This is a genomic window from Pseudooceanicola nanhaiensis DSM 18065 (assembly GCF_000688295.1).
Taxonomy (GTDB): Bacteria; Pseudomonadota; Alphaproteobacteria; order Rhodobacterales; family Rhodobacteraceae; genus Pseudooceanicola; species Pseudooceanicola nanhaiensis.
On sequence record NZ_JHZF01000013.1, the window covers coordinates 843648 to 955824 of the forward strand.

111 protein-coding genes (2 of these 111 only partly in view) are annotated in these 112177 nt (G+C 68.9%); 61 read left to right on the plus strand and 50 right to left on the minus strand.

What is annotated here, in order from left to right:
* The 3 genes from Q344_RS0114135 to gyrB form a co-directional block, all read left to right on the plus strand.
* A protein-coding gene (locus tag Q344_RS0114135) for a LysE family translocator (RefSeq protein ID WP_028287316.1) crosses the window boundary here: on the plus strand, positions 1 to 267 show its end. 354 nt of this gene lie to the left of the window's left edge; the window shows 267 of its 621 coding nt (coding positions 355–621); its start codon lies off the left edge, out of view; it ends in the stop codon at positions 265 to 267.
* Positions 268 to 352: 85 nt separating this feature from the next.
* Positions 353 to 3553, plus strand: coding sequence for a caspase family protein (locus Q344_RS23985; protein ID WP_051630629.1), 3201 nt, complete (start codon positions 353 to 355; stop codon positions 3551 to 3553).
* A gap of 74 nt (positions 3554 to 3627) precedes the next feature.
* Entirely contained in the window at positions 3628 to 6045 is a 2418-nt protein-coding gene (gyrB, locus tag Q344_RS0114145) for a DNA topoisomerase (ATP-hydrolyzing) subunit B (protein ID WP_028287317.1), read from the plus strand.
* 160 nt (positions 6046 to 6205) lie between these two features.
* On the opposite strand, the gene Q344_RS0114150 is transcribed toward gyrB, so the two are convergent.
* Positions 6206 to 7126 (minus strand): restriction endonuclease, encoded by a 921-nt coding sequence (locus Q344_RS0114150; RefSeq protein ID WP_028287318.1) that lies wholly within the window; start codon positions 7124 to 7126, stop codon positions 6206 to 6208.
* Positions 7127 to 7601: 475 nt separating this feature from the next.
* On the opposite strand from Q344_RS0114150, the gene Q344_RS23990 reads away from it, so the two are divergent.
* The 11 genes from Q344_RS23990 to Q344_RS23995 all read left to right on the plus strand — a co-directional run bounded on the left by Q344_RS23990 (position 7602) and on the right by Q344_RS23995 (position 18697).
* A complete protein-coding gene (locus tag Q344_RS23990; protein ID WP_036539240.1) occupies positions 7602 to 9194 on the plus strand; it encodes an AMP-binding protein in 1593 nt (530 codons plus the stop codon).
* An 8-nt stretch (positions 9195 to 9202) separates the two neighbouring features.
* Positions 9203 to 9847, plus strand: coding sequence for a TetR/AcrR family transcriptional regulator (locus Q344_RS0114160; protein ID WP_051630631.1), 645 nt, complete (start codon positions 9203 to 9205; stop codon positions 9845 to 9847).
* Positions 9848 to 10030: 183 nt separating this feature from the next.
* Positions 10031 to 10780 carry an ABC transporter ATP-binding protein gene (locus Q344_RS0114165; RefSeq protein ID WP_028287320.1) on the plus strand — a complete coding sequence of 250 codons (750 nt, stop codon included), beginning with the start codon at positions 10031 to 10033 and terminating at the stop codon, positions 10778 to 10780.
* A complete protein-coding gene (locus Q344_RS0114170) occupies positions 10773 to 11519 on the plus strand; it encodes an ABC transporter ATP-binding protein (RefSeq protein ID WP_036539242.1) in 747 nt (248 codons plus the stop codon). Before Q344_RS0114165 ends, Q344_RS0114170 begins: the two co-directional genes overlap by 8 nt.
* 52 nt (positions 11520 to 11571) lie before the next feature.
* Positions 11572 to 12771: an ABC transporter substrate-binding protein gene (locus Q344_RS0114175; RefSeq protein ID WP_211249926.1), complete on the plus strand. Its 1200-nt coding sequence runs from the start codon at positions 11572 to 11574 to the stop codon at positions 12769 to 12771.
* Between the two features lie 63 nt (positions 12772 to 12834).
* The gene (locus Q344_RS0114180; RefSeq protein WP_028287323.1) at positions 12835 to 13722 is read left to right on the plus strand and encodes a branched-chain amino acid ABC transporter permease; all 888 of its coding nucleotides are present in this window, start codon (positions 12835 to 12837) and stop codon (positions 13720 to 13722) included.
* Positions 13722 to 14702, plus strand: coding sequence for a branched-chain amino acid ABC transporter permease (locus Q344_RS0114185; RefSeq protein ID WP_028287324.1), 981 nt, complete (start codon positions 13722 to 13724; stop codon positions 14700 to 14702). The genes Q344_RS0114180 and Q344_RS0114185 overlap by 1 nt, the downstream gene beginning before the upstream one ends.
* Before the next feature lie 89 nt (positions 14703 to 14791).
* A complete protein-coding gene (locus Q344_RS0114190; RefSeq protein ID WP_169739195.1) occupies positions 14792 to 15808 on the plus strand; it encodes an NAD-dependent epimerase/dehydratase family protein in 1017 nt (338 codons plus the stop codon).
* A 1-nt stretch (position 15809) separates the two neighbouring features.
* Positions 15810 to 17087 carry a flavin-containing monooxygenase gene (locus Q344_RS0114195; protein WP_028287326.1) on the plus strand — a complete coding sequence of 426 codons (1278 nt, stop codon included), beginning with the start codon at positions 15810 to 15812 and terminating at the stop codon, positions 17085 to 17087.
* A gap of 310 nt (positions 17088 to 17397) precedes the next feature.
* Positions 17398 to 17604, plus strand: coding sequence for a cold-shock protein (locus tag Q344_RS0114200; protein ID WP_028287327.1), 207 nt, complete (start codon positions 17398 to 17400; stop codon positions 17602 to 17604).
* Positions 17605 to 17776: 172 nt separating this feature from the next.
* Complete coding sequence (locus Q344_RS23995) at positions 17777 to 18697, plus strand: fatty acid desaturase (RefSeq protein ID WP_036539614.1); 921 nt, start codon at positions 17777 to 17779, stop codon at positions 18695 to 18697.
* Positions 18698 to 18780: 83 nt separating this feature from the next.
* Here the strand turns inward: Q344_RS23995 and Q344_RS26710 are convergent, their stop codons facing one another.
* On the minus strand, positions 18781 to 18915 hold the full coding sequence (locus tag Q344_RS26710) for a hypothetical protein (RefSeq protein WP_268238638.1): 135 nt from the start codon (positions 18913 to 18915) through the stop codon (positions 18781 to 18783).
* Between the two features lie 77 nt (positions 18916 to 18992).
* The gene (locus tag Q344_RS24000) at positions 18993 to 19241 is read right to left on the minus strand and encodes a hypothetical protein (RefSeq protein WP_051630633.1); all 249 of its coding nucleotides are present in this window, start codon (positions 19239 to 19241) and stop codon (positions 18993 to 18995) included.
* A gap of 156 nt (positions 19242 to 19397) precedes the next feature.
* Here Q344_RS24000 and Q344_RS0114220 point away from each other — a divergent pair, with 156 nt between their 5' ends.
* The 5 genes from Q344_RS0114220 (at position 19398) to Q344_RS0114240 (ending at position 22729) form a co-directional block, all read left to right on the plus strand.
* Positions 19398 to 20132: a Crp/Fnr family transcriptional regulator gene (locus tag Q344_RS0114220; RefSeq protein ID WP_028287328.1), complete on the plus strand. Its 735-nt coding sequence runs from the start codon at positions 19398 to 19400 to the stop codon at positions 20130 to 20132.
* A 357-nt stretch (positions 20133 to 20489) separates the two neighbouring features.
* Positions 20490 to 20834 carry a hypothetical protein gene (locus tag Q344_RS0114225; RefSeq protein WP_028287329.1) on the plus strand — a complete coding sequence of 115 codons (345 nt, stop codon included), beginning with the start codon at positions 20490 to 20492 and terminating at the stop codon, positions 20832 to 20834.
* Between the two features lie 163 nt (positions 20835 to 20997).
* The gene (locus Q344_RS0114230) at positions 20998 to 21477 is read left to right on the plus strand and encodes a hypothetical protein (protein ID WP_156954707.1); all 480 of its coding nucleotides are present in this window, start codon (positions 20998 to 21000) and stop codon (positions 21475 to 21477) included.
* 31 nt (positions 21478 to 21508) lie between these two features.
* Positions 21509 to 22330, plus strand: a complete 822-nt coding sequence (locus tag Q344_RS0114235) for a transglutaminase-like domain-containing protein (RefSeq protein ID WP_036539619.1) — start codon at positions 21509 to 21511, stop codon at positions 22328 to 22330.
* A 192-nt stretch (positions 22331 to 22522) separates the two neighbouring features.
* Positions 22523 to 22729 (plus strand): hypothetical protein, encoded by a 207-nt coding sequence (locus Q344_RS0114240; RefSeq protein ID WP_028287332.1) that lies wholly within the window; start codon positions 22523 to 22525, stop codon positions 22727 to 22729.
* Positions 22730 to 22805: 76 nt separating this feature from the next.
* Here the strand turns inward: Q344_RS0114240 and Q344_RS0114245 are convergent, their stop codons facing one another.
* The gene (locus Q344_RS0114245; protein ID WP_036539244.1) at positions 22806 to 24191 is read right to left on the minus strand and encodes a sensor histidine kinase; all 1386 of its coding nucleotides are present in this window, start codon (positions 24189 to 24191) and stop codon (positions 22806 to 22808) included.
* A 239-nt stretch (positions 24192 to 24430) separates the two neighbouring features.
* On the opposite strand from Q344_RS0114245, the gene Q344_RS25165 reads away from it, so the two are divergent.
* The 4 genes from Q344_RS25165 (at position 24431) to Q344_RS0114265 (ending at position 27902) form a co-directional block, all read left to right on the plus strand.
* Complete coding sequence (locus Q344_RS25165; RefSeq protein WP_051630635.1) at positions 24431 to 25858, plus strand: sensor histidine kinase; 1428 nt, start codon at positions 24431 to 24433, stop codon at positions 25856 to 25858.
* A gap of 19 nt (positions 25859 to 25877) precedes the next feature.
* The gene (locus Q344_RS25170; protein ID WP_051630637.1) at positions 25878 to 26243 is read left to right on the plus strand and encodes a response regulator; all 366 of its coding nucleotides are present in this window, start codon (positions 25878 to 25880) and stop codon (positions 26241 to 26243) included.
* Positions 26244 to 26378: 135 nt separating this feature from the next.
* Positions 26379 to 26795: a CopG family transcriptional regulator gene (locus Q344_RS0114260; RefSeq protein ID WP_028287334.1), complete on the plus strand. Its 417-nt coding sequence runs from the start codon at positions 26379 to 26381 to the stop codon at positions 26793 to 26795.
* Between the two features lie 27 nt (positions 26796 to 26822).
* The gene (locus tag Q344_RS0114265; protein WP_028287335.1) at positions 26823 to 27902 is read left to right on the plus strand and encodes an extracellular catalytic domain type 1 short-chain-length polyhydroxyalkanoate depolymerase; all 1080 of its coding nucleotides are present in this window, start codon (positions 26823 to 26825) and stop codon (positions 27900 to 27902) included.
* A gap of 217 nt (positions 27903 to 28119) precedes the next feature.
* Here the strand turns inward: Q344_RS0114265 and Q344_RS0114270 are convergent, their stop codons facing one another.
* Positions 28120 to 29706: a phospholipase D-like domain-containing protein gene (locus Q344_RS0114270; protein ID WP_229669198.1), complete on the minus strand. Its 1587-nt coding sequence runs from the start codon at positions 29704 to 29706 to the stop codon at positions 28120 to 28122.
* Positions 29707 to 30048: 342 nt separating this feature from the next.
* Here Q344_RS0114270 and Q344_RS24015 point away from each other — a divergent pair, with 342 nt between their 5' ends.
* The 11 genes from Q344_RS24015 to Q344_RS24030 all read left to right on the plus strand — a co-directional run bounded on the left by Q344_RS24015 (position 30049) and on the right by Q344_RS24030 (position 44726).
* Positions 30049 to 31527, plus strand: coding sequence for an acyl-CoA carboxylase subunit beta (locus Q344_RS24015; protein WP_229669219.1), 1479 nt, complete (start codon positions 30049 to 30051; stop codon positions 31525 to 31527).
* Positions 31524 to 32528: an ABC transporter ATP-binding protein gene (locus Q344_RS24020; protein ID WP_036539249.1), complete on the plus strand. Its 1005-nt coding sequence runs from the start codon at positions 31524 to 31526 to the stop codon at positions 32526 to 32528. Before Q344_RS24015 ends, Q344_RS24020 begins: the two co-directional genes overlap by 4 nt.
* Complete coding sequence (locus Q344_RS0114285) at positions 32525 to 33550, plus strand: ABC transporter ATP-binding protein (RefSeq protein WP_028287337.1); 1026 nt, start codon at positions 32525 to 32527, stop codon at positions 33548 to 33550. The genes Q344_RS24020 and Q344_RS0114285 overlap by 4 nt, the downstream gene beginning before the upstream one ends.
* Positions 33551 to 33574: 24 nt before the next feature.
* A complete protein-coding gene (locus Q344_RS0114290) occupies positions 33575 to 35140 on the plus strand; it encodes an ABC transporter substrate-binding protein (RefSeq protein WP_036539250.1) in 1566 nt (521 codons plus the stop codon).
* Between the two features lie 71 nt (positions 35141 to 35211).
* On the plus strand, positions 35212 to 36171 hold the full coding sequence (locus tag Q344_RS0114295; RefSeq protein WP_028287339.1) for an ABC transporter permease: 960 nt from the start codon (positions 35212 to 35214) through the stop codon (positions 36169 to 36171).
* Positions 36168 to 37052, plus strand: coding sequence for an ABC transporter permease (locus tag Q344_RS0114300; protein ID WP_028287340.1), 885 nt, complete (start codon positions 36168 to 36170; stop codon positions 37050 to 37052). Before Q344_RS0114295 ends, Q344_RS0114300 begins: the two co-directional genes overlap by 4 nt.
* A 2-nt stretch (positions 37053 to 37054) precedes the next feature.
* Positions 37055 to 37282: an acyl-CoA carboxylase biotin carboxyl carrier protein subunit gene (locus Q344_RS0114305; protein WP_028287341.1), complete on the plus strand. Its 228-nt coding sequence runs from the start codon at positions 37055 to 37057 to the stop codon at positions 37280 to 37282.
* Positions 37279 to 38946, plus strand: coding sequence for an AMP-binding protein (locus Q344_RS0114310; protein WP_028287342.1), 1668 nt, complete (start codon positions 37279 to 37281; stop codon positions 38944 to 38946). Before Q344_RS0114305 ends, Q344_RS0114310 begins: the two co-directional genes overlap by 4 nt.
* Positions 38943 to 40649, plus strand: a complete 1707-nt coding sequence (locus Q344_RS26590) for an AMP-binding protein (protein ID WP_036539253.1) — start codon at positions 38943 to 38945, stop codon at positions 40647 to 40649. The genes Q344_RS0114310 and Q344_RS26590 overlap by 4 nt, the downstream gene beginning before the upstream one ends.
* Entirely contained in the window at positions 40646 to 43909 is a 3264-nt protein-coding gene (locus Q344_RS0114320; RefSeq protein WP_028287343.1) for an acetyl-CoA carboxylase family protein, read from the plus strand. The genes Q344_RS26590 and Q344_RS0114320 overlap by 4 nt, the downstream gene beginning before the upstream one ends.
* 58 nt (positions 43910 to 43967) lie before the next feature.
* Positions 43968 to 44726 carry a GntR family transcriptional regulator gene (locus Q344_RS24030; RefSeq protein WP_051630639.1) on the plus strand — a complete coding sequence of 253 codons (759 nt, stop codon included), beginning with the start codon at positions 43968 to 43970 and terminating at the stop codon, positions 44724 to 44726.
* 21 nt (positions 44727 to 44747) lie between these two features.
* On the opposite strand, the gene Q344_RS0114330 is transcribed toward Q344_RS24030, so the two are convergent.
* Positions 44748 to 45713, minus strand: a complete 966-nt coding sequence (locus tag Q344_RS0114330; protein ID WP_028287344.1) for a sodium-dependent bicarbonate transport family permease — start codon at positions 45711 to 45713, stop codon at positions 44748 to 44750.
* Between the two features lie 96 nt (positions 45714 to 45809).
* Here Q344_RS0114330 and Q344_RS0114335 point away from each other — a divergent pair, with 96 nt between their 5' ends.
* A complete protein-coding gene (locus Q344_RS0114335; RefSeq protein WP_028287345.1) occupies positions 45810 to 46721 on the plus strand; it encodes a hydrogen peroxide-inducible genes activator in 912 nt (303 codons plus the stop codon).
* 15 nt (positions 46722 to 46736) lie between these two features.
* On the opposite strand, the gene Q344_RS0114340 is transcribed toward Q344_RS0114335, so the two are convergent.
* The 6 genes from Q344_RS0114340 to Q344_RS0114365 form a co-directional block, all read right to left on the minus strand.
* A complete protein-coding gene (locus tag Q344_RS0114340) occupies positions 46737 to 48506 on the minus strand; it encodes an IlvD/Edd family dehydratase (RefSeq protein ID WP_028287346.1) in 1770 nt (589 codons plus the stop codon).
* Complete coding sequence (locus tag Q344_RS0114345) at positions 48503 to 49678, minus strand: fumarylacetoacetate hydrolase family protein (protein WP_028287347.1); 1176 nt, start codon at positions 49676 to 49678, stop codon at positions 48503 to 48505. Before Q344_RS0114345 ends, Q344_RS0114340 begins: the two co-directional genes overlap by 4 nt.
* Before the next feature lie 39 nt (positions 49679 to 49717).
* On the minus strand, positions 49718 to 50461 hold the full coding sequence (locus Q344_RS0114350; RefSeq protein WP_169739196.1) for a FadR/GntR family transcriptional regulator: 744 nt from the start codon (positions 50459 to 50461) through the stop codon (positions 49718 to 49720).
* 8 nt (positions 50462 to 50469) lie between these two features.
* Positions 50470 to 51783 carry a TRAP transporter large permease gene (locus tag Q344_RS0114355; RefSeq protein ID WP_211249922.1) on the minus strand — a complete coding sequence of 438 codons (1314 nt, stop codon included), beginning with the start codon at positions 51781 to 51783 and terminating at the stop codon, positions 50470 to 50472.
* On the minus strand, positions 51780 to 52343 hold the full coding sequence (locus Q344_RS0114360; RefSeq protein WP_028287350.1) for a TRAP transporter small permease subunit: 564 nt from the start codon (positions 52341 to 52343) through the stop codon (positions 51780 to 51782). Before Q344_RS0114360 ends, Q344_RS0114355 begins: the two co-directional genes overlap by 4 nt.
* 78 nt (positions 52344 to 52421) lie before the next feature.
* Complete coding sequence (locus Q344_RS0114365) at positions 52422 to 53447, minus strand: TRAP transporter substrate-binding protein (protein WP_028287351.1); 1026 nt, start codon at positions 53445 to 53447, stop codon at positions 52422 to 52424.
* A 323-nt stretch (positions 53448 to 53770) separates the two neighbouring features.
* On the opposite strand from Q344_RS0114365, the gene Q344_RS0114370 reads away from it, so the two are divergent.
* Together Q344_RS0114370 and Q344_RS0114375 are read left to right on the plus strand one after the other, a co-directional pair.
* Complete coding sequence (locus Q344_RS0114370; protein WP_028287352.1) at positions 53771 to 54532, plus strand: SDR family NAD(P)-dependent oxidoreductase; 762 nt, start codon at positions 53771 to 53773, stop codon at positions 54530 to 54532.
* Between the two features lie 99 nt (positions 54533 to 54631).
* A complete protein-coding gene (locus Q344_RS0114375; RefSeq protein WP_028287353.1) occupies positions 54632 to 54820 on the plus strand; it encodes a hypothetical protein in 189 nt (62 codons plus the stop codon).
* A gap of 75 nt (positions 54821 to 54895) precedes the next feature.
* Here Q344_RS0114375 and Q344_RS0114380 read toward each other — a convergent pair whose 3' ends face one another.
* Both Q344_RS0114380 and Q344_RS0114385 read right to left on the minus strand, forming a co-directional pair.
* The gene (locus tag Q344_RS0114380) at positions 54896 to 55771 is read right to left on the minus strand and encodes an NAD(P)-dependent oxidoreductase (RefSeq protein ID WP_028287354.1); all 876 of its coding nucleotides are present in this window, start codon (positions 55769 to 55771) and stop codon (positions 54896 to 54898) included.
* 2 nt (positions 55772 to 55773) lie between these two features.
* The gene (locus tag Q344_RS0114385) at positions 55774 to 56154 is read right to left on the minus strand and encodes a carboxymuconolactone decarboxylase family protein (protein WP_028287355.1); all 381 of its coding nucleotides are present in this window, start codon (positions 56152 to 56154) and stop codon (positions 55774 to 55776) included.
* A 246-nt stretch (positions 56155 to 56400) separates the two neighbouring features.
* Here Q344_RS0114385 and Q344_RS0114390 point away from each other — a divergent pair, with 246 nt between their 5' ends.
* From Q344_RS0114390 to Q344_RS0114415, 6 genes are all read left to right on the plus strand, one after another.
* Positions 56401 to 57816 (plus strand): M20 family metallopeptidase, encoded by a 1416-nt coding sequence (locus Q344_RS0114390; RefSeq protein WP_028287356.1) that lies wholly within the window; start codon positions 56401 to 56403, stop codon positions 57814 to 57816.
* Positions 57817 to 57945: 129 nt separating this feature from the next.
* Entirely contained in the window at positions 57946 to 58836 is an 891-nt protein-coding gene (locus tag Q344_RS0114395; protein ID WP_028287357.1) for a dihydrodipicolinate synthase family protein, read from the plus strand.
* Between the two features lie 116 nt (positions 58837 to 58952).
* Complete coding sequence (locus Q344_RS0114400) at positions 58953 to 60089, plus strand: patatin-like phospholipase family protein (RefSeq protein WP_036539260.1); 1137 nt, start codon at positions 58953 to 58955, stop codon at positions 60087 to 60089.
* Positions 60090 to 60248: 159 nt separating this feature from the next.
* Positions 60249 to 61184, plus strand: a complete 936-nt coding sequence (locus Q344_RS0114405) for a YeiH family protein (RefSeq protein ID WP_342342021.1) — start codon at positions 60249 to 60251, stop codon at positions 61182 to 61184.
* Positions 61185 to 61244: 60 nt separating this feature from the next.
* Entirely contained in the window at positions 61245 to 61688 is a 444-nt protein-coding gene (locus Q344_RS0114410; protein ID WP_028287360.1) for a MerR family transcriptional regulator, read from the plus strand.
* A gap of 56 nt (positions 61689 to 61744) precedes the next feature.
* The gene (locus Q344_RS0114415; protein ID WP_028287361.1) at positions 61745 to 62674 is read left to right on the plus strand and encodes a cation diffusion facilitator family transporter; all 930 of its coding nucleotides are present in this window, start codon (positions 61745 to 61747) and stop codon (positions 62672 to 62674) included.
* Between the two features lie 98 nt (positions 62675 to 62772).
* Here Q344_RS0114415 and Q344_RS24035 read toward each other — a convergent pair whose 3' ends face one another.
* Positions 62773 to 64737, minus strand: a complete 1965-nt coding sequence (locus Q344_RS24035) for a TonB-dependent receptor domain-containing protein (protein WP_084178413.1) — start codon at positions 64735 to 64737, stop codon at positions 62773 to 62775.
* Between the two features lie 186 nt (positions 64738 to 64923).
* On the opposite strand from Q344_RS24035, the gene Q344_RS0114425 reads away from it, so the two are divergent.
* From Q344_RS0114425 to hemP (Q344_RS25575), 6 genes are read left to right on the plus strand one after another with little or no spacing between them, the layout of a single operon-like run.
* The gene (locus tag Q344_RS0114425) at positions 64924 to 66003 is read left to right on the plus strand and encodes a hemin-degrading factor (RefSeq protein ID WP_084178414.1); all 1080 of its coding nucleotides are present in this window, start codon (positions 64924 to 64926) and stop codon (positions 66001 to 66003) included.
* Positions 66003 to 66854: a heme/hemin ABC transporter substrate-binding protein gene (locus Q344_RS0114430; RefSeq protein ID WP_028287363.1), complete on the plus strand. Its 852-nt coding sequence runs from the start codon at positions 66003 to 66005 to the stop codon at positions 66852 to 66854. Before Q344_RS0114425 ends, Q344_RS0114430 begins: the two co-directional genes overlap by 1 nt.
* Positions 66854 to 67927, plus strand: coding sequence for a FecCD family ABC transporter permease (locus Q344_RS0114435; protein ID WP_028287364.1), 1074 nt, complete (start codon positions 66854 to 66856; stop codon positions 67925 to 67927). The genes Q344_RS0114430 and Q344_RS0114435 overlap by 1 nt, the downstream gene beginning before the upstream one ends.
* Positions 67924 to 68706: a heme ABC transporter ATP-binding protein gene (locus tag Q344_RS0114440; protein WP_028287365.1), complete on the plus strand. Its 783-nt coding sequence runs from the start codon at positions 67924 to 67926 to the stop codon at positions 68704 to 68706. The genes Q344_RS0114435 and Q344_RS0114440 overlap by 4 nt, the downstream gene beginning before the upstream one ends.
* Before the next feature lie 18 nt (positions 68707 to 68724).
* Positions 68725 to 69051, plus strand: a complete 327-nt coding sequence (gene hmuQ / locus Q344_RS0114445) for a heme-degrading protein HmuQ (RefSeq protein WP_028287366.1) — start codon at positions 68725 to 68727, stop codon at positions 69049 to 69051.
* Positions 69052 to 69056: 5 nt separating this feature from the next.
* A complete protein-coding gene (gene hemP, locus Q344_RS25575) occupies positions 69057 to 69230 on the plus strand; it encodes a hemin uptake protein HemP (RefSeq protein WP_084178415.1) in 174 nt (57 codons plus the stop codon).
* 42 nt (positions 69231 to 69272) lie between these two features.
* Here the strand turns inward: hemP (Q344_RS25575) and Q344_RS0114455 are convergent, their stop codons facing one another.
* The 6 genes from Q344_RS0114455 to Q344_RS0114480 form a co-directional block, all read right to left on the minus strand.
* On the minus strand, positions 69273 to 71234 hold the full coding sequence (locus Q344_RS0114455) for an acetoacetate--CoA ligase (RefSeq protein ID WP_028287367.1): 1962 nt from the start codon (positions 71232 to 71234) through the stop codon (positions 69273 to 69275).
* Positions 71235 to 71297: 63 nt separating this feature from the next.
* The gene (locus tag Q344_RS0114460; protein WP_028287368.1) at positions 71298 to 71957 is read right to left on the minus strand and encodes an aspartate/glutamate racemase family protein; all 660 of its coding nucleotides are present in this window, start codon (positions 71955 to 71957) and stop codon (positions 71298 to 71300) included.
* 2 nt (positions 71958 to 71959) lie between these two features.
* Complete coding sequence (locus Q344_RS0114465; RefSeq protein WP_028287369.1) at positions 71960 to 72796, minus strand: ABC transporter permease; 837 nt, start codon at positions 72794 to 72796, stop codon at positions 71960 to 71962.
* 1 nt (position 72797) lies between these two features.
* A complete protein-coding gene (locus Q344_RS0114470; protein WP_051630751.1) occupies positions 72798 to 73703 on the minus strand; it encodes an ABC transporter permease in 906 nt (301 codons plus the stop codon).
* Positions 73704 to 73845: 142 nt separating this feature from the next.
* Positions 73846 to 75117: an ABC transporter substrate-binding protein gene (locus tag Q344_RS0114475; protein ID WP_028287371.1), complete on the minus strand. Its 1272-nt coding sequence runs from the start codon at positions 75115 to 75117 to the stop codon at positions 73846 to 73848.
* Between the two features lie 48 nt (positions 75118 to 75165).
* On the minus strand, positions 75166 to 76137 hold the full coding sequence (locus tag Q344_RS0114480) for an ABC transporter ATP-binding protein (protein WP_028287372.1): 972 nt from the start codon (positions 76135 to 76137) through the stop codon (positions 75166 to 75168).
* 244 nt (positions 76138 to 76381) lie between these two features.
* Here Q344_RS0114480 and Q344_RS0114485 point away from each other — a divergent pair, with 244 nt between their 5' ends.
* The 7 genes from Q344_RS0114485 to Q344_RS0114515 all read left to right on the plus strand — a co-directional run bounded on the left by Q344_RS0114485 (position 76382) and on the right by Q344_RS0114515 (position 83395).
* Positions 76382 to 77071: a GntR family transcriptional regulator gene (locus Q344_RS0114485; RefSeq protein WP_028287373.1), complete on the plus strand. Its 690-nt coding sequence runs from the start codon at positions 76382 to 76384 to the stop codon at positions 77069 to 77071.
* Complete coding sequence (locus Q344_RS0114490; RefSeq protein WP_028287374.1) at positions 77068 to 77892, plus strand: GNAT family N-acetyltransferase; 825 nt, start codon at positions 77068 to 77070, stop codon at positions 77890 to 77892. The genes Q344_RS0114485 and Q344_RS0114490 overlap by 4 nt, the downstream gene beginning before the upstream one ends.
* 71 nt (positions 77893 to 77963) lie before the next feature.
* A complete protein-coding gene (gene glpK, locus Q344_RS0114495; RefSeq protein ID WP_028287375.1) occupies positions 77964 to 79448 on the plus strand; it encodes a glycerol kinase GlpK in 1485 nt (494 codons plus the stop codon).
* A 125-nt stretch (positions 79449 to 79573) separates the two neighbouring features.
* Complete coding sequence (gene glpD / locus Q344_RS0114500) at positions 79574 to 81136, plus strand: glycerol-3-phosphate dehydrogenase (RefSeq protein ID WP_028287376.1); 1563 nt, start codon at positions 79574 to 79576, stop codon at positions 81134 to 81136.
* 68 nt (positions 81137 to 81204) lie between these two features.
* Positions 81205 to 81561, plus strand: a complete 357-nt coding sequence (locus tag Q344_RS0114505) for a TraR/DksA family transcriptional regulator (protein ID WP_028287377.1) — start codon at positions 81205 to 81207, stop codon at positions 81559 to 81561.
* A 1-nt stretch (position 81562) separates the two neighbouring features.
* Positions 81563 to 82744, plus strand: coding sequence for an MFS transporter (locus Q344_RS0114510; RefSeq protein ID WP_028287378.1), 1182 nt, complete (start codon positions 81563 to 81565; stop codon positions 82742 to 82744).
* Between the two features lie 66 nt (positions 82745 to 82810).
* Positions 82811 to 83395 carry a VOC family protein gene (locus Q344_RS0114515; RefSeq protein WP_028287379.1) on the plus strand — a complete coding sequence of 195 codons (585 nt, stop codon included), beginning with the start codon at positions 82811 to 82813 and terminating at the stop codon, positions 83393 to 83395.
* A gap of 65 nt (positions 83396 to 83460) precedes the next feature.
* On the opposite strand, the gene Q344_RS25580 is transcribed toward Q344_RS0114515, so the two are convergent.
* Both Q344_RS25580 and galE read right to left on the minus strand, forming a co-directional pair.
* Positions 83461 to 86415, minus strand: a complete 2955-nt coding sequence (locus Q344_RS25580) for a LamG-like jellyroll fold domain-containing protein (RefSeq protein WP_084178416.1) — start codon at positions 86413 to 86415, stop codon at positions 83461 to 83463.
* A 418-nt stretch (positions 86416 to 86833) separates the two neighbouring features.
* Complete coding sequence (galE, locus tag Q344_RS0114525) at positions 86834 to 87817, minus strand: UDP-glucose 4-epimerase GalE (RefSeq protein WP_028287380.1); 984 nt, start codon at positions 87815 to 87817, stop codon at positions 86834 to 86836.
* Between the two features lie 201 nt (positions 87818 to 88018).
* On the opposite strand from galE, the gene Q344_RS0114530 reads away from it, so the two are divergent.
* Positions 88019 to 89590 (plus strand): gamma-glutamyltransferase, encoded by a 1572-nt coding sequence (locus tag Q344_RS0114530; RefSeq protein ID WP_028287381.1) that lies wholly within the window; start codon positions 88019 to 88021, stop codon positions 89588 to 89590.
* Between the two features lie 10 nt (positions 89591 to 89600).
* Entirely contained in the window at positions 89601 to 90890 is a 1290-nt protein-coding gene (locus tag Q344_RS0114535) for an NAD(P)/FAD-dependent oxidoreductase (RefSeq protein ID WP_169739197.1), read from the plus strand.
* A gap of 27 nt (positions 90891 to 90917) precedes the next feature.
* Here Q344_RS0114535 and Q344_RS0114540 read toward each other — a convergent pair whose 3' ends face one another.
* Positions 90918 to 93242, minus strand: a complete 2325-nt coding sequence (locus tag Q344_RS0114540) for a Tex family protein (protein ID WP_028287383.1) — start codon at positions 93240 to 93242, stop codon at positions 90918 to 90920.
* 203 nt (positions 93243 to 93445) lie between these two features.
* Here Q344_RS0114540 and Q344_RS0114545 point away from each other — a divergent pair, with 203 nt between their 5' ends.
* Positions 93446 to 94354 carry a TauD/TfdA dioxygenase family protein gene (locus Q344_RS0114545; RefSeq protein WP_028287384.1) on the plus strand — a complete coding sequence of 303 codons (909 nt, stop codon included), beginning with the start codon at positions 93446 to 93448 and terminating at the stop codon, positions 94352 to 94354.
* Between the two features lie 3 nt (positions 94355 to 94357).
* Here the strand turns inward: Q344_RS0114545 and Q344_RS26135 are convergent, their stop codons facing one another.
* From Q344_RS26135 to Q344_RS25175, 5 genes are read right to left on the minus strand one after another with little or no spacing between them, the layout of a single operon-like run.
* The gene (locus tag Q344_RS26135) at positions 94358 to 95050 is read right to left on the minus strand and encodes a substrate-binding domain-containing protein (RefSeq protein ID WP_028287385.1); all 693 of its coding nucleotides are present in this window, start codon (positions 95048 to 95050) and stop codon (positions 94358 to 94360) included.
* The gene (locus Q344_RS26140) at positions 95047 to 96120 is read right to left on the minus strand and encodes an Ldh family oxidoreductase (protein WP_028287386.1); all 1074 of its coding nucleotides are present in this window, start codon (positions 96118 to 96120) and stop codon (positions 95047 to 95049) included. Before Q344_RS26140 ends, Q344_RS26135 begins: the two co-directional genes overlap by 4 nt.
* Positions 96120 to 96899: a fumarylacetoacetate hydrolase family protein gene (locus Q344_RS0114560; protein ID WP_028287387.1), complete on the minus strand. Its 780-nt coding sequence runs from the start codon at positions 96897 to 96899 to the stop codon at positions 96120 to 96122. The genes Q344_RS26140 and Q344_RS0114560 overlap by 1 nt, the downstream gene beginning before the upstream one ends.
* A gap of 11 nt (positions 96900 to 96910) precedes the next feature.
* Entirely contained in the window at positions 96911 to 97342 is a 432-nt protein-coding gene (locus Q344_RS0114565; RefSeq protein WP_028287388.1) for a nuclear transport factor 2 family protein, read from the minus strand.
* A 31-nt stretch (positions 97343 to 97373) separates the two neighbouring features.
* A complete protein-coding gene (locus Q344_RS25175; protein ID WP_051630641.1) occupies positions 97374 to 98120 on the minus strand; it encodes a GntR family transcriptional regulator in 747 nt (248 codons plus the stop codon).
* A gap of 266 nt (positions 98121 to 98386) precedes the next feature.
* On the opposite strand from Q344_RS25175, the gene hemP (Q344_RS25590) reads away from it, so the two are divergent.
* On the plus strand, positions 98387 to 98506 hold the full coding sequence (hemP, locus tag Q344_RS25590; RefSeq protein ID WP_229669217.1) for a hemin uptake protein HemP: 120 nt from the start codon (positions 98387 to 98389) through the stop codon (positions 98504 to 98506).
* 22 nt (positions 98507 to 98528) lie between these two features.
* Here hemP (Q344_RS25590) and Q344_RS0114580 read toward each other — a convergent pair whose 3' ends face one another.
* The 3 genes from Q344_RS0114580 to Q344_RS0114590 form a co-directional block, all read right to left on the minus strand.
* A complete protein-coding gene (locus Q344_RS0114580; protein WP_028287389.1) occupies positions 98529 to 99041 on the minus strand; it encodes a DinB family protein in 513 nt (170 codons plus the stop codon).
* 61 nt (positions 99042 to 99102) lie between these two features.
* Positions 99103 to 99912, minus strand: a complete 810-nt coding sequence (locus Q344_RS0114585; protein ID WP_028287390.1) for a division plane positioning ATPase MipZ — start codon at positions 99910 to 99912, stop codon at positions 99103 to 99105.
* A gap of 135 nt (positions 99913 to 100047) precedes the next feature.
* Positions 100048 to 101256: an APC family permease gene (locus tag Q344_RS0114590; protein ID WP_036539265.1), complete on the minus strand. Its 1209-nt coding sequence runs from the start codon at positions 101254 to 101256 to the stop codon at positions 100048 to 100050.
* A 236-nt stretch (positions 101257 to 101492) separates the two neighbouring features.
* Here Q344_RS0114590 and Q344_RS0114595 point away from each other — a divergent pair, with 236 nt between their 5' ends.
* Complete coding sequence (locus Q344_RS0114595; RefSeq protein ID WP_229669197.1) at positions 101493 to 101774, plus strand: GlsB/YeaQ/YmgE family stress response membrane protein; 282 nt, start codon at positions 101493 to 101495, stop codon at positions 101772 to 101774.
* Between the two features lie 72 nt (positions 101775 to 101846).
* Here Q344_RS0114595 and rpmE read toward each other — a convergent pair whose 3' ends face one another.
* The 18 genes from rpmE to ffh form a co-directional block, all read right to left on the minus strand.
* Entirely contained in the window at positions 101847 to 102068 is a 222-nt protein-coding gene (gene rpmE / locus Q344_RS0114600; protein ID WP_028287393.1) for a 50S ribosomal protein L31, read from the minus strand.
* A gap of 11 nt (positions 102069 to 102079) precedes the next feature.
* Positions 102080 to 102466, minus strand: coding sequence for a 50S ribosomal protein L19 (gene rplS, locus Q344_RS0114605; RefSeq protein WP_028287394.1), 387 nt, complete (start codon positions 102464 to 102466; stop codon positions 102080 to 102082).
* Positions 102467 to 102835: 369 nt separating this feature from the next.
* Positions 102836 to 103633, minus strand: coding sequence for a tRNA (guanosine(37)-N1)-methyltransferase TrmD (trmD, locus tag Q344_RS0114610; protein WP_028287395.1), 798 nt, complete (start codon positions 103631 to 103633; stop codon positions 102836 to 102838).
* Positions 103630 to 104403, minus strand: coding sequence for a hypothetical protein (locus tag Q344_RS24050; protein WP_051630643.1), 774 nt, complete (start codon positions 104401 to 104403; stop codon positions 103630 to 103632). Before Q344_RS24050 ends, trmD begins: the two co-directional genes overlap by 4 nt.
* Positions 104400 to 105191 (minus strand): hypothetical protein, encoded by a 792-nt coding sequence (locus tag Q344_RS0114620; protein ID WP_036539268.1) that lies wholly within the window; start codon positions 105189 to 105191, stop codon positions 104400 to 104402. Before Q344_RS0114620 ends, Q344_RS24050 begins: the two co-directional genes overlap by 4 nt.
* Entirely contained in the window at positions 105191 to 105694 is a 504-nt protein-coding gene (gene rimM / locus Q344_RS0114625) for a ribosome maturation factor RimM (RefSeq protein ID WP_028287396.1), read from the minus strand. Before rimM ends, Q344_RS0114620 begins: the two co-directional genes overlap by 1 nt.
* An 11-nt stretch (positions 105695 to 105705) precedes the next feature.
* Positions 105706 to 105834, minus strand: coding sequence for a hypothetical protein (locus Q344_RS26715; protein ID WP_268238636.1), 129 nt, complete (start codon positions 105832 to 105834; stop codon positions 105706 to 105708).
* 306 nt (positions 105835 to 106140) lie between these two features.
* The gene (rpsP, locus tag Q344_RS0114635) at positions 106141 to 106509 is read right to left on the minus strand and encodes a 30S ribosomal protein S16 (RefSeq protein WP_028287397.1); all 369 of its coding nucleotides are present in this window, start codon (positions 106507 to 106509) and stop codon (positions 106141 to 106143) included.
* Positions 106510 to 106557: 48 nt separating this feature from the next.
* The gene (locus Q344_RS0114640) at positions 106558 to 106860 is read right to left on the minus strand and encodes a chorismate mutase (RefSeq protein WP_156954729.1); all 303 of its coding nucleotides are present in this window, start codon (positions 106858 to 106860) and stop codon (positions 106558 to 106560) included.
* Between the two features lie 48 nt (positions 106861 to 106908).
* On the minus strand, positions 106909 to 107514 hold the full coding sequence (locus tag Q344_RS0114645) for a GNAT family N-acetyltransferase (protein ID WP_028287399.1): 606 nt from the start codon (positions 107512 to 107514) through the stop codon (positions 106909 to 106911).
* A complete protein-coding gene (locus tag Q344_RS0114650) occupies positions 107504 to 108031 on the minus strand; it encodes a GNAT family N-acetyltransferase (RefSeq protein ID WP_028287400.1) in 528 nt (175 codons plus the stop codon). Before Q344_RS0114650 ends, Q344_RS0114645 begins: the two co-directional genes overlap by 11 nt.
* An 82-nt stretch (positions 108032 to 108113) precedes the next feature.
* Entirely contained in the window at positions 108114 to 108689 is a 576-nt protein-coding gene (locus Q344_RS0114660) for a GNAT family N-acetyltransferase (protein WP_028287401.1), read from the minus strand.
* Positions 108686 to 109213: a GNAT family N-acetyltransferase gene (locus tag Q344_RS0114665; RefSeq protein ID WP_028287402.1), complete on the minus strand. Its 528-nt coding sequence runs from the start codon at positions 109211 to 109213 to the stop codon at positions 108686 to 108688. Before Q344_RS0114665 ends, Q344_RS0114660 begins: the two co-directional genes overlap by 4 nt.
* Positions 109210 to 109749 (minus strand): GNAT family N-acetyltransferase, encoded by a 540-nt coding sequence (locus tag Q344_RS0114670; protein WP_028287403.1) that lies wholly within the window; start codon positions 109747 to 109749, stop codon positions 109210 to 109212. The genes Q344_RS0114665 and Q344_RS0114670 overlap by 4 nt, the downstream gene beginning before the upstream one ends.
* Positions 109746 to 110273: a GNAT family N-acetyltransferase gene (locus Q344_RS24055; RefSeq protein WP_051630644.1), complete on the minus strand. Its 528-nt coding sequence runs from the start codon at positions 110271 to 110273 to the stop codon at positions 109746 to 109748. The genes Q344_RS0114670 and Q344_RS24055 overlap by 4 nt, the downstream gene beginning before the upstream one ends.
* Positions 110270 to 110827, minus strand: coding sequence for a GNAT family N-acetyltransferase (locus Q344_RS0114680; RefSeq protein WP_028287404.1), 558 nt, complete (start codon positions 110825 to 110827; stop codon positions 110270 to 110272). Before Q344_RS0114680 ends, Q344_RS24055 begins: the two co-directional genes overlap by 4 nt.
* Positions 110824 to 111375 carry a GNAT family N-acetyltransferase gene (locus Q344_RS24060; RefSeq protein ID WP_051630646.1) on the minus strand — a complete coding sequence of 184 codons (552 nt, stop codon included), beginning with the start codon at positions 111373 to 111375 and terminating at the stop codon, positions 110824 to 110826. The genes Q344_RS0114680 and Q344_RS24060 overlap by 4 nt, the downstream gene beginning before the upstream one ends.
* A protein-coding gene (gene ffh, locus Q344_RS0114690) for a signal recognition particle protein (RefSeq protein ID WP_028287405.1) crosses the window boundary here: on the minus strand, positions 111375 to 112177 show its 3' portion. 706 nt of this gene lie beyond the right edge of the window; only the last 803 of its 1509 coding nucleotides appear in the window; its start codon lies off the right edge, out of view — the gene reads right to left on this strand; its stop codon occupies positions 111375 to 111377. Before ffh ends, Q344_RS24060 begins: the two co-directional genes overlap by 1 nt.

Below are 112177 nucleotides of genomic sequence, written 5' to 3' on the forward strand. Positions count from 1 at the left end.
GTGGCGGTGATCCTCGGGAACCCGAAGGCGATCCTGTTCTACATGGGCGTGCTGCCCGGCTTCTTCGACATCGCCCGGGCGACCGCGCAGGACATGGCGGTGATCATGCTGATCTCGATGATCGTGCCGCTCGTCGGCAACCTCTGCTTCGCGCTCTTCATCGACCGGATGCGGCGGCTGATGACCTCGGGCACGGCGCTGCGCCGGACCAACCGGATCGCCGGAGCGCTGATGATCGGCGTGGGGCTGATGATCCCCTTCCTGTGAGGCCGCCGGGCCATGGCGCGGCGCGCGTGCCGGCCTGTCCGCATTTGTCATTGGAGCGCGTGGCGCGGGCTTGCTAGGCAGGGGCATGAAGTTCGTGGCCTTCATGCTGATCCTGCTGCTTCCCGCCGCCGCCCTGGCCGAGCGACGGGTCGCGCTGGTGATCGGGAACGACCGCTACGAGTCGCTCCGCCCGCTCGCCAATGCAGGTGCCGACGCGGATGCGGTGGCCGATGCGCTGGACGCGCTCGGCTTCGAGGTCTTCCGCGAGCGCGACCGCGACCTGCGCCGGATGCGGCGCGCGCTGGAGGACCTCGAATACGACGGCGCGGGCGCGGATGTCGCGCTGGTCTATTTCGCCGGGCACGGGTTCGAGGTGGCGGGCGACAACCGGCTGCTGGCGATCGACGGCGACAGCAGTTCGGCCGCGGCGCTGATGGGCACGAGCCTGTCGCTGACCGCGATCCGCGAGACCGTGGCCCGGATTGCCCAGATCGGCATCGTGCTGGTGGACGCCTGCCGCGAGGATCCCTTCGCCGCCTCCGGCGAGGGACGCGGCGGGGCGAGCCTGAAGGGGGGCGCCCTGTCGGCCGGCTTCGCCCCGGTGGACCGGGAGGCGGGCACGCTCGTCGGCTTCGCGACCGCGCCGGGCGACACCGCATCGGACGGGACGGACGGTCATTCGCCCTTCGCCGCGGCGCTGGTGCGCCACCTCGGGACGCCGGGGCTCGAGGTGCGCTCGGTCCTGACGCTGGTGCAGCAGGAGGTCTATGACCGCACGGCGGGTGACCAGCTGCCCTATGTCGAAAGCGCCCTGCCGCGGCTGTTCTTCGCGGCCGAGGCGAAGGAGGAGCTGCCCGAGCGCGAGCGGCTGCTGCTGGCGATGGCCGGGTTGAAGCCCGGCCTGCGGGCCGAGGTCGAGGCGGTGGCGGCAGAGGCGGGCGTGCCGCTGGCGCCGCTCTACGGGGCGGTGATAGGGGCCGATCTCGGCGCTCTCGAAGCGGAGGTGAGGGCGGAGAAGCTGGCGGAGGCGGCGCGGGCCTTCACCGCCACCCGCGACAGATTGCGCCGTCTTTCGGCGGCGGACGGAGCGGTGGCGGACCAGCGGGACCTGGCGGCGGACCGTCTCCGGCTCGGTGATTTCGGCGGCGCCATGGCGGCGCTCGACCAGGCGGCGGACCTGGACCGCGACTCCGCCTCGGCGCTCGAGGCGAACCTCGTCGCGCGCCGGGTCTCGGTGGCCGAGACCCTGCAGCTCAAGGCGGGCGTCGCACGGTCCGCGTTGGACTACGATACCGCGCGCGAGGCGTTGAAAGAGGCAGCGGCCGTCCTCGACGGCCTGGCCGGGCTCGAGGCGGGGGTCGCGGCGCTCGCCGTCCGCGGCTCCGTCCTCTCCGATCTGGGCGATCTCGAGCGCGATCTCGGCAACACGAAGGCGGCTCTCGCGGCCTATGTGGACATGTTCGGCGCGGCGATCGACCGGCTCGCGGGGGCGCCGGACGATCCCGACGCGGCGCGGGGCGTGTTCCTGGCGCGGATGCGGATCGGCGGGATACAGCGCGGGCTCGGCCTGTTGGAAGACGCGCTGGACTCGTTCGACGCGGGGTTGACGGCCCTTGGGAATGCCCCGTCGGACGACAAGGTCGGACGCGCACTCGATCTGTGGACGGCGCAGACCAACATCGCCTGGGTGGCGCATGAAATGGGGCTGATGGACAGCGCCCTGCAGAACCACCGGGATGCCGCAGGAAAGATGCGGGAGGCGCTCGAACGCGCGCCCGGCCGGACCGATCTGAGAGAGAACCTCGGTCTCAGCCACGAGGGCGCGGGCGATGCGCTCATGGTGATGGGGGAGATTGACGACGCGCTCGAGGCCTACGAGGCGGCGCGCGACGTCTTTCTCGATCTTCGCGAAGTAGCGGACGACGGGCTTGCGCAGATCGAAAACGTCGGCAGGTCCGCGATGAAGGGGGGTGACGTCTACATGGCGAAGGACGATCTGCCGCTCGCCGTCGAGCTCTACACGCTGGCGGTCAAGGCGCTGAAGATCGTCCGGGGCAGTGACGCTCATCGGGCCAGCCTGAAAACCACGCTGGCCGAGTCGCAGACCGGGTTGGGCGAGGCCAGGTTGAAACAGGGCGATGTGGAGGCTGCCAAGGCGCATTTCGACGAAGCGCTCGGGGTGATCGAGCCTCTCGTCCGGCGGGCGCAGGACGATATCCGCCATCGCCGCATCCGGGCCGATGTCTTGCTGGGGCACGCGGAGGCCGCGCTTGCGGAAGGCGCGTCCGAGAGCGCGCTCGACATGCTTGCGCGGGCCGAGGCCGATTTCGAGATGATACGGGCGCGGCAGGGGCTGGGGGTGGCGGACCTTCTCGACGGCATTCGCCTCAACACCCGGTTGGGCGAGGCGCACGAGCGTCTCGGTCAGCCCGGGCTGGCGGTCGCCGCCCTCGGTTTGGCTGCAGACCATGCCTCGCTGCTGCACACCCTGCATCCCACGAACCTGCATTGGCGTGAACGGACGCTCCTTGCCGTCGAGCGCGCAGGGCTCGCGGCGGCACGCACCGCGCACCCGGCGGTGGCGTTCGAGCAATTCGATAGGCTCGTCGGCTTGCTTGAGGAGGTCGAAGCTGAAGAGCCGGCGGCGGTCGAGCGACGGCGTGACCTCGCGCTGGCCCTCATGCGCCGCGGCGAAGCGGGCGCGGCCCTTGGCGAAACCGACGGCGTTGCGGAGGATTTCGCCGCCTCGCTCGAGATCCTGCGCCGTCTCATGGCCGAGACGGGGCGGGTCGACGCGGTCTACTGGGCGGCCTACGCCGAGAGCGGCCTGGCGTTTTTCGAAGCCGGGCGCGGCAACCTCGAAGCGGCTCTGGATCACCACCGGCGCGGTCTCGGCCTGCGCGAGATGCTGATCGGCCAGCGGCCGGAGGATGCGCATTGGCGCTGGCTGCTCTCGGCGAGCCACGAATTCACGGGCAATGCCCTGTTGGAGCTCGGTCGGACCGACGAGGCCGCGGCAGCGTTCCGCGCCTCGGTGGTTCTGCGCGAGGCGCTTGCCGGCGAGTATCCGGACGATCACGAGGTCCGCCGCGGACTCTTCGCGAGCCGCTTCCAGCTCGCCGAAGCGGGGGTCGATCCGATGGTCAATTACGCCCGTGCGCTGTCCGAGCTGCTGACCATGCGCGCAGCCGGCCTCCTCGCCGAGGCCGACCTGCCGCTGATCGAGATGACCGAGGCGCGGATGGCGGCTCTGAAGGACGGGCCGGAGCCCGCGGAAAACCCCTAAATCTTGTGTCCGCGACGTGACAATCCCCCCCCGGGCCGCTATAAAATCGTCAACTGAAGAGGGGTCCATCACGCATGTCTGAGCCGCAGCAGCAGGAACCGCAATACGGCGCGGATTCCATTAAGGTTCTCAAGGGCTTGGATGCTGTCCGCAAGCGTCCCGGGATGTATATCGGCGACACCGACGACGGTTCGGGCCTGCACCACATGATCTACGAGGCCGTGGACAACGGCATCGACGAGGCCCTGGCCGGTCACGCCGACTTCGTGAAGGTGAAGATCCACGCCGACAATTCCGTCTCGGTCCGCGACAACGGGCGCGGGATCCCGGTCGACATGCACTCGGAAGAAGGCGTTTCGGCGGCCGAGGTCATCATGACCCAGCTCCACGCCGGCGGGAAGTTCGACCAGAACTCCTACAAGGTCTCGGGCGGTCTGCACGGCGTCGGGATCTCGGTCGTGAACGCGCTGTCGGACTGGCTGGAGCTGCGGATCTGGCGGCAGGGCAAGGAGCATTACGTCCGCTTCGAGAATTCCCAGACCGTCGCGCCGCTGGAAGTCGTGGGCGATGCAAACGGAGAGAAGGGGACCGAAGTGCGGTTCCTGTCCTCGGACAAGACCTTCTCGAACCTGAACTACGATTACGCCACGCTCGAGAAGCGCCTGCGCGAGCTCGCCTTCCTGAACTCCGGCGTCCGCATCGTGCTCGAGGACGAGCGCCCCGCCGAGGCGCTGAAGACCGAGCTCTACTACGACGGCGGCGTCAAGGAATTCGTGAAATACCTCGACCGGTCCAAGCACCCGATGCTCGAACAGCCGATCTACATCGAGGGCGAGAAGGACGGCATCGGCGTCGAGATCGCGATGTGGTGGAACGACAGCTACCACGAGACGGTGCTGCCCTTCACCAACAACATCCCGCAGCGCGACGGGGGCACCCACCTCGCGGGCTTCCGCGGCGCGCTGACCCGGACGCTGACGCGCTATGCGGGCGAGAGTGGGATCGCCAAGAAGGAGAAGGTCAGCTTCACCGGCGACGACGCGCGCGAGGGGCTGACCTGCGTGCTTTCGGTGAAGGTGCCGGATCCGAAGTTCTCCTCGCAGACCAAGGACAAGCTGGTGTCCTCCGAGGTCCGGCCGGCCGTCGAGAACCTGGTGAACGAGAAGCTCTCCGAATGGTTCGAGGAACACCCGGGCGAGGGCAAGATGATCGTGTCGAAGATCGTCGAGGCCGCGATGGCCCGCGAGGCGGCGCGCAAGGCGCGCGAGCTGACGCGGCGCAAGACCGCGCTCGACGTGAACTTCCTGGCGGGCAAGCTGAAGGACTGCTCCGAGAAGGACCCCTCCAAGACCGAACTGTTCCTGGTCGAGGGTGACTCGGCCGGCGGCTCCGCCCAGACGGGCCGGGACCGGGGGACGCAGGCGATCCTGCCGCTCAAGGGCAAGATCCTGAACGTGGAGCGGGCGCGGTTCGACCGGATGCTGGGAAGCCAGGAGATCGGCAACCTGGTGATGGCGCTCGGCACCGGCATCGGGCGGGACGAGTTCGACATCTCGAAGCTGCGCTACCACAAGATCGTCATCATGACCGACGCCGACGTGGACGGCGCGCACATCCGGACGCTGCTGCTGACGTTCTTCTACCGGCAGATGCCCGAGCTGATCGAGGGCGGGTATCTCTACATCGCCCAGCCACCGCTCTACAAGGTGAGCCGCGGCAAGTCCGAGGTCTACCTCAAGGACCAGACCGCGATGGAGGATTACCTGATCGCGCAGGGCTCCGAAGGCGCGGTGCTGCGGCTGAAGTCCGGCGAGGAGCTGACCGGGCAGGACCTCGTCCGGGTGGTCGAGGGCGCGCGCCAGGTGAAGCGCATCCTCGAGGCCTTCCCGACGCATTACCCGCGCCACATCCTCGAACAGGCGGCCATCGCGGGCGCCTTCGCGGCCGGGCAGGTCGATGGCGACCTGCAGGGGGCCGCGGACCGCGTGGCCGACCGGCTGAACCAGATCGCGCTGGAATACGAGCGGGGCTGGGACGGCCGGATCACCCAGGACCACGGCATCCGCCTGAGCCGCGTGCTGCGCGGGGTCGAGGAGCTGCGCACGCTCGACGGCGCCGTCCTGCGCTCGGGCGAGGCGCGCCGGCTGGGCCAGATGACCCAGAGCCTGCGCGACGTCTACACCGACGAGGCGACCCTCGTGCGGCGCGACCGGCTGCAGTCGATCCACGGGCCGCTCGACCTTCTGAAGGCTATCCTCGAGGAGGGCGAACGCGGGCTGTCGCTCCAGCGCTACAAGGGTCTGGGCGAGATGAACCCGGAACAGCTCTGGGAAACGACGCTCGACCCCGAGGCGCGGACCCTGCTGCAGGTCGAGGTCGACGACATGGCCGAGGCCGACGACCTGTTCACCAAGCTCATGGGCGATGTCGTGGAACCCCGGCGCGAGTTCATCCAGCAGAACGCGCTGAACGTGGAAAACCTCGACATCTGAGGCTTGTGGGGACCGCGCACGATCGTGCGCGGTCCCCACAAGCCTGCGCGATGCGTCGATACAGCGGCACACGGATCGGCTGATCTGCAGGCAACGATGCCTGCTGTGGCACCTGCTCCTCAACGACATCAGGCAGTGTCTCTTTTCTCTCGTTCATATGTCAGTCAGCCGCCTCGTCGAAGTAACCCTCGTCAATCTGCTTGATATGCAGCACATCTTTGTCGCGGCACCCGATATTGTACTTGATCATCAGCTTAGCGAGTTGCGGGCCGTCGATAAGCACGATACGCGATCCCAAATCCTTGGCTGTCTGTTCCGCCGAGCCCGTGAAGTGCGACGTGGTCACGAAGATGCCCTTCGTTGCCTTCTTGATGCTCAAAGCGCCGTAGAAGTCGCGAATATCTCCGGGACCAACGCTGTTCGCGGGACCGTAACGCTTCGCTTGAAGATAGATTTGGTCAACTCCAAGTGGGTCTTGGTCAATGACACCGTCCACACCGTTGTCGCCCGATTGGCCGAGCGCGCGCCCTGCATCCTCCGACGTGCCGCCGTATCCCATTGCAATAAGTAGGTCCACAATCAAATTCTCGAAGAAAATAGGCGACGCCGAACGCACATAATCGAGCAGGTTTGCGGCAAGGGCCGCATCCAATTTCTTATGCGCCGACTGCAAATTTTCGTCGGGTGTATTGGCGGGGATTTCGGTTTCCACCTGGACGACTGTTTCTTCGTCATTCCCTTTGCCGCGTAATTTGAACTCTTGAAACTCTTCGAATTTCTCCAGATATTTAGCGTCTAGCGAAATAGTTGGGTCGTCCAATATCGACTCCCCGCGATCTGTTAACTCATACCAGCCGCGCCGGATGTTTCGCAGCAATCCCGCCTGTTTCATATACGAGCGTGCCCAATGAACGCGGTTTGCAATCGTCGTCTGCTTTCCGCTTGGCAGCATCTGCTGGCGCTCTTGTTCGGTCAATTCGAGGCGGTCCGAAATCTCTTCGACCACGTCGGAAATTTTGCGTGGCTCGTTTCGAGCGCACTCCAATACTGGGCGCATAAGCGACTGGTAGTCAGGGATCATACTGGCTCATCTCAAAATTCTTTGTGTGCATCTTACGGCGGCAAGCGACGCGAATAAACCGCGGATGTGCAAAGCGGTACCCAACACAACCCAGTCTGCACCTGCTTTCCGAGTTTGGTCAGTGAGTGTGACCAATTATCGCTATTTGCCAATGCATCCTCTAGCGGCCTCAGTCTGGGTGCTGACACTATTCCCGCAACGAGCGGCGGCTTCGATGGGCCGCAACGTAGCATCAAGGGCATCGATCAAGGTCCGGAATGGGCCGACCGCGACGTCCCGATAGGGTGGACGGATCCCGGTCATCCGCTGCGTCGTCTGCGAACGGCAGCATCTGCCGGAAGTCGAATTCCAGGCAATGCTCGGAATGGCCCGCGTCGAAGGTGCGGCCTCGCTGTGCGCTCGGGAACCCGTTTCCATGACGACCGCTGGACGAGGGGCAACATTCTCGTCAGTATGTTTCGGGGAGGAGTGACCCATGATCGAGACTACGTGCGCGGCTCTCGACCGCGACCGGGCGGTTCTGCGGAACCTTGTCGACAAGCACGCGAAGGCGCAGCCGGATGCCCCTTTCGTGGCGTTTCACGGCGGCGAAACCTGGACCTATGCCCAATTGCGCGATCGTGTGCGGCGGAGGGCTGCAGCGTTGGCGGTCGCCGGAGTGGGGCGGGGCGACCCCGTTCTCACCTTCCTGGGCAATGGACCGGACCTGCTGGTGACATGGTTCGCGATCAACTACCTCGGCGGGATCTATGTCCCGCTCAACACCGCGCTGCTCGGGCGGCCATTGGCGCATGTGCTCGCGGATGCCGGTGCCCGGGTGATCGTGGCGCGGCCCGATCTCGCTGCGCGTCTCGCCGACGTCCCCGCGGGATCGGTCGAGACGGTCCTGCTGCGTGGAGAAGGGCTGCAGCCGAGCCTGCCGGGCCTCTCGTGCCGCACGCTGGTCGACCCGCCGGACGACGGGGACCTGCCGGAGCTGGGTCAGCCGATCCAGCCGTGGGACACGCAAGCGATCATGTATACATCGGGGACGACGGGGAACGCGAAGGGGGTCCTGTCGTCGTACACCCAGCTCTATACCATGGGGCCGGATGCCTTCGACGATGTCCGCGACGATGACCGGTGCATGATCTGCGGGCCGATCTTCCACTGCGGATCGACACTCTATGTCTACGCCATGCTGGCGCGGGGGCTGTCCATCGGGATGATGGCGGAGTTCAAGACGGACCAGTTCTGGGACGCTGTCCGGGAAACCGGCAGCACCTACTGCCTCCTGCTCGGCGTGATGGCGAGTTTCCTTCTGAAGGCACCGGCGACCCCGGCAGATCGCGATCACATGCTGCGCAAGGTGTTCATCGTGCCGTTCGGGGAAGATGGTCCCGCGTTCGCGGACCGTTTCGGCACGGAGGTCTGGACGATCTACAACATGACCGAGATCGCCAGCCCGCTGCATGCGGGGCCCGGGATCACCGAGAAGGGGCTGGCAGGGACACCGCGGGAGTGGTGGGAATGCCGGGTGGTGGACGAGAACGACATCGAGCTGCCGCGCGGCGAGGTGGGTGAGCTGGTGGTGCGCTCCTCACGTCCCTGGGCAATGATGAAGGGGTACCACAACAACCCCGCGGCCACGGCCGAGGCGATGCGCAACGGGTGGTTCCACACGGGCGACAGCTTCCGCCGGGATCAGGACGGACGGTTCTATTTCGTCGATCGCCTGAAGGATGTCATCCGGCGCCGAGGTGAGAACATTTCGTCCTTCGCGCTCGAAGGCGAGGTGCTCCTCCACCCGGATGTCCGGGAATGTGCCGCCGTGGCGGTGCCCAGCGAACATGGCGAGGACGAGGTGCTGATCTGCGTGACCCCGATCGAGGGCCGGACCATCGACCCCGGGGAGGTGATCGCCGATCTTGCCGGACGGCTGCCGAAGTTCATGGTTCCACGCTATCTGCGCGTCATGGCTGACCTGCCAAAGACTGCCTCGGGCAAGGTGCAGAAGCACGTCATGCGGTCAGAGGGCATCACGCCGGACACGGTGGACCATGCGGCGGTCCTGCGCGGCGCGGGTTGAGGTGATCCATGACGGAGGGTCCCGGCAAGTCCCTGGCGCGCAGGAAGAAGGGCTGGCGCAAGGACGAGATCATCGCGGCGGCGGCGGAGTGCTTCATGCGCCACGGCTACCAGTCTACCACGGTCGATGACGTGGCCGCGCGGCTGGGGTGCACGAAAGGCCGAATCTACCACTACTACGCGTCCAAGACGGACCTCTTCTTCGACGTCCATCGCGAAGGCATGGACCGGCTCTTCACGGCGCTGGCGCCGGCCATGGCCGTCCCCGGCGACGGGCTGACGGTGCTCGAGGCGATGTGCCTGGCCCATGCCCAGGCCATGCTGGAGCACCACACTTTCGAAAACGTCGTGGCCCAGGGCGTGCACATGCACAGGTTCGACGGGGCCACGCCCGAGCACAAGGTTGCAGTGCAGGACCTGATCGACAGCCGGGACACCTTCGAGTGGCATTTCAAGCAGGCGATCCGTCGTGCGATCGACGACGGCTCCCTGCGCGACGTCGACGTGGCCGTGACGGCGAAGGTCATCCTCGGGGCGCTGCAGTGGACGCTCTACTGGTACCGGCCGGCCAAGGGCGACACCGCGCGAACCCGCGCCGGACTGGCGCAAAAACTCGTCGATCCGCTGATCGAGGGCCTGCGTCCACGTGATTGATCCACTGGCGGTGGACAGACGATTCATTCGCGTTGGCTGATCTTTGGCAGCACGCGAATTGACAAGCAAAAGAACGGTGCATACCGTGGGGGAAACATACTTTCAAGTATGCTTTTGACCCTTGGGAGGAGGTCGGCGAGTGACATCTGAATTGCACGGACGAGCCATGCCCAGGTCGTCGGCATGAGCGCGATGCTGCAGGCATCCGGCCTGACGAAGGAGTTCAAGGGGTTCGTTGCCGTGAACAATGTCGACCTTACGGTCGAACGCGGTACCATCCACGCCCTGATCGGCCCGAATGGCGCGGGCAAGACAACCTGTTTCAACCTGCTGACCAAGTTCCTTCAGCCGACGCGCGGCACGATCACCTACGACGGACGTGACATCACTTCGATGTCCGCCGCCGACATCGCGCGGCTTGGCCTTGTGCGGTCGTTCCAGATCTCGGCGGTCTTCGATGACCTCACGGTGCTCGAGAACGTCCGCATCGCGATGCAGCGGCGACGCGGCGACTCCTATGATTTCTGGCGCTCCGAGGTCGTGCTCGCGCAATACGACGAAGAGGCGCGCGGCTATGTCGAAAGCGTCGGGCTCGGCGACTTCCTGAACCACCGCGCCGCAGAGCTGTCCTACGGCCGCAAACGCGCTCTCGAGATCGCGACGACGCTGGCGCTCGAGCCCGAGATGCTGCTGCTCGACGAGCCCATGGCCGGGATGGCGCAGGCCGACGTGGACCGCATCTCGGCCCTGATCAAGCGGATCAGCGAGGGGCGGACGATCCTGATGGTCGAACACAACCTCTCGGTCGTTGCCGACCTCTCGGACCGGATCACGGTGCTGGCCCGGGGCGAGGTCCTGGCAGAGGGGGATTATGACACCGTGTCGAAATCGCCCGATGTGATCGACGCCTATATCGGAGCCGGGCATGACTGACGCGACAACCATGCAACCGCAGTCCGAACGCACCTCGACCGATGCGCTGCTCGAGGTGCAGGGGCTCGAGGGCTGGTACGGCGAAAGCCATGTCCTGCACGGGATCGAATTCCACGTCCGGGAAGGCGAGGTCGTGACGCTCCTGGGGCGCAACGGCGCAGGCAAGACCACGACGATCAAGGCGATCATGGGGCTGCTCGACAAGCGTCGCGGTTCGGTGAAGCTGGCCGGGAAGGAGACGATTGCCCTGCAGGCGCGCCACATCGCCCGGATGGGGATCGCGATCTGCCCCGAGGAGCGCGGCATCTTCTCGTCGCTCTCGGTCGAGGAGAACCTGCACCTGCCGCCGAAGCTGGCCGAGGGCGGGCTGTCGACCGAGCGCATCTTCGAGCTGTTTCCGAACCTGAAGGAACGTCGCCGCAGCCAAGGCACCAAGCTTTCGGGCGGAGAGCAGCAGATGCTGGCCATCGCCCGCATCCTGCGCACCGGGTCGAAATTCCTGCTGCTCGACGAGCCGACCGAGGGCCTTGCCCCGGTCATCGTGCAGCAGATCGGCCGCACGATCCAGGCCCTCAAGGAGGCGGGGTTCACGATCGTGCTGGTGGAGCAGAACTTCCGTTTCGCGGCCTCGGTCGCGGACCGGCATTACGTCGTCGAACAGGGCAGGGTGGTGGACATGATCCCGAACCACGCGCTGGACGCGAATATCGACAAGCTCCACGCCTATCTGGGCGTGTGACGGATCGAACCGGCGCGGATGGGCCGCGCCACTTTGGGAGGAGATAAGAATGATGAAAAGATTGGCATGGACGACCGTGGCCGCCACGGCACTCGCAGCGGCGACCCCGGCCCTGGCCACGGACGTGAAGCTGGGCGTGCTGAACGACCAGTCCGGCGTCTACGCGGACCTGTCCGGGCAGGGCTCGGTCGTCGCGGCCCGCATGGCGGTCGAGGATTTCGACGCCGAGGCCAAGGGGATCAACGTCGAGATCATCTCGGCCGACCACCAGAACAAGCCCGACATCGCCTCGAACATCGCGCGGCAGTGGTACGACCAGGACAATGTCGACGTGATCCTCGACGTGCCGACCTCGTCCACCGCGCTGGCCGTGGCGGACGTGACGGCCGAGTTCAACAAGATCTTCATCAACTCGGGCGCGGCGACGTCCGACCTGACGCGGGCCAACTGCCAGCCGACGACGATCCACTGGACCTATGACACCGCCGCGCTGGCCAATGGCACGGGCAAGGCGGTGACCGAGGCCGGCGGCGACACCTGGTTCTTCCTGACCGCCGACTACGCCTTCGGCCATGCGCTCGAGCGCGACACGACCGCGGTCGTCGAGGCCAATGGCGGCGAGGTGCTGGGCTCCGTCGCGCACCCGTTCCCGGGCACCGACTTCTCGTCCTTCCTGCTCCAGGCCCAGGCCTCGGGCGCGAAGGTGATCGGGCTGGCCAACGCCGGCGCGGATACCGTGAACTCGATCAAGCAGGCGGCGGAATTCGGCATCGTGCAGGCGGGCCAGAAGCTGGCCGGGCTGCTGCTGTTCATCAACAACGTGCATTCGCTGGGCGCCGAGACCGCGCAGGGCCTGCAGATGACCACCGCCTTCTACTGGGACCAGAACGACGGCACGCGTGAGTTCAGCGAGCGCTTCCAGGCCGAGGTCGGCGCACCGCCGTCGATGGTCCAGGCGGGCGTCTATGCCGGCACGCTGCACTACCTCAAGGCGGTCGAAGCCGTCGGCAGCAACGATTCCGAGGCCATCGTCGCCAAGATGAAGGAGATGGAGACCGACGACGCGCTGTTCGGCAAGGGCTACATCCGCAAGGACGGCCGGGTGATCCACGACATGTACCTCATGGAAGTGAAGGCGCCGGATGAATCGACCGGCGAATGGGACCTGCTGAAACAGGTTTCCACGATCTCGGGCGAGGATGCCTTCCTGCCGATGGAAGACGGCGGCTGCGCCTTCGCGCTGGCAGAGTAATCGAACCGGGGGCGCGGCAGTGCGGCTGCCGCGCCCTGGACCATCGACGTTAGGGGGAGACGCATGTTCGAACTTCTGGGCATTCCGCCTCAGGTTCTCATGGGACAGCTGCTGATCGGGCTGATCAACGGGTCGTTCTACGCCGTGCTGTCACTGGGACTGGCGGTGATCTTCGGCCTGCTGAACATCATCAACTTCGCCCATGGGGCGCAATACATGATGGGGGCCTTCGTATCCTGGATGCTGCTGAACTATCTCGGCATCGGGTACTGGCCCGCCCTGATCCTCGCACCCCTCGTCGTGGGCGCCATCGGGATCGTGCTCGAGCGGACGATGATCTCGAGGCTCTACAAGCTGGATCACCTCTACGGCCTGTTGCTGACCTTCGGTCTGGCGCTGATCATCCAGGGTCTGTTCCGCAACTACTACGGGGTGAGCGGCCTGCCTTATGCCATTCCACCGGCGCTGCAGGGCGGTCAGAACCTCGGCTTCATGTTCCTGCCGAATTACCGGGGCTGGGTCATCGTCGCCTCGGTCATCGTCTGCTTCGGCACCTGGTTCATGATCGAGAAGACCCGCCTCGGGTCCTACCTGCGCGCCGCGACCGAGAACCCCGAACTGGTCGGCGCCTTCGGCATCAACGTGCCGCGGATGATCACGCTGACCTACGGCTTCGGCGTCGGCCTCGCGGCCTTCGCGGGCGTGCTCGCGGCGCCGATCTACTCGGTCAACCCGAACATGGGGGCGGACCTGATCATCGTCGTCTTCGCCGTGGTGGTGATCGGCGGCATGGGCTCGATCATGGGGGCGATCCTCACCGGCTTCGGCCTGGGCATCATCGAGGGTCTGACCCGCGTCTTCTACCCCGAAGGCTCCGCCGTCGTCATCTTCGTGATCATGGCCATCGTGCTGATGATCAAGCCCGAAGGCCTGTTTGGGAATACCGCCTGATGTCCACATCCGAGAACACCAAGGTCGCGCTTCCCGCCATGACGCACACGGTCGGCATGCCGCGGCATCAGAAGATCATCTTCGTCCTTCTGCTGGGCGTCCTGCTTGCCCTGCCGTTCATGGTCTATCCCGTCTTCGCCATGAAGGTGTTGTGCTTCGCGCTCTTTGCCTGCGCCTTCAACCTGCTGCTGGGGTTCGGCGGCCTGCTGAGCTTCGGTCACGCGGCCTATTTCGGGATGGCGAGCTATGTCTGCGCCCATGCCGCGAAGGTCTGGGGCCTCACGCCCGAGCTGGCGATCCTTGCCGGCACCGCCACCGCGGCCCTCCTCGGGCTCGTGATCGGCTCTCTCGCCATCCGTCGGCAGGGCATCTACTTCGCGATGGTCACTCTCGCCTTCGCGCAGATGGTCTATTTCTTCGCCCTGCAGGCCGAGTTCACCGGCGGCGAGGACGGGATCCAGTCGGTGCCGCGGAACGACCTTCTGGGCATGTTCCCGATGAGCGACGACCTGACCTTCTACTTCTTCGTCCTCGCGATCACCTACGGCGGGATCCTGTTCATCTACCGCATCACCCATTCGCCCTTCGGCCAGGTGCTGAAGTCGATCCGCGAGAACGAGCCGCGCGCCGTGTCGCTCGGCTACAGGGTGAACCGTTACAAGCTGATGGTCTTCGTGCTGTCGGCCACCTTCGCGGGACTTGCGGGCGCGACCAAGAGCCAGGTCTTCCACCTCGCCTCGCTGACCGACGTCCACTGGACCATGTCGGGCGAGGTGGTGCTGATGACCCTGCTCGGCGGCATGGGCACGGTGCTGGGACCGATCGTGGGCGCGGCCGTCGTGGTCACGATGCAGAACTACCTCGCCTATCTCGGGGCCTGGGTCACGGTGATCCAGGGCTGCATCTTCGTGGTGGGCGTTCTGCTCTTCCGCGAAGGCATCATCGGCGTCCTGTCGCGGATCCTGAAAAAACCGCTCTGATACATCGGGCGACCGACTTCGCGCATTCTGGAAACCCGGTCCGATCGGCCGGGTTTTCTTCTGCTTGACGAAAAAACCTACTCATGAGTATGTTTTTCGAGGGAGAGGAGAGGCGTGATGAAACTCAATTTGCCAGGAGTCCGGGCGTGAGCCGGGTTCTGATCACGGGCGGGGCGGGGTTCCTGGGCCAGCGGCTCGCCCGCGCACTGGTTGCCGCGGGCCAGTTGACCGGGAGTGACGGGCGACGGCGTCCCATCGAGCGCATCTGCCTTGCCGATATTGCGCCCGCGGTCCTGCCGCCCGCCCATGGCCTCGGGATGGAGCGCCGCCAGGGCGATCTCTCGTCACCGGACTTCGTCGCAAGCCTCGCGGCAGAGGGTTTCGACACCATCTTCCATCTCGCGTCCTTCCTGACACTGCAGGCCGAACAGGACCCGGCCCAGGCCTATGCGGTCAACGTCGACTCCCTGCGCCGACTGATCGATGGGGCACGCAACCGGCCGAAGGTGGTCTTCACCTCGTCGATCGCGATCTTCGGTGGCAGCCTGCCGGACGAGGTGGGGGACGATCTGAATCCCGTGCCAACCACGACCTACGGCATCCACAAGGCGATCAACGAACTGCTGATCGCGGATTATTCGCGTCACGGCAGGATAGACGGGCGCTCCCTGCGCCTGCCGATTGTCCTCATCCGCTCCGGCGCGCCGCAATCCGCCGTTTCGGATCGGGTGGCCGCCATCGCGCGTGAGCCGATGAACGGCCACGACATTGTCGCGCCGCTGCCTTCCGACATGCCCGTGCCGGTGGTTTCGGTGGGCAAGGTCATCGAGGGGCTCGTCCTCTTGCATGACGTGCCCGCAGATCGCCTGCCCGCGAAGCGGGCCTTCAACCTGCCGGCCCTCACCGTGACGGGGGCGGACATGCAGGCGTCGGTCGATCGGATGGGCGGGCGCGGGCAGATCACCTTCGCCCCGGAGCCGGCCCTGTCCGCGATTGTCGCAGGATGGCCCCGGCGCTTCGTCTCGTCCGTCGCACCGCAGCTCGGGATCGGGCCCGACGCCGATTTCGACGCGATCATTGCCGATTACCTCGCGAACAGGGACTGACATGGCCGACATCTGCATCATCGGCGCCGGCTCCTCCGGCGTGACCGTCGCCAAGGCGCTGCGCGACAAGGGGCTGGCCTTCGACATGTTCGAGAAGGGCAGCGACATCGGCGGCATGTGGCGATACGAGAACGACAACGGCCAGAGTTCGTGTTACGCCTCGCTGCACATCGACACCTCTCGACCGAACCTCGGCTACTCGGACTTCCCGATCGATCCGTCCCTGCCGGATTTCCTGAGCCACGCCCAGTTCCTGCGCCACCTCGAGGCCTATGCGGACGCCAACGGACTCCGGGAGCTGGTCACATTCGGGACGCGGGTGGACAGGGTGGAGCCCGACGGCCAGCGCTGGCGCGTCACGCTGGCGAATGGCGAAAGCCGCGACTATGCCAGTGTCGTCTGCGCCAACGGCCACCTGTGGGACCCGCGGATGCCCGACTTCCCGGGACATTTCGATGGCCATGTCATTCACTCTCATCACTACCGGACCGCCGCGCCCTACGAGGGCAAGCGGGTGCTCGTGGTGGGGTTGGGGAACTCTGCGGTCGACATTGCCGTCGACATCGCGCGGCGCGCGGAGCACGTCACCGTCTCGACCCGCCGAAGCGCGTGGATCATGCCGAAGTACCTGATGGGGATCCCGATAGACCAATGGTCGGGTTTCCTGGTGCGCCGCCTCGGGTTGCCGGTCGTCTGGTCGCGTTGGATCATGTCTCGGCTCATCCGCCTTGGCGTGGGAGACCAGCGCCGCTTCGGCCTGCCGCGGCCCGAGCACCCGATGTGGCGCGAACATGCGACCTTGAGCCAGGAACTCCTGCCCTACATCGGCCACGGCTACATCGACATCAAGCCGGACGTCTCCGAACTGCGCAGGCATGCCGTCGCATTCACCGATGGGACCGAGGCCGATTATGACGCGATCATCTACGCGACCGGATACAGCATCAGCTTTCCGTTTCTCTCGCCTGACGTTTTCGACCCGGACAGGGATGCAGGCAGGCTCTATCGCCGCATGGTGCCACCAGCTCATCCGGGCCTGATTTTTGCCGGCCTGGTCCAGCCCGTCGGGCCCACCATCCCGCTCGTCGAGCTGCAGGGCAAATGGATTGCAGCCCTTCTGTCGGGCGCGTTCGAGCTGCCGGCACCGCAGGACATGGAAAAGGAGATCCTGGAACACCTCGAGGATCAGAAGCGCACCTACCTCGACTCGGCGAGATACACTCTGGAAGTCGATTTCCGCGCGTATGCGAAACAGTTGCGTTCCGACGCCGGATGGTAGATCGCGCCCGTCGGCCGTCCGGGGGAAGGGGAACCTCGGCGGTCCGCCGATCCGTGCGACAGGGCCGCTCACGATGCGAAGGTTTCGGCTGTTCCGGACCGCGTCCTGTCTCGGCGCAGCCTTTTCCTCGTGGGGGGACCACATTCCGAAAGCTACCACTTGATTCCCGACCCGGAATGCCCCACATGAGGGATGCGACCGTTTTTCTGCGACCCTCTGCCTCCGTTCACCCGGCTTCAGTCGATCACTCAGTCTGACATTGCCGGGCTGCCGCATATTGCGGGCAGCACTAGAACAGGAGAACACGGATATGGCCAATGGCACCGTGAAATGGTTCAACGCATCCAAAGGTTTTGGCTTCATCGAGCCCGAGAGCGGCGGACGTGACATCTTCGTCCACATCTCGGCCGTCGAGCGCGCTGGTCTGACCGGCCTTGCCGATGCTCAGAAAGTCACCTTCGACATCGAATCGGGCCGCGACAACCGCGAGAGCGCGACCAATCTCGCGCTCGCCTGAGCCGAGCTTTGCCGGGTGCCCTGACGGGCGCCCGGCGCACCAACCTCCCCGACAGTCTGACCCTCGGCCGACGGAGGCCGATCGGGCCGCAGCGTCCGATGCGGCGCAGTCGTGGACGCGACGCCTCGCAGCCTACCGGACCCCGTTCCCGTCGCGCAGCCGTTTCGAGTTGGTGGTCACGGCACTCCCCTTCTTCGTCATCTTTGCCGTCTCGTGGTGGTCCGTTGCGATCAGCCCCTGGCTTGCGGTTGGCTTGTCGCTGATCAACGCGGCCTTTGTCATCCGGCTCTTCGTGATTCAGCATGACTGCGGGCACGGCGCCTTCTTCGAGTCCCGGTTCTGGAACGGCTGGTGCGGGCGCCTTCTCGGTGTTCTGACGCTGACGCCCTTCGACATGTGGAAACAGAACCACGCGCTGCATCACGCGACCACCGGCAACCTCGATCATCGCGGGACCGGGGATATCCCCACGCTGACAATCGCGGAATATCGCGCGAGATCCCTTGCGGCGCGGGCCGGATACAGGCTTCTGCGGAGCCCGCTGATCCTGTTCGGTGTCATCGCGCCGTTCAATTTCCTGATCTGGAATCGTGTCCCGCCGAATCCGCTCAACGCCCGCCGCGGCGAGTGGAAGAGCGCGCTCGGCACCGACGCGGCGATCCTCGCTCTGCTCGGGTCGCTCTATCTTCTGGGGGGCATCCCGGTCCTGGTCTTCGTCTACCTGCCGATGATGGTGCTCGCGTCCATCGCCGGCACCTGGCTCTTCTACGTCCAGCACCAGTTCGAGGAGACGTCCTGGGAGCAGGACAGGGAATGGACTGTGCAGGACGCGGCGTTTCACGGCTCGTCCTACTACGTGCTGCCACCGGTCCTGACCTGGATCACGGCAAACATCGGGGCCCACCACATCCATCATCTCGCAAGCCGGATACCGTTCTATCGGCTGCCCGAGGTTCTTCGGGACCACGGCGAGTTCAGGGAGGTCGGGCGCATCACGATCCGCGAAAGTCTCGGCTGCGCGAGGCTCGCGCTCTGGGACGAGACCGGTCGCCGCCTCGTATCCTTCCGGGAGGCCCGGAAGCTGCCGGCATGATCAGGACAGCAGGATCGGCATTTCTGCTGACCGTGCTGCCCTGACGGGCCCGCTTCGGTGCGGATCGCCCCGGATCGGGGCCTCTACCGCTTCTTCTGAGTGCCGATGTTCAGCTCGGGTTTCCCTTTCGCGTAATCGGCGGTCGCGAGGACCTTTTCCTTCTTCTGCTTGGGCTTCTTGGTCTCGCGGTTGCCGCGCCGTTTGTCGCCTTTGGACATGGTCCGTTCCTTTCGGGGTGGGTCGTGCGGCCCTGCCGGCGGGCAGGGTCCGGTCTCGCAGACGCGCGCGGGAGAGGTCACGCCCCGCCGGCGTCTTGCCCGCCTCCGCCGCGCGGTTCAGCCGGGATCATGCCCCGGATCAGCACCGCCACGTCGCGATGCGCCGCCGTTTCTGTTTCGGACGCGCTTTCGTGGCTCGCCGCGGCGTCATCGAGCAGGCCCGCGATCTCGCTTGCCGAAAGCACGCCCCTGTCGCCGAGGGCCAGCAGCAGCGCTTCGCAGATCGAGAGAGCGGCCTTCCCGGCATTGTCGGATTGCATGGACATCGGGCTCTCCCAAAAGCTGACCGGTGTCGATTAATGAGGACCGACGTGTTTCATTGCAGGACACTGGCCGGGATTGTTGTAGGGTGAACTGATGCAAAGCAGTGTCCGCGCCGATTGTCCTCGCCCTGAAGGTGCCGCGTTGCTGCGGCCGGCTTCGTGACCGCCATCGACCTCAGCCCGCTGACCCGGAAGTTATCGGCCTTTGTCGCCCTGTCCGCCGAGGAACTGGCGGTGCTGGACAGGTTGCACCAGCGCCGGAGGAGGTTCGTCCCGGGCCGCGATCTGGTGCAGCAGGGCCAGTCGAAGCAGGCGGCCTACATCCTCGCCTCGGGCTGGGTCTGCTCGTACAAGATCCAGCGTGACGGCACGCGTCAGATCGTCGATTTCCAGATCCCCGGGGATTTCCTCGGCCTGCGGGGCCTGTTGCTTCGGACGTCCGATCACAGCTTCGAACCGGTCAACGAGATCCAGGCCGCCGAGGTTCTCGCCAGCGACCTGCTCGAGGCCTTCACGAGCACGCCCCGGCTCGCGACGGCCGTGCTCTGGGCGGCGTCCCGCGACGAGGCCCTGGTGGTGGAGCACCTGGTCGGGGTCGGTCGGCGCGACGCGGACGCACGCATGGCGCATTTTCTTCTGGAGATGGGCGCCCGGCTTGCCCTCGTCGGGATCGGCAGCAAGGAAGGTTACGACTGTCCGCTGACCCAGTACCACCTGGCCGACGCACTCGGGCTGAGCGCGATCCACGTCAACCGCGTCCTGCGGTTGTTGCGCGAGCGCGGGCTGGTCACCTTCCGCAATGGCCGTGTGACCTTTCATGACCATCAGGGGCTCGTCGATTTCGCGGAGTTCGATCCGGCCTATCTCGATCAGAGCGGCCCTCTGCTGAAATGAGGCCCGCAGCAGGGTGCGGGGACAAATGCGAAGCGCAAGAGGAAAGCAGGGTTCTGACGATCTGCACTCCACCTGCGCTTCGTACTTTCTGAAATGATGCGTCTCGAAAACCTGTTGGACGCGATCCGGCTTAGCATCGCCCCTCGGCGGGCGGGCTAACCGAGATCAGTCCCCTCGACCGGGACCGCTGCCGTCGCGCCATTTCCGCCGTGGCGTGCGGGATGACTAACATAGGTCAGCACAGGACGGCGGCCCGAGCGATAGACACGGGGTATCCCGACCGATCGAGGCTCACACCTCAACCGAAGTCGCGCAATTGCAGGAACTGGCGGACGACCTTCCGCAGAAAGATATCAGATGACTTCTCCCGAATGGCTCAAGCCGGGCATCTATGGTGCTCTCATCGGCGCCGTTGCCGTCGGCATCATCGGCTTCACCTGGGGCGGCTGGGTCACCGGCGGCACCGCCCATGACCGTGCGATGAACATGTCGCGTGACGACGTCGTGGCTGCGCTGGTCCCGGTCTGCCTCGACAACGCCCGGTCCGATCCGAACCGGGACGCGAAGATGACCACCATCCGCGACGCGTCGAGCTACAAGCGACGCGACGCCGTGATGGATGCCGGCTGGGCCACCGTGCCGGGCGCCGAGGCTCCGGATCGCGACATCGCGCAGGCCTGCCTTGCGGAACTGAACCTCTGAGCCCTGCCGCGTCATGCCATGGATGAGACAGCCTTCCGCGTGGGGACGCGACGACACGGCTTCGACCGGCCCCCGCGCGCGGCCGGCGGCAGGGTTGCTGGCGGTCGCCGGCCTCATTGCCGGCGTCTGCGGTCCGGTCCTGGCCCAGGATGGCTCGGGAGCCTTGCCTGAAAACGCCACCGAGCGGCGCTATGGTTCAGGCTGGGATTGTGACGTCGGCTACCAGGTGCAGGGGGACGACTGCATCCATACCGAAATCCCGGAGAACGCCTTTGCCACAGGCAAGTCCTACGGGTCTGGCTGGGCCTGCCGCCACGGATACCGGGAGGTCGGCGGCGCCTGCCAGGCGATACCGGTCCCCGAGAATGCCTTCCTGCACGCCTCCGGCTACGGCTGGGAATGCGAACGCGGCTACCGGCAGGTCCACTCGGCCTGTGTCCTGATCGAGGTGCCGGAACATGCCTTCCTGACCGAGGAGCCCTCGGAAACGGGCTGGCGTTGCGAACGCGGCTTCGAGCCCAGGAACGACAGATGCGTCGTCATCGAACTGCCGGAGAACGCCCATCTCGACCGCTCGGGCAACGCGTGGCGCTGCGACCAGAGCTTCCAGCTCGCCAATGGGCAATGTGTGCTCGGGAGATGACCAGATGAACCAGCCCTTCGTGGAGAAGCCGATGCGCGTGAGCATCGGGTGCCGCCTCCGGTACAAGCTGACCCAGCCGACGCCGCTGATCGCGACGCTCAATGTCCATTACTCGCGCTTCGGAGACCTCGAGCGGGCGGATTACCTCGTGACATCGCCCAGCGTGACGCTCGACAGCTACCGCGACGGGTTCGGCAACTGGTGCACGCGCATGATCGCGCCTCCGGGCGATTTCACCCTGTCCACGGACGGCATCTTCCGGGACCAGGGTCTGCCGGACCCGATCTCGCCGGGCGCCATGCAGCACGCGGTCGAGCGCCTGCCGCATGACACGCTCGTCTACCTCCTGGGAAGCCGGTACTGCGACACGGACCTGCTGTCCGAGCAAGCCTGGAGTCTCTTCGAGACCACTCCGCAGGGTTGGGAACGGGTCCAGGCGATCTGCGATTACGTCCACGGCGCTGTCCGTTTCGACTACATGCAGGCCGACGCGACCCGGACGGCGTCCCAGACGCTGGCGGGGGGAACCGGCGTCTGCCGCGACTTCACCCATCTCGGGATCGCCTTCTGCCGCTGCATGAACATTCCGGCGCGCTACTGCACCGGCTACCTGAGCGACATAGGTGAGCCCCTTCCACATCCGCCGGGCGACTTCGCCGCCTGGATGGAGGTCTACCTGGACAACCAGTGGTGGGCCTTCGATCCGCGCAACAACGCACGGCGCTACGCGAGGATACTCATCGCCCGGGGGCGCGACGCGGCGGATGTGCCGTTGACCCAGACGTTCGGGCCGAACACGCTCACGGACTTCAAGGTCTGGACCGAGGCCATCTCCGGCGCGACTTCGCGGTAGGAGACGTCGGATCGACATCGAACGCTGACACAGGAAAAGGGCGCCGTGGTCCAGCCCATGGACGACAGGAAAATCCATTCGTGGCCGCCACGAAGGATCCTCCGACGCTTGGGTGAACGCGCCCGGAAACCGCCTCCCCCGCGCATCTGCGGATGACGATGGGGAGCCAAGATCAAATGAACGGAAGTAGAAATGACCAAGAAGCAGATTGAAGGCCGCCCCTCTGTCGATGACACGGCTGTGCGGAAAAGCCCCGCGAAGAAAGCTGTCGCGAAGACCGGTTCCGCGGCCGGCACGAAGAGCCCGGTCCAGCGAGGATCCATCTTCGACGAAGCCTTCGGCCCGATCGGGTCCGAGCGCCGGAAACCCTGGTCCCGGTTGGATCGCAAACGCGACTGAACGGGCCCGGGGACTGCCCGCGCTGCCGCAGTCCGTTCCCCGGGGCCCCACGTTCCATTCGTCCAGCTGAGAAATCTCAGCTGACCTCCAGGGGCAGAACAAGCGTGTGCCGCGTGCCGGTCGCGCTGCTGCTGACCTCCATCCGACCGTCGAGCTCGGCGGCGAAGGCGTCGGTCAGCTTCTGCCCCAGGCCGGAATCCACCCGCGCGTTCGGGTCGATCCCCGGCCCGTCGTCCCAGACGGAGACGGACATGGTCCCGCCCTCCACCGTCAGGGTGACGCCGAGGCGACCGTCCGATCGCCCCTTGTAGGCGTATTTCAGGCTGTTCGTGACCCACTCGTTCACGATCAGGCCGAGCGGAACGGCGATCCGTGTCGAGAGCGGGGTGTCGGGGATGTCGAATTCGATGTCGAGCCTGTCACCGGAGTTGGAGGACGCGATGACGTTTTGCACCAGCGCCGTCAGGTAGGAATGGGCCGTCACCGTGTCGACGGAACGGGTCCGCGTCAGGCCGCGGTAGAGGTTGGCGATGGCGTCGATCCGTGCCCGCATCCGCGCGAAGGCGGCCTTGCAGGCCGCGTCGGTCAGGTCGCGCGCTTCCAGCGAGATGATGCTGCCGATCATCGAGAGGCTGTTCATGACGCGGTGGTTCAGCTCTTCCAGAAGCTGGGCGGCATGTTTCAGTGCCGCCTCCCGCTCACGTTCCAGGTGCCATTGCCGGGTCACGTCCTGCATCGCGAGCAGCAGCGTGTGGGTGTGGTTGCCCTCCCGGAAGACCTTGCGCGCGTTGAGCAGGATGATCCTCTCGCCGATCCCGGGGAAGCTGTGGCGGACCTCGAAATCCTCGACGATCGTGTTCCGCGGCACCACCTCCGTCAGAAGCTCGAGGAGCTGGGGTATCGCCCATTGCCCGTTGCCGAGGTCGCCAAGCCGATGGCCGATCGTCGCGGCGGGATCGACCTCGAAGGTCGCGTAGAAGGAGCGGCTTGCCGAAATGACGGTGAGGCTTTGATCCAGCACGAGAAGCGGTTCGCGGAGCGTGTCGACGATGCTGCCGGAAAGGAGGCGCTCGCGTTCGAGCGCGGTCGCGGCGTCGCTTTCGGCGGTCACGTCCTCGATGACCAGGAGGATGCGGCGGGAGCCGTTGCCGGGCCGCACGGTCTTGCGCGCGTTCAGCCGCATCACGCGGCGGCCGATCTTCTCGAAGACGTGGTCGACCTCGAAATCCTCGACCTCGTCGCCGTCGGAGACGATCCGGTCGAGCTCGGCCAGCAGGGAGGGGATGTTCCACTGACCGTTGCCGAGCGCGGCGAGCCTTGTGCCGAGCGTGTCTTCCGCCGTCACGTCGAAGCTGCGCAGGAAGCGGTCGTTCGCATATTCGACGACGAGGTCCTCGGTGAGGACCAGAAGGCTCTCGCGCAGGCTGGCGACGATTTCGGCAGGGTCGATCAGGCGCAACATGTCGATGTTGATGGCGAAGCTCTCCGGCGCAGGCGAATCCCATGGTGGCGCCCTGACTACAGGCAGCCTACACAAACCGGGGAAGGTTCGATACGGGTTTGCAGGGACGCGCGGTTCGTGATGGGATCGCCGCATCTGCGATACGCGCCGGCGACCCGGGTCGAAACGGCAACCGTGTCTGCAAATCCGCCCCATCAGGCCGCGTCCCGCGACACGGTTGTCACATCAGGGAATGTGCCATGTTTGACGCCAGCCGGATCGATCCCGGCGTGATTTTCGATGCCGCACCGACAGCGCAGCTGGTCTTCACGCCGGACCTGCGGATCGTGGCGGCGAACCGGCGCTACTGCACCCTGCTGAACCGCCGGCCCGAGGATCTGATCGGCCTGCGCGTTTTCGAGGCTTTCCCCGCCAATCCCGACGACCCGGATGCGAATGCGGAGGCCGAGTTGCAGGCCTCGGCGGATGCCGTGGTCGCCACGGGCGAGGCGCAGGAAATGCCGCTGCGCCACCATGACGTGCTTGAGGCCGACGGCCGCTACGATACGCGGTACTGGCGCATCCTGAACTCTCCGATCTTCGCCGACCCTGACGCGCCGGGGCGGGTGACGCACGTGATCCACACCGCGGAGGACGTCACGCGGGCCGTGCTCGGCGACAGGGCCGAGGCCGCGAAACGGCGGGCGGCGATGCGCGGGGCTGACCTGAGCTATTTCGAGCTCGATCCCGGGGCGCGGACCCTGGTCCGCTCCTCGCAGGTCGATGCCCTGTTCGGGTTCGACCTGAACGAGATCAGCGCGGAGGTTCAGCCTTTCTACGACCGCCTCCATCCCGACGATTTCCAGATGGTGATGACGGAGCTGGAGCGGGTGGCGCGCACCATCGGCTCCGACCTCCAGCTCGATTTCCGCATCGTGCTGCCGGATGGATCCGTCCGTTGGCTGATCGGTCGCGGCGAGTCGGTGCGCGATCCCGATACGCGGGACGTCCGGATCGTCGGCATCGTGATCGACGTCACCGAGATACGCGAGAACGAGGCGAACCTGCGCGAAGCGGTCGAGGCGCGGGATCTGCTGATCGCCGAGGTGAACCACCGGGTGAAGAACTCGCTCCAGATGGTGACGAGCATCCTGAACCTCGAGGCTTCGAGATCGGCGAACCCGGAAGCCCGCCAGTCTCTCCTCGCGGCGACGGCCAGGGTCCACGCGGTCTCGGCGATCCATGCCTCGCTCTACGAGGACGCGGACGTCAGCTCGGTCCAGTTCGACCGCTATCTGACGCGGCTCTGCGCGCATCTGCGGAATTCCCTCTCGAGCGAGGGGCGGAACGTCCGGATAGAACTCGAAGCGGAGCCGCTCCGCCTGCGGACGGACAAGGCCGTCACGCTGTCGCTCGCCGTGAACGAGCTGGTCACCAACTCCTTCAAGCACGCGAACTGGGAGGGCGAGGGCATGGTGCGCGTCAGCCTCGGGCATCACGGTCCCGGCATGATCGCCCTTGTCGTCTCGGATAATGGAACAGGCGCGGATGCTGTTCGTTCACCGGTAACCGACTCGTCGTCGGGTCTCGGAAAGCGCCTGATTTCGGGTATGGCGTCGCAATTGGGCGGCACGATCGAGGAAGGCACGGCAAATGGCTGGCGAACCTGCATCGTCTTCCCCGAATGACGGAGCGCCCTCGCTGAGGGTGCTCATCGTCGAGGACAACGTCTTCATCGCGCTCGATCTCGAGGCGCAGATCATGGACATGGGGCACGCGGTCGTCGGTCTGGCCGCAACCGCGAAGGCCGCGATCGAGACCTCCCGCAGGACCCGCCCCGATGTCGCGATCGTCGACCTCCAGCTTGCAGACGGCAGCCGGGGACAGGACGTGGCTCTCGTGCTGCGGGAGGAGATGCAGATCCCCTCCATCATCGTGAGCGGAAGCCTGCACCAGGTGACCGAAGCGGACATGGCGGCGATCCGGCCGCTGGCGATGCTCTCGAAACCTCTGTTCCCCGAGGAACTGCGTCAGGTCTTCGCGGGGGCCTGCGCCTCGCGCAGCGCTGTTTGACGGCGGCATAGTCTCTTCACCTTCATCACCGACACGCCCGGACCTTCTTGCCATTGGAGGGCGAGAAACGGTCGTCGCCCCTTGCATCCATCTCTTTAACATCCATATACCATCCATGCGGATGGAGATTGGAAGATGGCCGAGGTAAGACAGCTCAGGGACAAGCAGCCCGAGAACGAGAAGATCACGATAAACCTCGGCTTCGTCGACCTCGGTCGCATCGACCTGCTCGTGAGGGAGGGGTTCTATTCGAACCGCAGCGATTTCATCCGCACGGCGATCCGCAGGCAACTCGACACGCATGGAGAGGCCGTCGACCGCTCCATCGAGCGCCATACCATGGAGCTCGGCCTCAGGGATTTCCACCGGGCGGAGCTCGAGCAGCTTCGTGCGGCGGGCGAGGTCCTGCATATCAAGGTGGTGGGCCTCGCGCGCATCGCCCCGGACGTCACGCCCGATCTCGCGCGGGCGACCATCGGCTCGATCACCGTTCTCGGCAGCCTCCAGGCGTCCGCGGACATCAGGGAGGCTCTCGCCGACCGCATTCTCTAGCGGCGGCTCTCACAAGGAACGGAACAGATGAACACCTTCAACGCCGGCGCATGGCGCCCGGTGAAGGGCCAGTCGCGCGCCGCGCAGCTTGCCTCCGCCAACGACCTCGTGACCCGCACCCTCGCCCAGCACGGACTGACCGCCGCGCCGGTCTCGGGCCTGCCCGCAGGGGCGGCAAGCGACACCCTGTCCGGAACGCTCTCCGGTCTGATGGCCCGCCTCCAGCCCCAGGGGCAGACGGCGGAGCGCGTCAACCTTCCCGACGGCGCGCTCTTCGAGGACGAGAGCTTCACCTGCCAAGCGGGGACGCGCCGCTATCGCACCTATGTGCCCGCCTCGGCACGGGACGGGCTCACCGGCCTCGTCGTGATGCTCCACGGCTGCACCCAGACGCCCGAGGATTTCGCCGCCGGGACCGGCATGAACGCCCTCGCCGAGGAACATCGCTTCGTCGTGGTCTATCCGCGGCAATCGCGCGGCGACAACGCCCAGTCCTGCTGGAACTGGTTCAGCCGCGGCGACCAGAAGCGCGACCGCGGCGAGCCCGCGATCATCGCCGGCCTGACGCGCGAGGTCGTCGCGCGCCATGCGATTCCCGAGGACAGGGTCTTCGTGGCCGGCCTCTCGGCGGGGGCGGCGATGGCCGTCATCCTCGGCGGCACCTATCCGGACCTGTTCCGGGCCGTCGGCGCCCATTCCGGCCTGCCGGCCGGGGCGGCGAAGGACGTGGCCTCGGCCTTCGGGGCGATGGCCGGACGCGGGGGCGAAAGCGCCCCGCGCACCAAGGCGATGCGGGCGATCGTCTTCCACGGCGACGCAGATGGCACGGTTCACCCGTCGAACGGCGAGCGGATCGTCCGGCAGGCGCTGGAGGGAGGTCCGTCGCAGAGCCTTCAGACCGAGACCACCGGCACCACGGGCGGACGCAGCTACCGACGTCACACGACCTACGACGACGCCGGCGCGGAAGCGGTCGAACACTGGGTGATCGAGGGTCTGGGCCACGCCTGGAGCGGCGGGCAGTCCGCAGGCAGCTATACCGATCCGAAGGGTCCCGACGCGAGCGCCGAGATGGTCCGCTTCTTCTTCAGCCCCTCCGCCGGATAGATCGGCGGCGGGAGCGATCGGGGGTCCTGAAAGACACGGACAGCGGCGATGGCAGGGGGGTTGCCTGGCCGCTGTTCGCATTCCGGGGGGCCTGACTCATTGTCTGGTCGCACCACGCACAGCGACCCGACGCGGGGCGGCGTGGGTATCCGCAGTTCACCGCATCCCGACCGGCGGGGAATCGAGGGCAGATCCGGCGGGACGCCTCCCCTTCCTCTCACCTTCTCCATTCGCGGATGAAGTCCTGGATGCCGGTGACCAGGCGCGTGCCGAATCCTCCTTCAATCCCTTCGGGATCGAGCAGGTCGTTCTCGGCGATGACGCTGTCGTCGTCCGAGATTTCGCCGCGGGTGAAGGGTCGCAGGCTCTTGCCCTCTCCTCGCAACCTCTCGATCGCGCCAGCAAGACCGACGTCCTCGATTTCGGCATCAAGCGTGTCTCGATCAACGTCCAGATGCTCGGCCACCAGATCGTTCCGCAGGTTGCGGAAGCGCTCCGCCACGGCTGCCGGATCCGGACAGGCGGCCGCCTCGATCGCGACGTCGGATTCGGTGTCAAACCCCATGGACCGGTTGTTGAGGTTAGACGACCCGATCCGTAGCAGCTGGTCGTCCACCACCATGACCTTGGCATGGACATAGATCGACGCGCCGCCTTTCGTGACCGGGTAGTAGGCATGGAAGCGGCCATGCCGGTCTTTCGCCCAGAGATGGCGCAACACCTTCTCGCGTGCGCCGTCCATCGCTTTCTGCCCGAGCCAGCCTTCGGACGTCTCGGGAAGGATCACCACGATCTCCGGCCCTTCGGGGTCCGACAGGCGCTGCGCCATCGCGCGCGCGATGGTGGCAGAGGCGAGATATTGGGTCTCGATGTAAAGCGTGTGGCGCGCCGCCGCGATGGCCCGGATGTAGAGGGATTCGATCTCGCGGACTTCGGGATTGTCCTTGTACTCCGGGTAGGTCCGCGCCACGGCGACAGGAATGTCGGTGAATGTGGGCTCCTCGCCCGGCCAAATGGTGTCACCGGGCTCGGGGACGGGAAGCCGGGCGCCCGTGGCCCGATGCCATCGCTCCCTCGCCAGATCACCGAGCGCGGCGGCGATCGGACCCGAGGCGACGGTCGTCACGTCGTGCCAGGGCTTGGACGGGATGCTCTTGCCGGGCATGTGGCGATGCGGCTGGTCATCGAGATGCTCGGAGGTGTCCCAACGACCGGCGGTCATGTCGATGCCGCCGCAGAAGACCACCTGGTCGTCGATCACGATGATCTTCGAATGATGCGCGGCGCCGGCCGGGTGCTGGGTATCGAACTTGAAATGGAAGTTGCCCGCCGCCCTGATCGGCCTGAGCGCCATCGGCACCATGCCGCGCCCCAGGGCCTGGAACATTCCCAGGTCCCATTTGAGCATGTAGAAATCCACGTCCCCGCGGGTCTCGACCATCCAGCTTATGAAGGGCCCCAGAACGTTCGGTCCCTCCATCGTCGCGCCATCGGGCTCGAACTCGATGCGTGTGTCGAAATCCCATCCGATCATCAGGATGGTCTGCCGGGCATCGAGCATGGCGCGCTTCGCCGTCCGGAAGAAGTCGGCGCCATCGAAGATGACCCGCAAGCTGTCGGCGCGCTCGATGCGCCAGCAGGTTTCGCCGGGTTCCAGAAGGGGTGTATCGCTCATGGCAGTCCCGAGCTTGGCGTGAAAGGGCCGCCGCGATCGCGTTCGGGACGGTGTGTCACCCTGGATGGTATAGGGATGCGCGATGTCATGAAAGTCCGGTTCGGCGAAGCGCGACTGCCGATCCGACATCTCGCGGAGGTCGGCTCGGGACCGGAAGCGGCGACACCCCTGCGAAGCGGCACGCAATTCCGACCCTCCGTCGGCATCCCGAACCTCTTTCGGAGCGCACGGGAGCCTCTTCCCCCGCGCTCTGGCCCCAATACAGCCAGCCGTATCGGGCCAGCATGAGCGGACCTTGCCGGGGCGAAACGACACCCATCCTTTCCCGCTTCCTCCGGATTGTTCTTTGTTGACAATTTACGACGTTACGATGCAGGTTCCCTTAACGGCCGGTAGGTTGTTTGGGAGGAGACAATGAGCGACAGCAGCCATCTGGCTGAACTGCGTCGGCGTGCGGGTTTGGCGCGAGAGATGGGCGGTGCCGAGAAGGTCGCCCGGCATCACGCCCGCGGCAAGCTGGACGCACGTGCCCGCATTGCCCGTCTATGCGACGAGTCCAGCTTTCGCGAAGTCGGCAGCATCAGTGGCGTCGCGGTTTACGCTGCCGATGGCGCTTTGACAGACTTCTCCCCCGCGAACTTCATCTTCGGCCGGGCCCGGATCGACGGCCGCGACGTGGTGGTCACCGCCGACGATTTCACGGTGCGCGGCGGGGCGGCCGATGCCTCGATCCGCGAGAAGGTCGTGCAGGCCGAGGCGATGGCCCATTCGCTCCGCCTGCCGCTTGTCCGCCTGATCGACGGCACCGGCGGCTCGGTCCGCACGGTCGAGGCCATGGGCCGCACCTATGTTCCCGCGAATCCGGCCTGGGGCTCGGTCATCCGCAATCTCGAAACGGTGCCGGTCGTCTCGCTGGTGCTGGGCTCGGTCGCCGGGATCGCCGCGGCGCGGGCGGTCTCGTCGCACCTCACGGTGATGGTGCGGGGGACCTCGCACATGTTCATCGCGGGCCCGCCGGTGGTGAAGCGCATCGGGATCGACACCGACAAGGACCGGCTGGGCGGGGCGGATGTGCACGAACGCTCCGGCGCCGCCGACCTGGTCGTCGACACCGAGGATGCCGCCTTCGACGCGGCGCGGCGGTTCCTCTCCTTTCTGCCGAGCGCGGCGGGCGAGGCGCTGCCCGAAACCGCTCCGGTCACGGTCGCCCCGGACTCGGCGCTGCGCGACATGGTCCCGGCCGAGCGGCGGCACACCTACCGGATGCGTCACCTGCTGGACCGGGTGCTCGATCCGGGCAGCCGCTTGGAAATGGCGCCGAAGTTCGGGCGTGCGACGATCACCGCGCTGGCCCGGGTGGACGGCAAGCCGGTCGCCGTGCTGGCCTCCGACCCCAACATCTACGGCGGCGGCTGGTCGGCGGACACCTGCGACAAGGTCACCCGCTTCCTCGACTTCGCCGAGACGTTCCGTCTGCCGGTGCTGCACTTCGTCGACATCCCCGGCTTCATGATCGGGCCCGATGCCGAATCCGCGGGCACCATCCGGCGCGGGGCCCGGACGCTTGCCGCCATCTACCGCGCCACCGTGCCGGTGATGGGCATCATCATCCGCAAGTGCTTCGGGGTGGCCGGGGCGGGGCACATGAACCCCGACGGCTACCGCCATCGGATCGCCTGGCCCTCGGGCGACTGGGGCTCGATCCCCCTAGAAGGCGGGATCGAGGCGGCTTACCGCTCCGAACTGGACGCCGCCGAGGACCGCGAGGCGGCGATGGCCGAGATCGTCGCCCGGCTGGAGGCGCTGCGCTCGCCCTTCCGCACCGCCGAGGCCTTCGGCGTGGAGGAGATCATCGACCCGGCCGAGACCCGCGCGCATCTCGTCGAGTTCGCGCATCTCGCCTACCGGCGGAACCTGCGCGACGCGCCCGCGGCGAGGTATCGGCCATGAGCGCGCCCCTGCTCGAGGTCCGCGACCTGACGCTCGGCTTCACCGGCCGGCGCGGCCAGCCGCCGCTCCGGATCCTGCGCGACGTGAATTTCTCGATCGCGCGCGGCGAGCGGGTGGGCCTGGTCGGCGAATCCGGCTGCGGCAAGTCGGTGACGGGCCTTGCCCTGATGCGCCTGCTGCCCGCCACGGCGCAGATCGGCGGGACCGTCACGCTCGACGGCGCGGACATGGCGCGGGCCTCCGCCGCGCAGGTCCGGCGGATGCGCGGCAAGAAGATCGCGATGATCTTCCAGGAACCGATGAGCGCGCTCGACCCCGTCTTCCCCGTCGGCGAACAGCTCGGAGAGGCCCTGCGCCTGCACGAGACCCTGCCGCGGGCCGAGGAGAAGGCCCGCGTGGTGCAGGCCCTGGCGGACGTGGGCATCCCCGCGCCGGAGCGGCGCTACGGCGAATATCCGCATCAGCTCTCGGGCGGGATGCGGCAGCGGGTGATGATCGCGATGGCGCTGATCAACAAGCCCGACCTCATCATCGCGGACGAACCGACCACGGCGCTCGACGTCACGATCCAGGCGCAGATCATGGACCTGCTGCGCGACCTCTCGGAGCGCACCGGCACGGCGCTTCTCTTCATCACCCATGACCTGGGCGTGGTGGCCGAGACCTGCCAGCGCATGATCACGATGTACGCGGGCGAGATCGTCGAGGACGCGCCGGTGGACGACGCCCTGCGCGCGCCGAAGCATCCCTATACCTCGGGCCTGCTGCGCTCGCTGCCGCATTTCAACCGGGAGCGCGGGCAGTTCGCCTATATTCCCGGCCGGGTGCCGGCGCCGAACGCCATGCCCCGCGGCTGCCGGTTTGCCGCGCGCTGCCCGCATGCCGCCTCGGCCTGCGCCGAGCCGCAGGTGCTGCGCGAGATCGAGCCGGGGCGGCGGGTCCGGTGCATCCGGGCCGAGGCGCTCGACCTCGACGGCGCGGTCGAGAGGAGCCCGGCATGACCACGCCACAGGCAGCCCGCACCCCCGTGATCGAGGTCTCGGACCTCTCCGTCCGCTTCCCGAGCCTCGACAGCGGGTCCGAGGTCCGGGCCGTCGACGGCGTCAGCTTCTCCATTTCCCAGGGCGAGACCCTCGGGATCATCGGCGAGAGCGGCTCGGGCAAATCCACCATCGGCCGGACCCTCGTCGGCCTGCTGGAGCCCAGCGACGGAGAGCTGGTCTTCGACGGCCGCAGCAGCGCGTCGATGTCGCGGCGCGAATGGCGGGCGCGACGGCGCGCCTTCCAGATGATCTTCCAGGATCCGGACGCGGCGCTGAACCCGCGGATGACCATCCTCCAGAGCCTCGTCGAGCCGATGAAGATCGCCGGCGGACGCTCGGCCGCCGAGATGCGGGACATCGCGCTCGAGAGTCTCGAGAAGGTCGGCCTGCGCCGCGACATGGCGCAGCGCTACCGGCACGAGCTGTCGGGCGGGCAGAAGCAGCGGGTGAACATCGCCCGGATCCTGCCGCTCGATCCGAAGCTCGTGGTCTGCGACGAGGTGGTCGCGGCGCTCGACGTGTCGATCCGGGGCGAGGTGCTGAACCTCTTCCGCGAGGTGCAGAAGGAGCTCGGCCTCGCCTATGCCTTCATCGCGCATGACATCTCGGTCGTGGCGCAGATCAGCGACCGGATCGCCGTCACCTATCTCGGCCGCTTCGTCGAACTCGGCGGGACGGACGACATCATCGACCGCTCGCTGCATCCCTACACGGTCGCGCTCCTCTCGGCGGAGCCTCAGCCGCTGCCGCCCGAGCTGCGGCACCGCAAGCGCATGGTGCTCGAGGGCGACATTCCCTCGCCCGCCAACCCGCCCTCGGGCTGCCGGTTCCACACCCGCTGCCCCTGGGCGACGGCGCTTTGTGCCGAAAAGGACCCGGAGTGGCGCGAGCTGCGGCCCGGGCACCACGTCGCCTGCCACCATACGACGCCGGAGGGGCTGCCGCCGCAGCCCGCGGACCGGCGGCCCCCAACTGACTGACGATATCCAGGGAGGAGAAAAGTCATGAGGAAGACCCGAACCCAGACGATCAACGCGCTGCCGCCGCTGCGCCGCCGCCAGGTGCTGGCCGGAATGGCCGGTGTGGCGGCCGCGGGCCTGCTGCCGCGCGGTGCCTTCGCGCAGGACGGCAACGTGCTGAAGATCCGCGGCAACGCCAATCCGTCGAGCCTCGATCCCGCCACCGGCGGTGCCGGGTCGGACCACGTCTATCTCTACAATTTCTACGACACGCTCGTGGACTGGGAGCCCGAGACGCTGGCGCCGAAACCGGGTCTGGCGGCAAGCTGGGAGTTCCCCGAGCCGAAGACGCTCGTGTTGAAGCTGCAGGAGGGCGTGACCTTCCACGACGGCTCGCCCTTCAACGCCGAGGCGGTGAAGTTCAACCTCGACCGGGCCCGCACCGCGGGCGTCTCGAACATCAAGAGCGACGTCGCCAACATCGCCGAGGTCGAGGCGACGGACGAGCTGACCGTGACGCTGACCCTTTCCGCGCCCGACACCGCGCTGCCGCTGATCCTGTCGGACCGGGCGGGGATGATGATCTCGCCCGACGCGCTCGGCAACGATCCCGAGGCGACGGTCGAACGCGAACCGGTCGGCACCGGGCCCTGGACCTTCGGCAGCTGGACCGACGGCGAGAAGATCACCGGCTCGCGCTTCGAGGATCACTGGCGCGAGGGCGTGCCGGGCGTGGACAATGTCGAATTCGTCATCATCCCCGAGACGGCGACCGGCCTGCGCGCCATCCAGTCCGGCCAGGTGAACATCGCCTACCAGCTCGACGAGCGGCAGCAGCAGCTCATCGACAAGATGCCGAACCTGACACTGGTCTCGGGGCCCACGCTCTACATCTACCAGCTCTACGTGAACTCCGCCCGCGGCGCGCTGCAGGACGTCCGCGTCCGCCGGGCCCTGTCGCTGGCCATCGACCGCGAGGCCTATGTCGCCGCCACCCAGGCGGGTGTCGGCGAGGTCGCGACGATGAACCTGCCGCAGGCCCACTGGGCCTGGTCCGAGGCGGCGTCGAAGCACGTCTACCACGACCCCGAGGAAGCCAGGCGCCTCTTGGAGGAAGCGGGTTACGGCGACGGGCTGGAGCTCGATTTCCGCGGCTATCCCGACCAGGCGTCGGTGCAGCGGCAGGAAGTGCTGATGGCCCAGTGGAAGAAGATCGGCGTCACCGGCCGCTTCCGCAATGCCCCGATTGCGGAAGTCGCGGGTGCCTTCTTCGGCGAGGAGAAGGCGGGCGACCTGCTGCTCTCGGCCTGGACCGGGCGGCCGGATCCCAGCCTGACCTACGCGCTGCTCTACAGCGAGGAGTCCTACTACAACCCCGGGCGCGTCACGCCGCCCGAAGGCTACATGGAGGCGCTGCAGGCCAGCCGCGAATCCACCGACCAGGCCGACCGCGCCGCTGCGCTGGCCCGGGTGCAGGACATCGCGATGGAGGCGCATCTCTCGATCCCGCTGTCGATCCGCTACGAGGTGGACGCGACCGGCGAGGCCGTCACCGACTTCGTCGCGAACCTGCTGGGCAAGCCCAAGTTCCGCGATGTGAAGCTGGGCTGAGCTCCCGCAGCCCCGCTTCCGGTCCCGGGCGCCACGGCGCCCGGGCCGTCCCCGACCCATAGGACGACGTGATGCTGAACCCCCTTCAACGCCGGATGCTGACGCGCCGCCTGCTTCAGACGGTCCCGGTGCTGATCCTCGCGACCTTCTCGGTCTTCATGCTGCTCAAGCTGCTGCCGGGCGACGTGGCGATCACGCTGGCGGGCGAGAATGCGAGCGCCGAGCGGATCGCGGAGATCCGCCAGAACTACGGGCTCGATAAGCCGCTGCTGATCCAATACGCGACCTGGGCCTGGAACGCGCTGCAGGGCGATCTCTCGTCCTCCCTGCTGTCCGGCGAAGAGGTGACGACCACGCTGGCCCGGGTCTTTCCGAACACGCTCTTCATCGTCTGCTACGCGATCCTGATCTCGATCGTCCTCGGCGTGCCGCTCGGCATCCTCGCCGCCGCCCGGGCCGGAGGGCTCGCCGACCGGATGGTGATGCTCCTGTCCTCCATCGGGGTCGCGCTGCCGAACTTCTGGATCGCGATGATCTTCGTGGTCGCCTTCGCGCTGAACCGGACATGGTTCCCCGCCACGGGCTTCGTCTCGCCCTTCGAGGACCCGCTCCGCGCGATCTGGTATGCCACGCTCCCGGCCGTCGCGCTGGCGGCGTCGGGCGTCGCCGAGGTCTCGCGCCAGCTCCGCTCCTCGCTGGTCGAGATCCTCCAGTCCCAGCATTTCCGCACCCTGCACGCCAAGGGCCTGCCCTTCCGCTCGATCCTCTGGAAGCACGGGCTGCGCAACGTGTCGGTCAACCTGCTCACCGTGATCTCGCTGCTCGTGAACCGGACCCTCGCCGCGACCGTCGTGGTCGAGGTGGTCTTCGCCATCCCCGGCATGGGCAACACCATCGTCAACGCGACGCTGCAACGCGATTTCCCCGTCGTGCAGGGCGCGGTGCTGGCCATGGTGCTGACCGTCATCACCGTGAACCTCGTGACCGACATGCTCTATTCCGTCCTCGATCCCAGGATCAGCCAGCAATGACCGACGCGACGACCAGCACGCCCGCGGCCAAGATCGACCGCGACGGCTTTCCGACCCGGTTCCGCTACTGGATGATGGACGATCCGGTCGCGGCCATCGGGCTCGCGGTCCTGATCGGCATCGTGCTCTGCGCCATCTTCGCCGACTGGATCGCCCCCTACGACCCCACGCTGCAGGATTACGGCGCCATGCTCGAGGCGCCCTCGGCCGCCCATTGGCTGGGCACCGACGACCTGGGCCGCGACGTCTTCTCCCGGCTGATCCACGGCGCCTCGGCTTCGGTCTACGCGGCCTTCCTCGCGGTCGGGGTCGCCTCGGTCATCGGGATCCCGGTGGGGCTGATCGCGGGCTATGCCGGCGGCTGGACCGACGAGGTGATCAGCCGGATCCTCGACACCTTCCTGTCGTTCCCGGCCATCGTGCTGGCCATCGCGGTGACCGGCGTGCTGGGCATCGGGCTGACCAATGCCATGCTCTCGGTCGGGATCGTCTTCGCGCCGCAGCTCGCCCGGCTGGCCCGCGCGCGGACGCTGGTGCTGAAGCAGGAGCTCTACGTCGACGCCGCGCGCTGCTTCGGGGCCTCGACGGCGACGATCCTCGGGCGGCATATCCTGCCGAACGCGATCCAGCCGGTGCTGGTGCAGATGACGCTGCTGATGGCCGTGGCGCTGCTGGCCGAGGCCTCGCTCAGCTTCCTCGGGCTCGGGATGCAGCCGCCCGATCCGTCCTGGGGGTCGATGATCGCCCGGGCCTATATCTACGCGCAGATCGCGCCCGCGCAGATCTACGCCCCCGGGCTTGCCATCCTGGTGACCGCGCTGGCCTTCAACACGGTGGGGGAATCCCTGCGCGAGGCGCTCGATCCCACGGCGCGGAGGTGAGCATGGCCGAACAGCAGATCAGAACCGATGTCACCGGGCGCGTCTGGAAAATCCTCAGGACCCCGGGCGAGGCCGTGGCCGAGGGCGAGACGATCCTGATCGTCGAGGCGATGAAGATGGAGATCCCGGTTGCGGCCGAGGCCGCGGGCAGGCTGCTCCGCCTGCTCGTGGCGGAAGAGGACGAGGTGGCGGAAGACGCCGTGGTCGCGGTGGTGGAGGTCGGCGCATGACCCCGCAGGCGATCTTCGACCGGATGATCCAAGACGGCGACGTGGTGCTCGACCGCCTCGACCGCCACGCCGAGGACCGGCCCGACAAGCTCTTCGTCCATCACGGCGACAGCGACACGGGTCTGAGCTACGCCGCGTTCCGCGACCGGGCCGACGCGATGGCGGCCGGACTTGCCGCGCTCGGCGTGGCGCCGGGCGACCATGTGGCGGTCCATTCCCGCGACGCGCTGACCACGGCGGTCGCGATGTTCGCCATCTGGCGCGCGGGCGGGGTCTTCGCGCCGGTCAACTACAACCTGACGGGCGATTTCCTGACCTACCAGCTTGCCGACACCGCGCCGAAGGTGCTGATCGCCGATGCGGCGGGGGTGGCCGCGATCGCCGCGCAGCGGGCCGGGATGCCGGACTTCGTGCTCGTCGGGCCGGGCGGCGACGTCGAGGCGCCGGAAGGCGATACCGTGCCGCGCGTCGCGCTCGGCCCGTTCAGCCCGGCCGCGCTGATCTACACCTCCGGCACCACCGGGCCGGCCAAGGGCGTGAAGCTGGGCCACCGCTGGATCAACCAGTATTGCTTCAACCCCCGCGTCCTGAACACGGCCGAGGACGTCATGCATTGCGACCTGCCGCTCTACCACGTCGGCGGCGCCTTCAGCCTGCTCGCCCGGGCCGCGTGGCTGGGGGCGAGCTGCGGGCTCTGGGACCGGTTCTCGGCCACCACCTACTGGGACCGGATCGCCAGCCTCGGCGCCTCGGTCACCACGCTGCTCGACGTCATGGTCCCGCATGTCATGTCGCAGCCCGAGCGGCCCGACGATTCCGCCAACACGCTGAACAAGATCCACATCCAGCCGTATACGCCGCGCCACCACGCCTTCGCCGAACGCTTCGGCATCGACTTCATGACCGTGGGCTTCGGCCAGACCGAGAGCGGGTCGAGCTTCTCGGCCATCATCGACGAGTTTCCGGACCGGCAGGCCACGCCCGCGGCGCTGTGGAAGGGCCTGTCCAAGGACGACTACCGGGCCACCGCCCGCGCGCTCGGCCGCCCCCTCTTCGACGGCGCAACCGACCTGCCCAAGGGCCTGATGGGCGCGCCGTCCCCGCTGTTCGAGGTCGCGGTGCTGGATGACGAGGACAGCCCCGTCGCCGAGGGGCAGCCGGGCCAGTTCTGCCTGCGCCCGCGCTTTCCCGGCCTGATCCTGCAGGAATACATCAACAAGCCCGAGGCCACCGCGAAGGTGCTGCGGAACTGCTGGTTCCACACCGGCGACGCGATCCGCCGGATCGACGCCGAAAGCGACCTCCATGCCTTCGTCGACCGGATGGGCGGCTTCTTCCGCGTCCGCGGCGAGAACGTGAGCTCGTTCGAGGTGGAAAGCGCGATGCTGCGCCTGCCGGAGGTGCGCGCCGCCGCGGCGATCCCGGTGCCCGCCCGCGCCGGAGAGGAGGACGACATCGCCGTCTTCCTGGAGCTGGAGGCGGGCAGGACGCTGGACGAGGCGGCGGTGCGCGCGCATGCGCAGGCGGCCATGCCCCGCTACATGCAGCCGCAGTACATCCGGTTCGTCGCCGCCCTTCCGGTGACACCGACCTCGAAGATAGAAAAGTACAAGCTCCGCGCCGCGCTGATGGCCGAGCTTGGGGAAAGGGAGGAGCGCGCATGACCGACGACACCGGCTACCTTGAGGACCTCGCCGCGGTGCAGGCCCGGCACTGGCCCGCGGCCGTCCCGCGCGAGATCGAATATCCGCTGGGCGAGATCACCCTGACGCGCCACGTCGCCCACTGGGCGGCCACGCGGCCGGCGGACACCGCCATCGTCTACTACGGGGCCGAAACCAGCTGGGAAGCGCTCGACGACCGGGCCAACCGCTGCGCGCACCTTCTGGCCGAGAGCGGCCTTGTGCCCGGCGATCGCGTGGCGGTCTTCCTGCCCAACTGCCCGCAGTTCCACATCGCCTTCTACGGCATCCTGCGGGCCGGGATGGTGCATGTGCCGGTCTCGCCGCTCTCGACCCCGGACGAGCTGGATTTCGTGCTGAAGGACACCGGGGCCCGCGCGCTCGTGACGCTCGACACGCTGGTGCCGGTGGTCGAGGAGACGGGCGCGACGGAGGACGGGCTGACGGTCTTCTCGACCGCGCTGGCCGAGGTTCTGCCCGAGCAGCCGGCCTTCCACCTGCCGGCCTCCGTCGCCACGGCGCCGCGCGACTGCCCGGGCACGACGGCGCTGCTGCCCGCGCTCGAGCGGATGCCGGCCGATCCGGTGGACCATTCCACCCTCGACGCCATCGCCGCGCTAAACTTCACCGGCGGCACGACCGGGATGCCCAAGGGCTGCATCCACACGCAGCGCGACATGGTCTTCACCGGCGCGGCCAACTGGTCCGTCACCACCGGCCGGATGGAGGGCGTGACGCTGTCCTTCATGCCGGAGTTCTGGATCGCGGGCGAGAACGCGGCGCTGATCTTCCCGGTGATGACCGGCGAGCCGCTGGTGCTGCTCACCCGCTGGGACCCGCTGGGCGTGCTGCAGGCGATCCAGCGCTACCGCGTCACCACGACCGCCTTCGTGGTGGACGGCGCGGTCGAGCTGATGAACCGCTCGGATTTCGGCGATTACGACCTCTCGTCGCTGCGCCGGGTCCGGGTGGTCAGCTTCATCAAGAAGCTCGACGCCGACATCCGCGCGCGCTGGAAGGGTCTGACCGGCACCGTGCTGGCGGAATCCTCGTGGGGGATGACCGAGACGCACACCTCCAACACCTTCACCACCGCGATGCAGGAGGACGATTTCGACCTCAGGCAGCGCCCCGTCTTCGTCGGCCTTCCGCTGCCGGGCAACGAGATCGTCATCCGCGATTTCGACAGCGGCCGGCCCGTTCCCCTGGGCGAGGAGGGCGAGATCACCATCCGCTCGCCGGCGATGCTCAAGGGCTACTGGCAGCGCCCCGATGCCACCGCCGAGGCGATCCGCAACGGCTTCCTGCATTCCGGCGACATCGGCGTGATCGACGAGATGGGGTTCCTGCACTACCTCGGGCGCCGCAAGGAGATGCTGAAGGTCCGCGGCATGTCCGTCTTCCCGGCCGAGCTCGAGGCGGTGCTGGGCAAGCATCCCGGCGTCGGCGGCTCGGGCGTCGTCGGGCGCAGCGATGCCCATGCCGGGCAGATCCCGGTGGCCTTCGTGATGCCCTCGGACCCGGGGCTGACGGCCGAGGCGCTGACGGAATGGCTCTCGGACCGGGTGTCGAAGTACAAGCTCCCCGAAATCCGGCTGGTCGAGGCGCTGCCGATGACCGCAACGAACAAGGTCCGCAAGGCCGAGCTGGCCAAGTGGGTCGAAACCAAGGAACCGACTGCGTGAAGACTTTGAACCGACTGCTCATCGCCAACCGGGGCGAGATCGCGCTCCGCATCATCCGCACCGCCGCCGACGCCGGGATCGAGACCGTGGCCATCCATCCCGAGGACGACGCGGCCTCGCTCCACGTGCTGCGCGCCGACCGGGCGGAGGTTCTGCCGGGCCGCGGGGCGCGCGCCTATCTCGACGTCGATGCGGTGGTGGCGGCGGCGAAGGCCGCGGGCGCCGACGCCGTGCATCCCGGCTACGGGTTCCTGAGCGAGAACGCCGGTTTCGCCGAGGCGGTCGAGGCGGCGGGAATGCTCTTCGTCGGGCCGACGCCCCGCGCGCTCGGGCTCTACGGCGACAAGGTGGCGGCGCGGAAACTGGCGACCGAACATGGCGTGCCGACGGTGCCCGGCACCGGCGACCCGGTGGACCGGGCGGCGGCCGAGGCCTTCTTCGCCGACCTGCCCGAAGGCGCCGCGATGATCCTCAAGGCGGTCGCGGGCGGCGGGGGCCGGGGCATGCGCGTGGTGCGCAGCGCCGATGGAGTCGCGGAGGCGCTGGAGGCCGCGCAGCGCGAGGCGCAGGCCGCCTTCGGGGACGGCAACGTCTATGCGGAACGCTTCATCGAAAGCGCGCGGCATATCGAGGTGCAGGTGATCGGCGACGGCACGGGTGCGGTCGCGACGCTGGGAGAGCGGGACTGCACGCTCCAGCGGCGCCACCAGAAGGTGATCGAGATCGCCCCCGCGCCGGATCTCGACGGTGCGACGCGCCGGACGCTCACCGATCACGCCGCGGCGCTGGCCGCCGCGGGCAGCTACCGCAGCCTCGGCACCTTCGAATTCCTGATGGACACCGGAACCGGCGAGGTCTTCTTCATCGAGGCCAACCCCCGCATCCAGGTCGAACACACGATCACCGAGGCGATCTTCGACATCGACCTCGTGGCGCAGCAGATCGCCATCGCACGGGGCGCCACGCTGGCCGATCTGGCCCTGCCCGAGACCCCGCGCGGCATGGCCGTGCAGGCGCGCGTGAACATGGAGCGGATCGACGGCGAGGGCGGCATCCGGCCCGCCGGCGGCACGCTCACCGCCTATGACCCGCCCGCGGGGCCGGGCATCCGCGTGGACGGTTTCGGCTATGCCGGCTACCGCACCTCGGCGGCCTACGATTCGCTGCTGGCCAAGGTCATCGCCCGCGGGGCCGACTGGCCGTCGGCGCGGGCGCGGACGCTGCGGGCGCTGTCGGAATTCCGCATCGCCGGGTGCGAGACCAACATCGGCTGGCTGCGCGCGCTGCTCTCGCGGCCCGAGCTGGACGGCTACGAGGTCTCGACCCGCCTGATCGAGACGCTCTACGCCCCGCTGGCCGAGGCCGCGGCCGGGCTGGCGCAGCCCGGGTTCGGGGCGTCGGAGGCTGACGAGGCAGGCGAGGCGGTGGCGGATGTGCCGGACGGCGAGGCCTCGGTCCCCGCCCCGATGCAGGCCACCCTGGTGGACATCCGAGTGGCCGAAGGCGACGTCGTGGCCAAGGGCCAGCCTCTGGCGGTGCTCGAGGCGATGAAGATGGAGCACGTGATCGAGGCGCCGGTCTCGGGCCGGGTCGGCAACATCTTCGCAACGCCGGGAGGCGCGCTGATGTCCGGCGCGCCGATCCTGTCGATCGCGCCCGGCGACGGGCCCGACAGCGTGGCGCAGGCGGAAGAGGCGATCGACCTCGACGCCGTGCGCCCCGATCTGCAGGAGCTCTTCGACCGCGTGAAGATCGGCCGCGACGAGGGCCGCCCCGAGGCGGTCGCCAAGCGCCACAAGCTGGGGATGCGGACGGCGCGCGAGAACCTCGCCGATCTCTGCGACGACGGCAGCTTCAACGAATACGGCGAGCTTGCGATCGCCGCGCAGAGCGGGCGGCGCGCGCGCGAGGACCTGATCCGCAACACCTCGGGCGACGGCATCCTCACCGGCACGGGCCGGGTGAACACCGACCTCGTGGGCGAGGCCGACGCGCGCTGCGCCTTCGCGCTTGGCGATTACACCGTGCTCGCGGGCACGCAGGGCCAGCGGCACCACCGAAAGCTCGACCGGATCTTCATGCTCGCGGCCTCCGAGAAGCTGCCGATGATCTTCTTCGCGGAAGGCGGCGGCGGGCGCCCGGGCGACACCGACCGGGTCACCGTCTCGGGGCTCGACGGGCACAGCTTCGCGGCCTTCGCGGGCCTCTCGGGCAAGGTGCCCGTGGTGGGTGTGGCCGCCGGGCGCTGCTTCGCCGGGAACGCGGCGCTTCTGGGCTGCTGCGACGTGATCATCGCGACCGAGAACGCCAATATCGGCATGGCGGGCCCGGCGATGATCGAGGGCGGCGGCCTCGGGTCCTACCGCCCCGAGGAGGTCGGCCCGATCGACGTGCAGACCGCGAACGGCAACGTGGACATCCGCGTCAGGGACGAGGCCGAGGCCTGCGCCGTGGCCAGGCAATACGTCTCGTACTTCCAGGGCCCCGTGACGGACTGGACGGCCCCCGACCAGCGGCTTCTGCGCCGCGCCATCCCCGAGAACCGGCTGCGGGTCTACGAGGTGCGCGACGTCATCGGCACGCTGGCGGACGAAGGCTCGGTGCTGGAACTGCGCCGCGACTGGGGCGACGGCATGGTCACCGCCCTGATCCGGATCGAGGGCAAGCCCTACGGGCTGATCGCGAACAACCCCAAGCATCTGGGCGGGGCCATCGACGGGGACGCGGCCAGCAAGGCCTCGCGCTTCCTGCAGCTCTGCGACGCGCATGGCCTGCCGGTGATCTCGCTCTGCGACACGCCGGGCTTCATGGTCGGCCCCGAGGCCGAGAAGACGGGGCTCGTGCGCAAGGTCTGCCGCATGTTCGTCACCGGCGCCGCGGTGCAGGTGCCGATCTACGCCATCGTCCTGCGCAAGGGCTACGGGCTGGGCGCGATGGCGATGGTCGCCGGCGGCTTCAAGGAGGCGGTGCTGACAGCCGCCTGGCCGACCGGGGAATTCGGCGGGATGGGTCTGGAAGGGGCCGTGCACCTGGGCTTCCGCCGCGAGCTCGAGGCGGTCGAGGACCCGGAGGAGCGGCAGGCGCTGTACCAGAAGCTGCTCGACGACCTCTACGATCGCGGCAAGGCGCTGAACTTTGCGACTGCGACCGAAATCGATGCCGTGATAGACCCGATGGACACCCGCGGCTACATCGCGCGCGCGGCCAATGCCGCGCGGCGTCCCGAGCGGGGCGTCCGCGGTTTCGTCGACACGTGGTAGGATCGCGCAACACATCCGCCGACCCCGGCCGCGGGGTCGGGCAGAAAGGGGCTCAAAGGTGAAACGGAACCTCGCCATCTCCATTTCCCGGCCGCGCGGACGCAGCTCCGGCGAGGAGGCGGGCGGCGCGATCCGCTTCCGCCACGGGCTGCGGCCGCGCACCATCGCCGAGCAGATCGCCGACACCTGCGGCGTGATGATCGTCGAGGGTCGGCTGGCCCCCGGCGACCGCGTGGGCGAGGAGAAGCTGGCCGAAATGTACCGGGTCAGCCGCGGCCCCGTGCGCGAGGCGATCCGCATCCTCGAGAAGCGGCGGCTCGTCGACATCATTCCCCGCCGCGGCGCCTTCGTGCGGGCGATCACGCTCGATTCGATCGCCGACCTCTTCAACGTCCGGAACGCGCTGGCCGCCATGGCGGTCGAGACGGTGACGCGCCGGGCCGCCCGGCAGGAGAAGGACCCGACTCTGCTCAAGCTCGAGCGCCGGCGCGCGCAGCTGGCGCGGATGGCCGAGGACCCGGCGTGCAGCCCGCTCGACTTCAGCTTCCAGCTGACGCGAATCGTCTACACGCTGATCTCGGGCAGCGGGAACCGCCTGCTCGGCGAGATCTGGACGGAGCTGAACGAGCACACCTTCTGGACCGCGATCTGGCGGACCCCGCAGGACGGCCTGACCCACGAGGAGCGGCAGGCGCGATACGCACAGGTGAACGCCACCGTCGAGCTGGTCCGCGCCGGTCAGGTGCCCGAGGCCGCGGCCTCCCTGCGGACCTGGATGGACGAGATCCGGGACAGGGTGCTGCAGAACCTCGCCTGACCGGCCCCGACCGCGGGCGGTTCAGACCAGGCCGGCGAGCCAGAGATAGAGCGGCAGGCCGATCGTCACGTTGAACGGGAACGTCACGCCCAGCGAGAGGGTGAGGTAGATCCCCGCCTCGGCCTGCGGCAGCGCGATCTTCATCGCCGCCGGCACCGCGATGTAGGAGGCCGAGGCCGCCAGCACCATCAGCAGGAACAGGCTGCCGGTCTGCAGGCCGATCAGCGCGCCCAGCCCCAGGGCGAGCGTGGCGCCGACCACGGGCATCAGCAGCCCGAAGGCGAAGAGCCCGGCGCTGAGCAGGTGCCGGTTGCGCAGCAGGCTGCGGCCCGCCGACAGCCCCATGTCGAGCAGGAAGAGGCAGAGGATCCCGGTGAAGGGCGTCACCACGAAGGGGGCGATCATCTCCATCCCCCGGTCCTGCGTCACGGCGCCGATCGCGAAGGCGCCGACCAGCAGGACGATGGAGCCGTTGGCGAAGAGCTCCCGCACCGGGACGTGGCCCGCCGCGCCGCCGCGTCCGAACCGGTGGGCGATCCAGAGTGCGGAGAGGATCGCCGGCACCTCCATCGCCGCGGCGACCGCCACCATGTAGCCGTCGGACGCGATCCCGGTCAGGTCCAGCAGGCTCGATGCCGCGACGAAGGTCACGATGGAGATCGAGCCGTAATGGCCCGCGACGGCCGCCGCGTTCAGCGCATCGAGCCGCGTCATCCGGCGCAGCAGGCCGTAGGCCACGAAGGGGATCAGGAAGGACAGCGCCAGCCCGGCACCGATCGCGGCGAAGACATCGCCGCCAAGCCCGTTCTCGGCCAGGCTGTGGCCGCCCTTGAAGCCGATCGAGAGCAGCAGGTAGAGCGACATGATCTTCGCCGCCCCCTCGGGGATGGACAGGTCGCTGCGGGCGACGGCGGCCAGCAGGCCGAGGACGAAGAAGAGGATTGTCGGAACCATCAGGTTGCCGACGAGGCTGTCGAAAATGGGCATCGCGTGAACTCCGTGTCAGGTCACGCGCCTGTTGCCGGGTTTCATCGCATAGCTTAAATACAAAGATCAGAGATATAGGATAGTCTGGGAATATGGATGCGGCCCACGCTCCGTCAGATGGAATACGTCGTCGCCGTTCACCAGCTCCGCAGTTTCGGGCTGGCGGCGGAGGTTCTGAACGTCAGCCAGCCGAGCCTTTCGAACCAGATCGCCGCCGTCGAGGCGGAGCTCGGCGTGCGCCTGTTCGAGCGCGGACGGGCCGGGGCGCGCACCACGGCGCGGGGGCTCGAGTTCGTGACCCGCGCCCGCCGCATCCTCTCGGAGGTCGAGGCGCTGCGCGCCACGATGCGCTCGGACCTGCCCTTCGGCGGACGGCTGCGCCTTGGCGTGCTGCCGTCGATCGGCCCCTACCTTCTGCCGCAGGCGGTGCGGGCGCTGCACGCGGAAGAGCCCGACCTGCGCGTCATCGTGCGCGAGGAGAACACGCTCAGCCTGGACGAAGGCATCCGGAACGGGCGCTTCGACGCGATCATCTCGACGCCGGAGGACCATCCGAACACCATTCAGCATCCGCTGTTCACGGAGCCGCTCTGGGTCGCGGTGGCCCATGATCACCCGCTCGCCGACCGCGACCGGCTGGGCGCGGCGGAGCTGGCGGGGCAGCGGCTGCTGACGCTGGACACCGGGCACAGGCTGGCGCGGATCGTCTACGGCATCGCCGGTGCGAGCGGGGCGATGGTGTCGGACGATTACGAGGGCACGAGCCTCGATTCCATCGTGCTGATGGCGGCGACCGGGGCCGGGATCGGGATCCTGCCGGACCTCTTCGCGCGGCGGCAGGGCGTGCACCGCAGCGAGGTGCGGGTGATGCCGCTGGAAATGCCCGACGCGGACCGAAGGATCAGCCTGCTGCTGCCGATGGACCGCTCGGAGTCCTTCGCGCACCGGCTGGCGGGAACGCTCCGTGACGCGGCGGACCGGCTGGAGCTCGACATCATCGCGGCGTGACGGCCCCGCCGGCGGTCAGTGGTTGTGGCGCGGCGGCCTGCGCGAGATGCGGTGGAACCCCTTGGCCGAGCGCAGGGTGGCGCCGTCGCTCAGCTGCGTCGCCTCCTGCCGGTAGATCTTCTGCCACGGCGTCTGCGCCTCGGGCACGGGCGGCGCGGCCTCCTGCCGCCGCCGCGCGATCTCGGCCTCGTCCACCAGCATGTCGCAGCGCCCGGTGTCGAGGTCGATCCGGATCCGGTCGCCGCTGCGCAGCCAGGCGAGCCCGCCGCCTTCGGCGCTTTCCGGCGAGGCATGCACGATCGACGGGCTGTCCGCGGTGCCCGATTGCCGCCCGTCGCCGATGGTGGGCAGGCTGGTGATGCCGGCCCGGATCAGGCGGTCGGGGGGCTGCATGTTCACCACCTCGGCCGCGCCGGGCCAGCCGAGCGGGCCGGAGCCGCGGATCACGAGGATCGAGCGGTCATCGACCCCGAGCTCCGGATCGTTGATCCGGGCGTGGTAATCCTCGGACCCGTCGAAGACCACCGCGCGGCCCTCGAACCGGTTTTCGTGCCCGGGTTCCGACAGGAAGCGGCGACGGAAGTCCTCGGAGATCACGCAGGTCTTCATGATGGCGAAGTCGAAGAGGTTGCCGGTCAGGACGCGGAAGCCCGCCCGTTTCATCAGCGGCGCGTCCCAGGGGCGGATCACCTCGCGGTCCGTCGCCTCGCGCCCGGCCAGGTTCTCGCCGATGCTGCGCCCGGTGACGGTCGCGCAGCCGGTGGCCAGCACCCCGGCCTCGGCCAGTTCCCACATGATCGCCGGGACCCCGCCCGCGCGGTGGAAGCGCTCCGACAGGAACCGGCCCGCCGGCTGGACATCGGCCAGCAGCGGGATGTCGTAGCCGTGGATCTGCCAGTCGTCCCGGGTCAGCTCGACGCCCGCGGCCTCGGCGATGGCGGCGAGGTGCGGCTGCGCGTTGGTCGATCCGCCGATCGCCGCGTTGACCCGCACCGCGTTCAGCAGCGCATCGCGTGTCAGGATCTGCGACGGCCGCAGGTCCTCCGTCACCAGTTCGACCGCGCGGCGGCCGGTGCGATAGGCCATCTGCCCGCGCTCGCGATAGGCGGCGGGGATCGCGGCGCAACCGGTGAGCGACAGGCCCATGGCCTCGGCCAGCGCATTCATGGTCGAGGCGGTGCCCATCGTGTTGCAATGCCCGATGGAGGGCGCGGACTCGAGCGCGGCTTCCAGGAACTCGGCGCGGTCGATCTCACCGGCGGCGTAGCGGCGGCGGGATTGCCAGATCACCGTGCCGGACCCGGCGAGCCGCCCCTCGTGCACCGAATCGAGCATCGCGCCGCCCGACAGGACGATCGCCGGGATGTCGACGGTGGCGGCGGCCATGATCGCGGCGGGGGTGGTCTTGTCGCAGCCGGTGGTCAGCACCACGCCGTCGATGGGATAGCCGTGCAGCACCTCCACCAGCCCGAGATAGGCGAGGTTCCGGTCCAGCGCGGCGGTCGGACGGCGGCAGTTCTCGAACACCGGATGGGTGGGAAACTCGATCGGGATCCCGCCCGCGTCGCGGATGCCGTCGCGCACCCGCTTGGCCAGGTCGATGTGATGGCGGTTGCAGGGCGCGAGGTCGCTGCCCGACTGGGCGATGCCGATGATCGGGCGGCCCTCGGTCAGCTCTTCCGGGGTCAGGCCGTAATTCATGAAGCGTTCGAGGTAGAGCGCGGTCATGTCGGCATGGTCGGGATTGTCGAACCAGTCCTGGCTTCTGAGACGGCGTTTCGTCATTCCAGCACTCCCCGCGCGGCGAGATTGCCCATCAGGGCGCGCGTCCCGAAGGTCCAGGGCGCGACCGCGTCGCAGGGCCGGACCCGGTTGACGAGGCGGCCGAGCTCCGGCGACGAGATGGTGACGAGGTCCCCGGTCTTGTGCGTGAAGCCCATGCCCGCGCCGTCGCGGTCCTTGGTGGGGGCGAACATCGTGCCGAGGTAGAGCATGGCGCCGTCCGGATACTGGTGGGTCGGGTTCAGCAGCTGCGCGGCCAGCTCGTCGGGCCGGCGCGAGATCTGAGCCATGTCGGAATGGTCGGACAGCGTGAAGCCGTCGGTTCCGGCGATCTCGAGCCCGACGCGCAGGCGGCCCACGTCCTCGAGCGTGAAGCTTTCGTCGAAGAGCCGGAGGAAGGGGCCGATGGCGGCGGCGGCGTTGTTGTCCTTGGCCTTGCCCAGAAGCAGGGCCGAGCGCCCCTCGAAATCCCGCAGGTTCACGTCGTTGCCGAGCGTCGCGCCGCGGATCTCCCCGCGGGAGTTGATGGCCAGCACCACCTCGGGCTCGGGGTTGTTCCAGTGCGACCCGGGATGCACGCCGATCTCGGCACCGCAGCCCACGGCGGACATCGGCTGCGCCTTGGTGAAGATCTCGGCATCGGGACCGATCCCGACCTCGAGATATTGCGACCAGAGCCCCGCCTTCTGCAGATGCGCCTTCACCTCGGCCGCCTTGCCGGATCCCGGGACCAGCCCGCGGAGGTTTCCGCCAAGGATGTCGGAGAGCTCGGCCCGGATCGCCTCGGCCCGCGCGGGATCGCCCTTGGCGCGTTCCTCGATCACCCGTTCGATCATGGAGCCCGCGAAGGTGACGCCGGCCGCCTTGATCGCCTGCAGGTCGCAGGGCGGCAGGAGGTGGCCGAGGCCGCCGCACCCGTTGCCCGCATCGAGAAAACCGTCGAGCGGGCCGAGCGACGGCCCGGCCCCGGCCAGGTCTGCGGAGAGGTCGTCGATCTCGAGCAGGTCCGACATCGTGGGGGCGATCCGGGTCAGGTCGAAGAGCTCTCCGTCGCGGACCAGCACGGGGCAGGGGCCGCTCGCGGCCTTCGACCAGACACGGCCGAGCAGCAGCGCGCCGGGCGTCTCGGGCAGGATGTCCCGCGCGCTCAGTGTGACTGGTTCATCTCCGGTCATCGCGACCTCCTGTTTCGACCCCGTGAAATCCCCTGCCTGTCACGTCCGGTCCTCCGGCGGTGCGGCTGGCTCGGGGAAGGTCGCGAGGCCCTTCCGCAGGTGCGTGCGCATCAGGTAGCGGTAGGCGAGGTGATCCGACGCCTCCAGCGCCCGCAGCACGCCCTCGTGCTCCAGATAGGTTTCGCCCTCGATGATCCGCCGGGTCTTGCCGCGCTGCATGATGCGCAGGATTACGGGTTTCATGATGCCGTAGACGTCGAGGATCGAACGGTTGCCGGTCAGCGAGATCAGCTTGGTGTGGAACTGGAAATCGAACTCCGACGCCTCCACCACGCTGCGCGCCTGCACCATCTGGCGGTTGAGCCCGTGCAGCTCGGCGAGGTCCTCGGGCGTGACGGCGTCGAAGATCGCCAGCGCGGTGCCGGTCTCGATCAGCTCGCGGAACCCCTGGATGTCGTCGAAGGTCTGGCGCGAGATCTCGGCCACGTTGAACGAGAAGATGTCGAGCGCGCGGTTCATCCTCTGGTCGACGATGGTGGCGCCGACCTTGGGGCGCACGTCGACGATGCCGTAGGCCTTCAGCATCCGCATCGCCTCGCGCACCGTGTTGCGGCTGATCGCGAAGCGTTCGCAGAGCTCGCGTTCGGTGGGAAGCTTGTCGCCCACGGTCAGCCCGTCGGTGTCGATCAGGTCGCGGATCTGGGCCACGACCTGATCCACGGCCGATCCTTCGCCGGTGTCGTCGTAGGTGTCGTCCAATGCGGTCGCCTCGTGTTTGGTCAAGCTGCCCCTCATATTGGCCAGGTTGCGATTGGCGGGAAAAAGAGAATCGTCGCCAGGACGATGAGTTGCAAGGCGATGAAGGGCAGGAGTGCCGTGTAGATGTGCTTCAGCGTGATCTCCTTCGGCGCCACGCTCTTGAGGTAGAAGGCGGCGGGGCCGAAGGGCGGTGTCAGATACGACACCTGCATGTTCACCGCGAAGAGGATGCCGAACCAGATCGGATCGTAGCCCAGTTGCACGACGATGGGCACGAAGATCGGCAGCGTCAGCAGCGCGATCCCGATCCAGTCGAGGAACATGCCCAGCACCAGAAGGATCAGCATCATCACCATGATGATGACCACCGGCGGCGCCTCGATCCCGAGGATCGCCTGCGCGACGAAGCGGTTGCCGCCCATCAGGTTGTAGACGCCCACGAGCACGGCCGCGGCGATCCCGATCCAGATGATCATGCCGCAGGTCTCGAGCGTGTGCACGAGGCTGTCCTGGATCATCTTCAGGTTCAGCTCGCGCCGCATCAGCGCGATGATCAGCACGGCCGAGACGCCCATGGCCGCGGCCTCGGTGATCGAGGCGATGCCGCCGTAGATCGACCCCAGCACGACGAAGACGATGAAGAGCGGCGCGGCGAGGGAGCGCAGGGCCGAGAGAACGGATTCCTGCGCCGCCTCCTCGCGCGACATCGGCGGGCCGAGGTTCGGGTTCCGCCAGCAGAGGAAGAGCACGTAGGCCACGTAGAAGCCCAGAAGCAGCAGGGCGGGGGTGATCGCCGCGATGAAGAGGTCGGCGATGGAGGCGTTCGCGACCAGCCCGTAGATGATGAGCACGATCGAGGGCGGCATCATCGTGCCGAGCGAGCCCCCGGCGCAGACGACCCCGATCGACAGGCTCCGGTCATAGCCGAGCCGCAGCATCTGGGGCAGGGCGAGGATGCCGAGAAGGACGATCTCGCCCCCGATCACGCCCGACATGGCGGCCATCAGGATCGCGACGATCAGGGTCTGGACCGCGACGCCGCCGGGCAGGCGTCCGGCGAGGATGCGCATCCCGTTGAACAGCGACCGCGCGATGCCCGAACGGTCGAGGAGCGCCGCCATCAGGATGAACATCGGGATCGCGACGAGCGAATATTCGGTGATGAAGCCGAAGATCCGCGACGTCACCAGCGGCAGGGCCATGGGGCCGAACCAGCCGAAGGTGAAGATGAGCGCGACCAGCCCCGTGACCCAGGCCAACGGCTGGCCGGTCAGCAGAAGGACGAAGATCGCGGCAACGAGGAGGTAGGACCCGTATTCGATCCCGAGCGCGTCGAGCCCCATCATTCGCCTCCGGCCGAGGTGTCGCGCCGGATCGCCTCGATCAGGTGGAGGAGCGTCTGGACGAACATCGCGGCCACGCAGATCAGCACCAGGAGCTTCAGGAGCGCCGGCGTCGGCGGGTTCCACGAGGTGCCCGTGCCCTCGAGATGCAGCGCGCCGGTCGGTGTGAACCACGACTTGCCCACCATCACCCAGGCCGCATAGGCGAGGCCCGCGAAGAAGAGGAGCGCGATCACGGAGTTGAAGATGTCCAGCGTCCGCCGCCGCTGCGGTCCGGCCGCGTCATAGAACATCCGCACCCGGATATGCTTGTCCCGGGCCAGCGCCACGGGGCCCCCGATCAGGAAGATCGCGGCGATCAGGAAGGTCGTCGTCTCGTGCGCCCAGAAGGTCGGGCTGTCGAAGACGTAGCGGGCGAAGACCTCGACCACGGTGATGAGGAAGGCGACGAAGATCGCCCATGCGAAGACCTTGGACGACCCGGCGATGGCCCGGTCGAGCCCGGTGCGGATCTCGGCGTCGCCGTCCTCCATCCGGGTGATGATGTCGCTCTCGTCGGCCATTTCCGGCTCTCCTGCCTGCCTGCTGCCCTGCGCCCGGCGGTTTCCCGGCCGGGCGCAGCCTTGTCGCGTCGTGTCGGATCAGAGCAGGTTGCGGCCCTGCAGGTACGTCGTGACCGCGTCGTAGTAGCGCTGCGTCATCTCGGTCTTGGGCGCCCAGTTCTGCCATTCCTCCTGCGCGATGCGCCGGAACTTGGCGCGCTCGTCGCCCGACCAGTTGATGATCTCGATCTCCGGGTTTTCCCTGGCCTTCTCGACCGCCGCGGCGTCGAGCTGCCGGACCGAGAAGATGTGGTTGAAGCTGAACTGCTTGACCGAGGCGGTCAGGATCTCCTGCAGATCCTCGGGCAGCTCGTCCCAGACCGATTTCGTCATCGAGACATCGATCATCGGCAGCGAGTGGAACCCGGGGTAGAGCGGGTAGTTCGCGATGTCGTTCATCCCGAGCGACTGGTTGGTCGCGAAGACGGTGTTGTCCGCCGCATCCACCACGCCCTTGTCGAGCGCCGAGAAGATCTCGGAGCCCGGCAGCGACACCGGCGCGGCCCCCGCCTTCGAGAAGATCTCGTAGACCATGCCTTCGGGCGCGCGCATCTTCACGCCCTTCAGGTCCTCGACCGTGCGGATCGGCACGCGCGAGACGAAGGCCTCGGGCTCGGTCGCCGCGGCGCCGATGAACTGGACGCCGTAGGGCTCGACCAGCTCGGCATAGAGCTCGTTGCCGCCGCCGCTTTCCATGAAGCCCAGAAGCTCGAACGGATCGCTCCATGCGCCGACGAGGTTGCCCATCATCGCGAAGGCCGGGTCCTTGCCCGAGAAATAGCTGGGGTCGGTCAGATGTCCCTGCAGGATGCCCGCGCCGACCGCGTCGAGCGTGTCGGTATGCGGCACGACCGAGCCGATCGGCAGGATCTCGATCTCGATCCGGCCGCCGGAGAGCTTGCCGACTTCCTCGGCCCATTTCTGCTTGTTGACGAAGCCCGGCTCCCCCGCCGTCTCGGATGTCTGGAACGTCCAGTTGTAGTCCGCGGCCAGCGCCGGGCCGGTCAGGCTCAGCGCCGAGACCGTCACGACCGCCATGCCGGCGAGCCTGTTCAAAAAGTTCATGTCGTCCTCCCTGTGGTCGATGCCGGACCGTATCCTCCAACGGACCGGAGGAATGCGCGCATTCCTGTGGTTGGACAAATAAGGCACAGCCGGAAGTCGAGATCAACGCTTCGCGATGGCTGCATGAGCGAAAACCGCCTGTTTGCCGCGGATGGCATTGTGAAACAGGGGTTTTTCGTTCTAGAATTTCTGCGTTCGCGGGCGCGCTTCGAGCATCTGGTATGACAAATAAGGTGTCACGACGAGCGAATCCCGGAGCATGCACGCTCTGATTGCGTCCGTCCCGACCCGGGCGCACCCCATTCGACGGAAGGAACAGACGGATGATGGACCTTGGTGGAAAGGTGGCGCTGGTCACCGGCGGCAACGGCGGCATCGGCCTCGCCATGGCGGGAGCGCTGGCGGATGCGGGCGCGACCCTCGCGCTTGTCGGGCGCAATGCGGACAAGACCGAGGCCGCGGCCGCTTCTCTGGCGCGTGAAGGGGCGCCTGCGCCGCTGGCCCTCACCGGCGACATGACCGAGGAGCAGGGCGTGGCCGCAGCCGTGGCGCGGGTCGCCGCGCAGTTCGGCGGGCTCGACATCCTCGTCAACAACGCCGGGGTGAACGACCGGAAGCTGCCGCAGGACTATACCCTGCCGGAATGGAACGCGCTGATCGCGGGCAACCTGACCTCGGCCTTCCTCGTGTCGAAGGCGGCCTATCCGCTGATGGCGGCGCGGGGCGGCGGGAAGATCGTCAACATCGGGTCCATCATGTCGATCTTCGGCTCGCCCATGTCGGCGCCCTATGCCGCGGCCAAGGGCGGACTCGTGCAGATGACCAAGGCGCTGGCGACCGCCTGGGCGGGCGACAACATCCAGGTCAACGCGATCCTGCCGGGCTGGATCGACACCGACATGACGGTGACCGCGCGCGAACAGGTGCCGGGGCTGAACGACCGCGTGCTCGCGCGCACGCCCGCGGGGCGCTGGGGGCGGCCGGCGGACCTTGGCGGGGCGGCGCTGTTCCTCTGCGCTCCGGCGTCGGATTTCGTGACCGGGATCGCCCTGCCGGTGGATGGCGGATATTCCTGCGCGGCCTGACGCGACCGCCCCCCCGGCACTGCCCTGCGGAAAGTGCATAGCGGCCTTGACTGGCATTTTCGCTGCAACGCAGCGATATGGTGCCGTGACAGAGAATGCATGACCGAGGATGACACGATGCAAACCGAGGCCCAGACCTTCGAACCCCTTTCCCACGCCGACGTGCAGGCGATCCTGCGTCAGGCCGAGCGCCAGCGCGCCCTGGTCATCGCCGGCTTCTTCCGCCGCCTGTTCGGCCGCTCCGACGCCGCCGCAGCCGCCCCGGCCGCCGGTGCCGCGCACGCCTGACCTGCCCGCGATCACCGATCGCGCCGGCTCCAGAAGCTCCGCCGTTTCCGGCGGAGCTTCTGTCGTTTCAGGGGGCTATTCGAGCGCCTCGAGGTAGCGGTGGATCTCGGTGTGATCGGCTCCGGCGCCCAGCCCGGCCTCGGCGCGCGCCCAGATGTCCGCGACGGCCGCGACACCCGGCAGGGGCTTTCCGGTCGCCCCCGCCAGGGCCGCGGCAAGGCCCACGTCCTTCGCCATCAGGCTCAGCGCGAATCCCGCCTCGCGGTAGTTTTCCGACAGGATGAACTGCGCGACCTTGTTCTCGGTCGAATTGTTGCGGCCGGTCGAGGCGTTGATGATCTCGGTCATCCGCGCGGGATCGAGCCCGAAGGCCCGCGCCATGATGACCGCCTCGCAGGCCGCCACGAGGCCCGCGGCCGAGACATAGTTGTTCAGCGCCTTGGTGGCGTGTCCGGCCGCCAGCGGCCCCGCGCGGAACACCCGGCCCATCGAGGCCAGCACCGGCTCGACCGCATCCATGGCCGCCGCGTCGTCGCCGCCCAGCATGATCGCGAGCGTGCCGTCCACCGCCTTGCGCACCCCGCCCGAGACCGGCGCGTCGAGCAGCACGATGCCCGCCGCGGCGAGCGCCTCTCCGATGGCGCGCGTCTCGACCGGGTCCGAGGAGCTCATGTCGACCACGACCGACCCGGGGGCGAGATGCGCCGCGAGCCCGCCGTCGCCAAGGCAGACCGAGCGCACGATGGCCGAGTTGGGCAGCATCAGGATCACCGTCCCGCAGCCGGCGAGGTCCTTGAGCGTCGCGGCCGCGGCAAGCCCGTCGCGCTCCGCCACCCGGCGGGCGGCATCGGGCGCGGCATCGTGGACCAGCGGCGCGTGGCCGGCGGCGGCGAGGCAATGCACCATGGGGGCGCCCATGGTGCCGGTGCCGACAAATCCGAGCGCGGCCAAGGTCAGATCGCCTCCATCTCTTCCAGCACGGCGCGGGCGGTGCGGAAGCTGTCGACCATCGCGGGCACGCCGCAATAGATGCCGACCTGAAGCAGGATCTCCTTGATCTCGTCCGGGGTCAGCCCGTTGTTGATCGCGCCGCGGACATGGGCGGCCAGTTCGTGCTGCCGGTTGAGCGAGGCGATCATCGCGATGTTGATCGTCGAACGGGTCTTGCGGTCGAGCCCCTCGCGGCCCCAGACCTCGCCCCAGCAATAGGTCGTCACCAGCTCCTGCAGCTCGCGGGTGAAATCACTCATCCCGTCGATCGCCTTGTCGACATAGGCGTCGCCCAATGTGGCGCGGCGGATCTCCATGCCCTTGTCGTAGGTGGCCTTGTCCATCTCGTCTTCCTTTCGTTGCGGGGGCGGACGCCGGGTGAGGACCGCGCCGTCCGTGACCGATCAAGCATCTTGTCCGACGCTGCGTCAACTCGGCCCCGGTGGCGGCTTTCCGGGCAGGCGCGCGCCTGCGGGGCGGTTTCGCGTCCCGACCGCATTGAAACCGCCGGGCGTCGCTTCTACGCTCGCCGCGTCACGGCGGCCCGCCCCGGGCCGGCCCCCATTCCCAGATACACAGGACCCGGCGCCATGAACGAGCACCCGCTTTGGAAATTTGTCGAGGACTCGCAGGACCGGTTCCGCGCCCTGAGCGACCGGGTCTGGGCCACGCCGGAAACCTGCTATGCCGAGACGGCCTCGGTCGCCGCGCATGTGGAGGAACTGACCCACCAAGGGTTCCGCGTGCAGGAGAACCTCGCCGGGATCGCGACCGCGGTGATGGGCGAGGCGGGCGAGGGCGGGCCGGTCATCGCCTTCCTGGGCGAATTCGACGCGCTGGCGGGGCTGAGCCAGAAGGCCGACGTGCCCGAGCAGAGCCCGCTTGAAGAGGGGGCGAACGGCCATGGCTGCGGGCACAACCTGCTGGGCTCGGCCGCGATGCTGGCCGCAACGGCGGTGAAGAACTGGCTCGAGCAGACCGGCACCCCGGGCCGCGTCCGCTATTACGGCTGCCCGGCGGAGGAGGGCGGCGCCGCCAAGGCCTTCATGGTGCGCGAGGGCGCCTTCGACGATGTCGACATCGCGATCACCTGGCATCCGGGCGACATGCCCAACGTGGTGCGGGGCAGCTCGCTCGCCAATGCACGTGTCGATTTCACATTCGCGGGCCGCGCGGCCCATGCGGCGGGTGCGCCGCATCTGGGGCGCAGCGCGCTGGACGCGGTCGAGCTGATGAGCGTCGGCATCAACTACATGCGCGAGCACATGCCCGACGAGGCCCGGATCCATTATGCGATCATCGACGGGGGCGGGATCTCTCCGAACGTGGTGCAGGCCCATGCCAAGGTCCGCTACGTCGTGCGCGCCGCCACGGCGCCCGAGATGCTGACCCTGCTGGAGCGGGTCCGCAAGGTCGCCGCCGGCGCCGCGCTGATGACCGAGACGCAGGTCACCGACAAGGTGCTCGCCGCCGTGTCGAACCTCGTCTACAACGCCCCGCTGGGCGAGGCGATGCGGCGCAATCTCGAACAGCTCGGCCCGCCGCCGTTCTCGGACACCGACCGCGCCTATGCCGCCCGCTTCCAGGCCACGCTGTCCGAAGAGGACATCCGCGCCGCCTACCGCGCGATCGGGCTGGAGGAAGACGGCCGCCGGCCGCTGGCCGATTTCCTCGTGCCCGCGGACGCGCCGGTGATGCCGATGGGCGGCTCGACCGACGTGGCCGACGTGAGCTGGGTGGTGCCCACGGTGCAGTTCTGGGGGGCGAACCACGCGATCGGCACGCAGCTGCACAGCTGGCAGGCCACCGCGCAGGGCAAGAGCCAGCCGGCGATCACCGGCATGTTCCACGCGGCCCGAGTGATGGCCGCGACCGGCGCCGACGCCATGCTCGACCCGGACCTGCGGGAGCGCGCCAAGGCGGACCTCGCGCGCCGCGTGGGCCCGGAGGGCTATGTCAGCCCGCTGCCCGAAAACGCCGTGCCGCCGGTCGCCGAGATGGCCTGAACCCGCGGGCGCTCCTGCGGGCGGCGCCCCTCCCGCCGTCTCCCGGGGTTGCGGCCCGCGGGTGTCCCCCCGATAGTGCCGACGGGGCCGCGGTCCGGCCCCGGCGATACAGACAGGGGAGGAGAGCCCGTGACCGACATCCGCGACCTGAGGGGCGTCGTCCCCTATCTTCCCACGCCGCTCACGCCCGGGGGCGAGGTCGATGCGGAGGCGCTGAAACGGCTCTGCGATCACCTGATCGCGGCGGGCGTGCACGGGCTGACCCCGCTCGGATCGACCGGTGAATTCGCCTATCTCGATTTCGCCGCGAAGGAACGGGTCGTCGCCGCCACGGTCGAGGCCGCGGCCGGCCGCGTGCCGGTGATCGCCGGGGTCGCGGCGACGACGATCCGGGACGGCGTGGCGCAGGCGAACCGCTGGGCCGAGCTCGGGGCGGACGGCATCCTCGCGGTGATGGAGGCCTATTTCCCCGTGCCGGACGCGGGCGTCATCGCGTATTTCACCGCCATCGCGGATGCGACGGACCGGCCCGTGACGCTTTACACCAACCCGAATTTCCAGCGCTCCGACCTCACGCTCGACGCGATCGACGCGCTGTCGCACCACCCCAACATCCTGTTCGTGAAGGACGCCTCGACCAACACCGGGCGTCTCCTGTCGATCCTGAACCGGACCGAGGGGCGGATCGGCGTCTTTGCCGCCTCCTCGCATATCACCACCGCGGTGATGCTGATCGGCGGGCGCGGCTGGCTGGCCGGGCCGTCCTGCATCATCCCGCGCCAGAGCGTGCGGCTGTTCGAGCTCTGCGAGGCCGGGAAATGGGACGAGGCGATGACCCTGCAACGGGAGCTCTGGGCCGTGAACCAGGTGTTCGCGCGGTTCAACCTTGCCGGGGCGGTGAAGGCAGGTCTGCGGCTTCAGGGGTTCGACTGCGGCGATCCCGCGCCGCCCCAGCCCGCGCTGACGGCAGAGCAGGTCGCGGCCGTCCGCAAGGTGCTCGAGAAGGTCGGCGCGCTGTAACCGGGCCACAGAGGACCATGCGCACCCGGATGTGACCGGCAGGGGCTTTTGCAAGGGCCGCGAACCTGCGTAAATCGGCGCAACGGTTCCGTGTCACCAAGCCCGGGTTGGGTCGCATGTCGTCTTCGCAGAATGCCACAGGTCGCATCGCGCTGGTGCTTCAGGGCGGCGGTGCGCGCGGCGCCTACCACGTCGGCGCGATCAAGGCGCTGGCCGAGATCGCCGGGCCCGGCCGCTCGCCCTTCCAGATCATCTGCGGCGCCTCGGTCGGCGCGATCAATGCCTCGGCCGTCGCCGTCGCCTCGACCGATTTCCGCGCCGGGGCCGAGCACCTCGAGGAGCTCTGGCGCGGCCTCGACTCGAGCGCGATCTTCGACACCCGCGCGCTGCCGCTGATCGCCACCGGCGCCCGCTGGGCGATGACCCCGGTGCTTGGGCCCTTCGGCGTCCGCACCACCGGCGGGATCCTCGATTACGCGCCGCTCGACCGGCTGCTGCAGCGCGAGTTCAGCCAGGCGCGGCTGCGGCATGCCATCACCTCGGGCGCGCTGCACGCGATCTGCATCACGGCGACCAGCTACACCGAGGGCATCTCGGTCACCTTCTTCCAGGGCATCGACGAGATCGCCGACTGGGAACGCGCCCGCCGCCGGGGCGCACGCGTCGCGCTTGGTCCGCAGCACCTGCTGGCCTCGGCCGCGCTGCCCTTCGCCTTCGATCCGGTGCGCCTGGACGGCGGTTTCTTCGGCGACGGGGCGCTGCGGCTGAGCTCTCCGCTCTCGCCCGCGATCCATACGGGGGCGGACCGGATCCTCGTCATCACCACGCGCGACGGCATCCCGGACCGCCCCGACACGCCCAAGGCGAGCCCCAGCCTCGGCGCGATGGCGGGCCATGCGCTGGACATCCTGTTCAACGACAACCTCGAGGCGGATTACGAACGGCTCACCCGGATCAACCAGACGGTGTCGCTGCTGTCGCCCGAGGCGCGCGGGCAGACGCCGCTGAAGGAGGTCGAGGCGTTGATGCTGCGCCCGTCCAAGGATGTCCGGACCATCGCGAAAGCGCTCTCGGCCGATCTGCCGCGCGTTCTGCGGGTCATGGTGCGCGGATTGGGCGGGGCCGAGGGGGACGGCCAGATCGAAAGCTACATGATGTTCGAGCCCGCCTATATCGCGCGGCTGATCGACCTCGGCCATGCCGACACGATGGCGCGCGAGGCCGAGATCCGCGGCTTCTTCGGCCTCGGCTGAGACGGGCTGACAATCCGCGCCGCGCGGGGTAGCCCTTGGGGGACAGCCTGGAACGGGGACGGGACCATAGCGGAGCACGACGAAGACCGGCAGCCCGGCGCCACGGCGCGCGCCGCGCGGCTGCGGGACGCCGGCGCGGCGCTTCTGCCGGGGCTGGCGATCTGCCTGATCGTCGCGGCCGCGGCGCGGTTCCTGTCGGAACATTACGGCGCGCCGCAGATGCTGTTTGCCCTGCTGCTTGGCATGGCGCTGCATTTCCTCGTGGAGGACCCGCGCTGCCAGCCCGGCATCGACTTCGCCGCGCGCACCGCGCTGCGGCTCGGCGTGGGGCTGCTCGGCGCGCGGATCACCTTCGACGAGGTCTGGGGACTTGGCCTTGGCGCGGTGGCCTGGATCGCGGCGGGCGTGGTGCTGACGATCCTGGTCGGTCTGCTCGCGGGACGCACCGGCCCGATGGGCGCGCGCTTCGGGGTGCTGTCCGGCGGGGCGGTCGCGATCTGCGGCGCCTCCGCGGCGATGGCGCTGGCCGCGGTGCTGCCCCGCGACCGCACGTCGGAGCGGGACACGATCCTCGTGGTCGTCTCGGTCACGGCGCTCTCGACCCTCGCGATGGTGCTCTACCCGATGGTGGTGGCCGTGTTCGGGCTGACCGACCACGAGACGGGGATCTTCCTCGGCGCCACGATCCACGATGTCGCGCAGGTGGTGGGCGCGGGCTATTCCGTCTCGCCCGAGGCCGGCGACACTGCCACCATCGCCAAGCTGTTCCGGGTCGCGATGCTGATGCCCGTGGTGCTGTGCATCGGTCTCGTCTTCCGCGGCGGTGGCGGGGCGGGGGCGGCGCCGCTGCCGCTTTTCGTGCTGGGCTTCGCGGCGCTCGTGGTGGTGAATTCCGCCGGGCTGGTGCCCGGGGCGGTGGCCGCGGGACTATCGGCGGTCTCGGGCTGGTGCCTCGTCACCGCCATCGCGGCGCTCGGGATCAAGACCTCGCTCAAGGCCCTGACCGAGGTGGGCGCCGCGCCGCTGGTGATGATGGTGGGCGAGACGCTGTTCCTCGCGCTCTGGATCGGCGCGGGGCTCTGGCTGGGCATCTGATCGCATTGCGGCCCCGGCCCGGCGGGCTACATTCGCCACAGCTTTCCCGGAGACGCCCACATGCTCACGATCGGCACGCTCGCCCGCCGGACCGGCACCAAGGTCCAGACCATCCGCTACTACGAGCAGATCGGGCTGATGCCCGAACCCGGCCGCAGCGAGGGCGGGCAGAGGCGCTATGCGGAAGAGGAGCTCGATCGGCTGGCCTTCATCCGCCATTCCCGGCAGCTGGGCTTCCCGCTCGAGGCGATCCGCGAGCTTCTGGACCTTTCCGAACATCCGGCGCGCCCCTGCTTCGAGGCCGACGCCATCGCCGCCCGCCAGCTGAAGGCGGTCGAGCGCAAGATCGCCCGCCTGCAGGCGCTGCAATCCGAACTCTCCCGCATGGTCGCGGAATGTCATGGCGGCGCGGCGTCGCGCTGCCGGGTGCTGGAGGTCCTGAAGGACCATTCCGAATGCCTGACCGAGCACGCCCAGGCGGAGGGGGTGGCGGAAAGGGCTTGAAGCTACAGCCGCTGTAGCAATTACACAGGCTCTCGAAACGATTCGAGGACGAACCCATGCCCCATGACCATCACGGTCACGCCCATCTCGACCCCGCGAGCGGTGACCGCCGCGTGGCCGTCGCCATCTGGGCCAACGCGCTGCTGACCGTCGCGCAGGTGGTGGGCGGGCTGCTTTCGGGCAGCCTCGCGCTGATCGCGGACGCGCTGCACAACCTGTCCGACATGGCCTCGCTGGTGATCGCCTTCGCGGCGCGCAAGATCGCGCGGCGGCCGGCGGACCGGCGGATGACCTTCGGCTACGGGCGGATCGAGATCGTCGCGGCGCTGATCAACTACACCACGCTGATCGTCGTGGGCCTCTACCTCGTCTACGAGGGGGGCATGCGCCTGATCGACCCGCCCGAGGTCGGCGGCTGGACCGTGGTGATCGTGGGCGGCATCGCGCTGGCGGTGGACGCGCTGACCGCCGCGCTCACGTGGTCGATGCAGAAGGGGAGCGCGAACATCCGGGCGCTCTTCCTGCACAACCTGTCGGACGCGCTTGCCTCGGTCGCGGTGGTCGTCGGCGGCGCGCTGATCCTGCTCTACGACTGGCGGCTGGTGGACCCGCTCGTGACCATCGGCATCGCGCTCTACATCCTCTGGATGGCGGCGTCCGAGATCGGCGGCCCGATCCGCACGCTGATGCTGGGCAGTCCGCCGGACGTCGATGCCGACGCGCTGATCGCCACCGTGCTCGGGGTCGAGGGCGTCGCCGAGCTGCACCATGTCCACCTCTGGCAGATGCAGGAGCACGAGGCCGGGCTGGACACGCACGTGGTGCTGGACGCGGCGGGCTGGACCCGGCTGGAAGAGGTGAAGGCCGAGATCAAGCGCGTGATCGCCGAGCGCTTCGGCATCGAACATTCCACGCTGGAATTCGAACGCGCGGGCGCGCAATGCGATGCGGAGCTCTTCGGGCACGGCCATGCGCATTCGCATTGACCGGGGGCGGCCGGGCCCGGGCTCGGGCCCGGCCCGGATCTGCCGGATCGGCCGAGGTGCGGGGCGCCGGGGCGGGGACGATCCCGCCCCGGGCATGCTCAGAACACCGTGGTCAACGTGACCTTCACGTTGCGCCCCGGCGCAGGCCGGGTGGCGAGGTGCGGCGTGTAATCGAGGTCCAGCAGGTTCTCGACGCCGAGCCGCAGCTCCGTCCCGCGCAGGACGCCCGCCTCGGGGCGGTAGGTGGCGCGCAGGTTGTGCACGATGGCGCTGTCGCTGGGGCTGGCCGAGCGGGTCATCTCGGCATCCGCCACGACCTCCCAGCTCAGGTCCAGCTCTTCGCCCCATTTCCGCCCGAGCGTCAGGCGCAGCTGGTCGGCGGGCACGCCTTCCCAGTCGCTGGCGACCCCGGCGGCATAGCCCGTGCCCCGCGCCACGTTCGCGTTGAGGTCCACGTAATAGCCCGAGGCCAGCGAATAGGCCGCCTCGAGTTCGAGCCCCTTCAGGTCCACCGCGTCGCGCCCGGAATAGGAGGTCACGTCCCGCACCTCGGTCACGTAGCCCACGAACTTCAGCGCCAGCGCGTCGCCCTCGGCCATCAGGTCGGCCCCGTCATAGGCAAAGCCCGCCTCGTAGTTCATCGCGGTTTCGGGCCGGGTCATGTAGGCCGGGGTGCCGAGATCGTCGATGATCGGCAGGTTCTCGTTGTACCAGACCCCGCCCAGCACCGCGAAGCCGCTCGCGCCGAATTCGTACCGCGCCGAGACGCCGCCCATCAGGGCCGTGTTGTCATAGGTCCCGTAGCCGCTGCCGCCGATCTCCTGGGTTTCGAACCGCAGCTCGGGCGTGACGGTCAGGCCGTTGCGGAAATCGAGCGTGTCCGCGAAGAAGAGCGCCACGCGCTCGTCCGTCCCGCCCGGTGCGGAATCCGCGTCCAGCCGCTCGCGCTGCAGGTATTCCACCCCGAAGCGCATCGCGTGATCCACCGCGCCGGTGGTCAGGTGGCCGGTGTTCTTCGCGGTCAGCTTGGTGGTCTGGTAGCGGTGATCGGCATTGACGGTCGGGAAGCCGCCCGGAGGCGCCACCGGCGATGAGCCGGGGACGTAGTCCTGCTCGATCCGCTGGTCGGAATAGGACAGCTCGAGCCGGAGGTTGACGAAGTCGTTCTCCGGGCTGTCGTAATCGTAGCGCAGCACCGCGGTCTTGTCGTCGGTCGCGCGGTCCACGTTGCCGAAGATGCCGCCGCTGGTCCCGAAGGTGTCGTAGGGCACATCCCTGTCATCGGTCTGCGTGTGCGAGAGCAGCAGGCTCACCGCGTGCTCGTCGCTTTCGCCGAAGGTCAGGCGACCGTTCACCAGCCAGGACGGCAGCTCGTAGCCGTTCTCGGACCGCGGGTTGCCCGCGCCGTCGTCCTGCGGGTCCTCGGTGCGGTAGGTGTAATTGCCCAGCACCTCGAGGTTGCCGCGCTGGAAGGCCGCCGTGGTGGACGAGGCGATCCCGTCGCCGTTGGTCGAGAATTGCAGCGTCTCGCGCAGCTTGAACGCGTCCTCGCCCATCGTCAGGTCAGAGGCGTGGATCGGTTCCAGGAGCAGCAGCCCGCCGAAATAGCCCGAGCCGTATTCGAACGTCCCGCCCATGCCACGCTTCACCACCGCCTCGCGGTAGAGCAGCGGATCGGTGAAGAGCTGGGTGCCGATCCGGTAGAGCTCCTCCGAGCCCTTGGTCGCCCCACCGACCATGATCCCCACCTTCTGATCGGTGCCGTAGGTGCCCGTGGCGCCGAAGCCGCGGATGTTGATGCCCGAGCCGACGGGCGAGCCGCCGTTCACCAGGTTCACGCCCGGCGCGCTGTCGACGAGCTCGGCGATGGTGCCGGCCTGGCGGTCGGCGATCTCCTCGGCGTCGACCACCGTTTCCGAGGTCGCTTCGCCGGTCTGCACGGCGCGTTTGCTGTCCACCGAGATGGCGTCGAGCTGAATCACCTCCTGCGCCGCGGCCGCGTGGCACAGGAAGGTCGCGGCGCCGCACATCAGCAGCGCACGCGTATGAAGGCGTGTCGTCATTGGTCATCCCCCTGGAATGGTATCGGGTCGTCGCTGGCCAAGGGGCTGGCATTTTTCGGAAAACCCGCCGGTGGTCACTGGCGGTGGTTGCATTCCCTATTTTGGTCGAGTAATTTTGTCAAGAATGGGTGCGGCGATGTCGCGGCCCCCTGCCAGCCGCATCCGCAGGCCAGCTGTCCCCCCGACATGAAGAAGACAGCAAAGGACCGCGTCATGGCCGCGATCACCGATTCCCCTGTTGCCGATTCGCCCGAGGCGCTGCGCCGGGCGCAGGCCGAAGCGACGCTCCGCCCCCGCGACCTGGCCGAAAGCCTGGGCGTGTCCGAGGCGCATCTGCTCGCCGCCCGGACCGGGCAGGGCGTGACCCGGATCGCGGCGCATCCCGACGGTCTGGTCGGCGGGCTTGCCGCGCTCGGCCGGCTGATGGCGCTGACCCGGAACGACAGCATCGTCTCCGAGGTCGAGGGCACCTACCTCGATTACCGCCCCGGCGCGCATGCCTCGATGGTGCTCGGTCCCGAGATCGACCTGCGGATCTTCGCGTCGCACTGGGTGCACGGCTTCGCGGTCGAGGCCGAGACGAAGCAGGGTCTTCGCCGCTCGTTCCAGGTGTTCGACGCGGCGGGCGACGCGATCCACAAGGTCTACCTGCCGCTCGGCGCCGACCCTGCCGCCTGGACGGCCCTGCGCGACCGGCTGGCCACGGGCGAGACCTCGGACCGGATCGAGACCGGGCCGCGGAGCCCCGTGGAGGCCGCGATCGAGGCGCCGGAAAAGGCCGCGCGGCTGCGCGAGGAATGGGACAGGCTGACCGACAGCCACCAGTTCCTGATGCTGTGCCGCAAGCTCAGGGTGAACCGCCTCGGCGCCTACCGGATGGCCGGAGCGCCCCATGCCCGCCGCCTTGCGCCGGAGGCGCTCGGCACGCTGCTGCACCGGCTGGCGGAGACCCGGGTGCCGACGATGATCTTCGCCGGCAACCGCGGCTGCATCCAGATCAAGTCCGGGCCCATCGGTCCGATCAGGCCGATGGGGCCCTGGCTGAACGTGCTCGACCCCGGCTTCGACATGCACCTGCGCGGCGACCACGTGGCCGAGGTCTGGGCCGTGACGAAACCCTCCCGCCGTGGCCCCGCCGTCTCGGTCGAGGCGTTCGACGGGCGCGGTGCGCTGATCACCCAGCTCTTCGGGCACCGCACGGCCGAGGTGGACCACAACGCCGCCTGGATCGACCTGCTCGAGGCCCTGCCGGCGGAGGTGGCGTGATGACCCGGCTGTCTCTCGCGATGATCGCGGCGCTCGGCATGATCGCCTCGGCGCTGCCGCTCCGGGCCGGAGAGGCCGAGCGCGTCGTCTCCATCGGTGGCGCGGTGACCGAGATCGTCTATGCCCTGGGCGAGGCGGACCGGCTGGTCGCCCGCGACACGACCTCCAACTACCCGCCCGAGGCCGAGGCGCTGCCCGATGTCGGCTACATCCGCGCCCTGTCGCCCGAGGGGGTGCTGTCGGTGGCGCCGGACCTCATCCTGTCGGAAGAGGGCGCGGGCCCGCCCGAAGCGGTGGAGCTTCTGAGATCCGCCGCCATCCCCTTCGCCGAGGTCCCCGGCGGTTTCACCCGCGCGGCCATCGGTGCCAAGATCCGCGCGGTCGGCGACGCGCTCGGGGTGCCGGACAAGGCCGAGGCGCTGGCCGCGCAGGTCGCGGCCGACCTGGACGCGGCGCTCGACGGCGTGGAGGCCGGGGGCAAGCGCGTGCTCTTCATCCTCTCGATGCAGGGCGGGCGCGTCATGGCCTCGGGCAGGGACACGGCGGCGGACGGGATCATCCGCCTCGCGGGCGCCGAGAACGCGGTGACGGCGTTCTCCGGCTACAAGCCGATGACGGACGAGGCGGTGACGCAGGCCGCGCCCGACGTGATCCTGATGATGGACCGCGAGGGCGATCACGCGGCCGCCGACGCGCAGCTGCTGGCGCATCCGGCGATCTCGACCACGCCCGCCGCCCGCGACCGGGCGATCGTGCGGATGGACGGGATGTTCCTGCTGGGCTTCTCGGTCCGCACCCCCGAGGCGGTCCGCGCCCTGGCCAGGGCGCTGCACGCGCCGGCGGCGCAGTGATGGTGGCGGTCGGCTACACGGCCGAGGCGATGCTGCCCGGCGACCGCTCGGCCCGGGCGCGGGCGCTGACCGTCGTCCTGGCGGGGTTCCTGCTGGTCGCGATGGCGGTGAGCCTCGCGGTCGGCGCGGCCGGAACCTCGCTCTGGGGCGCGCTCGGGGCGCTCTTGCGGGGCGAGGCGCTGTCCACGACCGACCAGGTGGTGCTCTGGCACATCCGCGCGCCCCGGACGGTAATGGGCGTTGCGGTCGGGGCCTCTCTCGCCGTCTCGGGCGCGCTGATGCAGGGGCTTTTCCGCAACCCGCTGGCCGATCCGGGCATCGTGGGCGTCGGCGCGGGGGCGGGGCTGGGCGCGATCACCGCGATCGTACTGGGCAGCTTCCTTCCGGTCGCCCTGCATGACGCGCTCGGCTATTACGTGGTGCCGATGGCGGCCTTCCTCGGTGGCTGGGCCTCGACCCTGCTGCTCTACCGCGTGGCGACGCGGCGGGGGCGGACCTCGGTCGCGATGATGCTGCTCGCCGGGATCGCGCTCGGTGCGCTGGCGGGCGCGGTGTCGGGGATCCTCGTCTACATCGCGACCGACGCGCAACTGCGCGACCTGACCTTCTGGGGCCTCGGGTCGCTGGCCGGCGCGACGTGGTCGAAGGTGGCCACCGGGTTGCCGATCATGCTGCCCGCCCTGATCGCCGCGCCCTTCCTCGCGCGCGGGCTGAACGGGCTGGCGCTTGGCGAGGCGCCGGCCTTCCACCTCGGCATCCATGTCCAGCGGGTGAAGAACGCGGCGATCCTGTCGGTCGCGGCGGCCACCGGCGCGGCGGTGGCGATGTCGGGCGGCATCGGCTTCGTCGGCATCGTGGTGCCGCATCTCCTGCGGCTTGCCTCGGGGACCGACCACCGGCACCTGCTGGTCAATTCGGCGCTCCTCGGCGCGGCGCTCCTGCTGTTTGCCGACGTGATCTCGCGCTCGATCATCGCGCCGTCGGAGCTGCCGATCGGGATCGTGACCGCGGTGCTCGGCGCGCCGGTGTTCCTGTGGATCCTGTTCCGCCAGCGGGGAGTGCTCGACCTGTGACGCTTTCCGCCCGTGCCCTGACCGTCCATCTCGGAACGGCCCGCATCCTGCACGGCGTCGATTTCGACGCCCGGTCCGGGGCGGTGACCTGCATCGTCGGTCCCAACGGGTCCGGCAAGACGACGCTGCTGCGCGCCCTGACCGGAGAGGTCGGGTATGGCGGCACCGTCCGCCTCGGCGGGCTCGACATCGCGCGCGCCGCGCCCTGGGCGCTGGCCGAGCGTCGCGGGGTCCTGCCGCAGGCGACGGCGCTGGCCTTCCCCTTCAACGTGCTGGAGGTCGTCCGCCTCGGGCTGCCCGATCCGGACGACGCCGGGCTGGCCCGCTCCGCGCTGGCCCGCGTGGGTCTGCGCGGCTACGAGGCACGTTTCTACCAGGAGCTGTCGGGCGGCGAGAAGCAGCGCGTGCAGCTCGCCCGCGTGCTGGCGCAGGTCCGGGAGCCTGCCGGGCCCGATGGACCGCGCTGGCTGTTTCTCGACGAACCGGTCTCGGCGCTCGACATCGCGCACCAGATACAGGTGATGCGGATCGCCCGGGACTTCGCGGATCAGGGCGGCGGCGTGGTCGCCGTGATGCACGACCTGAACCTGACGGCGATGTTCGCGGATGCGGTCTGCGTGCTCTCCGCCGGCGCCGCGCTGGCCCATGGCGGGCCGGTGGAGGTGATGACGGATGCCGTGCTGTCCCGCGCCTACGGCTGCCATCTGCGGGTCGGGCGCGCCCCGCCGCCGGGGGTGCCCTTCGTCCTTCCCCATCTGGCCGCCGAGGCGGCGGAATAAATCCCGAAAGGAAACGACATGTATCTTGCCATGAACCGGTTCACCGTGCCGCTCGAACACGCGGCGGAGTTCGAGGAGATGTGGCTGTCGCGCGAGAGCCGGCTGAACGAACTGCCGGGCTTCGTGTCCTTCCACATGCTCAAGGGGCCGGAAGAGGAGGGTACGATCCTCTACGCCTCGCACACGGTCTGGCAGGACGAGGACAGTTTCCGCGCCTGGACCCGGAGCGAGCAGTTCCGCGCGTCCCATGCCCGGGCCGGGGGCGGGGGCGCGAAGCTCTTCACCGGCGCGCCCCGGTTCGAGGGGTTCCGCGCGATACAGCACATCGCCGCGGAGCCGGCGTGAGCCCAATGGCCGACGAGGTGCCGCCGAGGATCGCGGAGGACGTCGGACTGGGCGCCGCGGTGCCCTGCTACGCGGCCGCCGACCTGCTGCGCGGGCGCGAGCGGGTGCGCATCACGCTCGACGGGCAGGCCTACCTGCTGCGGCTCACCGCGAACGGGCGGCTGTTCCTGACGAAGTGAGGGGGGCGGTGCGTGCAGAGCCGGCCCCCTCGGGCCCCGGCCCTACGCGCTGGCCTTCCGGGTTTCGGCATAGGCGAGGTAGGCGTCGAAGCTGCCGGGGTTGGCCATCGAATCCCGGTTCACCACCTTCTCGGGATCACCCCCGAGGAGGAGCTTCTTCACCGGCACCTCGAGCTTCTTGCCCGACAGGGTGCGCGGCACCTCGGCCATGCCGACGATCTCGTCCGGCAGGAAGCGCGCCGAGACCGAGGTGCGGATCGCCAGCCGGATGCGCTCGCGCAGCGCCTCGTCCAGCGTCACCCCGTCCTTGGGCACGACGAAAAGCACCATGAAGCTCTCGCGCCCCAGGAATTCGAGGTCCACGACAAGGCTGTCCATCACCTCGTCCAGCCCCTCCACCGCGCGGTAGATCTCGGACGAGCCGAGCCGCAGCCCGCGCCGGTTGATCGTGGCGTCCGAGCGGCCATAGATGATCGACCCGCCCTCGGGCGTGATCTCGATCCAGTCGCCGTGGCGCCAGATGCCTGGATAGGTGTCGAAATAGCTCTCGTGCAGGCGGGTGCCGTCCTCGTCGCCCCAGAAGAAGAGCGGCATGGAGGGCAGCGGTTCGGTGCAGACCAGTTCGCCCACCTCGCCCGTGAGCTCGCGGCCCTCCTCGTCATAGGCCCTGACCGCGTTGCCGAGCGCCCGGCACTGCATCTCGCCCGCGCGCACCGGCATCATCGGATGGCCCAGCACGAAGGCCCCCGCAAGGTCGGTCCCGCCCGAGATCGGGGCGAGCCAGACGTCGCGCTTCACCTGCGCATAGATCCAGTCGTAGCCTTCCTGGCTGAGCGGCGAGCCGGTCGAGCCCAGCGACCGGAGCGCCGAGAGGTCGAGCTCGGCCCCGGGCCGGACCCCGGCCTTCTGGCAGCCCATGTAGAAGGCCGCGCCCGCGCCGAAATAGCTCAGCCGCTCCTCCGCCACCATGCGCCAGACGACCATCATGTCGGGATGGTTCGGGGCCCCGTCGAAGATCACCACCGTGGCGCCGCCCGAAAGCGCGCCGAGCTGCGTGTTCCACATGATCCAGCCCGAGGAGGTCATCCACGAGAACCGGTCGTCGGGCCCGACGTCCTGGTGCAGCGACTGCTTCGCCGCCTCGACCATCACGCCCCCGTGGCCATGCACGATGGGCTTCGGGTTGCCGGTGGTGCCCGAGGAATAGACGATCCAGATCGGATGCGAGAACGGGACCATCTCGATCCGCGGCGCCTGCGGCGCGGCCTGGGTGGCCTCCCATGCGGTCCAGCCCGCGGGCAGGTCGTTCAGCACCGGAAGCATGATCCGGTGCGCGACCGTCGGCAGCTTGCCGGCGATGTCGAGGATCACCGCGCTCCGGTCGATCCGCTTGCCGGCGTGGACGTAGCCGTCCTGCGCGATCAGCACCTTGGGTTCGATCTGGCGGAAGCGGTCGAGGATCGCCGTCTCGCCCATGTCCGGCGCGCAGAGCGACCAGATCGCGCCCATGCCGATCACTGCGAGGCAGGCGATGAGCGACTCCTGCGCGTTCGGCAGGATCGCCACCACCCGGTCGCCCTTCACCACGCCCATGTCGCGGAGCGTGGCCTGGAGCGAGCCCACCCGGTCGCGGAACTCTCCCCAGGTGAGCGAGGTCCGCCCGAAGGTCTCGGACCGGCAGACGATCGCCTCTTCCCCGGGCTTGTCCTCGGCATGGCGCAGGATCTGGGCGGCCCAGTTGGTCTCTGCCCCCGGGAACCAGTCGGCGCCGGGCATCTTGCGCTCCGGCAGCACATCGCTCCAGCCCGAGACGGGCAGGTCGAAATAGGCGATGATGGCGGTCCAGAAGCCCTCGAGGTCCGTGACCGACCATTCCCAGAGCACGTGGTAATCGTCGAAACGCAGCCCGCGCTCGGCCTCGAGCCAGCGCATGAAGCCGGCCATGGACGAGGCCTCGGCCCGCTCCGCGCTCGGTTCCCACAGGATCTGTCTGTCGTCTGGCATCTGGGTCCTCCTCCGTCTCCCGCGCGGACAGTTCCACGCGGGCGCAGGGAGGGCAAGACCCGCTCAGGCCGCCCGCGGCGCGGTCAGCATCAGCGCGGTGGCCAGCCCCGCCGCCGCCCGGACGCCATCGACCAGCGTGAGCCGCGTTCCGGCCTGAAGCGTGGCGAGATGCGCCGACATGCCCGCGCAGCCCAGCACCACGGCCGTGGCCTCGCCCGCCTCCATCGCGGTCAGCTCCGCGGCGAGATGCGCCATGGTTTCGGGGCTGCCGTCCTCCACCTCCAGCACGGCGAGGCCCGAGGGGCGGACCACCTCGCAGGCCGCGCCGAAGCCCTGCGCGCGGATGTTGCCCTCGATCACCGGCACCGAGACGGGCAGCGTCGTCAGCACCGCGAAGCGGGCGCCGAGCAGCGCCGCCACGTGATAGCCCGCCTGTCCGATGCCGATCACCGGGCAATGCGCGCGCGCCCGCGCCTCGGCCAGCCCGGTGTCGTCGAAGCAGGCGATGACGATGACATCCGCGCCCTCGGCCCTGGCCGCGGGCAAGAGCGCCAGCAGCCCCGGCACCGCGGCGTCGCCGTCGGCCGCGCCCTGGATGGCGGGCGGCCCCTCGGCATTGGTCCAGCCGAGGATCTCGGCCCCGGGCAGCACCTCGCGCGCGGCCATGACGATGCTCTCGGTCATATGCGCCGAGCTGTTGGGATTGATGAAAAGCAGTCGCACCGTCAGATCCCCTTGCCCGCATCCGACCCGTGCCGCGCCCGGCGGCGGTTCACCACGATGACCGAGACCATGAAGACCGCGATGATCAGGAAGGAGAACGCGGTGGTCAGCGTCCCGAGGGCGTAGATCACCGGGGTGGTGACGTTGGTGGTCATGCCGAAGATCTCCAGCGGCAGGGTGTTGTAGCTGCCGGCCGTCAGCAGGGTGCGTGCGAATTCGTCGTAGGAGAGCGTGAAGCCGAAGAGCGCGACCCCGATCAGCGAGGGCGCGATGATCGGCAGGACGACGTGCCGGAAGGTCTGCCAGTTCGAGGCGCCCTGGTCGCGGGCGGCCTCCTCGAAGGATTTGTCGAAGCGGTTGAAGACGGCGAACATGATCAGCAGGCCGAAGGGCAGGGTCCATGTCAGCTGCGCGCCGAAGCCGGAGGTGGCCCAGTGGATCTTCCATCCCGCCTGGCTGAAGATCAGGCCCACGCCCAGCGAGACGAGGATCGAGGGGATCACGAGGCTCGCGATGATCAGGTAGAAGAGCGCGCCCGAGCCGTGGAAGCGCTTGCGGAACGCCAGCCCGCCCATCACCGAGACGACGACGGTCGTCACCATGACCATGAGCCCCAGGATCAGCGACCGGGCGAAGGCGCCCCAGATGTCGCCGACCGCCTGCTCCCGGAAGAGGTCGTGGAACCAGTAGGTCGAGACGCCGCGCATCGGGAAGGTCAGCCCGCCCTCGGGGCCCTGGAACGACAGGATCCCGATGGTCAGCGTCGGGCCGTAGAGGAACAGGATGAAGAGCGCGAAGAAGGCGGTCAGCAGGTAGAAGCCGGGCGATCTCTTCTCCATTTCAGAGCTCCTTCCGAATGTCGACGAAGCGCAGCAGGATGGCGATGGTGATCAGCACCGTGCAGAGCAGCACCACCGCGGTCGCCGCGGCCGAGGGATATTGCAGCAGCCCGATGTCGTTCGAGATCAGCCGCCCGACGTTGGCGCGCTGGCTGCCCGACATGAAGCGCACGGTGATGAAATCGCCCATCACCAGCGTCACGACGAAGATCGTGCCGATCATGATCCCGGGCTTGGTGAGCGGGATGATGACATGCACGAGGGTCTGGAAACCGCTCGCGCCGTTGTCCCGCGCCGCCTCGATCAGCGATTTGTCGATCCGCATCATCGTGTTGAAGATCGGCACCACCATGAAGAGCGTGTAGAGATGCACGAAGGCCAGGATCACCGAGAAATCGGAATAGAGCAGCCATTCGAGCGGCTGGTCGATCAGCCCGAGGTCGATCAGCGTCTGGTTGGCGATCCCGTTGCGCCCGAGGAACGGGATCCACGAGATCATGCGGATGATGTTCGAGGTCCAGAAGGGGATCGTGCAGAGCAGGAAGAGCGCGATCTGCGTCGTCTGGCTGCGGATGTGGAAGGCCAGGTAATAGGCGACCGTGAAGCCGATGGTCAGGCAGAACAGCCACGAGATGAAGGCATAGCGGAAGGTCGCGCCGAAGACGCGCCAGGCCACCGAGGAGCCGAAGAGGAACTCGTAGTTCTCGGTCGAGAAGGCGGGGATGATCGAGAATTCGGTCGCCCGCCAGAAGCTCACGATGACGATGGTGACGATCGGCAGCACGAGGAAGGTCAGCAGCACGATCGTCAGCGGCAGCGCCTCCAGCCAGCCGACCACGTGGCGGCTGCCCAGCCAGCCGCGTTTCCGGGCGGCGGACGCCTGGGGTTCCGGGGTGGCCGTGGCCATGGTCTCGGTCATGCGGAATTCCCTGAAGCTCGAAGGTCCGGGTCACCGGGCACGGGCACCGACGGCGCTCCGTCCCCTCTTCATCTTTCCGAAAATACTCTCGGGGGGTGCGGGGGGCAGACAGCCCCCCGCGGCGCGCGGGTCAGGCCGCGATGAACTCGTTCCATTTGCGGACCATGTACTGGTTCTCGTCCATGACGGCGTTCCAGCAGGCGACCGCGCCCATGCGCGAATAGAAATCGCCGCCATCGCGGACCTCGCCGGCCGCGGCCAGCTTGTCCCCGGTGGGCGAGGTGATGACGTCGGTCGCGGGCTTGCCCTCGAACCAGTAGCCCCACTCGTTCTCGGACATGTATTCCTTCGAGGTCTCCGGAACGGCCGAGTAATAGCCCTGCCGCATCAGGTAGCCGCCGACCCAGCCGGAGAGATACCAGTTGATGTATTCGTAGGCCGCGTCGAGCTCCATGCCCGAGAGCGATTTCGACAGGCCGATCCCGCCGCCCCAGCTCCGGTAGCCTTCCTTCAGCGGCTGGTAGACGCAGTCGATGCCGCGCGACTTCACGGCGGTGATCGCGGGCGACCACATCGACTGGATCACCACCTCTCCGCTCGCCATCAGGTTGACGCTCTCGTCGAAGGTCTTCCAGAAGGCGCGGAACTGGCCGTTCCGCTTGGCCTCGGTGAAGATCGCGATGGTCTTGTCGATCTCCTCCTTGGTCATGTTGCCCTTGTCGCCGTACTGGACCTCGCCCATGGCCTCGCAGACCATGGCCATGTCCATGATGCCGATCGAGGAGATGTCGAGGATCGAGGCCTTGCCCTTGAACTCGGGGTTCAGGAGCTCCGCCCAGCTCTCGATCGGGCGGCCGATCAGGTCGGGGCGGATGCCCAGCGTGTCGGCGTTGTAGATCGTCGGGATGAGCGTCATCCAGTTGGTTTCCTCGTCCGCGAACCCGGTGGCGCCCGGTTCGGGGATGAAGCCCACGCTGTGCGGCGCGGTGCCCTGGGCGATCTCGCTCTCCGGGGTCAGCTTGCCGCTTTTGAAGATGCCGACGATCTTGTCGTAGTTCTTGATCTTCGAGACATCCATCGCCTGGAGGTTGCCGGTCGGCCAGACCTTCTTGCAGATCCAGTACTCGATGTCGGCGATGTCGAAGCTGTCGGGCTGGGTCGCCGCGCGCTGCGTCACGCTGTCGGAATCGAGCGCGGTCATCTCGAGCGTGAAGCCCAGGTCTTCCTTCACCTTCTGCGCGACGTCGTTCAGGTTCGACACGCCGGTGCCGAACTGGCGCAGCGTGATGTCCTTGATGTCCTGCGCCCAGATCATCGGCGCGGGGAAGGCGGTGGCGGCAAGCGCGGCGCCGCCGGTCTTCAGCAGCGCGCGGCGGCTGTATCCTGTTCTGGCTTTGGCCATGTCATCCTCTCTGTCGAATTGGCTGTTTGGTTCGCGTGGTTTCGGCCGTCAGGCCAGGAGGCGGTGCAGCCGCCCCTCGTCCCAGGCCAGATGCACCGCATCGCCCGGATTTTTCGGATCGTCGTAGAACTGCGCCTCGGGGACATAGGCGAGGATCTCCTCCTCGCCGTGGGCCGCGGTGACCGAGACGTGGTTGCCCTGAAACTCCACCGCCCGGACGGTCGCGGGCAGGCCTTCGCGCGCCAGCCGCACGTCGTCCGCGCGCAGCGCCACCCGGGCGCCCTGCAGGGTGAGCACGTTGTGCCCGCCCATGAAGCGGGCGACGAACTCGGTGCGCGGCTGGTTGAAGACCTCGCGCGCGGGGCCGGCCTGTTCGATGACCGCGTTGTTCATCACCACGACCTCGTCGGCGAGCGCGAGGGCCTCGTCCTGGCCGTGGGTCACGTGCAGGAAGGTGATGCCGAGCTCGCGCTGCAGCCGTTTCAGCTCGCCCCGGACCCGGATCCGCAGGAAGGGATCGAGCGCCGAGAGCGGTTCGTCCAGCAGCAGCACCCGCGGCTTCGTCACCAGCGCGCGGGCGAGCGCCACGCGCTGCTGCTGCCCGCCCGAAAGCTGGGCCGGAAGCCGGTCGGCCAGGTGTCCCATGTCGACGAGCGCGAGCATCTCCTCGGCCGCGCGATGGCGCGTGGCCTTGTCCTCGCCCTTCATCCGCAGCGAGAACGAGACGTTGTCGCGCACGTTGAGATGCGGGAACAGGGCGTAGTTCTGGAACATCATCGCCGTCCCGCGCTTGGCCGGCGGCAGGCCCGAGATGTCCTGACCGTCGAGCAGGATGGAGCCCTCGGTGACATCCTCGTGGCCCGCGACCATGCGCAGGGTGGTGGATTTGCCGCAGCCCGAGGGGCCGAGCAGGCAGACGTAGCTCGCGTTCGGGAAGACGTGGCTGATGTCGTCCACGGCGGTGGTGGCGCCGTAGCGCTTGGTCAGGTGCACGAGTTCGAGGTCGTTGCCGGTCCGCATCGGATGTCCCTTCCGCTGTTGTCCAAGGCTGCGCCGGAGACGGCGCGGGAAGAGAGGAGAATCGGCGCCCGGCGCGGCCCGGGTCCGCGATCGCCCGCTTTTTGTGCAGCTGGATCCGGCGTGTGCGCAGAACGTAATCCATCGGTGTATACAATCCTGCGTCCGATCCCCGGCCGCTCCGCGACCGCTTGAGAATCGGACCCGGACCGGCGACACACGGGACATGAGAGACGGAACCCCCCCGATGTCCTCGGACCCCGACAGCCAGGATCGCAGCAGTGCCACGGTGGCCGCACGGCTGGCCGAGGCGATCCACGATCACCGGCTGATCCCGGGAATGAAGCTGAACGAGGACGAGGTCGGCGTGATCTACGGCGTCTCCCGCACGGTGGTCCGGGCCGCCCTGCAGGAACTGGCGCACAACCACCTCGTCGAGCTGCGGCGCAACCGGGGGGCCTTCGTGGCGCAGCCTTCGGTGAAGGAGGCGCGCGAGGTCTTCGAGGCGCGCGCCCTTCTGGAGCCACGCACCGCGCGGTCGGCGGCCGCACGGACGACCGAGGCGGACATCGCCGCGCTGCGCGCGCATATCGTGGCCGAGCATGCCGCGCTCGACGCGGGCGCGACCGGCCGTGCGCTCCAGCTTTCCGGCCAGTTCCATATCGAGATCGCACGCATCGCCGACCAGCTCACCATCGCGGAGATCGTGGCGCAGCTGGTCGCGCGCTCGTCGCTGATCATCGCGCTCTACTGGCAGCGGCGCACGGCGCTCTGCGAGAGCCACGCGCATGACCAGCTGCTCCGGGCGCTGGCCGCGCGGGACGGGGCGCTGGCCGAGGACCTGATGAAGAGCCACCTGCTGGACATCCTCACCTCGCTCGATCTCAGGGACCAGTCGTCGCAGCCGCGCTCGCTGGAAGAGGCGCTGCGGCCGTGATCCGCAACGCCTCTCTCGCCGATGTCGAGCGGATGCTCGACTGGGCCGCACAGGAGGGCTGGAACCCCGGGCTGGGCGACGCGCAGGCCTTCCTCGCCGCCGATCCGCAGGGCTTCTTCGTCGCCGAAGCGGGGGGCGAGGTCGCCGCCTGCATCTCGGTGGTGAACCATTCGGACAGCCACGCCTTCCTCGGCTTCTACATCGCGCAGGCGGCGTTCCGGGGACAGGGGATCGCCTTCGAGCTCTGGCGCGAGGCGATGAAACACGCGGGCGACCGGACCGTCGGCCTCGACGGGGTGGCGGATCAGCAGGAGAACTACGCCCGCTCGGGCTTCGTGCGCAGCGGCGCGACGCTGCGGCTGGAAGGCCCGCGGCCCGAGGCGGAGGCCGACGGGATCCGGGCGTTCACGGCGCGGGACTTGGACGCGGTGGCCGCTCTGGATACGCAGGCGAACGGCGTGGCGCGGCCGCGCTTCCTGCGCGAATGGGTGAAGGACACCGGCAGCCGCCGCACGCTGGTGCTGGACGACGGCCGCGGGGTGGCGGGCTTCGCCACCGCGCGGCTCTGTCGCGCGGGCTGCAAGATCGGCCCGGTCGTCGCGCCCGACGCCGCCGCGGCGCTCGCGCTCGCCGCCGCCGCCGCCGGGGCGCTGCGCGCCTCCGACGTGGTGATCGACGTGCCGGATGCCCAACCCGGGTTCGTGGGCATCCTGAAGCGCCGGGGCTTCGCCGAGACCTTCGGGACCGCGCGGATGTACCGGGGCACGCCGCCCGCGGCCTCGGGGCGGCTCTTCGGCATCGCCACGATGGAGCTTGGCTGAACCGTCACGCGACGCGGGGTTTGACTTCCGGCCTCCGACCCGCCCGAATACGGGAAAGAGGAGGAGCGGAGATGACCCATATTCTGGCGATCGACCAGGGCACCACGTCGAGCCGGGCGATCCTGTTCGACGCGGAGATGTCCGTGGTGGCGCAGGCGCAGGAGGAATTCACCCAGCATTTCCCCAGGAGCGGGTGGGTGGAGCACGAGGCGGCGGACCTCTGGACCTCGACCGCGGCGACCTGCCGGGCGGCGATGGAGAAGGCCGGCGTGCGCGCCCGCGACATCGCCGGCATCGGCATCACCAGCCAGCGCGAGACGACGGTCGTCTGGGACAGGGCGACCGGCAAGCCGATCCACCGCGCCATTGTCTGGCAGGACCGGCGCACGGCCGCGCGCTGCCGCGACCTGGCCGAGGCAGGGCATGAAGCCGCGGTGACGCGGGCGACGGGGCTGCTGCTCGATCCCTATTTCTCGGGCACGAAGGCGGCGTGGATCCTCGACAATGTCGAGGGCGCGCGCGCCCGGGCCGAGGCCGGTGAGCTGGCCTTCGGCACGGTGGACAGCTGGCTGATCTGGAACCTGACCGGCGGGGCCGAACATGTCACCGACGCCACCAACGCCTCGCGCACCATGCTCTACGACATCCGCGAGGGGCGCTGGTCCGAGGAGATGTGCGAGCTGCTTCAGGTGCCGATGGCGATGCTGCCCGAGGTGAAGGATTGCGCGGCCGATTTCGGCATGGCCCGTGCGGACGTCTTCGGCGAGGCGATCCCGATCCTCGGCGTTGCGGGCGACCAGCAGGCGGCCACCATCGGGCAGGCCTGCTTCACGCCGGGAATGATGAAATCCACCTATGGCACCGGCTGCTTCGCGCTGCTGAACACCGGGGACGAGGCGGTGACCTCGAAGAACCGGCTGCTGACCACCATCGCCTACCGGATGGACGGCCGGACCACCTATGCGCTGGAAGGGTCGATCTTCATCGCGGGCGCGGTGGTGCAATGGCTGCGCGACGGGCTGCGGATCATCCGGGACGCGAAGGAGACGCAGCCGCTGGCGGAAAAGGCCGATGACGGCCAGCAGGTGATCCTGGTTCCCGCCTTCACCGGGCTGGGCGCGCCCTACTGGAACGCCGAATGCCGCGGCGGGATCTTCGGGCTCACGCGCAGCTCGGGCCCCGAGGAGCTGGCCCGCGCCGCGCTCGAGAGCGTCGGCTACCAGACCCGCGACCTGCTCGAGGCGATGCGCGCCGACTGGGGCGGCGCCGGCGAGACGGCGCTGCGGGTCGACGGCGGGATGAGCGCCTCGGACTGGGCGATGCAATTCCTGTCGGACATCATCGGCGCCCCGGTCGACCGGCCCGAGGTGCTCGAGACGACGGCCCTGGGCGCGGCATGGCTGGCCGGGCAGCGGGCGGGGCTCTACCCGGGGATGGAGGCCTTCGCCGAGGGATGGAAGCTCGAGCGGACCTTCACGCCCGCCATGCCGGCCGACGCCCGCGACGCGCGCTACGGCGCGTGGAAACGGGCGGTGGCGGCGGTGCAGGGGGTGTGAGCCGGCGGCGCGGCATTCGCGCCATACTCGCCGCGCAAGTTCAACGCGGCGCTACACTCGGGCTCGACATGGTCTTATCCTGATCCGCGGTCATCCCGGGGGGCGGTGGCCGTGAAGGACGGTGAATGGGCGAGTCGGTCGATCTTTTTATCATTGGCGGCGGCATCAACGGATGCGGCATCGCCCGGGACGCCGCGGGCCGCGGGCTGAGCGTCGCGCTGGCCGAGATGGGGGACCTCGGCTCGGGGGCCTCGGGCAACACGACGAAGCTGGTGCACGGCGGGCTGCGCTATATCGAGCGGCTCCAGTTCCGGCGCCTGCGCGAGGCGATGGCCGAACGCGACATCCTGCTGCGCATGGCCCCGCATGCCGTCCGGCCGCTGAGGGTGGTGCTGCCCTACGATCCCGATCTCCGGCTCGAGGCCGACACCCCGGCCGCGCGGCTGCTGAGCGTCCTGCTGCCATGGAGCGGCGGGCGGCGACCGGCCTGGGCGATCTCTCTCGCGCTGGCGCTCTACGGGCCCCGGGGGCCGAAGCTGCTGCCGCCGAAGGCCGATCTGGACCTGCGCGGCACGGCCGAGGGGCTGCCGCTGCAGGAGCGTTTCGCGCAGGGCTGGGAGGTTTCCGACGCCGTGGTCGACGATGCCCGGCTGGTGATGCTGAACGCCCGCGACGCGGCGCAGCGCGGCGCGCGGATCCTGACGCGGCGGCTGGTGACCTCGGCCCGGCGCGACGGCGATCACTGGGCCGTCGTGGTCGAGGACCTGCAGGGCAAGCAGAGCGAATACATCGCCCGCGCCCTGGTCAACGCGGCCGGTCCCTGGGCCGGGAAGGTGCAGGCGAGCGCCGAGGGCGTGGTCGAGACCGTGGCGCCGGGTCTGGTCCGCGGCTCCCATGCGGTGGTCCCGGCGCTCTTCGGGCACGACAAGGGGTATTACCTGCAGGCCAAGGACGGGCGCTACATCTTCGCGCTGCCCTTCGGCAGGAACCACACCCTGATCGGCACCACCTATGTCGCGCATCCCGATGCGGATGCGCCGGCGGTCGGGACGAAGAACGAACAGGGCTACATGCTGGAATTCGTCAGCCGCTATTTCCGTCGGCCCGTCCGCGCCGAGGATGTCGTCTGGAGCTTCACCGGCGTCCGCAGCGCGCCGCTCGACGATGCAGACAGCGCGACCCGCGCCGACCGGAACTGCGTGCTCGACATGGACGACATCGACGGCCCGCCGATGCTGAGCCTCTATTCCGGGCGGCTGACCATGTACCGCAAGCAGGCCGAGGAGGCGATGGACCTGCTGGCCCCGCATTTCGAGACCATCCTGCCCGCCTGGACCGGGACCGTGCCGCTGCCGGGCGGCGACATGGCGGCCGGGGGTCTCGGCCCGCTCGCGGTGCGGCTGGCGACGGATTACGGCTTCCTCGGGCGGGAGTGGGCGCAGCGGCTGGTGCAGGCCTACGGGACCGAGGCGCGTCACATGCTGGGCGACGCCCGGTCGGCCGAGGACCTGGGCCGCGACTTCGGCGCCACGCTGACGGAACGCGAGGTGGTCTGGATGATCGAGAAGGAATTCGCCCAGACGGCCGAAGACGTGCTCTGGCGCCGCAGCAAGCTGGGGCTGGAGCTGGAAAAGCACCAGGTCGCGGCGCTGGAGGCCTTCATCGCGGATCACCTCAGGGCGGAATGAGCCGGACCCACCTTGCAGCCCCTTCCGGCGGGGCCTAGCATCGCCCTCGGTCCAAGGTCGGAAACACCATGCCAAGCCCCGAGAGTCCCGGCGACACCGCGCTCGCCGCCCGATACCGCCCGCGCCTCGCCGCCGAGATCGCCGAGCTGCGGGCCGCCTCGGAGGCCGGGGCGGAGGCGCGCCGGCCGGTCACGCTCGACCAGCAGAGTGTCGGACGGCTGAGCCGGATGGACGCGCTCCGGAACCAGGCGATGGCGGCACGCACCGAGGCGCGGCGGCTGGCGCGCATCCGGGCGCTGGAGGCCGCGCTGGCGCGGATCGGGGAGGGCGAATTCGGCTATTGCGGTGATTGCGGCGGGTTCATCGGGCTGAAGCGGCTCGACCTCGACCCGGCCGCGGCGCGCTGCATGGATTGCGCGGCCTGACATGCGGGTTTCGGAACAGACCCGCGTCGTTTCGGCCCTCGGGCTGGTGCAGATCTTCTCGTGGGGCAGTTCGTTCTACCTGCTCGCGGTGATCTCGGACCCGCTCCGGGCCGAGACCGGCTGGTCCACCGGCCTCGTCACCGGCGGGATCTCGATGGGGCTGCTGGTGTCGGGCCTCTCCGCCGTCGTCGTCGGACGGCTGATCGAGGCCTTCGGCGGCCGCAAGGTGATGGCCTCGGGCATGGGACTGCTGGCCGCGGGGCTGGTGACCATCGCGCTGGCGCAGCATCCGGCCGCCTACCTCGGGGCATGGGTGCTCATGGGCATGGGGATGGCGGCGGGGCTCTATGACGCGGCCTTCGCCACGCTGGGGCGGATCTTCGGGGTGCAGGCGCGGGCGCCGATCACGGCGCTGACGCTCTGGGGCGGCTTCGCCTCGACGGTGTGCTGGCCGCTCTCGGCCTTCCTCGTGGAATGGATCGGCTGGCGGGGCACCTGCCTCACCTATGCCGGGATCCACCTCCTCGTCACCGCGCCGGTCTGCCTCTTCGGCCTGCCGCGCGCGAACCCGCTGCCGAAACCGGCCACGGGCAAGGACGGGCCGGGGCGGGATCCTTCGGTGCTGGCCGACCCGCGGTTCTGGATGATCGCGCTGGCGATGACCGTCACCGCAGGCGTCGCGGCCTTCTGGTCCGTGCACCTGATCACCATCCTCACCTCGGAGGGCGCGACGCTGGCCGCGGCCGTCGCCCTAGGCGCCGTCATCGGACCAAGCCAGGTCGGCGCGCGGGTGGTCGAGATGCTGGGGCGCGGCCGTCACCACCCGGTCTGGACCTTCGTGGCCTATGCCGTCTTCGCGGTGACGGGTTTCGGGATGCTCTGGGCCGGCCTGCCCGCCACCCTTGCCTTCATCGCCTACGGGGCCGGCAACGGGCTGTGGTCCATCGCCCGCGGCGCGCTGCCGCTGTCGATCTTCGGCCCCGACACCTATGCCCGCACCGTCGGGATGCTCGCGCTGCCGGTCTTCGCGGCCTCCGCCGTCTTCCCGCTGGCGGGCGCGGCGGCGATCGACCGCTTCGGGACCGGCTGGGCGGTGCCCGGCTCCTTCGTTGCCGTCCTCGTTCCCTTCACCGTGGCGATGATCCTGCTGAGGGGGCATCTGCGCGCGACCCCTGTGCGCTGACGCCGGATTGGACCGAAGGAGCCTGCCTCTATATCCTCGGACAATGAGCCAAGAAGGGGAGGAACCATGCGCAAGCTTCAGGTCCAGGGCGTGCACCACATCACGATCACCGGTGCCGACCGGCAGAGCTCGATCGATTTCTGGGAAGGGGTGCTCGGCATGCCCTTCATCTTCGACCAGCCGAACCTCGACAACCCCGACGAGGGGCATCTCTATTTCGACCCCGGCGACGGGCGGCTGATCACGATCTTCACCAACGAGAAGCGCACCCCCGTGCATGACCGCACGCCGACCGATCCGGGCTGCGTGCACCACCTCGCCTTCAACGTCAGCCACGCCACCTTCGCGCAGGCGGTCGAGCGGCTGGACGAACGCGGCATCAGGCATTCCGGGGTCAAGGACCGCGGGTTCATGGACTCGATCTACTTCAAGGACCCGCTGGGCCTGCTGATCGAGCTCGCCTCCTACCGGTTCGAGCCGCCGCGCGGGTCCTCCCATGCCGAGGTGATGATCGAGGCGCATCGCATCCGCGTCGCGGCGGGGGATTACAACATCGCCGAAAAGCACCTCGCCGACGCGATAGAGCTGATCGTGCGGCGCTCTCAGCAGACGCTGTCGGACAGCCGGGCGCCGGCCGATCCCTACGCCTGAGGGGCTGATGCAGGAAAGCCGCCGGGGGTCCGGCGGCTTTCCGGGTGTCGTTCAGGACCAGGCGGTCAGGCGAACAGGAAGTCGTCCGCGCCGAAGGTCTCGGTCTGCTGCTCCGGCGTCGGCTCGACCAGCGCCGGATCGCTCAGCGGGGCGGTGAGGCCGGGCTCCACCGGGTCGGTCAGCAGCAGGACATCCTGCGGGCTGTCGGCGGTGCGCGATGCGAAGACCATCTCGTCCCCGGCGGAGGTAGAGGCGATGAGCCCGGCGATCTCGTCGGTGCCATGCACGCCTTCGACCACGTAGACATCCGAGATCGTCCCGTCGAACACGTAGCCGAACCCGGCCTTGCCCGTATCGCTGGCCCAGCCGAGGGCGCCGATCTGCATGTACTCCCCGTTCTTGGCCCAGGTCGTTCCGAAGGCGGCCTCTCCGAGGGATGTGCCGTCGAGGAACACCTCCACCCGGGCGCCGTCGAAGGTGATCTGGAGATCGTACTCCGTCTGCGCGTCGATGCCGTCGAAGCGGAACACCCGATCGCCGCTGCCGTCCTGGAAGCGGACGTTCAGCGTGTCGCCCTCGAGATAGGCGCTCAGATGGTTGCCGCCGCCCGCGTAATAGCTGGCGTCCCGGGCGAGCAGGCCCTGCGTGCCGCCCAGGCGGTCGGCCGCGAAGGTCAGGGCGATGGTCGCCTCCTGAAGGGCGAGGGCGGCCGTTGGCGCCTCTTCCACCACGTCGGCGGCGGAGGAGATCACGATGTCCCCGGTCTGGCTGTAGACGACATCGAGCGCCGGTTCCGGGTCCGGGTCGGGTGTCGGATCGGGGTCCGGTGTCGGATCGGGATCCGGCCAGCCAGCCGTGCCGATCAGGTCGGTCATCTCGGTCGGGGTCAGCCGCGCATCTGCGACCGCCACGTTCGAGATGGTCCCGTCGAGCGGGTAGGCGAAACCGGGCTGTCCCGTCTTGCTGGCCCAGCCGAGGCCGCCGATCTGCATGTACTCGGCGTTGTTGGTCCAGGTCATGGAGAAGTCGGCCGACCCGATGGAGGCGCCGTCGACGAAGACCTCCACCTGCTTGCCGTCGAAGGTGATCTGGAGGTCGTATTCCGTGCCGGCCTTGATGCCGCCGACCGAGATGACCTGGTCGCCCTTGCCGTCCTGGAAGCGCACGTTCAGCCGGTCGCCGTCGAGATAGGCGCTGAGGTGATTGCCGCCGCCCTCGTAATAGCTGGCATCCCGGGTCAGAAGGCCCTGCTTGCCGCCGATCCGGTCGGCTTCGAAGGTGAACGAAATGGTCCCTGCCGCGATCTCGAGCGTTGGATCGGGGGCCACCTCGACCACATCCGTGCTCGAGTTGATCGCGACGGCCCCGGGCAGGCCGAAGAGAAGCTTGCCTTTGGCGGGATCGGTGGGATCGGTGGGATCCGTTGGATCGGTGGGATCGGTGGGATCCGTCGGATCCGTGGGGTCCGTCGGATCGGTCGGATCCGTGGGATCGGTGGGATCGGTGGGATCGGTAGGATCGGTCGGATCGGTCGGATCCGTGGGGTCGGTCGGATCGGTCGGATCCGTGGGATCGGTCGGGTCCGTCGGCCCTGCACCCAGCAGTTCCTGCAGGCGGTCATAGGCCCCGTATTTCTCGACCAGGCTGCCGTCCACCGGCGCGAGGTCGGCGAGGGTGATGCCGACGCCCCGGTCCGCGTTCGCGAAGAACTTGTCGTAATGCCACGGGCTGTCCGTGTCGGTCTGCTGGAGCGTCAGGTTGCCGCCCTTTTCGCCGAGGCCCGAGAAGTTCTCGTACCCGCCCTGGATGTTGCCGTAGCTCTCGCCGTCGACGATGACGAAGGTCGCCTTGCTGCCGGTGCCCTGCACGTCGAGCACGGTGTTGTTGCGTGCAACCACATTGCTGCCGCTGCTGACCGAGATGCCGCGGATCATCGAGGTGACGATGATGTTCTGTTCGATCAGGATGTTGGTGTATCTGGCATCATCCATGAAGATGCCCTGAACGTCCGACCGCGTGCCCGGCAGGAACACGTTGCCCCGGATGACGACATCGCTCGAATCCGAGCCCTGGAACTGGATGAAGTCGAGGTGGGCGCCGTCGGACGGGAAGATGTTGCGGGCGCCGGTGTTGTTCTCGACCAGGGTGTTCTTCACGCCGAGGAACTTGAAGCTGTCGTTGCCGATGTAGTCGATCGTGTTGCCCACGACGTCGAGCTGGTCGGTGTTGAAGAAGGCCCCGCCGTTCTTCACGTCGTGCACGTAATTGTTCGCGAAGGTCACGTTGCGCGCGCCTTCGGACGAGGACAGGCCGTAATAGCCGCTGTAATCCCCGTCGACGCGGCCATTGACCTCGTTGTTCAGGATCTCGACGTCATGGCTGCCGCCGGTCACGTGGACAAGGCTCGCCGCGCCGCTGCCGTTGCTGGGGCTGTCGACGTGGACGCCGTCGATCCGGACGAAGCTGGAATTGCTGATGGTGATGTCGTCGAACGTCGCGCCGAGCGGGGTGGCCGAGGTGATGGTCACGTAGCTCGAGAAGGCCTTGCCGCTGATCGAGAGGCTGCCGTAATCGCCGTCGGCCAGCACGATCGTCTCGCCGCCCCTGGCCGAGGCCAGCGCCTTCATCAGCTCGTCCGCGGATCTGACGGTGATCCCCGCCGGCGCGGCGAGGCTGGCCGAGGCGGTCTCCGTGACCGGTGCCGCGAAGGCCGCCATGACGGGCGCGTCCGTGTCGGACGGCGCGGGCGCGATGGTCTGCCCGCTGGTGTCGACCTCTGGCGATGCGAGCGGTTCGGTCTCGATCGTGGACAGCGTGATTGCGTCGGGTTCGGTCAACTCGGGACCGAGCGTGTCGGTCTCGGCCGTCGTGGGGGTCGGCTCGATCTGGGGGGCGTCCTGACCGTCCTGATCTGCGAGGGCGGCGATGGTCTCGTCCCCCGGCTGGAGCGTGGTGCCCAGATCATTCTGCGTCAGGTTGCCGTCGACCCGCATGTCGGGTGAAAGGTGCAATATGGTCATCAGAAGCCTCTGTGGCTCGCGGCGCGATCACGGCGCCGGCAGTGGTTTACGTGTCTCCTCGGAGGAAAAACATGTCACCATGGAAACAGAACTTGTCTCTGAGCCTGATCTCTAGAGGCACAGAGGGCGGCATTGCGGTCGGAGATCGGTAAATTCGGTGCAAGTTTGTGGCGGTCTTGAGGCATGCCCCTGACCGCACCAAAATCATCCACACGTTCAGCGATTACCCCGTCTTCTGGAAACCGCGATAGCAATCGCCTGTAACGTGTACAAATTGATTGTTCCGGATCGCGAAACATAAGCAGGCTTCCGCCGCGGATTGCCCCTGCATGACGATTCCACGCTCATCCCCGCCCGATTCCGCATCGTAGGGTTGAGCGGGAGTCAGCAGGGTGTCAGGGTTCCGGCAGCTTTCCGCTCAGCTTTCGTAGCGGCCGGTCCGGTGCCAGAGCCACGCATCGGCGATCATCTGGGGCATCGTGGAGCGGGTCGGGTGCCATCCCAGCTCCGACTCGGCCCGGGTCGAGCCCGAGACGAGCTTGGTCGCGTCGCCGGCGCGGCGCGGACCCTCGGTATGGGGCACCTCGCGATTGGTCACCGCGCGGCTGGCGTCGATGACCTGCCGGACCGAGAAGCCGGTGCCGGTCCCGAGGTTGAAGACCCGGCTGGGCTTGCCCGCCCGCAGCCAGTCCAGCCCCAGCACATGCGCATCGACCAGGTCGCAGACATGGACGTAATCGCGGATGCAGGTGCCGTCGGGCGTGTCGTAATCCGTGCCGTGGATGGTCAGCCCGGGGCGGGTTCCGTCGACGGCCTCGAGCATCACGGGGATCAGGTGGGTCTCGGGGCGGTGGTGCTCTCCGACCTCGCCGTCGGGATCGGCACCCGCGACGTTGAAATAGCGGAAGATCACGTGGCGCAGCCCGTGGGCGGCCTCGAAATCGCGCAGGATCTCCTCGATCGCGCGCTTCGAGGCGCCGTAGGCGTTGAGCGGCTGCTGCGGGGTCTCCTCGTCGAGCACCACGTTGTCGTGCTCGCCATAGGTGGCGCAGGTCGAGGAGAAGACGAAGTCCATGCAGCCCGCCGCCACCGCGGCCTCGATCAGGTTCAGCGAGCCCATGACGTTGTTGCGCCAGTAGAGGCCGGGCTTCGCCATCGCCTCGCCGACCTGGCTGAAGGCGGCGAAATGCATCACCGCGTCGGGGCGGTGCGTGGCGAAGACCTCGTCCAGCCGCGCGCGGTCCAGCAGGTCGCCCTCTTCCGCGGGCCCGAACTTCACCGCGTCGCGCCAGCCGGTCGAGAAATTGTCGAAGGTGACGGGTGTATGCCCCGCGGCCCGCAGCGCCTTGCAGGCATGCGAACCGATGTAGCCCGCGCCGCCGGTGACCAGAACCTTCGCCATGTATGCCTCCTGATGTTCCCCGGCGCGGAGCTTAGGGGAAGGGGCGGGGCGGGACCAGATGAAATGGTGGCCGTTTGCACCGCACGAAGCGCTCCGGTGCGCTCCGGATCCCCGGGGTCCGACAGGTGGGCGCAGGAGGTGCGCATCCGCTTGCACCTTCGCCGCTTCCCGCCGAACATCCGCGCCGACAAGGAGGCCCACATGATCCCGAATTTCTCGACCTCGCAGGTCACCCGCAAACCCGTCGTCGAAACCGAGGGCGGCGTGGTCGCCACCCAGCACAGCAAGGGCGCGCGCGCCGGGGCGGAGGTGCTCAAGGCCGGCGGCAACGCGATCGACGCGGCCGTCGCCACCGCCTTCGCCATGGGCGTGGTCGAGCCGTGGATGAGCGGGCCGGGCGGCGGCGGCGGGATGGTCTATCACGACGCCGCGACCGGCGAGACCCATGCGCTGAACTTCGGCATGCGCTCTCCGGCCGGGCTCGATCCGGCGGATTACCCGCTCTCCGGCACCGGCACCGCCTCCGACCTCTTCCCCTGGCCCAACGTGGTCGAGGATCGCAACCTGCGCGGCGGCACCGCCGTCGCGGTCCCCGGCATGGTCGCGGGCGCCGCCGCCGCGCACGAACGGTTCGGCACGATGCCCTGGGCCGACCTGCTGGCCCCGGCCGAGGCGCTCGCCCGCGAGGGGCTGCTCGTCGACTGGTACGCCTCGCTGCTGATCGCCTCCTCCGCGCGCAACATCGGCACCGACGCGGACCTCGCCGCGATGTTCCTGCAGGACGGCGTCTACGCCCCGGTCGCCGGCTGGACCGCCAGCGGCCTGCCGCGGATCGCGATGGACGGCATGGCCGACACGCTGGCGGCGCTGGCGAAGGGCGGGGCCAAGGCCTTCTACGAGGGCGAGATCGGCGCCGCCATCGTGACCGACGTGCAGGCCAAGGGCGGCAGCCTGTCGCGCGAGGACCTCGCCGCCTATGCGGCCGAGTGGCAGGCCCCCTACGCCTTCGACCGCGGCGGCGCGCGATTCAACGTGCTGCCCGGCCTGACCGCGGGTCCGACCTTCGGCGGCATCTTCGAGCGTCTGCCCGAACCCGCCGCCCGGGCCGCCATGGACACACCGGGATGGGAGGCGCTGGCCGAGGCGCTCCACGGCGCCTACGCGCATCGGATCGCCACCATGGGCCACGACGGCGAAAGCCCGAAGCAGCCCGCCTGCACGACGCATTTCTCGGTGATCGACCGGGACGGCAACATGGTCGCCTGGACCCAGACGCTGCTGTCGATCTTCGGCGCCTGCACGCTCTCGCCCGCGACCGGCATGATGATGAACAACGGCATCATGTGGTTCGATCCCGAGCCGGGGAAGCCCAACTCCCTCGCCCCCGGCCAGCCCTGCCTGATGAACATCTGCCCGGCGATCGCCATCACCCCCGAGGGCGGCTATGCCATCGGCGCCTCGGGCGGGCGGAAGATCGTCGGGGCGGTGGCGCAGCTCGCGCATCTGATGACCGACCGGGGGCTCTCGATGGAGGAGGCCTTCCACCATCCCCGCATCGACTATTCGACCTCGACCATCGTCGCCGACGACACGATCCCCGAGGCCGCCCTGTCGGCGCTCTCGGCGCAGCACAAGCTCGAAAGCCGCCCGCGCCACGTCTACCCGCTGAACTGGGCCTGCACGAGCGGGGTGATGCGGCGGGACGGCAAGAACGCGGGCTGCACCGAGATCATGACCCCCTGGGGCGATGCCTTCCGCGAGGAGATGGCCTGAGGAGCCCCGCTTGAAACTCCGCGACAGCATCCGCACCACCCCCGGCACCGCGCTGCCGGGGAGCCTTTATGCCGCCGGTGTCCCCGCCTCCGACCGCGTGGCGCTGGAGGGCGAGGCCCGGGCGGACGTGGCGATCGTCGGGGCGGGGATCCTCGGCCTCTCGACCGCGCTGGCACTGGCCGAGGGCGGGACCGCCTGCGTGGTGCTCGAGGCGAACGAGCCCGGCTGGGGCGCCTCGGGGCGCAACGGCGGGCAGGTGAACTCGGGGCTGAAATGGTCGCCCTCGCAGGTCGAGCGGGATATCGGCTCCGAGGCCGTCACCTTCTCCTATGACGCCCCCTCGCGGCTGAAGGCGCTGGTCGCCCGGCTGGGCCTCGACTGCGATTACGCGAACGGCGGCGGCTACCGGGCGGCGACGGATGCCGAGGGCGCGCGCGACATCGACACGCTCGTCGCGGAGATGGAGCGCCGCAACATCCCCGTTCGCCCGATGGACGCGGTCGGAATGGCCGAGGCGGCGGGAACGGAGCGCTACACCGGCGGCCTCTACGATCCGGTGGCGGGACAGGTGAACCCGCTGAAATACGTCCGGGGGCTGGCCGCGGCGGCGGTCGCGGCGGGGGCGCGGGTCTATTCCGACAGCCCGGTGATCTCGGCCGAGGAAAAGGGCGGCTGGGTCCTGAAGACCCTGCGCGGGACGGTGCGGGCCGAGAAGGTCCTTTTTGCCACCAACGGCTATTCCGACGGGCTGGTGCCCCGGCTGAAGCGCTCCCTTATGCCGGTCTTCAGCACCATAGCCGCGTCGCGGCCCCTGCCGGAGGACCTCCGCCGGAGGATCCTCGCCGGGCGGGAGGTGCTTTACGAGACCGGCCTCAAGACCGTCTATTACCGGGTGGATGCGGGGGGCCGTTTCCTGTTCGGCGGGCGCGGGCCGCAATCGCCGGCCGAGGGGACGCGGGCCGGCGCCACCCTCATCGCCCTGGCCGAGAGCCTCTGGCCCGAGCTGCGGGCGGTCGGCTGGGAATACGGCTGGAACGGGCGGGTGGCGATCACCGGCGATCACTACCCGCATGTCCACGAGATCGGCGAGACCGGCCTCGCCTGCCTCGGCTTCAACGGGCGCGGCGTGGCGCTGACCACCGCGCTCGGCCCGCGGCTGGCGGCCCGGCTGACCGGGGGACGGGCCGAGGCGCTGCCACTTCCGGCCAGCCCGATCCGCACGATCCCCTTCCAGCCGTTCTGGCCCGCGGGCGTCGCCGCGGTCCTCGCCTGGTCCGACCTGAAGGCCCGGCTCACCTGACGGGAGCCGCCGCGCGGCGGGGGGCCTTCAGCTCTTCTTCATCGCGTCGAGCAGGGCGGCCCCGAAGGCGCCGTGCTGCGCGCCGCCGCCCTTCGGCCCGGCCTGGTGCTGCGCCTTGCCCGCGCCCTTGCCCCTGGGCCGGTCGCGGGGGGTGTCGCGGGCGTCGCGCGCCTCCTTCGCCGAGGCGCCGCCGTCCTTCTTCATGCTCAGCCCGATCCGCTTGCGCGGCACGTCCACCTCGGTCACGCGGACCTGCACCACGTCGCCGGCCTTCACCACCTCGTGCGGGTCCTTCACGAAGCGATCCGCCAGCTGGCTCACATGGACCAGCCCGTCCTGGTGCACGCCGATGTCCACGAAGGCGCCGAAGGCCGCGACGTTGGTCACGGTGCCCTCAAGCCGCATCCCGGGCTTCAGATCCTTGATGTCGTCCACGCCCTCGGCAAAGGTCGCCGTCTTGAAGGTCGGCCGGGGGTCGCGTCCGGGCTTCTCCAGCTCCGCGAGGATGTCCTTCACCGTGGGCTCGCCGAACTGATCGTCCACGAACTGCTGCGGCGAGAGGCCCTTCAGCACCTTCGGGTCGCCCTGGATCGCGCGCAGGTCGCGCCCGCAGGCCTTCACGATCCGCCGCGCGAGGTCATAGGCCTCGGGGTGGACCGAGGAGGCGTCGAGCGGTTCCTGCCCGTCGCGGATGCGCAGGAAGCCCGCGCATTGCTCGAAGGCGCGGGGCCCGAGGCGCGAGACCTTCAGCAGGTCCTTCCGCGAACCGAAGGCGCCGTTGAGATCCCGGTGCAGCACGATGGATTCGGCAAGCCCCGCGCTCAGCCCCGAGACATGCGCCAGCAGCGGCGCCGAAGCGGTGTTCAGATCCACGCCGACCGCGTTCACCGCGTCCTCGACCACGGCCTCGAGCGACTTTGCCAGCCGGTGCTGGTCCACGTCGTGCTGGTACTGGCCGACCCCGATGCTCTTCGGTTCGATCTTCACCAGCTCGGCCAGCGGATCCTGCAGCCGCCGCGCGATCGAGACGGCGCCGCGCAGCGAGACGTCGAGATCGGGAAACTCCCGCGCCGCCAGTTCGGAGGCGGAATAGACCGAGGCGCCGGCTTCGCTGACGATCACCTTGGTGGGTTTCTGCACGCCCGAGGGCAGCATGGCCAGCGTGTCGGCCACCATCTTCTCGGTCTCGCGCGAGGCGGTGCCGTTGCCGATGGCGATCAGCTCGATCCCGTGTTTCGCGATGAGCGCCATGATCGCCGATTGCGCGCCGCGCAGGTCGTTCTTGGGCTGGAACGGATAGAGCGTTTCGGTCGCCACCACCTTGCCGGTCGCGTCCACGACGGCGGCCTTCACGCCGGTGCGGATGCCGGGATCGAGGCCCAGCGTCGGGCGCGAGCCCGCGGGGGCAGCCAGCAGCAGGTCCTTGAGGTTGCGGGCGAAGACGGCGATCGCCTCGTCCTGGGCCCGCGCGCGGAGATCGCCCATCAGGTCGAGCATCATCGAGGACGCGAGCTTCACCCGCCACGTCCAGCCCGCGACGCCGCGCAGCCAGCGGTCGCCCGGCCCGGTGCCGGTGAGTTCAAGCCGTGAGGCCACCATGTCCTCGCAGCGCGGTTGGCCCACCTCCGGATCCGGCCCGATGTCGAGCTGCACGACGCCTTCCTTCCAGGCCCGCATCATCGCGAGCGCCCGGTGCGAGGGGACGCCCGCCCATTTCTCGGAATGGTCGAAATAATCCGAGAACTTGGCTCCCTTCTCCTCCTGCCCGGGAACGACCTTGGCGGTCAGCAGCGCCTCCTTCTGGAGGTAGGCGCGCAGGTCTCCGATCAGCCCCGCGTTCTCGGCCAGCTCCTCGGTCAGGATGTCGCGCGCGCCGTTCAGCGCGTCCTTCACCGTCGGCACGGCCTCCGAGAGATACCCCGCCGCCAGCGCTTCCGGCTCCGCGCTCCGGTCCGCCATGATCGCGTCGCGGAGCGGCTCGAGCCCGTTCTCGCGCGCGATCATCGCCTTGGTGCGGCGCTTGGGCTTGTAGGGAAGGTAGATGTCCTCGAGCTGCGCCTTGGTCTCGGCCCGGGCGATGGCGCGCGAGAGCTCGTCCGTCAGCTTCCCCTGTTCGGTGATCGACTTCAGGATCGAATCGCGCCGGTCGTCCAGTTCGCGCAGATAGCCCAGACGGTCGGCCAGCGTCCGGAGCTGCGTGTCGTCGAGCCCGCCGGTCGCCTCTTTCCGGTAGCGCGCCACGAAGGGCACGGTCGCGCCCTCGTCGAGAAGGCGGACAGCGGCGGCGACCTGCGCGGCCCCGGCGCCGATCTCGGTCCCGATTGTCTGGTTGATGCGGGTGGCGCGATCCATGGAAGCCCTCTTCTGCCTGTTGGACACCCTTCATAATGCTGCGCCGCGGGGCGGGGAAGGGCGAAGCCGCCCGCGCGGGCGATGGTGATCGGGAAGCCGCCGAGCGCGGGCCCTGTCACGCTTGTGATGGATGATGCGCCGGGCTTCGTGCCGCGGGCATGATGTCATAACCTTTCAAGGCACTCGAACCTGGGGAGGAGACCATGAGGATCGAACCGACCGGCGCCGTGATGGGCGCCATTGGCAGCGACGTGGACCTGTCGCAGCCGCTGAGCGATGCGGATTTCGGCGACATCGTCGCGGCCCTCGGACGCCACGGGGTGATCTGCTTTCCGCAGCAGAGCCTCGACGCCCGCAGCCTGAAGGCGTTCTCGGAGAAATTCGGCGGGCTTCAGGTCTCGGTCAGCGGGCAGTTCACCCACCCGGACCAGCCCGAGGTCATGATCCTGTCCAACATCAAGGAGGACGGGAAGCCCATCGGGCTCGCCGATGCGGGGCAGGACTGGCACACCGACATGAGCTACATGGACGTGGTGGGCTTCGTGAACGTGCTCTTTGCCGAGGAGGTGCCGCATCGCGACGGCAAGCCATTGGGCGCCACGGTCTTCGCGAACATGCGGGCGGCCTATGTCGATCTGCCGGACGAGATGAAGACAAGGCTCAAGGACGCGATCTGCGTGCACGACTTCAACAAGTTCTGGGAGAACATGCGCGCCCGGCCCGGCTCGGAACGGCCGCCGCTCAGTCCCGAGGCACGGGCCAAGCGCCCGCCGGTGCGGCATCCGCTGTTCCTGACCCATCCGATCACGGGGGAGGAGATCCTCTATGCCAACCCCGGCTATGCCGAATACATCGAGGGCATGGACCGGGCCGAGAGCGACGAGATCCTGACCTTCCTCTTCGAGCACCAGCTGCAGGACAAGTACCAGTACACCCACGACTGGGCGAAGGGCGATGTGCTGATCTGGGACCACATCGGCACCCTGCACACGGCGAAGGCCGATTACCGGCCCGAGGAGCACCGCAAGATGCTGCGCTGCCAGGTCTATGCCGACCGGATCTTCGAGCCTGCCTTCGTGCAGGACGCACTCAGCCACGCCGGCGCGGCCTGAGCGTCAGTCGAAACTGAACCGCGCGACCCCGTGCTCCTTGAGCAGGGGGTCGCTTTCCTCGTTCGAGAAGTGGTTCAGCAGGTCATGCGCCGCGTCGCGGTCCTGGCCGGGCAGGGTCAGCGACATGGAGATGTCGGCATCGGTGCCGAGGGTTCTCGGCAGGATCGCGACCGGATTCAGCCCCACCGTCGACAGGATCACGGGCAGCGGCGCCGCGGCGAGGTCGACCTTGCCCGCGGCGGCGGCGCGGGCGGGCTCACCGGCGCCCATCGGGTGCAGCCGGTCGCCGAGCTCTTCGGTCAGCCCCAGCTCTTCGAGCGCGGCCAGGAACTCCGGCCCGCTGACGCCGCCCTCGGTATAGGCGATCTCACGGGCGTCACGCAGGAAGTCCCGCAGCTCGGGGACGGTGCGCAGCGGATCGGTCATCTCGCAGGACCGCCCGAGCGCGAGGGAGAGGCGCCCGAACGGGCGGTGCATGTCGCGCGACACGAGATCGGCCGCGATCAGCGCCTCCATGTCGGCGGGGCTGGTGAGCACGAGGTCCGGCGTGTCCCCCTCGCGCAGCCGCTCGGGCACCTCGGGGTTCAGCAGGCAGGACATCGAGACCGGCACGCCGTTCACCTCCTCGAACTGCGCGACGAGCTCTTCGCACAGGGCCTGCACGGCGATCGGCGCCAGAAGGCGCAGACCGCTCAAGCAGGTGCCCCCAGGTGCCAGGGCGCGCCGCTTTCGGCGGCGAGGGTCCTGAGCTTCTCGAGCAGGCCGGGCGCGACGGGGATGCCCTCGCGCCGGCGGCGTTCGGCATGGGCGCGTTCGGGATCGCCCGCGACCATCACCGGCTGGCCCGGCGTGGCGGGTCGGGTGCCGCGGAGCGCGTCGCAGAAGGCCGCGACGTCGGCGCGGAAATCGTCGGCCGGGCGGAACACGGCCGGGTTGATGGCGAGGAAGAAGTGGCCGATGTCCATGCCCTGGGGTTTCTTCAGATGCTGCGGGTCGGTGATGAGTGTAGAGCCCGCGAGGCAGGCGGAAAGGATGTTCACCATCGCCGAGAGCCCGTAGCCCTTGTAGCTCGACCCCTCGAGCGAGCCGCCGAGCGAGGTGAGGTATCCGCCGCGCGCGCGCGCCTCTGCCGGATCGGTCGAGGGCTGGCCGTCCTTCGTCAGCAGCCAGCCGGGCGGGCAGGGCAGGCCCTCGTTCTCCTTGTTGCGGATCCGGCCCGCCGCGACGGTCGTTGTCGCCATGTCGAGCAGGAAGGGGCGGCCGGGCTCGCCCGGGGCGGCAAAGGCGAGCGGATCGGTCCCGAGCCGCGCCTCGGCGCCGCCCGCGGGCGCGACCTGCACCAGCGAGGCCGAGGTGGTGACGAGCCCGATCATCCCCGCCTCGGCGGCCATGTTCGCGTAATACCCGCAGGCGCCGAAATGGGCGGAGTTCCGGACCGCGGCCATGCCGATCCCGGCCGCCGCCGCCTTGGCGATGGCCTGCTCCATCCCGAGCCGCGCGGCGGGATGCCCCAGGCCCCCGTCGCCGTCGACCAGCGCGTGGACCGGCCCTTCGGCGATCACCCGCGGCTCCGCCGCCATCCGCAGGCGCCCGGCCTTCACGTGCCGGTCATAGACCGTCAGCATCGAGATCCCGTGGCTGTCGACGCCGTGCAGGTCGGTCCAGGCCATCACCTCGGCCGTGCGCGCGGCGTTCCGCGCAGGCATGCCCCAGGCCGAAAGGATGTCGGCGATCTGCCTCTGGTGGGTCTGCAGGTCCGCGCCCATCACGAGGCTCCCACGAGGCGGTTTCGCAGGGTGCCGATGCCGGTGATCTCGATCTCGACCTCGTCGCCCGCCTGCAGGTCGGGCGAGGAGCCGTCGGTGCCCATCCAGATCACGTCGCCCGGGTGCAGGGTCAGGTAGCGGCTCATCGTCGAGATGAAGGTCGCGACGCCGAAGATCATGTCGTCGGTGCGGAAGCGGATCGTCTCCTCGCCGTTGCGGCGCACGATGGTCTCCATCCGGTCGAGCCGCGCCTCGGTGTCGATCCACGGACCCATCGGCTTGAACGTGTCCGCGTTCTTCGCGCGCCAGAAGGTGCGGTCGCTGCGCTGCCAGTTCCGTTCCGAGACGTCGTTGCCGATGGTATAGCCCAGCACATGGTCGAGCGCCTCGGCCTCCGAGACGTTCCGCGCGGTCCGGCCGATCACCGCGACGACCTCGCCCTCGTAATGCACCCTGGTGGCGCCCTCCGGGATCACGATGTCGGCGCCGTGGCCGATCAGCGCGTTGTTGGCCCGGTAGCCGACGTCGGGCTGCGTGGGCAGGTCGGCGGGCACGCCCTTGCGGTCGGCGGCTTCGCGGATGTGGCGCGCGTAGTTGAGCCCGACGGCGTAGAAGGTCGGCGGGACGACGGGCGGCAGCAGACGGATCCCGGACAGCCGGTGGACCCGGCCCGTGGGGGCGTGGCCGTTGAACGGATCGCCCTCCACCGCGACGACGCGGTCGCCCTCGACGATGCCATGGACGGCGCGGCCGTCCTCCTCGAACCTGCACCAGCGCATGGATGTCTCCTTCAGAGCCCGGCGGCGAAGCTGGGCGGGTCGCTCTTCAGCCAGCGGATGCGCCAGCCGTCCTCCGTCGCCACGGCGCGGGCGCGCAGCGTGCGGATGCTCGTGATCCCCTCGAGCGGCGCAGGCCCGTCGAGATACGTGCCGCTGTCGTGCTGCACGACCAGCATGTAGGCGGTCAGCGCGATGGTGCCGTCGGCCACCTCCTGCCCGCAGACGTTGGTCAGCAGGTGATGGATGCGCCGGGTCTGAGATCGGGTGGCCAGCGCCTCCATCACGCCTTCGCGGGTGGTCAGGACGCGGCCCTGCCGGTGCCATTCGCCGTCAAGCAGCCCCGCGAGGCTTTCGTAATCGCCGTCGTCGAGGTGCCGGAAGAACCGGACCAGCACGTCGATGGCGCGGCTCAGCGGGTCTTCGGTGGGGGTCGGGTCGGTCATCGCTCCTCCTCGGGAACCGTCAGGTCCGGGGTCAGCCCCCCGGACCGGGGATGAAGCCGATGTCGGCGCCGCCCTCCCGGAGGACGAGGTCGACGTTGAAGTCGTAATGCGACGGGTGGTACCGGACGTCGAGATAATAGACCGGGCGGTCCTTGGCCGTGAAGTAGATCCGCCTGGCCCGGATCACGGGCGTGCCGTCCGGAAGGTCCAGCAGGCGGGCGACCTCGCCCGAGGCGGCGACGGCCTCCAGCGTCTGCTCGGCCCGCAGGATCCGGCGCCGCGTGCGGATGCCAATGGCGATGGCCGAGGCGACGGGGCGGCGGTAATCCTCTTCGGACAGGCGCTCTTCGGGCGTGTCGGCGGAATAGCCGTCGGCCACGGTCAGCGGCTCGCCTTCGCGGTGAACGGCGGTGCGGATGTGGCGCACGGGCGCGCCGGGCGCGAGGTCGAGAAGCTCCGCCAGCCGCGCGTCGGCCTCCAGCACCTCGTTCGACACCGGCTCCGAGGTGAAGAGGCGGCCCTCTTCGAGAAAGCCCACGAGGTTGAACTCGCGCGCCGTGTTGCTGCGCCCGGTGACGAAGGTGCCGACGCCCGGCCGCCGGACGAGGAGGCCGCGCTCGACAAGCTGACCGATGGCCGCGCGGATGGTGATCCGGCTGACGCCGTATTGCTGGCAGAGCTCGGCCTCGGAGGGCAGCATCGCGCCCTTCTCGAGCCCCTCGCCGGCGATCCGGTCGAGAAGGTCGCGGGAAACCTGCTGGTAAAGGGCACCGGACATGGAGGACCTTTGCGAAATGGCCTCGAGGGCCGGCTGCGGTGATGCTGTCATGACAGGTTCCACCGGTCAATCGGCGGTCGGCAGCCCGCACGTCCGTGTCACCGGGGCGGCCTGCGCGGCTGGATTGACAAGGCAAAGTATTTTTGTCAGGAATTGACTCGAACAGCCACCTTGCACCGCAGGGCAGCACGGTCACCGCTCAAGACAGGAGTTTCGCTATGCCGAGCCCGACCACCCTTTCGATCGTGCAACCCGCACGCCCCGCCATGCCCACGCATGACGCCGAGGCGCTGACCGGCCCCGACGGGCTGGCGCGGATCGTTCTGAACGACCAGGTCTACCAGTTGCGGATCACCCGCGCCGGCAAGCTGATCCTGACCAAGTGATCCCTCGGCCGGTCCCGGCGGCTCAGGCCCAATAGGCCTCGGCCGTCGGGGCGCGGTCATATTCGATGTGAAATTCATCGAGCTGCGGCGGGGCGACGCCCGCCTCCTGCAACTGGACATGGGCCTGGCCCCGGTGATGCACCTGGTGCTGCACGAGATGCAGGATGAGGGCGTCGATCCGCTCGACCGTCTCGGGATCCTCGCGCTCCGTGCGGACGCGGCGCGGCAGGTCCCCTTCCGTCAGGGCCTGGCAGAATCGGGCGAAGCGCAGGTCGGCCTCGGCCTGCATCTGGCCCAGCACCGCATGGTCCGACACCGGCGCGCGGTCATAGACCGACCGGCCCAGCCCGCCCTCTTCCAGCGCGTCGATGTAGTAGAGATCGACCTCGTAGATATGGTTCATCGTCTCGGCGAGCGAGGGGAAGAACCCCGGCCGCGGCGCGCTGAAGGCGCCGGGCGGCAGATCGCGGAAGGCGTCGTAGAGCGTCCGGTTGGCCCAGGCGTTGTTCAGCGCCATGCGCAGGAAAAGGTCCATCCGCTGTCCTCCGGTCGCGATGCCCCGGGCAGCCTAGAGCGGGCGCGCCGGGCCGTCGAGATCAGAAGGTGACCTCGACCCCCGGCAGTTTCAGGGCAGAGATCAGGTCGCGCAGTTCCTGCCGGGCGGCGACGTTCGAGATGTTGAGCTGCTTGACCCCGACGTCGGGCAGATCGAGCAGCGTCAGGCCGCGGGGGAAGAGTTCGCGGAAGATCACCCGCTCCGAGAAGCCGGGCGCGATGCGGAAGCCGATCCGCTTCGACAGGCGCGTGATCGCGGCCTCCATCTTCATCTTGTTGATCATCGCCTGCGCGCCCAGCCGGTTGCGCAGCACGATCCAGTCCAGCGGCTTCAGCCCGGCCTGGGCGCGGAGCTGGCGGGCGGACCAGACCATCTCGGCATAGACCGAGGGGCCGAGGATCTTCTCGCCGTCGTTGTCGACATGGGCCAGCAGGTCGAAATCGACGAAGCTGTCGTTCATCGGCGTGACCAGCGTGTCGGCCAGCGAATGCGCGACCTGGCTGAGGCGCGTGTGCGAGCCGGGGCAGTCGATCAGGATGAAATCGGCCTGCGGTTCGAGCGTCGCGATGGCCATCGAGATACGGTGGTCATAGGGGTTCTCGCCGGGCTGGAGGCGGGAGGGATCCGCATCGGGCAGTTCGTGGAATTCGGGCGAGGGAAGGTCGAGCGCCTCGGCCGTCAGGTAGCGGCGGCGGTTGTCCATGTAGCGGCCCAGCGTGCGCTGGCGCATGTCGAGGTCCAGCACGGCGACCCGGTGTCCCATCCGCGCGAGCGCCGTGGCCACGTGCATCGACACGGTGGATTTCCCCGCGCCGCCCTTTTCGTTCCCCACGACGATGATATGTGCCATGCCGGTCCCCTGGATACCGCTCTGAATGCGGGTATTGTTGTTGCAGCCACTATATGTTGCGGGTGTGGCCCGATAAAGGCGTTCGGCGCAGGGAATGCGGGAAATGTGGCTCTAATGCAGCCCTTTTTCCGGGTCTCAGCCCTCGACGGCCTGGCCGAAGAGGACGATCCCCAGACCGAAGGTCGCGAGCAGGGCGAAGCCTGTGGCGCGGGCCCCGTCCCCGTCCCGCCGGGCGCCGATCGCGGCGAGGGCCGCCTGCAGGGCGTAGTAGCCCGCGAAGGCGCGCGAGGCGTAGGAGATGATCTCGAACACGTCCGCTGCCCAGGTGAGCGCGAGGCCCACGAGCGTCAGCAGCGCGTAGGCGGTCCGGGGCGTCAGGCGCCCGCGCGAAAGCTCGGACAGCAGGCCGCCCGATCCGCTGGTGTCCGCCACCGCCGCGCTGAACTGCGCGGCCAGCGCGGCGGCCACCAGCAGCAAGGGCAGGGCCGGCGCGACGATGGCCATCATGTCGACGATGGCGGTCTCGGAGAAGGCCAGCTGGTCGGGCCGGAAGACATAGGCCAGGAGCAGGATGTAGACCATGTAGATCGCGGCCGAGAGCCATTGCGACCATTTCATCGAGCGGATTCGGGTGGGGACGTCGTAGCTCTGCCCGAGGTAGCGCGCGGTCTCGAACCCCTGCACGGTGACCAGCAGACCCATGACCAGCGTGAGCGCGCCGATCCCGGTCACCCGCGGCGGCGTCAGGACCAGCGCGCCCTCGCCCGCGCGCGCCGCGAAGAACACGGCGAGCCCCGTCAGCAGCGCCGCGATGATCGCCAGCTTGACCGAAACGGTGACGTATTCCATCCCCTCCAGCGCCGCGAACCCGCGGGTCCAGCCGGTCAGCAGGATCAGCGCGAAGACCGCCGTGGTGACGCAGCGGGCGGCGAGCGGGCCGTCCCATGGCGTGAGGTTGACCGCGAAGGCGCCGAAGAGGTTCAGGTAATAGGCGACCGAGATCATGTAGGCGAAGGCCAGCACCGCCGAGGCCAGCGTCTCGAGCCGCCTGTCTGCGGCGGGCCGAGGGTCCGCGCCCTCGCCGATCCGGGCGATATTGGCCCGCACGGCCGCGCCGTAAAGCCACGCGATCAGGGAGAGGACAGCCATGGCGAGGGGCGCGAGCCAGCCGAAGGCATGTTCCAGAACCGGGCCCACGATCAGGAAGCCCGAACCGATGATCGAGGCCAGCGGCGTGACCATGGCCCGCCACGTCGGGATCCCGCGCAGCCGCGGCAGCCAGAGCAGGGCGCCGACGCCCAGGGCCGCGACGAGCAGCAGGATATCGAGAGCTTGTGCGTTCATCCGCTGTCGCGCCACATCTGCCCAGGTCCGTTGTCCGCCAGGGCTACCGCGCGGAGCGGCAGGGTCAAGGGGAGGCGGCGGGGCAGCACGGGGCCGCGGCAACACCGCGGCGGGACAAAAGTTCTGTGCTGCAATTCCAGATTGTGCGCTAGACTGCCCACGCCGCCCGTTCTCGTTTTGCGGTCGCGGCTGATTTCACCTGAGGCCCCGCGCGGGGCAGGGACAAGGAGGCGAGAATGGAAGAGGAAATGGCATCGGGCGGCTTCTGGTACGGGTTGCTCATCACCATCGTGATCGGTGCGATCGTCGGCTGGCTGGCCGGGGTGATCGTGAAGGGCGGCGGCTCGGGCCTCGTCATGAACGTGGTCCTCGGGATCCTCGGGGCGCTGGTCGGCGGGTGGCTCCTGCCGATGATCGGCATCTCCTGGGGCGGGTTCTGGGGGGCGTTCTTCATGGCGCTGATCGGGGCGATCATCCTGATCCTGATCGTCCGGCTGCTGCGGCCCGGCCCGGGCTGAGGCCGCCCGGACCCCGAAACGGGAAACGCCACCCCGGGGGGTGGCGTTTTGTCTGCTCCGCTGCGGCGTGGCTCAGAAGCCGAGGCCCGCGTACTTGTTCTTGAACTTCGACACGCGGCCGCCGACGTCGGTCAGGCGGGCGCCGCCACCGGTCCAGGCCGGGTGCACGGTCGGGTCGACGTCGAGCGAGAGGGTGTCGCCTTCCTTGCCCCAGGTGGAGCGCATCTGCAGGATGGTGCCGTCGGTCATCTTGACGTCGATGAGGTGGTATTCGGGGTGGATGTCTTTTTTCATCTCGCGGCTCCTCAGGCTTCGGCTTTGGCAGCTTTGGGCTTGTAGTTGGTGACTTCCGCGATACGGGCGGATTTGCCGCGGCGGGCGCGCAGGTAGTAGAGCTTGGCGCGGCGGACGCGGCCACGGCGCACGACCTCGATGCTGTCGATGTTGGTCGAGTAGAGCGGGAAGACCCGTTCCACGCCTTCACCGAAGGAGATCTTGCGGACGGTGAACGAGGCGGCGATGCCGTCGCCATGCTTCCGGCTGATCACGACGCCCTCGTAGTTCTGGACGCGCGACCGGGTGCCTTCGGTCACCTTGAAGCCGACGCGCACGGTGTCGCCGGCCTTGAAATCGGGGATCTCTTTCCCCAGCGAGGCGATCTGTTCCGCCTCGAGCTGTGCGATCAGGTCCATCTGATCAACTCCTATATGCGCGCGGTTTTTCCCGCGGATGTGGTCGGATCGAGAGAGCTCCTGGTCTTCTGCCGGGTCCGGTCAGATCTGGATCTGAGCGCCCGCCGGAGATCACGCCGTGTTTCTTGCTGTCGCCCGTCTGCCGCGGTCCGGGGAGGCCGAAGAAGGGCTCCGCCACGAAAAACAGGCCCGGCGACTCGCGGGGAGCGCCGGACAGGGGGCGTATATAGCGGAAGGAAAGGGCGATCAAGAGCGGTGTCGCCCGGGCGCGCATGCGCCCCCGGTCGACACGGAGGGGGGCTTTGCCCCCCTCTTGCACCTGCGGTGCAATTCACCCCCCAGGATACATGGACCAGAGGAAGGGGGAGGTCAGTCCCCGGGGCTGCGGGAGCCGCGCGCGGACCAGAGGTCGGGGCGGCGCTCCCGCGTGATCTCCTCGGACATGGCGCGGCGCCATTTCGCGATCTCGCCGTGGTGGCCGGACATCAGCACGTCGGGGATCGTGCGGCCCTGCCATTCGGCGGGGCGGGTGTATTGCGGGTGTTCGAGGAGGCCGTCGGAGAAGCTCTCCTCCTCGGTCGAGGCGGCGTTGCCGAGCACGCCGGGGAGCAGGCGGACGGTGGCGTCGATCATCGCCTGGGCCGCGATCTCGCCGCCGGTGAGGACGAAATCGCCCAGCGAGACCTCCTCGACGCCGTAATGGTCGAGCACGCGCTGGTCGACGCCCTCGAACCGGCCGCAGATCATCGTGATCCCGTCGGCGCGGGCGAGGCGGCGGGCCATCTGCTGATCGAACCGCGCGCCGCGCGGGGAGAGGTAGACGAGGGGCCAGGCGCCGCGGGCGGTGGCCTGCGCCTCGTCGATGGCGGCGCCCAGCACGTCGGGGCGCAGCACCATGCCGGCGCCGCCCCCCGCGGGGGTGTCGTCGACGTTGCGGTGCCGCCCGATGCCATGGGTGCGCAGGTCGATCGTGTCGAGCTGCCAGAGCCCGTCCTTCAGCGCCTTGCCGGTCAGGCTTTCGCCGAGCACGCCGGGGAAGGCCTGCGGAAAGAGGGTGATGATCCGCGCGGTCCAGACACCGGCCAGGTGCACCGGCTCGGCCATCAGGTCGCGGGGTTTCAGGGTCGGGCGGATGGACTTGCGCCCGTGGCTCTTCGGTTCGGTCATCGGGTCCCGGCGGCCTGTCGCAGCCGCGCTGTCTTGGCGTCCCGCCGCGCGGCGCGGTCGGAGATCGTCCGGTTGATGTGGAGGAGGTCGTCCAGCGCCGCGGGGCGCGCCGCGTTGCGGTGCCGGAGCGGCGGCAGGGCGGCGCGGGCGGTGTCCGGGGCGCCCGCCAGCCGCAGGAGGGCCGCGCGCGGGTCGGGCGTGGTTTCGAGCGGCGGCCGGTGAACCGGATGGGGCAGGCCCGCCGCGACCGCGGCCTCCGCGGCGGAAAGGTCGGCGCCGGGCCGCAGGCGGGCGGCGAAGCCGGCGGCGTCCTCGGTCATCGCGGCGCTCCTGACGTGCTCCCGATGGGCGGAGCGGAGCCAGGGCCCAGGCGCGCGGGTGGTGAGCGCGACATGGATCGCGGCGCGCGGGAAGCGGCGGGCGAGGGCGGCGGTCAGCTCGGCCGGAAGGGCGAAGCCGGCGGCGCAGCTGTCGATCCCGGGCCGGCCGGGCGGGTGGCCCGAGAGCGCGTCGGCCGAGAGGATCAGGGCGCGGCCCTTCAGCCGGGCGATGCCCCGCGCGAAGGCCTCGGCGCGCGCGGCGAGCTTTGCCGGCGACTTTGGCTCGGGCAGGGTGGAACAGGCGCGGCAGGCGTGCAGGAGGGCCTGTATCCCGCGCGCCGGCACGATCTTCGTATGCGGCCGGAGGGGCCCCCGGGCGACGCCGAGCCACTCCTGCGGCGTCGAGGTGCCGGTCTTGTGGAAGCTCGCGTGGATGACGATGCGGCTCATGCCTCCAGCCTCCGGGCGCGGCGGACGAGGCGCTTCTTCTCGTCCCGGACCTCGGACCAGGGCCGGTCGGACCGGTTGAGGGCGAGGAGCCGGTCCTGCACCTCCGCCGGCAGCGCACGGTTGGCCCGCGCGGGCGGGGTCAGCGTGGCGCGGCGCGCGGGGTCGAGGGGCAGCAGGTCGAGCAGCGCGTCGAGCGGGCCGAGCGGACCTGCGGCGATGTCCTCGAGTGCGGCGCGGTGGACCGGCGCGGGGGCCACGGCCGCCGCCACGCGGTCGACCATGGCGCCGAGGTCGGCATGGGGCAGGGCACGGGCGGCGTAATCCTCGGCCGTCTCGGTCATCCGGGTCGCACGCAGGTGCTGGGCGTAGCAGCTCTTCACCCAGGGCGCCGCGGCGCGGGTGGTGAAGAGGAAGGCGATCGTGGCGTCCGGCCGGGTCGCGGCCAGCGCCTCGCGCAGCCCCGCCATCAGCGGCGCGGCGGCCGCGTAGTCGGTGAGGCCGTGGCGGAAGGGCATGTGGCCGCAGAGATCCTCGGACGAGATCAGCACCGGGCGCGTGTCGTCAGGATCGAGCGCGGAGAAGGTGCCGCGCGCCTCGTGCAGGACGAGCGCCCATTCGAGCTCTTCGGGGCGCCGCGACCAGGCGCGGGCGGCCTCCGTCAGGGGCTCCATGTCCTCTTTCAGCAGGATGCGGAGCGCGGGCGAAAGGGCCGCGCGGTTGGCCGCGAGGCCCTGCTGGATGCTGGAGGTGCCGGTCTTGTGAAAGCCCGCGTGCACCAGCACGTGCATCAGATCAGACCCTCGGGCGGGTCGGCGATGATCCGGCCGCCGGCGAGGTCGACGGTCGGCACGCAGGCGCGCGTGAAGGGCAGCAGGAAGGTCTTCGGGCTGCCGGGCATGTGGACCTCGAGCAGGTCGTCGGCGCCGTGGTTCAGCACCGCCTTGACGCGGCCGAGCTCGGTCCCGCCGGTGTCGAGGATGGTCAGCCCGATGAGATCCGCATGGTAGAATTCGTCGTCCGGCAGCGCCGGCAGCCGGTCGCGCGGGGCGTAGAGGCGGACGCCCTTCAGGGCATCGGCCTCCTCCTTCGTCTTCACCCCGCCGAGCCGGGCGGACAGCCCGTTCTTGATCTGCCCGGTAAGGGTGACGGTATAGGCCGTGGCGCCGTCCTCGGTGGTGAGGGGGGCGTAATCGGCGATGGCTTCGGGATCGGCGCAGAAGCTCTTCAGGCGGACCTCGCCCTTCACGCCGAAGGACCCGCCGATCGCGCCGACGCAGACTTTGTCGTTCATGGCCTTGTCGCTCATGGGGTCCCCTTGCAGAGCAGGTCCGACAGGACGCCGGCGCGGTCCGCGCAGCGCTCCGCGGCGCGATTGCGTTCATACACCATGCCCGCGACGAAGGCGATTGCGATGAGGATCAGGGTGCGCATGGTGTGGGATTTCGGTTCGGGGTTGGGGGGAGCTAGATCTCGACGCCGGGGGCCGGCCACCCTGCCACGAGCGGGACGCGCGCGGGGCAGGTGCCGGACCGGCTTCGTCGGGGAAAAGGTCCGCCGGACCTCTTCCTGATCCGCCTCATCGGGCCGGGGCCTGTCCGGCGACCTTCGGCCTCGAGCGCGGACATCGGAGCGTGGATCCGGCGCCCCGCACGGGGCGCGGGGTGAAACCCGCCCTGCGGGGCGCAGGATGCCCGAGCGGCGTGGGGTGGGTATGGTCCCACCCCCGCACCGCGAGGATCACTCCTCGGCGGCGGCTTCTTCTGCCGGGGCGGCGGATTTCGCGGCCTTGGCTTCGGCGCGTTCCTGGGCGGCCTTGCCCGGGGTGCCCTTCTTGGGGTTGTTGCGCTCTTTCTTGTCGACGACGCCGGCGGCCTCGAGCATGCGGGACACGCGGTCGGTGGTCTGCGCGCCCTGGGCCAGCCAGTACTGCACGCGCTCGACGTCCATCTTCACCCGGTCTTCGCTGTCTTTCGGCAGGAGCGGGTTGTAGGTGCCCAGCTTCTCGATGAAGCGGCCGTCGCGCGGCATGCGCGAGTCAGCCGCGACGATGCGGTAGAAGGGGCGTTTCTTGGAGCCGCCGCGGGCGAGGCGAATTTTCATGGCCATTGTGGTATCTCCTTGGAATGGCTTGGGGTTCGACGGGACGGGCCCGCCTTACGATTGGTGTTGCTGGTGGTGCCGAATGACTTCGGCGATGATGAAGTTCAGGAACTTCTTGGCGAAGTCCGGGTCGAGGTCGGCCCGGATCGCCAGATCTTCGAGCCGGGCGATCTGCGTGGCTTCACGCGTGGGATCGGACGGCGGAAGGTCGTGTTCGGCCTTGAGTTTCCCCACGGCCTGGGTGTGCTTGAAGCGCTCGCCCAGGGTGTAGACGAGGATGGCGTCGAGGCGGTCGATGCTCTCGCGGTGCTCCTTCAGAAGCTCCGCGGCGCGGGCGACAGGATCGGTGTCATTCATGTCGTTCATGGTCTCGTCCCTGGGGTCGTTTCGAAACGGTTCCCGCGCTCAGTCGAGCGCGTAGCCCTGCGGCTGGAACTGCGGGTTGGCGTAATGCGCGATCTCCAGCGCGATCGCGTCGGCGATCTGGCTGTGTCTCAGCGCGGCGGGCGACGGGTGGCGGTAGCAGACGTCGTTGCCGTCCACGGTCCGCGCCTCGACATCCCTCGTTGCGCCCAGCCGTTCGGCGAGGCGGATCGAATCGAGGTTCTTCGGGTCGAGGTAACTGACCGCGCCGTCCCATCCAAGGGTCTCGTAGAAGTAGCGGCGCGCGGCATGGGTCGCCTCGAGCGCATAGCCCTTGCCGGCGGTCTCGGGCCAGATGATCCAGGCGATCTCGGCCTCGGGCCAGCTTGCGGGCTGCCAGCCGCCGGCCATGCCGAGGGGGCGGCCGGATGCCTTGTCGTGGAACATCCACATGCCGAAGCCGCGGATGCGCCAATGGCCGATCTCGGCGGCGTAGAGCATCCAGCTTTCATACGGGTTCAGCGGCCCGCCCATGAAGCGGGAGCGGTAGGACGAGAAGGTCGCGCGGAAGTCGGGATAATCCTCCGGCTCCGGCCCGCGCAGGACAAGGCGGTTGGTCTCGATCACGGGGATCTCGCTATGCGGCATCTTCGGCCCCCCTCGGATCGGGATGGCGGAAGATCAGGCAGGGTTCGCCCAGAAGCTCGGCCTCTTCCTCCTGCACGGCGCCGAGGCGCAGGGCGAGCGAGATCGAGCGGCCGTTCTCCGGGTGGATCTGCGAGATCAGCCGGGTGAAGCCCCATTCCTCGGCGGCGTAGAGCCGGGCGGCCTCGGCGGCCTCGCGGGCATAGCCCTTGCCCTCCTGACCCTCGAAGATGACCCAGCCGAGCTCGGGCTCGGGCCAGCCGTCGTGGCGGATGACGCCGGTGCGGCCGATGGCTTCGCCGGTCTCCTTCGACTCGATCATCCACATGCCGTAACCGCGCAGGGCCCAGTGTCCGAGCTGCGCGAGCAGCCCGCGCCAGGCGCCGAACCGGTCCTGCGGCCCGCCGATGTATTCGGTGCGGGGGGATTCGGCGAATTCGGCCACGGTCTCGAAATCCTCCTCGCGCGGGGCGCGGAGGATCAGGCGGTCGGTCTTCACGGTGGGGATCTCGAGGCTCATGCCCGCCCTCCCCGCCGCGCGCGCGGCTGGTCCGCCAGCCCGAGGCTGCGGATGGTGTCGCCGATGATGCGGAAGACGCGGGTCATGTCCGGGCCTCCCCGGCCTTGTAGCGGTAGATCACGGTGTCCTCGTGGGCGGCGGACAGCGCCGCGTCCACCTTCGCGCCCAGCCGTTCGGCCAGCGCGGCGGAGCGGGTGTTGCCCCTGGCGACGCAGCTTGTGAGCGTTGTCCAGCCGAGTTCCGCGAAGGCATAGTCGCGGGCCGCGCGGGCGGCTTCGGAGGCGATGCCCCGGCCCTCGGCCCGGCCGGTGAAGAGGTAGCCCAGCTCCGGCTCCGGGTCCTCCTGGTCGAAGCCCAGGAGGACGAAGCCGAGCGGCGCGCCGCCATCGCGGGGTTCGACGGTCCAGAGCCCGTGCCCGCGCAGCAGCCAGCCGGCGGCCATCTGGGAGAAGTCGAGCCAGGCCTCTTCGCGCGTCGCGATGTCGAGGTGCTTGCCGCGCGGGCCGAGCACGATCTCGGCATAGGTGGCGAAATCCTCGGACAGCGGCGCGCGCAGGCGCAGCCGTTCGGTCACCAGCACGGGCACGCCGGAGGCGACGCGGCGGGCGAGCCGGGCGGAGGCACCCGACGGAGCGGTTTCGCAGGCGAGCCTCGTCATGCCGCGGCCTCCGTCACGTCCGGGTGGCGCCAGATGTCGATCGGCGTGCCGCGCAGCTCGGACCGCTTTTCGATCGTCGCGCCCAGGCGGGTCGCCAGTGCGGCGGATCGGTCGTTGCGCGGGTCGATGAAGCTGATCGGCGCGCGGATGCCCAGGTCGCCGGCCGCGTAGGCCCGGGCGGCCAGCGCGGCCTCGTGGGCGAGGCCCTGACCCTCGAACCCGTCGAAGACGGCCCAGCCGAGCTCCGGCTCGGGCCAGTCGAGGTGGTGCAGGATGCCGGTCCAGCCCGCGGTCTTCCCGGTCTCGCGGTGCTCGATCACCCAGAGCCCGTAGCCGCGCATGTGCCAATGCCCGGCCAGGATCATGAGCATGGAGTAGGTCTCCACCTCGCCGCGCTGGCCGCCGGTGAAATCGGCGCGGGGCGTGGTGAAATACTGCGCATAGCCGGGCAGGTCCGCGTCGCGGGGGCCGCGGAGGACGAGGCGCTCGGTCTCGATCACCGGGATGGGGGTCCGGAGGCTCATGAATAGGCCTCCATCCCGCCGTCTGCGATGTCGGCGGGCGCGGGGTGGCGCCAGACCTGCATGTGGCCCCAGCGTTCGTGGGTGAATTCGCTGTCGAGGAAGGCGCCCATCCGGGCCGCGACCCTGGCCGAGGCTTCGTTGGCGGGCTTCACCAGCGAGATGACGGTCGTCCAGCCCAGCACGTCGTAGGCATAGGCGCGCGCGGCGAGCGCCGCCTCGGTGGCATAGCCCTTGCCCTCGGCGCCCTCGAAGAGGTCCCAGCCGATTTCCGGCTCGGGCCAGCCCTCGGGGTTCCAGAGGCCCACGTTGCCGACGATCTCGCCGGTCTCGGTGACCTCGACCATCCAGCGGCCGTAGCCGCGCAGAGTCCAGTGGCCGATCTCGGTCCCGAGGTGGCGCCAGGCCAGCTCCGCCGTCAGCGGGCCGCCGACGAAGCGCGAGCGGTCCGAGGCGTAGAAGGCGCGCATCGGTTCGATGTCGCGGGCGTCGGGACCGCGCAGCGTCAGGCGTTCGGTGTGCAGGGTCGGGATCTTCATGCCGCCTTCTCCCTGAGGTCGAAATCGAAGCGGAGCGAGAGCGGCTCCCGCCCCGGCTCGGGGCTGAGCACGCCGCCGAGGGCCCGCGCGATGGCGATGGAGCCGTCGTTGTCCTCGTGCACGTAAGCCACGAGCTCCGTCCAGCCGAGGTCGTCGCGGTAGTGGCGGAGCGTTTCTGCGGCGGCCTCCCGGGCATAGCCCTTGCCTTCGTCGGCGCCGTCCCAGAGCGTCCAGGACAGTTCCGGCGGCAGGGTGTCGTCGTGGCAGAACGCGCCCACGTGGCCGATCGCGCGACCGGTCGCCTTTTCGGTGATCGTGTAGCGCCCGTAGCCGCGCAGCAGCCAGTGGCCCGCGAAGTTCGCGAGCTTGTCGAAGGCGAGGCGACGGGACTTCGGCCCGCCGATATAGAGCGTCCGTTCGCTCATCGAGTAGGCGGCAAAGGCGTCGAAATCCGACAGCTCGGGCCGGCGCAGGACCAGCCGCCCGGTGGTAAGCGTTTCGGCCGCGATCAGGGGCGTGCTCATGCGAGGCCCTCCAGCAGCTTGCGGCCCGCCTGCGTCTTGGGCAGGTGGCGCCAGATCCGCATCTCGCCGGTCATCTTGTGATCGAAGATGCCCTCGGAGCGGGCGCCCAGCCGGGTCACCAGCGCGGTCGAGCGGGGGTTCTCCTCGTCCACGAGGGAGATGCAGGAGGCCCAGCCTCTCTCGCGGAAGAGCCAGTCGAGCACGCCGCGCGCCGCCTCGGTGGCATAGCCCTTGCCCTCGGCGCCCTCGAGCAGCTGCCAGGACAGCTCGGGCTCGGGCCAGCCCTTCGGGAACCACGGGCCGACGAGGCCGACATGCAGGCCGGTCGCCTTCTCGCTGACCGCAAAATGGCCATAGCCGCGCAGGTGCCAGTGGCCGATGATGGTGGCGATGGACCACCAGACGGCCTCCTCGTCGGGGTACTGATCGACGAAGGGGCGGGCACCGGCCATCAGGTAGGCGGCGGTGGCGTCGAAATCCGGCGCGGCGGGGCAGACGAGGCGCAGCCGCTCGGTCAGGATCTCGGGATAGGCCATGGGGGCGGGGCGCATCATCGGGCGGCCTCCGCGGTCAGTGCCGTCAGGTCGTGGTAGATGACCACGTCGCCCGGCTCGGTCCCCGGCAGGTCGCTGCGGCGGGTGCCGCCGATCCGCTCGCCAAGCGCGATGGACCGGGCGTTGCCCGGGTCGATGTAATTGACGAGGTGATCGAGGCCCAGCGTGTCCCGCGCCCAGTGCAGCACGGCCGTCGCGGCCTCCCGCGCGATGCCGCGGCCCTCGGCCTCGGGGACGACGAACCAGCCGAGCTCGGGCTTGGGGTAGCCCTCGGGCTGGTAGATGCCGACCTCGCCCAGATAGGTGCCGTCCGTGTCCTCGACCGAGAACGGGCCCGCGCCCATGAGCGGCCATTGCGCCACCTCGGAGGCCCAGATCCGCCACGCGGTCTCACGCGACACGGGGCCGCCTTCCCAGACCGAACGGTCCGAGGCGTAGAATCCCGCCCGATGCTCGAAATCCGCCAGCACCGGCATGCGCAGGCGCAGCCGGGCGGTGGTGAGCGTCGGCGCGACCGCGAGGTCGCTGAGGCGGGCCGCCCTGGTCATTACTTCTTCTTCCCGAAGCCGCTGAGGCCCGGGGGCAGGGCCGCGCCGCTGCCCATGCCGCCGAAACCGCCGGGCATCTTGCCGCCGGGCATGGTGCGGCCCATCTGCTTGGCCGCCGCCTCCAGCGCCTGCGGGTCCATCTGGGAGGGGTCCATGCCGCCCTTGCCCATCGACTTCATCGCCTGCTTGAGCATGCCGCCTTTGCCCATCTTGCCCATCTTCTTCATCATGTCCGCCATCTGGCGGTGCATCTTGAGAAGCTTGTTCAGGTCGGAGACCTCCATGCCCGAACCCGCCGCGATCCGCTTCTTGCGGCTCGCCTGCAGGATCTGCGGGTTCGCCCGCTCGCGCTTGGTCATCGACTGGATCATCGCGATCTGGTGCCGGATGGCGCTGTCGTCGAAGCCCGCCTCCTGCACCTGCTTGGCCATCTTGCCCATGCCGGGAAGCATGCCCATCACGCCTTCCATGCCGCCCATCCTGAGCATCTGGTCAAGCTGCTCGCGCATGTCGTTCATGTTGAACTGGCCCTTGGCGAAGCGCTTCATCATGCGCTCGGCCTGCTCGGCCTCGATCGTCGCCTGCGCCTTCTCGACGAGGGCCACGATGTCGCCCATGCCGAGGATCCGGCCGGCGATCCGCTCGGGCTCGAAGGTCTCGATGGCGTCCATCTTCTCGCCGAGACCCACGAAGCGGATCGGCTTGCCGGTCACCGCGCGCATCGACAGCGCGGCGCCGCCACGGCCGTCGCCGTCCATCCGGGTCAGGACCACGCCGGAAACGCCGATCTTGTCGTCGAACT

Coding starts and splice junctions, on each gene's coding strand:
- Q344_RS0114385 (WP_028287355.1), bottom strand. CDS start 56,154: ATGGACAAGGCCACCTACGACAAGGGCATGGAGATCCGCCGCGCCACA.
- Q344_RS0114620 (WP_036539268.1), bottom strand. CDS start 105,191: ATGCACGTGCTGGTGCACGCGGGCTTTCACAAGACCGGCACCTCCAGC.
- Q344_RS0114360 (WP_028287350.1), bottom strand. CDS start 52,343: ATGGCCGACGAGAGCGACATCATCACCCGGATGGAGGACGGCGACGCC.
- Q344_RS0114260 (WP_028287334.1), top strand. CDS start 26,379: ATGGCCGAGGTAAGACAGCTCAGGGACAAGCAGCCCGAGAACGAGAAG.
- Q344_RS0114270 (WP_229669198.1), bottom strand. CDS start 29,706: ATGTCGGATCGGCAGTCGCGCTTCGCCGAACCGGACTTTCATGACATC.
- Q344_RS0114290 (WP_036539250.1), top strand. CDS start 33,575: ATGAGGAAGACCCGAACCCAGACGATCAACGCGCTGCCGCCGCTGCGC.
- Q344_RS0114475 (WP_028287371.1), bottom strand. CDS start 75,117: ATGGCCAAAGCCAGAACAGGATACAGCCGCCGCGCGCTGCTGAAGACC.
- Q344_RS0114175 (WP_211249926.1), top strand. CDS start 11,572: ATGAAAAGATTGGCATGGACGACCGTGGCCGCCACGGCACTCGCAGCG.
- Q344_RS0114390 (WP_028287356.1), top strand. CDS start 56,401: ATGAACGAGCACCCGCTTTGGAAATTTGTCGAGGACTCGCAGGACCGG.
- Q344_RS0114665 (WP_028287402.1), bottom strand. CDS start 109,213: ATGAGCCTCCGGACCCCCATCCCGGTGATCGAGACCGAGCGCCTCGTC.
- Q344_RS0114505 (WP_028287377.1), top strand. CDS start 81,205: ATGCCAAGCCCCGAGAGTCCCGGCGACACCGCGCTCGCCGCCCGATAC.
- rpsP (WP_028287397.1), bottom strand. CDS start 106,509: ATGGCCATGAAAATTCGCCTCGCCCGCGGCGGCTCCAAGAAACGCCCC.
- Q344_RS23990 (WP_036539240.1), top strand. CDS start 7,602: ATGATCGAGACTACGTGCGCGGCTCTCGACCGCGACCGGGCGGTTCTG.
- Q344_RS0114455 (WP_028287367.1), bottom strand. CDS start 71,234: ATGCCAGACGACAGACAGATCCTGTGGGAACCGAGCGCGGAGCGGGCC.
- Q344_RS0114345 (WP_028287347.1), bottom strand. CDS start 49,678: ATGACCGGAGATGAACCAGTCACACTGAGCGCGCGGGACATCCTGCCC.
- Q344_RS24055 (WP_051630644.1), bottom strand. CDS start 110,273: ATGAGCACGCCCCTGATCGCGGCCGAAACGCTTACCACCGGGCGGCTG.
- Q344_RS0114335 (WP_028287345.1), top strand. CDS start 45,810: ATGCGGCCCACGCTCCGTCAGATGGAATACGTCGTCGCCGTTCACCAG.
- Q344_RS0114305 (WP_028287341.1), top strand. CDS start 37,055: ATGGCCGAACAGCAGATCAGAACCGATGTCACCGGGCGCGTCTGGAAA.
- Q344_RS0114415 (WP_028287361.1), top strand. CDS start 61,745: ATGCCCCATGACCATCACGGTCACGCCCATCTCGACCCCGCGAGCGGT.
- Q344_RS25580 (WP_084178416.1), bottom strand. CDS start 86,415: ATGACCATATTGCACCTTTCACCCGACATGCGGGTCGACGGCAACCTG.
- Q344_RS26710 (WP_268238638.1), bottom strand. CDS start 18,915: ATGTCCAAAGGCGACAAACGGCGCGGCAACCGCGAGACCAAGAAGCCC.
- galE (WP_028287380.1), bottom strand. CDS start 87,817: ATGGCGAAGGTTCTGGTCACCGGCGGCGCGGGCTACATCGGTTCGCAT.
- Q344_RS0114430 (WP_028287363.1), top strand. CDS start 66,003: ATGACCCGGCTGTCTCTCGCGATGATCGCGGCGCTCGGCATGATCGCC.
- glpK (WP_028287375.1), top strand. CDS start 77,964: ATGACCCATATTCTGGCGATCGACCAGGGCACCACGTCGAGCCGGGCG.
- rimM (WP_028287396.1), bottom strand. CDS start 105,694: ATGAACGACAAAGTCTGCGTCGGCGCGATCGGCGGGTCCTTCGGCGTG.
- Q344_RS0114650 (WP_028287400.1), bottom strand. CDS start 108,031: ATGAGCCTCGAGATCCCCACCGTGAAGACCGACCGCCTGATCCTCCGC.
- Q344_RS0114225 (WP_028287329.1), top strand. CDS start 20,490: ATGACTTCTCCCGAATGGCTCAAGCCGGGCATCTATGGTGCTCTCATC.
- hmuQ (WP_028287366.1), top strand. CDS start 68,725: ATGTATCTTGCCATGAACCGGTTCACCGTGCCGCTCGAACACGCGGCG.
- Q344_RS0114410 (WP_028287360.1), top strand. CDS start 61,245: ATGCTCACGATCGGCACGCTCGCCCGCCGGACCGGCACCAAGGTCCAG.
- Q344_RS0114560 (WP_028287387.1), bottom strand. CDS start 96,899: ATGCGCTGGTGCAGGTTCGAGGAGGACGGCCGCGCCGTCCATGGCATC.
- Q344_RS0114195 (WP_028287326.1), top strand. CDS start 15,810: ATGGCCGACATCTGCATCATCGGCGCCGGCTCCTCCGGCGTGACCGTC.
- Q344_RS0114670 (WP_028287403.1), bottom strand. CDS start 109,749: ATGAAGATCCCGACCCTGCACACCGAACGCCTGACGCTGCGCGGTCCC.
- Q344_RS0114160 (WP_051630631.1), top strand. CDS start 9,203: ATGACGGAGGGTCCCGGCAAGTCCCTGGCGCGCAGGAAGAAGGGCTGG.
- Q344_RS24060 (WP_051630646.1), bottom strand. CDS start 111,375: ATGACCAGGGCGGCCCGCCTCAGCGACCTCGCGGTCGCGCCGACGCTC.
- Q344_RS24035 (WP_084178413.1), bottom strand. CDS start 64,737: ATGACGACACGCCTTCATACGCGTGCGCTGCTGATGTGCGGCGCCGCG.
- Q344_RS0114595 (WP_229669197.1), top strand. CDS start 101,493: ATGGAAGAGGAAATGGCATCGGGCGGCTTCTGGTACGGGTTGCTCATC.
- Q344_RS0114265 (WP_028287335.1), top strand. CDS start 26,823: ATGAACACCTTCAACGCCGGCGCATGGCGCCCGGTGAAGGGCCAGTCG.
- Q344_RS0114660 (WP_028287401.1), bottom strand. CDS start 108,689: ATGACGAGGCTCGCCTGCGAAACCGCTCCGTCGGGTGCCTCCGCCCGG.
- Q344_RS0114235 (WP_036539619.1), top strand. CDS start 21,509: ATGCGCGTGAGCATCGGGTGCCGCCTCCGGTACAAGCTGACCCAGCCG.
- rplS (WP_028287394.1), bottom strand. CDS start 102,466: ATGGACCTGATCGCACAGCTCGAGGCGGAACAGATCGCCTCGCTGGGG.
- Q344_RS0114180 (WP_028287323.1), top strand. CDS start 12,835: ATGTTCGAACTTCTGGGCATTCCGCCTCAGGTTCTCATGGGACAGCTG.
- Q344_RS0114435 (WP_028287364.1), top strand. CDS start 66,854: ATGGTGGCGGTCGGCTACACGGCCGAGGCGATGCTGCCCGGCGACCGC.
- Q344_RS0114565 (WP_028287388.1), bottom strand. CDS start 97,342: ATGACCGACCCGACCCCCACCGAAGACCCGCTGAGCCGCGCCATCGAC.
- Q344_RS0114585 (WP_028287390.1), bottom strand. CDS start 99,912: ATGGCACATATCATCGTCGTGGGGAACGAAAAGGGCGGCGCGGGGAAA.
- Q344_RS26140 (WP_028287386.1), bottom strand. CDS start 96,120: ATGGGCGCGGACCTGCAGACCCACCAGAGGCAGATCGCCGACATCCTT.
- Q344_RS25165 (WP_051630635.1), top strand. CDS start 24,431: ATGTTTGACGCCAGCCGGATCGATCCCGGCGTGATTTTCGATGCCGCA.
- Q344_RS0114355 (WP_211249922.1), bottom strand. CDS start 51,783: ATGATGGGGCTCGACGCGCTCGGGATCGAATACGGGTCCTACCTCCTC.
- hemP (WP_084178415.1), top strand. CDS start 69,057: ATGGCCGACGAGGTGCCGCCGAGGATCGCGGAGGACGTCGGACTGGGC.
- Q344_RS0114170 (WP_036539242.1), top strand. CDS start 10,773: ATGACTGACGCGACAACCATGCAACCGCAGTCCGAACGCACCTCGACC.
- Q344_RS0114185 (WP_028287324.1), top strand. CDS start 13,722: ATGTCCACATCCGAGAACACCAAGGTCGCGCTTCCCGCCATGACGCAC.
- Q344_RS0114470 (WP_051630751.1), bottom strand. CDS start 73,703: ATGGCCACGGCCACCCCGGAACCCCAGGCGTCCGCCGCCCGGAAACGC.
- Q344_RS23985 (WP_051630629.1), top strand. CDS start 353: ATGAAGTTCGTGGCCTTCATGCTGATCCTGCTGCTTCCCGCCGCCGCC.
- Q344_RS0114245 (WP_036539244.1), bottom strand. CDS start 24,191: ATGTTGCGCCTGATCGACCCTGCCGAAATCGTCGCCAGCCTGCGCGAG.
- Q344_RS0114640 (WP_156954729.1), bottom strand. CDS start 106,860: ATGAATGACACCGATCCTGTCGCCCGCGCCGCGGAGCTTCTGAAGGAG.
- Q344_RS24020 (WP_036539249.1), top strand. CDS start 31,524: ATGAGCGCGCCCCTGCTCGAGGTCCGCGACCTGACGCTCGGCTTCACC.
- Q344_RS0114295 (WP_028287339.1), top strand. CDS start 35,212: ATGCTGAACCCCCTTCAACGCCGGATGCTGACGCGCCGCCTGCTTCAG.
- Q344_RS0114515 (WP_028287379.1), top strand. CDS start 82,811: ATGCGCAAGCTTCAGGTCCAGGGCGTGCACCACATCACGATCACCGGT.
- Q344_RS0114680 (WP_028287404.1), bottom strand. CDS start 110,827: ATGATGCGCCCCGCCCCCATGGCCTATCCCGAGATCCTGACCGAGCGG.
- hemP (WP_229669217.1), top strand. CDS start 98,387: ATGCCCACGCATGACGCCGAGGCGCTGACCGGCCCCGACGGGCTGGCG.
- Q344_RS26590 (WP_036539253.1), top strand. CDS start 38,943: ATGACCGACGACACCGGCTACCTTGAGGACCTCGCCGCGGTGCAGGCC.
- Q344_RS0114480 (WP_028287372.1), bottom strand. CDS start 76,137: ATGCGGACCGGCAACGACCTCGAACTCGTGCACCTGACCAAGCGCTAC.
- Q344_RS25175 (WP_051630641.1), bottom strand. CDS start 98,120: ATGTCCGGTGCCCTTTACCAGCAGGTTTCCCGCGACCTTCTCGACCGG.
- Q344_RS0114165 (WP_028287320.1), top strand. CDS start 10,031: ATGAGCGCGATGCTGCAGGCATCCGGCCTGACGAAGGAGTTCAAGGGG.
- Q344_RS0114400 (WP_036539260.1), top strand. CDS start 58,953: ATGTCGTCTTCGCAGAATGCCACAGGTCGCATCGCGCTGGTGCTTCAG.
- Q344_RS0114530 (WP_028287381.1), top strand. CDS start 88,019: ATGATCCCGAATTTCTCGACCTCGCAGGTCACCCGCAAACCCGTCGTC.
- Q344_RS0114425 (WP_084178414.1), top strand. CDS start 64,924: ATGAAGAAGACAGCAAAGGACCGCGTCATGGCCGCGATCACCGATTCC.
- Q344_RS0114150 (WP_028287318.1), bottom strand. CDS start 7,126: ATGATCCCTGACTACCAGTCGCTTATGCGCCCAGTATTGGAGTGCGCT.
- Q344_RS0114300 (WP_028287340.1), top strand. CDS start 36,168: ATGACCGACGCGACGACCAGCACGCCCGCGGCCAAGATCGACCGCGAC.
- trmD (WP_028287395.1), bottom strand. CDS start 103,633: ATGACCGAACCGAAGAGCCACGGGCGCAAGTCCATCCGCCCGACCCTG.
- Q344_RS0114510 (WP_028287378.1), top strand. CDS start 81,563: ATGCGGGTTTCGGAACAGACCCGCGTCGTTTCGGCCCTCGGGCTGGTG.
- rpmE (WP_028287393.1), bottom strand. CDS start 102,068: ATGAAAAAAGACATCCACCCCGAATACCACCTCATCGACGTCAAGATG.
- Q344_RS0114545 (WP_028287384.1), top strand. CDS start 93,446: ATGAGGATCGAACCGACCGGCGCCGTGATGGGCGCCATTGGCAGCGAC.
- Q344_RS0114310 (WP_028287342.1), top strand. CDS start 37,279: ATGACCCCGCAGGCGATCTTCGACCGGATGATCCAAGACGGCGACGTG.
- Q344_RS0114465 (WP_028287369.1), bottom strand. CDS start 72,796: ATGGAGAAGAGATCGCCCGGCTTCTACCTGCTGACCGCCTTCTTCGCG.
- Q344_RS0114340 (WP_028287346.1), bottom strand. CDS start 48,506: ATGACGAAACGCCGTCTCAGAAGCCAGGACTGGTTCGACAATCCCGAC.
- Q344_RS24015 (WP_229669219.1), top strand. CDS start 30,049: ATGGGCGGTGCCGAGAAGGTCGCCCGGCATCACGCCCGCGGCAAGCTG.
- Q344_RS0114330 (WP_028287344.1), bottom strand. CDS start 45,713: ATGCCCATTTTCGACAGCCTCGTCGGCAACCTGATGGTTCCGACAATC.
- glpD (WP_028287376.1), top strand. CDS start 79,574: ATGGGCGAGTCGGTCGATCTTTTTATCATTGGCGGCGGCATCAACGGA.
- Q344_RS0114540 (WP_028287383.1), bottom strand. CDS start 93,242: ATGGATCGCGCCACCCGCATCAACCAGACAATCGGGACCGAGATCGGC.
- Q344_RS0114645 (WP_028287399.1), bottom strand. CDS start 107,514: ATGCCGCATAGCGAGATCCCCGTGATCGAGACCAACCGCCTTGTCCTG.
- gyrB (WP_028287317.1), top strand. CDS start 3,628: ATGTCTGAGCCGCAGCAGCAGGAACCGCAATACGGCGCGGATTCCATT.
- Q344_RS0114375 (WP_028287353.1), top strand. CDS start 54,632: ATGACCGAGGATGACACGATGCAAACCGAGGCCCAGACCTTCGAACCC.
- Q344_RS0114240 (WP_028287332.1), top strand. CDS start 22,523: ATGACCAAGAAGCAGATTGAAGGCCGCCCCTCTGTCGATGACACGGCT.
- Q344_RS24000 (WP_051630633.1), bottom strand. CDS start 19,241: ATGTCCATGCAATCCGACAATGCCGGGAAGGCCGCTCTCTCGATCTGC.
- Q344_RS24050 (WP_051630643.1), bottom strand. CDS start 104,403: ATGAGCCGCATCGTCATCCACGCGAGCTTCCACAAGACCGGCACCTCG.
- Q344_RS0114190 (WP_169739195.1), top strand. CDS start 14,792: ATGTTTTTCGAGGGAGAGGAGAGGCGTGATGAAACTCAATTTGCCAGG.
- Q344_RS0114590 (WP_036539265.1), bottom strand. CDS start 101,256: ATGAACGCACAAGCTCTCGATATCCTGCTGCTCGTCGCGGCCCTGGGC.
- Q344_RS0114285 (WP_028287337.1), top strand. CDS start 32,525: ATGACCACGCCACAGGCAGCCCGCACCCCCGTGATCGAGGTCTCGGAC.
- Q344_RS0114485 (WP_028287373.1), top strand. CDS start 76,382: ATGTCCTCGGACCCCGACAGCCAGGATCGCAGCAGTGCCACGGTGGCC.
- Q344_RS0114200 (WP_028287327.1), top strand. CDS start 17,398: ATGGCCAATGGCACCGTGAAATGGTTCAACGCATCCAAAGGTTTTGGC.
- Q344_RS0114365 (WP_028287351.1), bottom strand. CDS start 53,447: ATGAACTTTTTGAACAGGCTCGCCGGCATGGCGGTCGTGACGGTCTCG.
- Q344_RS26715 (WP_268238636.1), bottom strand. CDS start 105,834: ATGCGCACCCTGATCCTCATCGCAATCGCCTTCGTCGCGGGCATGGTG.
- Q344_RS0114580 (WP_028287389.1), bottom strand. CDS start 99,041: ATGGACCTTTTCCTGCGCATGGCGCTGAACAACGCCTGGGCCAACCGG.
- Q344_RS0114370 (WP_028287352.1), top strand. CDS start 53,771: ATGATGGACCTTGGTGGAAAGGTGGCGCTGGTCACCGGCGGCAACGGC.